99 protein-coding genes and 1 CRISPR repeat array (1 of these 100 running past the window's edge) are annotated in these 115,343 nt (G+C 33.2%); of the genes, 58 read left to right on the forward strand and 41 right to left on the reverse strand.

Features of this window, described 5'->3' with window-relative positions:
* The 4 genes from E0F91_RS00005 to E0F91_RS00020 all read left to right on the forward strand — a co-directional run.
* On the forward strand, positions 1–272 hold a 272-nt coding region (locus E0F91_RS00005; protein ID WP_207919018.1), incomplete at its 5' end, for a hypothetical protein.
* A 277-nt stretch (positions 273–549) separates the two neighbouring features.
* Positions 550–1,464, forward strand: a complete 915-nt coding sequence (locus E0F91_RS00010; protein ID WP_243698810.1) for a serine hydrolase domain-containing protein — start codon at positions 550–552, stop codon at positions 1,462–1,464.
* 246 nt (positions 1,465–1,710) lie between these two features.
* Entirely contained in the window at positions 1,711–2,610 is a 900-nt protein-coding gene (locus E0F91_RS00015) for an alpha/beta hydrolase family protein (RefSeq protein ID WP_132064345.1), read from the forward strand.
* 126 nt (positions 2,611–2,736) lie between these two features.
* A complete protein-coding gene (locus E0F91_RS00020; RefSeq protein ID WP_132064346.1) occupies positions 2,737–3,246 on the forward strand; it encodes a GNAT family N-acetyltransferase in 510 nt (169 codons plus the stop codon).
* A gap of 239 nt (positions 3,247–3,485) precedes the next feature.
* Here the strand turns inward: E0F91_RS00020 and E0F91_RS00025 are convergent, their stop codons facing one another.
* On the reverse strand, positions 3,486–4,043 hold the full coding sequence (locus E0F91_RS00025) for a DUF4494 domain-containing protein (RefSeq protein WP_073354627.1): 558 nt from the start codon (positions 4,041–4,043) through the stop codon (positions 3,486–3,488).
* A 362-nt stretch (positions 4,044–4,405) separates the two neighbouring features.
* Between E0F91_RS00025 and E0F91_RS00030 the strand changes: the two genes are divergently transcribed.
* The 4 genes from E0F91_RS00030 to E0F91_RS00045 all read left to right on the forward strand — a co-directional run bounded on the left by E0F91_RS00030 (position 4,406) and on the right by E0F91_RS00045 (position 9,099).
* A complete protein-coding gene (locus tag E0F91_RS00030; RefSeq protein WP_424955330.1) occupies positions 4,406–5,032 on the forward strand; it encodes a TetR/AcrR family transcriptional regulator in 627 nt (208 codons plus the stop codon).
* Positions 5,022–6,347, forward strand: coding sequence for a TolC family protein (locus tag E0F91_RS00035; protein ID WP_132064348.1), 1,326 nt, complete (start codon positions 5,022–5,024; stop codon positions 6,345–6,347). The genes E0F91_RS00030 and E0F91_RS00035 overlap by 11 nt, the downstream gene beginning before the upstream one ends.
* A 9-nt stretch (positions 6,348–6,356) precedes the next feature.
* Entirely contained in the window at positions 6,357–7,436 is a 1,080-nt protein-coding gene (locus tag E0F91_RS00040; RefSeq protein ID WP_132064349.1) for an HlyD family secretion protein, read from the forward strand.
* 79 nt (positions 7,437–7,515) lie between these two features.
* Positions 7,516–9,099, forward strand: coding sequence for an MDR family MFS transporter (locus E0F91_RS00045; RefSeq protein WP_132064350.1), 1,584 nt, complete (start codon positions 7,516–7,518; stop codon positions 9,097–9,099).
* Between the two features lie 107 nt (positions 9,100–9,206).
* On the opposite strand, the gene yaaA is transcribed toward E0F91_RS00045, so the two are convergent.
* Positions 9,207–9,965 carry a peroxide stress protein YaaA gene (gene yaaA / locus E0F91_RS00050; protein ID WP_132064351.1) on the reverse strand — a complete coding sequence of 253 codons (759 nt, stop codon included), beginning with the start codon at positions 9,963–9,965 and terminating at the stop codon, positions 9,207–9,209.
* A gap of 172 nt (positions 9,966–10,137) precedes the next feature.
* Between yaaA and E0F91_RS00055 the strand changes: the two genes are divergently transcribed.
* Positions 10,138–10,659 carry a GNAT family N-acetyltransferase gene (locus E0F91_RS00055; RefSeq protein WP_132064352.1) on the forward strand — a complete coding sequence of 174 codons (522 nt, stop codon included), beginning with the start codon at positions 10,138–10,140 and terminating at the stop codon, positions 10,657–10,659.
* A 114-nt stretch (positions 10,660–10,773) separates the two neighbouring features.
* A complete protein-coding gene (locus E0F91_RS00060; RefSeq protein WP_132064353.1) occupies positions 10,774–12,021 on the forward strand; it encodes a protoporphyrinogen/coproporphyrinogen oxidase in 1,248 nt (415 codons plus the stop codon).
* Positions 12,022–12,387: 366 nt separating this feature from the next.
* On the opposite strand, the gene E0F91_RS00065 is transcribed toward E0F91_RS00060, so the two are convergent.
* On the reverse strand, positions 12,388–13,920 hold the full coding sequence (locus E0F91_RS00065) for a SulP family inorganic anion transporter (RefSeq protein WP_132064354.1): 1,533 nt from the start codon (positions 13,918–13,920) through the stop codon (positions 12,388–12,390).
* Positions 13,921–14,347: 427 nt separating this feature from the next.
* Between E0F91_RS00065 and E0F91_RS00070 the strand changes: the two genes are divergently transcribed.
* From E0F91_RS00070 to E0F91_RS00080, 3 genes are all read left to right on the forward strand, one after another.
* On the forward strand, positions 14,348–15,766 hold the full coding sequence (locus E0F91_RS00070; protein ID WP_132064355.1) for an amidohydrolase family protein: 1,419 nt from the start codon (positions 14,348–14,350) through the stop codon (positions 15,764–15,766).
* A 131-nt stretch (positions 15,767–15,897) separates the two neighbouring features.
* A complete protein-coding gene (locus E0F91_RS00075; protein WP_132064664.1) occupies positions 15,898–17,097 on the forward strand; it encodes an LETM1-related biofilm-associated protein in 1,200 nt (399 codons plus the stop codon).
* A 694-nt stretch (positions 17,098–17,791) separates the two neighbouring features.
* Complete coding sequence (locus E0F91_RS00080; RefSeq protein WP_132064356.1) at positions 17,792–19,228, forward strand: NADP-dependent isocitrate dehydrogenase; 1,437 nt, start codon at positions 17,792–17,794, stop codon at positions 19,226–19,228.
* Positions 19,229–19,411: 183 nt separating this feature from the next.
* Here E0F91_RS00080 and can read toward each other — a convergent pair whose 3' ends face one another.
* The 4 genes from can to E0F91_RS00100 form a co-directional block, all read right to left on the reverse strand.
* Positions 19,412–20,047 (reverse strand): carbonate dehydratase, encoded by a 636-nt coding sequence (gene can / locus E0F91_RS00085; protein WP_132064357.1) that lies wholly within the window; start codon positions 20,045–20,047, stop codon positions 19,412–19,414.
* Positions 20,048–20,138: 91 nt separating this feature from the next.
* A complete protein-coding gene (locus E0F91_RS00090) occupies positions 20,139–21,797 on the reverse strand; it encodes a SulP family inorganic anion transporter (protein WP_132064358.1) in 1,659 nt (552 codons plus the stop codon).
* A gap of 82 nt (positions 21,798–21,879) precedes the next feature.
* Positions 21,880–22,161 (reverse strand): hypothetical protein, encoded by a 282-nt coding sequence (locus tag E0F91_RS00095; RefSeq protein ID WP_132064359.1) that lies wholly within the window; start codon positions 22,159–22,161, stop codon positions 21,880–21,882.
* Between the two features lie 128 nt (positions 22,162–22,289).
* Positions 22,290–22,769, reverse strand: a complete 480-nt coding sequence (locus E0F91_RS00100) for a Dps family protein (RefSeq protein WP_132064360.1) — start codon at positions 22,767–22,769, stop codon at positions 22,290–22,292.
* Between the two features lie 115 nt (positions 22,770–22,884).
* Here E0F91_RS00100 and E0F91_RS00105 point away from each other — a divergent pair, with 115 nt between their 5' ends.
* Positions 22,885–23,826: a hydrogen peroxide-inducible genes activator gene (locus tag E0F91_RS00105; protein WP_132064665.1), complete on the forward strand. Its 942-nt coding sequence runs from the start codon at positions 22,885–22,887 to the stop codon at positions 23,824–23,826.
* 38 nt (positions 23,827–23,864) lie between these two features.
* Here the strand turns inward: E0F91_RS00105 and E0F91_RS00110 are convergent, their stop codons facing one another.
* Positions 23,865–24,062, reverse strand: coding sequence for a hypothetical protein (locus E0F91_RS00110; RefSeq protein ID WP_132064361.1), 198 nt, complete (start codon positions 24,060–24,062; stop codon positions 23,865–23,867).
* Positions 24,063–24,218: 156 nt separating this feature from the next.
* Positions 24,219–24,881 carry a tRNA (5-methylaminomethyl-2-thiouridine)(34)-methyltransferase MnmC2 gene (gene mnmC2, locus E0F91_RS00115; protein ID WP_132064362.1) on the reverse strand — a complete coding sequence of 221 codons (663 nt, stop codon included), beginning with the start codon at positions 24,879–24,881 and terminating at the stop codon, positions 24,219–24,221.
* Positions 24,882–25,181: 300 nt separating this feature from the next.
* Here mnmC2 and E0F91_RS00120 point away from each other — a divergent pair, with 300 nt between their 5' ends.
* Complete coding sequence (locus E0F91_RS00120; protein ID WP_132064363.1) at positions 25,182–26,249, forward strand: branched-chain amino acid aminotransferase; 1,068 nt, start codon at positions 25,182–25,184, stop codon at positions 26,247–26,249.
* Positions 26,250–26,350: 101 nt separating this feature from the next.
* Here the strand turns inward: E0F91_RS00120 and E0F91_RS00125 are convergent, their stop codons facing one another.
* Positions 26,351–26,734, reverse strand: a complete 384-nt coding sequence (locus E0F91_RS00125) for a pyrophosphohydrolase domain-containing protein (protein WP_132064364.1) — start codon at positions 26,732–26,734, stop codon at positions 26,351–26,353.
* A 620-nt stretch (positions 26,735–27,354) separates the two neighbouring features.
* Here E0F91_RS00125 and E0F91_RS00135 point away from each other — a divergent pair.
* From E0F91_RS00135 to E0F91_RS00150, 4 genes are all read left to right on the forward strand, one after another.
* Positions 27,355–28,476 carry an SRPBCC family protein gene (locus tag E0F91_RS00135; protein WP_132064366.1) on the forward strand — a complete coding sequence of 374 codons (1,122 nt, stop codon included), beginning with the start codon at positions 27,355–27,357 and terminating at the stop codon, positions 28,474–28,476.
* A 61-nt stretch (positions 28,477–28,537) separates the two neighbouring features.
* On the forward strand, positions 28,538–29,080 hold the full coding sequence (locus E0F91_RS00140) for an RNA polymerase sigma factor (protein WP_132064367.1): 543 nt from the start codon (positions 28,538–28,540) through the stop codon (positions 29,078–29,080).
* A gap of 31 nt (positions 29,081–29,111) precedes the next feature.
* Entirely contained in the window at positions 29,112–29,525 is a 414-nt protein-coding gene (locus E0F91_RS00145; protein WP_132064368.1) for a hypothetical protein, read from the forward strand.
* 42 nt (positions 29,526–29,567) lie between these two features.
* Positions 29,568–30,023: a sensor of ECF-type sigma factor gene (locus tag E0F91_RS00150; RefSeq protein WP_132064369.1), complete on the forward strand. Its 456-nt coding sequence runs from the start codon at positions 29,568–29,570 to the stop codon at positions 30,021–30,023.
* A 68-nt stretch (positions 30,024–30,091) separates the two neighbouring features.
* On the opposite strand, the gene E0F91_RS00155 is transcribed toward E0F91_RS00150, so the two are convergent.
* On the reverse strand, positions 30,092–31,153 hold the full coding sequence (locus E0F91_RS00155; RefSeq protein ID WP_132064370.1) for a sialidase family protein: 1,062 nt from the start codon (positions 31,151–31,153) through the stop codon (positions 30,092–30,094).
* A 116-nt stretch (positions 31,154–31,269) separates the two neighbouring features.
* Between E0F91_RS00155 and E0F91_RS00160 the strand changes: the two genes are divergently transcribed.
* The 4 genes from E0F91_RS00160 (at position 31,270) to E0F91_RS00175 (ending at position 38,299) form a co-directional block, all read left to right on the forward strand.
* Positions 31,270–32,676: a hypothetical protein gene (locus tag E0F91_RS00160; RefSeq protein WP_132064371.1), complete on the forward strand. Its 1,407-nt coding sequence runs from the start codon at positions 31,270–31,272 to the stop codon at positions 32,674–32,676.
* Between the two features lie 119 nt (positions 32,677–32,795).
* Positions 32,796–34,757: a KUP/HAK/KT family potassium transporter gene (locus E0F91_RS00165; RefSeq protein ID WP_132064372.1), complete on the forward strand. Its 1,962-nt coding sequence runs from the start codon at positions 32,796–32,798 to the stop codon at positions 34,755–34,757.
* A 115-nt stretch (positions 34,758–34,872) separates the two neighbouring features.
* Entirely contained in the window at positions 34,873–36,858 is a 1,986-nt protein-coding gene (locus E0F91_RS00170; protein WP_132064373.1) for a KUP/HAK/KT family potassium transporter, read from the forward strand.
* Positions 36,859–37,042: 184 nt separating this feature from the next.
* Positions 37,043–38,299, forward strand: a complete 1,257-nt coding sequence (locus E0F91_RS00175) for an RsmB/NOP family class I SAM-dependent RNA methyltransferase (protein ID WP_132064374.1) — start codon at positions 37,043–37,045, stop codon at positions 38,297–38,299.
* A 226-nt stretch (positions 38,300–38,525) separates the two neighbouring features.
* On the opposite strand, the gene E0F91_RS00180 is transcribed toward E0F91_RS00175, so the two are convergent.
* Positions 38,526–39,974 (reverse strand): IS1182 family transposase, encoded by a 1,449-nt coding sequence (locus tag E0F91_RS00180; RefSeq protein ID WP_132064375.1) that lies wholly within the window; start codon positions 39,972–39,974, stop codon positions 38,526–38,528.
* A 181-nt stretch (positions 39,975–40,155) separates the two neighbouring features.
* The gene (rho, locus tag E0F91_RS00185; protein WP_132064376.1) at positions 40,156–41,913 is read right to left on the reverse strand and encodes a transcription termination factor Rho; all 1,758 of its coding nucleotides are present in this window, start codon (positions 41,911–41,913) and stop codon (positions 40,156–40,158) included.
* A gap of 181 nt (positions 41,914–42,094) precedes the next feature.
* On the opposite strand from rho, the gene E0F91_RS00190 reads away from it, so the two are divergent.
* The 3 genes from E0F91_RS00190 to E0F91_RS00200 all read left to right on the forward strand — a co-directional run bounded on the left by E0F91_RS00190 (position 42,095) and on the right by E0F91_RS00200 (position 45,241).
* Complete coding sequence (locus tag E0F91_RS00190; RefSeq protein ID WP_132064377.1) at positions 42,095–42,508, forward strand: DUF4293 family protein; 414 nt, start codon at positions 42,095–42,097, stop codon at positions 42,506–42,508.
* Positions 42,509–42,670: 162 nt separating this feature from the next.
* Complete coding sequence (locus tag E0F91_RS00195; RefSeq protein WP_132064378.1) at positions 42,671–43,333, forward strand: response regulator; 663 nt, start codon at positions 42,671–42,673, stop codon at positions 43,331–43,333.
* Positions 43,334–43,513: 180 nt separating this feature from the next.
* Complete coding sequence (locus E0F91_RS00200) at positions 43,514–45,241, forward strand: tetratricopeptide repeat-containing sensor histidine kinase (protein ID WP_132064379.1); 1,728 nt, start codon at positions 43,514–43,516, stop codon at positions 45,239–45,241.
* On the opposite strand, the gene E0F91_RS00205 is transcribed toward E0F91_RS00200, so the two are convergent.
* Positions 45,216–45,713 (reverse strand): metallophosphoesterase family protein, encoded by a 498-nt coding sequence (locus tag E0F91_RS00205; RefSeq protein ID WP_073353663.1) that lies wholly within the window; start codon positions 45,711–45,713, stop codon positions 45,216–45,218. The two genes, E0F91_RS00200 and E0F91_RS00205, sit on opposite strands and share 26 nt — an antisense overlap.
* A 249-nt stretch (positions 45,714–45,962) precedes the next feature.
* Here E0F91_RS00205 and truA point away from each other — a divergent pair, with 249 nt between their 5' ends.
* The 6 genes from truA (at position 45,963) to cysK (ending at position 53,424) form a co-directional block, all read left to right on the forward strand.
* The gene (gene truA / locus E0F91_RS00210; RefSeq protein ID WP_132064380.1) at positions 45,963–46,703 is read left to right on the forward strand and encodes a tRNA pseudouridine(38-40) synthase TruA; all 741 of its coding nucleotides are present in this window, start codon (positions 45,963–45,965) and stop codon (positions 46,701–46,703) included.
* A gap of 84 nt (positions 46,704–46,787) precedes the next feature.
* The gene (locus tag E0F91_RS00215) at positions 46,788–48,542 is read left to right on the forward strand and encodes an ABC transporter ATP-binding protein (RefSeq protein ID WP_132064666.1); all 1,755 of its coding nucleotides are present in this window, start codon (positions 46,788–46,790) and stop codon (positions 48,540–48,542) included.
* Between the two features lie 341 nt (positions 48,543–48,883).
* Positions 48,884–50,272, forward strand: a complete 1,389-nt coding sequence (gene lpdA / locus E0F91_RS00220) for a dihydrolipoyl dehydrogenase (RefSeq protein WP_132064381.1) — start codon at positions 48,884–48,886, stop codon at positions 50,270–50,272.
* A 329-nt stretch (positions 50,273–50,601) separates the two neighbouring features.
* Complete coding sequence (locus E0F91_RS00225; RefSeq protein ID WP_132064382.1) at positions 50,602–51,387, forward strand: hypothetical protein; 786 nt, start codon at positions 50,602–50,604, stop codon at positions 51,385–51,387.
* Between the two features lie 280 nt (positions 51,388–51,667).
* Entirely contained in the window at positions 51,668–52,504 is an 837-nt protein-coding gene (locus E0F91_RS00230) for a serine O-acetyltransferase (protein WP_132064383.1), read from the forward strand.
* A gap of 5 nt (positions 52,505–52,509) precedes the next feature.
* Positions 52,510–53,424 carry a cysteine synthase A gene (cysK, locus tag E0F91_RS00235; protein WP_073353671.1) on the forward strand — a complete coding sequence of 305 codons (915 nt, stop codon included), beginning with the start codon at positions 52,510–52,512 and terminating at the stop codon, positions 53,422–53,424.
* A gap of 133 nt (positions 53,425–53,557) precedes the next feature.
* Here cysK and E0F91_RS00240 read toward each other — a convergent pair whose 3' ends face one another.
* Together E0F91_RS00240 and E0F91_RS00245 are read right to left on the reverse strand one after the other, a co-directional pair.
* Positions 53,558–54,598: an RluA family pseudouridine synthase gene (locus tag E0F91_RS00240; RefSeq protein WP_132064384.1), complete on the reverse strand. Its 1,041-nt coding sequence runs from the start codon at positions 54,596–54,598 to the stop codon at positions 53,558–53,560.
* Positions 54,588–55,214: a PASTA domain-containing protein gene (locus E0F91_RS00245; protein WP_132064385.1), complete on the reverse strand. Its 627-nt coding sequence runs from the start codon at positions 55,212–55,214 to the stop codon at positions 54,588–54,590. Before E0F91_RS00245 ends, E0F91_RS00240 begins: the two co-directional genes overlap by 11 nt.
* Positions 55,215–55,431: 217 nt before the next feature.
* On the opposite strand from E0F91_RS00245, the gene E0F91_RS00250 reads away from it, so the two are divergent.
* From E0F91_RS00250 to E0F91_RS00270, 5 genes are all read left to right on the forward strand, one after another.
* Entirely contained in the window at positions 55,432–56,403 is a 972-nt protein-coding gene (locus E0F91_RS00250; protein WP_132064386.1) for a D-alanine--D-alanine ligase, read from the forward strand.
* Between the two features lie 42 nt (positions 56,404–56,445).
* Positions 56,446–56,670, forward strand: coding sequence for a DUF433 domain-containing protein (locus tag E0F91_RS00255; RefSeq protein ID WP_132064387.1), 225 nt, complete (start codon positions 56,446–56,448; stop codon positions 56,668–56,670).
* Entirely contained in the window at positions 56,667–56,885 is a 219-nt protein-coding gene (locus E0F91_RS17900) for a DUF5615 family PIN-like protein (protein ID WP_132064388.1), read from the forward strand. Before E0F91_RS00255 ends, E0F91_RS17900 begins: the two co-directional genes overlap by 4 nt.
* Before the next feature lie 246 nt (positions 56,886–57,131).
* Complete coding sequence (gene coaD, locus E0F91_RS00265; protein ID WP_073353677.1) at positions 57,132–57,587, forward strand: pantetheine-phosphate adenylyltransferase; 456 nt, start codon at positions 57,132–57,134, stop codon at positions 57,585–57,587.
* A 146-nt stretch (positions 57,588–57,733) separates the two neighbouring features.
* Positions 57,734–58,312 carry a PhnA domain-containing protein gene (locus tag E0F91_RS00270; RefSeq protein WP_132064389.1) on the forward strand — a complete coding sequence of 193 codons (579 nt, stop codon included), beginning with the start codon at positions 57,734–57,736 and terminating at the stop codon, positions 58,310–58,312.
* 45 nt (positions 58,313–58,357) lie between these two features.
* Here the strand turns inward: E0F91_RS00270 and E0F91_RS00275 are convergent, their stop codons facing one another.
* The 7 genes from E0F91_RS00275 to E0F91_RS00305 form a co-directional block, all read right to left on the reverse strand.
* A complete protein-coding gene (locus E0F91_RS00275) occupies positions 58,358–59,638 on the reverse strand; it encodes an acyl-CoA reductase (RefSeq protein WP_132064390.1) in 1,281 nt (426 codons plus the stop codon).
* Complete coding sequence (locus E0F91_RS00280) at positions 59,538–60,614, reverse strand: LuxE/PaaK family acyltransferase (protein ID WP_132064391.1); 1,077 nt, start codon at positions 60,612–60,614, stop codon at positions 59,538–59,540. The genes E0F91_RS00275 and E0F91_RS00280 overlap by 101 nt, the downstream gene beginning before the upstream one ends.
* Positions 60,607–62,016 carry an AMP-binding protein gene (locus tag E0F91_RS00285; RefSeq protein WP_132064392.1) on the reverse strand — a complete coding sequence of 470 codons (1,410 nt, stop codon included), beginning with the start codon at positions 62,014–62,016 and terminating at the stop codon, positions 60,607–60,609. The genes E0F91_RS00280 and E0F91_RS00285 overlap by 8 nt, the downstream gene beginning before the upstream one ends.
* Positions 62,000–62,236 (reverse strand): acyl carrier protein, encoded by a 237-nt coding sequence (locus E0F91_RS00290; protein ID WP_132064393.1) that lies wholly within the window; start codon positions 62,234–62,236, stop codon positions 62,000–62,002. The genes E0F91_RS00285 and E0F91_RS00290 overlap by 17 nt, the downstream gene beginning before the upstream one ends.
* 32 nt (positions 62,237–62,268) lie before the next feature.
* Complete coding sequence (locus E0F91_RS00295) at positions 62,269–62,907, reverse strand: NeuD/PglB/VioB family sugar acetyltransferase (protein ID WP_132064394.1); 639 nt, start codon at positions 62,905–62,907, stop codon at positions 62,269–62,271.
* A gap of 10 nt (positions 62,908–62,917) precedes the next feature.
* Entirely contained in the window at positions 62,918–63,412 is a 495-nt protein-coding gene (locus E0F91_RS00300; protein WP_132064395.1) for an L-2-amino-thiazoline-4-carboxylic acid hydrolase, read from the reverse strand.
* Positions 63,413–63,499: 87 nt separating this feature from the next.
* On the reverse strand, positions 63,500–64,846 hold the full coding sequence (locus E0F91_RS00305; protein ID WP_132064396.1) for a DEAD/DEAH box helicase: 1,347 nt from the start codon (positions 64,844–64,846) through the stop codon (positions 63,500–63,502).
* 157 nt (positions 64,847–65,003) lie between these two features.
* Here E0F91_RS00305 and E0F91_RS00310 point away from each other — a divergent pair, with 157 nt between their 5' ends.
* Positions 65,004–66,734: a M14 family metallopeptidase gene (locus E0F91_RS00310; protein ID WP_132064397.1), complete on the forward strand. Its 1,731-nt coding sequence runs from the start codon at positions 65,004–65,006 to the stop codon at positions 66,732–66,734.
* Between the two features lie 58 nt (positions 66,735–66,792).
* Here the strand turns inward: E0F91_RS00310 and E0F91_RS00315 are convergent, their stop codons facing one another.
* A complete protein-coding gene (locus E0F91_RS00315) occupies positions 66,793–67,392 on the reverse strand; it encodes an NUDIX hydrolase (RefSeq protein ID WP_132064398.1) in 600 nt (199 codons plus the stop codon).
* A gap of 7 nt (positions 67,393–67,399) precedes the next feature.
* On the opposite strand from E0F91_RS00315, the gene pyrE reads away from it, so the two are divergent.
* The gene (gene pyrE, locus E0F91_RS00320) at positions 67,400–68,047 is read left to right on the forward strand and encodes an orotate phosphoribosyltransferase (RefSeq protein ID WP_132064399.1); all 648 of its coding nucleotides are present in this window, start codon (positions 67,400–67,402) and stop codon (positions 68,045–68,047) included.
* 24 nt (positions 68,048–68,071) lie between these two features.
* Positions 68,072–68,464, forward strand: coding sequence for an SRPBCC family protein (locus tag E0F91_RS00325; protein WP_132064400.1), 393 nt, complete (start codon positions 68,072–68,074; stop codon positions 68,462–68,464).
* An 89-nt stretch (positions 68,465–68,553) separates the two neighbouring features.
* On the opposite strand, the gene E0F91_RS00330 is transcribed toward E0F91_RS00325, so the two are convergent.
* Positions 68,554–69,282, reverse strand: a complete 729-nt coding sequence (locus E0F91_RS00330) for a biotin--[acetyl-CoA-carboxylase] ligase (RefSeq protein WP_132064401.1) — start codon at positions 69,280–69,282, stop codon at positions 68,554–68,556.
* A gap of 96 nt (positions 69,283–69,378) precedes the next feature.
* On the opposite strand from E0F91_RS00330, the gene rsfS reads away from it, so the two are divergent.
* From rsfS to E0F91_RS00365, 7 genes are all read left to right on the forward strand, one after another.
* A complete protein-coding gene (gene rsfS, locus E0F91_RS00335) occupies positions 69,379–69,750 on the forward strand; it encodes a ribosome silencing factor (RefSeq protein WP_066078331.1) in 372 nt (123 codons plus the stop codon).
* Positions 69,751–69,768: 18 nt separating this feature from the next.
* Complete coding sequence (gene ftsH, locus E0F91_RS00340) at positions 69,769–71,694, forward strand: ATP-dependent zinc metalloprotease FtsH (protein WP_132064402.1); 1,926 nt, start codon at positions 69,769–69,771, stop codon at positions 71,692–71,694.
* Between the two features lie 116 nt (positions 71,695–71,810).
* A complete protein-coding gene (locus E0F91_RS00345) occupies positions 71,811–72,413 on the forward strand; it encodes an LUD domain-containing protein (protein ID WP_132064403.1) in 603 nt (200 codons plus the stop codon).
* 1 nt (position 72,414) lies between these two features.
* On the forward strand, positions 72,415–73,305 hold the full coding sequence (locus E0F91_RS00350; protein ID WP_132064404.1) for a phosphatidate cytidylyltransferase: 891 nt from the start codon (positions 72,415–72,417) through the stop codon (positions 73,303–73,305).
* Complete coding sequence (locus tag E0F91_RS00355) at positions 73,295–73,948, forward strand: phosphatidylserine decarboxylase family protein (RefSeq protein WP_132064405.1); 654 nt, start codon at positions 73,295–73,297, stop codon at positions 73,946–73,948. The genes E0F91_RS00350 and E0F91_RS00355 overlap by 11 nt, the downstream gene beginning before the upstream one ends.
* Entirely contained in the window at positions 73,948–74,217 is a 270-nt protein-coding gene (locus E0F91_RS00360; protein ID WP_132064406.1) for an acyl-CoA-binding protein, read from the forward strand. The genes E0F91_RS00355 and E0F91_RS00360 overlap by 1 nt, the downstream gene beginning before the upstream one ends.
* Positions 74,218–74,223: 6 nt before the next feature.
* Entirely contained in the window at positions 74,224–75,000 is a 777-nt protein-coding gene (locus E0F91_RS00365) for a superoxide dismutase (RefSeq protein ID WP_132064407.1), read from the forward strand.
* Positions 75,001–75,080: 80 nt separating this feature from the next.
* Here the strand turns inward: E0F91_RS00365 and E0F91_RS00370 are convergent, their stop codons facing one another.
* Positions 75,081–76,946 carry an alpha-amylase family protein gene (locus tag E0F91_RS00370; protein ID WP_132064408.1) on the reverse strand — a complete coding sequence of 622 codons (1,866 nt, stop codon included), beginning with the start codon at positions 76,944–76,946 and terminating at the stop codon, positions 75,081–75,083.
* Positions 76,947–77,220: 274 nt separating this feature from the next.
* Between E0F91_RS00370 and E0F91_RS00375 the strand changes: the two genes are divergently transcribed.
* The 6 genes from E0F91_RS00375 (at position 77,221) to cas2 (ending at position 83,949) form a co-directional block, all read left to right on the forward strand.
* A complete protein-coding gene (locus tag E0F91_RS00375) occupies positions 77,221–78,852 on the forward strand; it encodes an OstA-like protein (protein WP_132064409.1) in 1,632 nt (543 codons plus the stop codon).
* 59 nt (positions 78,853–78,911) lie between these two features.
* Entirely contained in the window at positions 78,912–80,099 is a 1,188-nt protein-coding gene (locus E0F91_RS00380) for an aspartate aminotransferase family protein (protein ID WP_132064410.1), read from the forward strand.
* A gap of 281 nt (positions 80,100–80,380) precedes the next feature.
* The gene (locus E0F91_RS00385) at positions 80,381–81,775 is read left to right on the forward strand and encodes a tetratricopeptide repeat protein (protein ID WP_132064411.1); all 1,395 of its coding nucleotides are present in this window, start codon (positions 80,381–80,383) and stop codon (positions 81,773–81,775) included.
* A 2-nt stretch (positions 81,776–81,777) separates the two neighbouring features.
* Positions 81,778–82,527, forward strand: a complete 750-nt coding sequence (locus E0F91_RS00390; protein ID WP_132064412.1) for a shikimate dehydrogenase family protein — start codon at positions 81,778–81,780, stop codon at positions 82,525–82,527.
* Positions 82,528–82,729: 202 nt separating this feature from the next.
* Entirely contained in the window at positions 82,730–83,644 is a 915-nt protein-coding gene (gene cas1 / locus E0F91_RS00395) for a type II CRISPR-associated endonuclease Cas1 (protein WP_132064413.1), read from the forward strand.
* Positions 83,620–83,949, forward strand: coding sequence for a CRISPR-associated endonuclease Cas2 (gene cas2 / locus E0F91_RS00400; RefSeq protein WP_132064414.1), 330 nt, complete (start codon positions 83,620–83,622; stop codon positions 83,947–83,949). Before cas1 ends, cas2 begins: the two co-directional genes overlap by 25 nt.
* Positions 83,950–84,102: 153 nt before the next feature.
* Positions 84,103–87,698: a CRISPR direct-repeat array (repeat unit 36 nt; unit sequence AATATCGTGTTTTCTAATCTTTAATCAAACCACAAC).
* A 300-nt stretch (positions 87,699–87,998) separates the two neighbouring features.
* Here cas2 and cas9 read toward each other — a convergent pair.
* Positions 87,999–92,348 carry a type II CRISPR RNA-guided endonuclease Cas9 gene (gene cas9 / locus E0F91_RS00405; protein WP_165930068.1) on the reverse strand — a complete coding sequence of 1,450 codons (4,350 nt, stop codon included), beginning with the start codon at positions 92,346–92,348 and terminating at the stop codon, positions 87,999–88,001.
* Between the two features lie 446 nt (positions 92,349–92,794).
* On the opposite strand from cas9, the gene E0F91_RS00410 reads away from it, so the two are divergent.
* Both E0F91_RS00410 and hemN read left to right on the forward strand, forming a co-directional pair.
* Positions 92,795–94,813, forward strand: coding sequence for a DUF349 domain-containing protein (locus tag E0F91_RS00410; protein WP_207919019.1), 2,019 nt, complete (start codon positions 92,795–92,797; stop codon positions 94,811–94,813).
* A 143-nt stretch (positions 94,814–94,956) separates the two neighbouring features.
* Positions 94,957–96,321, forward strand: coding sequence for an oxygen-independent coproporphyrinogen III oxidase (hemN, locus tag E0F91_RS00415; RefSeq protein WP_132064416.1), 1,365 nt, complete (start codon positions 94,957–94,959; stop codon positions 96,319–96,321).
* Between the two features lie 68 nt (positions 96,322–96,389).
* Here the strand turns inward: hemN and E0F91_RS00420 are convergent, their stop codons facing one another.
* The 8 genes from E0F91_RS00420 to E0F91_RS00455 form a co-directional block, all read right to left on the reverse strand.
* Entirely contained in the window at positions 96,390–97,091 is a 702-nt protein-coding gene (locus tag E0F91_RS00420; protein WP_132064417.1) for a sulfite exporter TauE/SafE family protein, read from the reverse strand.
* 73 nt (positions 97,092–97,164) lie between these two features.
* Positions 97,165–97,617 carry a FixH family protein gene (locus E0F91_RS00425; protein WP_132064418.1) on the reverse strand — a complete coding sequence of 151 codons (453 nt, stop codon included), beginning with the start codon at positions 97,615–97,617 and terminating at the stop codon, positions 97,165–97,167.
* A 33-nt stretch (positions 97,618–97,650) separates the two neighbouring features.
* On the reverse strand, positions 97,651–99,069 hold the full coding sequence (gene ccoG, locus E0F91_RS00430; protein ID WP_132064419.1) for a cytochrome c oxidase accessory protein CcoG: 1,419 nt from the start codon (positions 99,067–99,069) through the stop codon (positions 97,651–97,653).
* Between the two features lie 74 nt (positions 99,070–99,143).
* The gene (locus E0F91_RS00435; RefSeq protein ID WP_132064420.1) at positions 99,144–100,043 is read right to left on the reverse strand and encodes a cbb3-type cytochrome c oxidase N-terminal domain-containing protein; all 900 of its coding nucleotides are present in this window, start codon (positions 100,041–100,043) and stop codon (positions 99,144–99,146) included.
* 27 nt (positions 100,044–100,070) lie between these two features.
* Complete coding sequence (locus tag E0F91_RS00440; RefSeq protein ID WP_132064421.1) at positions 100,071–100,241, reverse strand: CcoQ/FixQ family Cbb3-type cytochrome c oxidase assembly chaperone; 171 nt, start codon at positions 100,239–100,241, stop codon at positions 100,071–100,073.
* A 5-nt stretch (positions 100,242–100,246) separates the two neighbouring features.
* The gene (ccoN, locus tag E0F91_RS00445) at positions 100,247–102,436 is read right to left on the reverse strand and encodes a cytochrome-c oxidase, cbb3-type subunit I (RefSeq protein WP_132064422.1); all 2,190 of its coding nucleotides are present in this window, start codon (positions 102,434–102,436) and stop codon (positions 100,247–100,249) included.
* A gap of 53 nt (positions 102,437–102,489) precedes the next feature.
* The gene (ccoS, locus tag E0F91_RS00450) at positions 102,490–102,693 is read right to left on the reverse strand and encodes a cbb3-type cytochrome oxidase assembly protein CcoS (RefSeq protein ID WP_132064423.1); all 204 of its coding nucleotides are present in this window, start codon (positions 102,691–102,693) and stop codon (positions 102,490–102,492) included.
* A 117-nt stretch (positions 102,694–102,810) separates the two neighbouring features.
* The gene (locus E0F91_RS00455; protein WP_132064424.1) at positions 102,811–105,216 is read right to left on the reverse strand and encodes a heavy metal translocating P-type ATPase; all 2,406 of its coding nucleotides are present in this window, start codon (positions 105,214–105,216) and stop codon (positions 102,811–102,813) included.
* Between the two features lie 107 nt (positions 105,217–105,323).
* Between E0F91_RS00455 and E0F91_RS00460 the strand changes: the two genes are divergently transcribed.
* The gene (locus E0F91_RS00460) at positions 105,324–106,004 is read left to right on the forward strand and encodes a Crp/Fnr family transcriptional regulator (protein ID WP_132064668.1); all 681 of its coding nucleotides are present in this window, start codon (positions 105,324–105,326) and stop codon (positions 106,002–106,004) included.
* Between the two features lie 11 nt (positions 106,005–106,015).
* On the opposite strand, the gene E0F91_RS00465 is transcribed toward E0F91_RS00460, so the two are convergent.
* From E0F91_RS00465 to def, 4 genes are all read right to left on the reverse strand, one after another.
* A complete protein-coding gene (locus tag E0F91_RS00465; protein WP_132064425.1) occupies positions 106,016–107,464 on the reverse strand; it encodes an APC family permease in 1,449 nt (482 codons plus the stop codon).
* 220 nt (positions 107,465–107,684) lie between these two features.
* On the reverse strand, positions 107,685–108,467 hold the full coding sequence (mazG, locus tag E0F91_RS00470) for a nucleoside triphosphate pyrophosphohydrolase (protein WP_132064426.1): 783 nt from the start codon (positions 108,465–108,467) through the stop codon (positions 107,685–107,687).
* An 80-nt stretch (positions 108,468–108,547) separates the two neighbouring features.
* On the reverse strand, positions 108,548–109,036 hold the full coding sequence (locus tag E0F91_RS00475; RefSeq protein WP_132064427.1) for a DUF5606 family protein: 489 nt from the start codon (positions 109,034–109,036) through the stop codon (positions 108,548–108,550).
* A gap of 87 nt (positions 109,037–109,123) precedes the next feature.
* Entirely contained in the window at positions 109,124–109,711 is a 588-nt protein-coding gene (def, locus tag E0F91_RS00480) for a peptide deformylase (protein WP_132064428.1), read from the reverse strand.
* Positions 109,712–109,904: 193 nt separating this feature from the next.
* Here def and E0F91_RS00485 point away from each other — a divergent pair, with 193 nt between their 5' ends.
* A complete protein-coding gene (locus tag E0F91_RS00485) occupies positions 109,905–112,118 on the forward strand; it encodes an FUSC family protein (protein ID WP_132064429.1) in 2,214 nt (737 codons plus the stop codon).
* Positions 112,119–112,181: 63 nt separating this feature from the next.
* On the opposite strand, the gene E0F91_RS00490 is transcribed toward E0F91_RS00485, so the two are convergent.
* On the reverse strand, positions 112,182–113,678 hold the full coding sequence (locus tag E0F91_RS00490; protein ID WP_132064430.1) for a malate:quinone oxidoreductase: 1,497 nt from the start codon (positions 113,676–113,678) through the stop codon (positions 112,182–112,184).
* 119 nt (positions 113,679–113,797) lie between these two features.
* Positions 113,798–114,214 (reverse strand): Holliday junction resolvase RuvX, encoded by a 417-nt coding sequence (gene ruvX / locus E0F91_RS00495; protein WP_132064431.1) that lies wholly within the window; start codon positions 114,212–114,214, stop codon positions 113,798–113,800.
* Positions 114,215–114,856: 642 nt separating this feature from the next.
* Between ruvX and E0F91_RS00505 the strand changes: the two genes are divergently transcribed.
* Positions 114,857–115,343: the 5' portion of a 2,3,4,5-tetrahydropyridine-2,6-dicarboxylate N-succinyltransferase gene (locus E0F91_RS00505; protein ID WP_132064432.1), read on the forward strand. 329 nt of this gene lie beyond the right edge of the window; 487 of the gene's 816 nt are visible here — the first part of the coding sequence; the start codon lies at positions 114,857–114,859; its stop codon lies beyond the right edge, outside the window.

Raw genomic sequence — 115,343 nt, forward strand, 5'->3', positions numbered from 1 at the left:
ATTTGTTCAAAGTTTCTTCTCTAAAAATTATGGAGAAAGGTATTGAGAAAACTTCATTGATATTTAGAACCAAACAATATATTCCATACAGCACTATTCTGAGCATAGATAGACAAAAAACAAGAACTAGAGATACACGCGGAATCAATCTAACAGATGGTTATCATTTTAGTATTTTGAAATATGAAAATAATAGAAGGTTAATAATTTCGCCAGATTGTTTCGAAAACTATATGGAAATTGTGGAAGCTATTAAAAGTAATACTGAATAAAGCACGTTGCATAACAGCTGTTTTGATGTAGCTGGAATTTAATGGAATTACCGTTTCGCATCAAGTTTTCGTTAAGCCGAAAATTGAGTGTTTACGAACATCCAACCATCTCAAAGCAGCAAAATGTAAGACCTCAGTTAACCAAAAAACCGAAAAGAAAACAAGAAATCAAATTATGCAAAATAATAAACAATTATTCTTAAATTTCATAGTTGTATTACTTCTGGTAAACAATATATGTGCTCAAACAAAACAAATAAACCAAATTGATTCTTTAATGAACCACTACAGTCAAATTGGAGCTTTCAATGGAAATATAGTTGTTTCAAAAAATAATAAAATTATATACAACGCTTCATTTGGGTTTACTGATGAAACTAAAACGAGAAAATTAACGACTGACTATAAATTTAATATTGGCTCAATTACAAAAGAATTTAGTGCGGTTGCTTTGATGCAATTAAAAGAACAAGGTAAACTAAAACTGAACGATAAGGTTTCCAAATTTATTCCCGAATTACCAAAATGGGCAAATGAAGTTGCTATTGCAGATCTATTACAGTACAAAAGTGGAATACCTAATGTAAATTGGAAAAGTATTCAAAATGACAAAGACCTTTTTGATGGTTTAAAACTAATTGATACTCTTGATTTTAAACCAGGTACAAATTATGATTACAATAACAACAATATCTTTTTGAGACAGTTTATTGTTGAACGATTAACAGGAATGTCTTTTAAAACATATGCAGAGAAATTTATATTCAAACTTTGCAAAATGAATTCGTCTGTAATGACTCCTTTTGAAAATGAAAAAAACATAGCCAAGGGATTTAATAATAATTTGGTTCAAGATAAAACGGATTTATCCATAACAGGCGGTACTTATTTAACTACAATTGATTTATTAAAATGGGTAAATTGTCTTCACTCGAAAAAAATAGTAAACAAAAAATCACTTTTTGAAATTGGTCAACAATTTAATTTGGAAGAAACTCAATCAGCTTTAGGATTGGCAAAATATAAAAACGGAAATTTGATTGAGCATTTACACGATGGAAGGGCTGGGAATTATGAAGCAATTTTAGTTTCAAATATTACTGAAAAATTTACTATAATTTTGTTAGACAATAATTATAACGGAAAAGTTTTTGAAATTTCAGATGCGATTATTGAAAAATTGAAAAAATAACCGATCGTCTAACTAGGGTTGCTTCGTTGTGTTCGAATAACGAACAATGAATCCGCGGCTGAACGGAACCCCGTAAAATGTCTTTCTAAAAAATAATTTTCTAGTGATTGCTGCGCAAATGTCTCTGACTTTGTGCAATTTTAAAAACTTGATAAAAAAACTAAAACATCATAAAGTCTATGACTTCCTTGTTGGCAATGCTAAAGAATCGTCGTCCTAAAATAAGTTGACTAAAATTAAACTAAAATGAACAACACCTTTTTTTCTAACTTGTTGCTTTGGTTATCCCTACTACTTTTACCAGAAATGGCCTGTTGTCAATCAAATGAGGTTACCATTCAAGATGTAACGTTTGAAAGTCAAGGCATAACTCTTGCGGGTTCAATTGTAAAACCTAAAAATCCAGTTGCAGCAGTTGTAATTGTTCACGGTTCTGACCCCGTAAAAAGAGAAATGGAGTTCGCAAAACGTCTTGCGAAGGAAGGTATTGCTGTATTAACGTATGACAAACGTGGCGTTGGAGAATCTGGCGGTGTGTATGTTGGACCTTCTGTAGGTACTAATAATATTGACACTACTAATCTTAATTTATTAGCTAGCGACGCCAATGAGGCTGTAAAAACATTTCGAACCTTTTTGAAAAACAAAAAAACACCAATTGGATTAGTTGGCTTTAGTCAAGCGGGATGGATAATTCCAATTACTGCAAGCCAAAATTCACAAATTGAATTTATGGTTTTATTTAGTTGTCCTACGATAACAACTTTAGAACAACTCCGATTTCAGTTTTACACGAACGGAGATATTAATTTTTGGGAAACTCACACAGATGCAGATGCTCTTGAACACACAAAAAATGACCCAGACAAATACCAATTCGTAGCGACTGACCCAAAAATTTATTTAAATACACTTTCTATTCCTGGACTTTGGCTTTTTGGAGAGAAGGATATTCAAATTCCCGTAAAGTTGTGTATCGATCAATTAAATACATTAAAAGCGCAAGGCAAACCTTTTGAATATACTTTATTTTCAACATTAGGACACAATACTGTATTTGACCGTGATACGAAACCTTTTGACATTTCAATTCAATGGATAAAACAGAAAGCGTTTAACATTCAAAAGTCTAAAAAATCAAAATAAAGCGCTGCCCGCTTGCAACCTGTTCTTCTAAAAATAAATACATTCTACAATGTAAATTGAGCAAATTTAAAATTTGTTTTGTACTTTTAAAACACAATCATTTACCAAAAAACTCAAATTACAATAATGAATTATAACTTTAGAAAAGCAACACTATCTGAAATTGATCCAATATGGGCCATTTTGCAACAAGCCATCCAACGTCGAAAAGAAGACGGCAGTGCGCAATGGCAAGACGGTTATCCAAATCCGGAAGTGGTACAAAAAGATATCGAAAAAGGAGCAGGATTTGTTTTGGTTACTGGAGAAACAATCATCGGTTATAGTGCCGTACTTATCAACGATGAACCTGCTTATGGAAACATGGAAGGAAAGTGGCTTACGAATGATGATTTTGTTGTGATGCACCGCGTAGCTATTTCTGAAAACTATTTGGGTAAAGGTTTGGCAAAACTGATGATCAAAAACATAGAAGATTTTGCGTTAAGCAACAACATTTTCAGTGTAAAAGCGGACACTAATTTTGACAACTTACCTATGATGAAAATTTTTGAAAGTCAAGGTTATACCTATTGTGGCGAAGTTTATTTTAGAGGAAGCCCAAGAAAAGCATACGAGAAAGTCTTAACTAAATAGGGCTAATTATAATTCTAAAAACTTTGGAATAATTACCTCGCTGCAGAGCCCCAAAGGTATTAGCGAAATAGCAACCACAGATTCACAGATTTTCAATACTCTTTTTTAATCTGTGAATCTGTGGCTAAAAAAATCCATGCAGAGCTTCGAGGAATTAAAAAACCGCAAATTCACAAATAAAAACAGCCAACAACTATTTCAATAATTTGCGAATTTGCGGTGAATTTTTTAAAACAATCTTAAACAGTAGCTTCTTCTTCAGGAGCAGTTTCAAATTCCATGTGATCCTCGATTTCTGCAACAACTTCTGGTTTCGAAGCTTTCAGCGCATTGAACTTTTCTATTTGTTCTAATTCTCCTTCTTCACCGCTGAAATAGGGAAAAACATCCATGATAGGAGATTCCATGATAGCGGGAATAGTGTAGTCACCCATCGTTCCTTTCATGATGCCAGTTGTATTGTCAAAAGCTTCTTTTACATCATTCGCTTGCACTAATAAATACATGCTTGTCTTGCGCTCTTTGCCGCTTTCTTCATCATAAGCCAGTAAAGAAACTTTCGATTTAAACCAACGATCGGCATTTTCAAATGGGTGGATCTCTGCATAATTGGCCATTTTTATATTGGTGATTTTAAACTCTTCACTAATATAGGCCGACATTTCTTCTGTAATTCTACTTTCGGCTTCTGTGTAAGACAAAGCATCTACCAAATAGGGTTCCGTTGTGATTTTTTGCCCGCCGGTTTCATCTGTTTTTCTATATTTTACTTTGCATTCGTACCAAATTGTGCTCATCTCTATGTTTTTTTAAGGAGGTCAAAGATAGATTTTAAAGGAAAAAAAAAGCACTTTCCATAAAATAGATATTCACAATTTATAAGGATGACGGATTTTTTTTGGATACAAAACTATACCTAGATACAATTAAAAGATACAAACTAACAAAGGAGCAACTATTAAAAACTCATTTTTAAAACCTACAAAACAAGTGAACCCATTACAAATTAGAGGATTACCTCGAGCATTAAATTCTATGATGGAATCGTGATTTTACCATAAAAAAGCATTTGCTATGTGTTAATGTAATGTTAAATAAAAACTAAACAGTTGTTTGAATTAAACGCTTGTTTAAATTTGTTTTGAATAAATCTATCCAATTGAAAAGCAATTTTAACGAAAAACAAATTCAAATCCTCGAAGTGGCTGAAACCCTTTTTGCAGAGAAAGGATTTGATGGTACTTCCATTCGAAACATAGCAAAAGTGGCAAAAATTAATGTTGCCATGGTTTCTTATTACTTTGGTTCCAAGGAGCGTCTATTGGAATCCCTTATTGTTTATCGAACTTCTGATCTTAAAAATCAATTAGACAATTTACTGCAGGAAGATCTGGAGCCTATTGATAAAATCAATAAACTGATTGAATTATACATCAATAGAATTAATAGCAATCGAGGAATTTATAGAATTCTACACTTTGAATTTACTTCTAAAAAAAGAGAGCAAAATCTTCAGGCCTTTTCGGAATTAAAAAAGGGAAATCTCAAATCTCTAGAAACCATTATTGAAGAAGGTCAGAAAAAAGGAATTTTCAGAAAAGACGTTATTATTCCGCTTATTACGCCCACCATTTTGGGTACTTTCTTTCATTTTCACATGAATAAACCTTTCTTCGAAAATTTATTAAACTTAAAAACCGAAGATTTGTACAATAACTACATAAAAACCAATTTGACAAAGCACATTCAACAAACTATTAAAGCACTTCTGATTTATGAAAGTTAGTCAATTTATGCTCTTTGGGGTTTTCTTCATTGGAATTTCCGCTATAGAAGCACAAGAAAAAACAAGTTTAACCTTGAACGAAGCCATTAATTTGGCTTGGACCAAAAGCAATGAGGTTACGTTGGCAAATACAAAAGTAAAAACCAAAAAGTACGAATTGCAATCCACTAAAAACAATCAATATCCAGATTTAAAATTATCGGGTCAATACCAAAGATTGGCTAATGCATCAGTTAATTTTAAACTCAATCAAAATAACAACGCGCAACCACTACCAATCGTAAATCAATTGATGATTGGACAACTGAATGCCAGTGTTCCTGTATTTTCTGGCTTCAAAATTCAGAATAGTATTACTGTTTATGAGAATTTATATCAGGCAGAAATGGCAACGGCTTCGCAAACAAAAGAAGAAATAGCGTTGCGGGTTATCGATTACTATGCTAGCTTATACAAAGCTCAAAAAACAATTGAACTTTTAAAAGAAAATCAAAAAAGTGCACAACAACGTGTAAAAGATTTTATCGAACTGGAAAAAAACGGAATAATTCCCAGAAATGACCTGCTGAAATCTAAATTACAAACTTCGCAAATTCAACTGTCACTTGACGAGACGAACAACAATCTGAAAATTATCAACTTTTATTTGGTCACGCTTTTAAAATTAAATCCCAATACAAAACTAGAAATTCGGGAAGAAGATTTTGCTGATTTCCAAATGACGAATGTTCCAACAAATGAATTACCGGCTTTAGAAAATCGCAAAGATTTAGAAGCCATACGCTTTCAGGGAAAAGCAAGTGAAGCTACTATTAAAATAGCCAAAGGTTCGTATTATCCAGCGATTGCAATTGTTGGCGGATACACTGCGTTAGACTTGAGCAATGTAATCACAGTTCAAAATGCGATGAATATTGGTGTCGGAATTTCTTATGATTTAAGTGCGATTCTTAAAAATGGCACGCTGGTTAAACTAGCCGAAAGTAAATATCTGGAAGTACAAAATTCAGAATCGATTTTAACTGATTACATTAAAATTCAGGTAAAAAAGGCTGTAGAAGACTACGACTTAGCGTTAAAACAAAGTGTTGTTTATGTGGAAGCAGAAGAGCAATCTACTGAAAATTACCGCATAGTTAAAGACAAATATGATAACGGACTATCCGATACCAATGATTTATTGGAAGCGGATGTAGAGCAATTAAGTTCTAAAATTAATAAAGCTTTGGCCAGAGCCAATACCATTCAAAAATACTACGAGTTGCTTTCCGTAACTGGCCAACTATCACAAACCTTCAATATTGCTCAAAAATAATCACACCCCATGGAAAAGAAAAAAACAAATAAAAAATTTATTATTATCCTAGTGGCTTTGGTAGTTTTAGGCGCAACTTACGGGACTTATAAATACATGCATTCCCTATCGCATGAGGAAACTGATGATGCCCAAATTGAAAAAAACATGAATCCAATTATCCCAAGAGTTTCGGGATATGTGGACAAAGTATATATCAAAGACAATGATTTTGTAAAGAAAGGCGATACGCTTTTTACGATTGACAAAAGAGATTATCAATTAAAAATTGAAGAAGCAAATGCTGCAATGGTTGGAGCGGAAGGTAATTTTGAAGTTACTAAAGCAGATATTGGAAGTGCATTGGCCAGCATCTCTGTTTCTGATGCGAATGTATTATCAGCAGGTGGAAATATTGAATCGGCGAAAATTAGATTAGGACGTATTACCAGTGATTACAACCGATATGACAATCTATATAAAAGCCATTCGATTACAAAACAACAATACGAGCAAGCCCTGGCAGCAAAGCTGGAAGCAGAAAGTCAAGTTCGTGTGTTGCAACAGCAAGAAAGAGCAAGTGCTTTTCAAAAATCAGTTATTGTGGCTAAGTCTAAGGTTTCAAACAAGCAAACAGAAGTCGCTGCCGCCAATATTACAAGAGCCAAAGCCGTATTAGATGCTGCCAAATTAAATTTAACCTACACGGCAATAACTTCTGCAATTGATGGTCAGGTTTCCAAAATTGATATTCAACCCGGACAATTAGTGCAACCGGGACAATCGTTATTTTACATCATCAACAACAAAGAAGCTTGGGTAATTGCTAATTTCAAAGAAACACAATTGAACAAAATGGTTATTGGTCAAAAAGTAACCGTAAAAGTAGATGCGTATCCAGGTTATAATTTTCAGGGTTCCATCACCTCTTTCTCGCCGGCTACGGGTTCCCGATTCTCTTTACTACCTCCTGATAATGCCACAGGAAATTTTGTGAAAACAATCCAAAGATTACCAGTTAAAATAAGTTTGAATACGACAAATGATCCAGAAAAAATAAAATTATTACGACCAGGAATGAATGTAGATGTGGACGTACACTTGGATTAAATAAAAATTTTGACAGCTTCTAAAATGTCAAAAGGAGACAGAACTTTTAAGAGAATGATAGTTTACAATTTAGTATAAAATGGTACAAACCGGAGAAGACGATTTAGTAGAATATGGCTTTAGAAGAGTCATCATAACCATTACAGCCGTTCTTTGTGCTATGCTAGAAATTGTTGACACTACAATTGTAAATGTAGCATTAAACAATATGCGAGGCAGCCTTGGTGCTTCTCTGACTGATGTGGCTTGGGTAATAACTGCTTATGCAATTGCCAATGTGATTGTGATTCCAATGACGAGTTGGCTGTCGCAACAGTTTGGACGCAGAAATTATTTTGCAGTTTCCATTATTATCTTTACGGTTGCCTCTTTTTTATGTGGAAATGCCAATAATATATGGGAATTAGTCGCCTTTAGATTTATACAAGGACTTGGAGGAGGCGCTTTATTAGTAACTGCACAAACCATCATTACAGAGAGTTACCCCGTTGCCAAAAGAGGTATGGCACAAGCCATTTACGGAATGGGAGTGATTGTGGGACCAACTCTTGGACCGCCATTGGGAGGATATATTGTAGATCATTTTTCCTGGCCTTATATCTTTTACATCAACATTCCGCTTGGAATTATTGCTACATTATTGACCCTATCCTTCGTAAAAAGTCCAAAATATGGTGACAAACTAAAAGCGAGTCAAGTCGATTGGTGGGGAATCTTTCTTTTAACTGCTTTTATTGGTTCTCTGCAATATGTTTTAGAACATGGTCAGCAAGATGATTGGTTTAATAATACTACTATTGTCCTTTTATCTGTGATTTCCATTTTTGGTTTTTTGCTCTTTATTTGGAGAGAGCTAACCTACAAACATCCCATTGTGAATTTAAGAGTTCTTAAGGATACCAACTTAAGAGTAGGAACTATTATGTGTTTTATACTTGGTTTCGGCTTGTATGGTTCTACTTTTATTATCCCCATTTATACACAATCGGTTTTGGGCTGGAGTGCATTAGATGCTGGTTTATTATTAATCCCTAGCTCCATCACTACTGGAATTATGATGCCCTTTATAGGCAAAATGATTCAGCGTGGAGTCCCACAAGCCTATATGGTTGCTGCAGGTTTTCTAACCTTTTTCCTTTTTACCTACTGGATGCAACAAGTAATTACGCCAGATTCTGGTGAAGAACATTTATACTGGCCATTAATATTAAGAGGAGTTGGTCTTGGTTTACTATTTGTTCCTATTTCTACACTTTCATTGTCCACTTTAAAAGGAAAAAGTATTGGCGAAGGTGCTGCTTTTACAGGAATGATGAGACAACTAGGGGGTTCTTTTGGTATTGCCATTATCACCACTTTCATTGCCAGATTCAATCAGGAACACCGTGTAAATCTTATATCACATCTAAATGCTACTTCCTTTGAAGTACAGAAAACGGTCCAAGAACTCAAAATGGGATTCATGTCCAAAGGTTTTTCTGAAAATGAAGCGTTGGCAAAAGCTTACAAAGCGATAGAATATAAAGTAATGGTACAAAGTTCTGTACTATCGTATATCGATATTTTCCTTTATTTAGGCGCTTTGTTTTTGTTGTGTATTCCTTTTATACTTTTGATAAAAAAAGGTAAAAACAAAATTAATCCCGCCGATGCCATGCATTAATAGATAGACGATTTATAACGTCTTATTGTACTACGTTATAAATCGTGTTGTTTTACAAACCCAAAAATGCGTCTTCTTGTAGGATATCGTATAGCTCGTGTCTAGGATTATCGGGTAAATACCAAATGACTTCCTTCTGATAAATTGGCGTCAAACTGATAGCCATCGTAATTGAAACCTTTTAGATCGTCTACTGTTTGAGCATTGGTATCGATGATATAACGCACCATCATGCCCCTCGCTTTTTTAGCAAAAAAACTGATTATTTTAAGTTTTCCGTTTTTGTAATCCTTGAATTCTGGTGTAATTACGGAAACCTTTAACGCTTTGACATCTATTGCTGAAAAATATTCATTACTGGCTAAATTCACAAACAATTCTCCTTCATTTACCTCTTTATTCAAGGCTTCGGTAATTGTAGGTTTCCAATATTCATATAAATTTTTGCTTTCGCCAATGGGCAGCTTAGTTCCCATTTCCAATCTATAGGCCTGCATTAAGTCTAATGGTTTTAGCAAACCGTACAAACCGGAAAGGATGCGCAAATTATCCTGTAATGCTTGAATTTTATTGATCGGTAACGAATAAACGTCTAATCCTGTATACACATCACCATCAAAAGTATAAACCGCAGGACGTGCATTTGATGTTGTAAAAGGCGTTTTCCATACTTGATTTCGTTTCCAATTTAAATCAGCCAATTTATCTGAAATACTCATTAAATCTGACAAATCAGCGGGCTTTTTCTCTTTAAGCACTTTTTGAATTTGTTTGGATTCTTTTAAAAATAAAGGTTCTGTATATAATTTAGTAGGTAATTCTTTCTCGAAATTTAAGGATTTGGCTGGCGATATAACAATTTTCATAAATACTACTCTTTCGAGCTCTTTCAATTAATAAACTCAAAAGTACAAATTGAAAACCGGAAATGACAACTATTTGCATCGATTTGTCTAATAATGTTATAAATAATTAAATTCACAACCCATTATATTTGCGTATTTTTGAGTTCAAAATAACTCAAAAGAGGACCTCAAAATGAATCTGATTGAAATCCAAAAAGCAACGCTAAAGGATCTTGAAATACTCCAAAAACTAAGTATCCAAACATTTATGGAAACCTTTGCTGCCGTAAATACGCCTGATAATATTACCAACTACATCAATGATAGTTTCAACACACAGCAATTAACAACAGAATTAAGCAATACGAATTCAATGTTTTATTTAGCCTATTCGAATGCAGTAGCCGTTGGTTACCTAAAAATAAACTTCGGAGATGCCCAAACCGAAACCCATGACCACAATGCTTTGGAGGTACATCGAATTTATGTTTTGCAAACTTTTCACGGCAAAAACATTGGACAATTGTTGCTCAACCAGGCAAAAAAGATAGCGGAAAATAATGGTGTTGCTTCTATTTGGCTTGGTGTCTGGGAAGAAAACTACAGAGCGCTTCAATTTTATGCTAAAAATGGATTTATCGTTTTTGACCAACATGTTTTTACATTGGGAAATGACAAACAAACTGATTTATTGATGCAGCTTAGACTTAAATAAAAGTAACACTTGGTTGCCTCTTTTAACAAGTATTTTTAAATTTTAAATTCGCCCTTATTTGCGCCAATCGGAAACGTTATTTGGCCTATTTTTGTACTAAAGAGGATTAAAACTATGAAACACGATGTGATTATTATTGGAGCGGGACTGTCAGGACTGGCTGCGGCTGTTCATCTGCACCGCCAAGGAAGAAAAGTACTTGTTCTAGAGGCCAGCGACCGTGCGGGAGGAAGAATAAAAACCGATTCTCATAAAGGATTTCTCTTAGATCGAGGTTTCCAAGTACTTTTGACCGCTTACCCAGAAACGCAAACCTTACTCAATTATAAAGACTTACAACTAAAAAAAATGCTGCCTGGAGCCACCGTACTTTATGACGGAGGCATTTTTGAAATTGCAGATCCCTTACGAAGACCTTCGGCAGCATTGGCAACCCTTTTTGCGCCAGTTGGTACGTTAAAAGATAAAATGAATACCCTATGGTTAAAAAATAAATTACAAAAATTAACCATCGAAGCTATTTTCGAACAACCAGAACAAACAACACAAAAGCAACTGGCTGAATATGGTTTTAGTCCAAAGATGATTCAGCGTTTTTATGCCCCTTTCCTTTCTGGAATCTTCTTAGAAAATAAATTGCAAACTTCCCGACGAATGTTCGATTTTGTGATGAAAATGTTTTCTGATGGTGACGTAGCAGTTCCTTCTTTAGGAATGGAAGAAATCCCAAAGCAACTAGTAGGCATGCTTCCCCAAGGAAGTATAGCATGCAATACCAAGGTAACTGCTGTTGATGGCAATAAAGTAACTACCGCAGATGGAACAATTTTAGAAGCCAACCAAATCCTTTTGGCAACGACCGCAAACCAACTTACACAACAATTTTTTCCAAACCAAAAAATGACGTCACATCAAGTGACTAACCTCTATTTTGAAGCCAAAGAAGCGCCTACTGATAAAGCCGTAGTTGTATTGAATGCTTCAACACAGAAAAAGTGGGTCAATAATTTGACGGTCCTTTCTAATGTTTCTAAAGCTTATGCGCCAAAAGGCAAAGTACTTATTTCTATTTCCTACAATGGGATCCCAACTATTGATGACGCAACTTTGGCAGAAAATATGAAAGATGAATTAAAACAGTGGTACGGTCAAAAAGTCGCTTCATGGAAAATGCTAAAAGCATATCGTATTGAATATGCTTTGCCAACACAGGAAAGTGTGCGAAATGAAATCGCGGCTTCTGAAATAAAAATATCAGATGTACTGTACATTTGTGGAGACCACTTGCTGAATGGCTCTATCAATGCCGCTTTAAAAACGGGAAGATTGGCCGCAGAAGCAATGAAAATTCAGGGTTCCTAATATAAGTAGTTGGCCTTATTTATTGCCGTACTATAAAAGGAGTGAAATACTATTTAACATAAAAAGTCATGTAAGCACTAAACCTTAAATGGCCTTATTATTGCTTAAGTTATCAGTCTTACACAAATGAAACTTCAATGACTTATATGGTAAAAAAAAAATACGTCATTGTTTTATTCTTATTACTTAAATAGTTTTGTCAAAAAATAAATTTTACATTTAAAATCTTAGGCCATTTATTTTTACAAAAAAGTCTCTCTATCTAAATCATAGTATATTTTTTAAAATCATTAAGAAAATTAAGTTCTACTGTTCTTGATTTTCTTAATGATAAAAAAAGACTACCATTACTAATTGGCACTTTATTTAATCAATCACTACTTTATAGGTTGGATCTTCTAGAATATTAACGTCAATAATCTGATCTGCATTTTTTAGTAAGGTTTTACAATCCGCACTTAAATGTTGTAAATGGACCGTTTTATTAAGTTTAGCGTACCGTTCTGTAATTTTGTTAACGGCATCAATCGCACTCATATCGGTAATTTTACTTTCTTTAAAATCAATAATAACCTCATTTGGATCATTGAAAACATCAAATTTCTCAGAGAAAGCGGTTGTGGACGCAAAAAATAAAGGGCCATATATTTCATAATGCTTCACTCCTTTTGCATCAATGTATTTTTTTGCCCGAATTCTTTTAGCACTTTCCCAAGCAAAAACTAGAGCGGAAATAATCACTCCTATTAAAACTGCAAGTGCTAAATTGTGCAATAGAATGGTAATTACTGCCACTAGTATTCCAACAAAAATATCATGTTTTGGCATTTTATTTATAATTCGGAAACTCGCCCACTCAAATGTTCCAATAGCTACCATAATCATGACACCAACCAAAGCTGCCATGGGTAATTGTTCAATTATTGGCGCTCCAAACAAAATAATAACCAGGATTGTCAAGGCAGCTACAATTCCAGACAAACGTGCTCTAGAACCTGCAGATAGATTTACCAATGTTTGTGCAATCATAGGACATCCGCCCATCCCGAAGAAAAAACCATTTAAAATATTTGAACTTCCTTGCGCAATACATTCTCGATTTCCATTGCCTTTAGTTCCTGTAATTTCATCTACTAAGAATAGTGTTAATAATCCTTCAGTCAATCCTACAGAAGCCATGATTAAGGCATACGGAAATATAATTTCCAACATTTCAAAAGTAATTGGAACATTAGGAATATGAAATGGAGGAAAACCACCGCTGATTGAAGCAATATCTTGGACCGTTTTTGTTTCGATTCCTAAGAAAAAAACAAGTGCAAAAACAACGATAATAGCGGCTAATGAAGCCGGTATCGCTTTTGTCACTTTTGGTAGAAACACGATAATCGCAATAGTAAGTGCAACTAAACCTATCATAATAAGTAAAGGATTTCCTGAAAGCCATTCAATTTGCCCATTGACAATTGCTTTGAATTGATCCAATTGCGACATGAAAATAATAACCGCTAAACCATTGACGAACCCAAACATAACCGGTTGCGGCACCAGTCGTATAAATTTACCGAGTTTAAAGATGCCCACTAGAATTTGTAAAATACCTGCCAAAGCTACTGCTGCAAAAACATATTCTAAGCCGTTGGACTTCATTAAAGCAATTAAAACAATCACTGTAGCTCCAGCTCCTCCAGATATCATTCCTGGTCTTCCACCAAAAACTGCTGTGATTAAACCCGCAATAAATGCAGCATACAACCCCATCAAAGGTGGGAAACCGGCAACTATAGCAAAAGAAAGCGATTCTGGAATCATCGTCATAGCTACGGTCAAACCTGCTAAAATTTCTATTCTAAAATTGACTTTTTGAGAAAAATCAAATAAATTAAATACTTTTTTCATTTCATAAATATAAGTGGACGACGCAATTTCATAGTAAGAAATCACATCGAATCAAAATTCGATAAATTGTTTTTGGGAGAAATCCCTCGATTTACAATCTATAAATCAGTGCGGAAAATCTTGAGAAGATGTTGTACGTAGTTTTTCATCAGAATTGCAAAAATAGAACTTTTTAATTGTTTTTACAACCAGAATTGGACCTACTCCACAACACTTTGGCTATGGTACAAAGTAATTTAGAATTCCGTTAATAAGACCGAAGTTATCTCTTGCTTTAAAAAAATAAGACTTTTAGCTCTAAATTTTTAAAATCCATCAAAAATATTCATCTTTGACCTATTAAATATTTTTTATTCGCAAAAATTAGGTAGAAATACAACGGACCAATTTTGACTAATAAAAAATCAGTTCTTAAAAAAATTACGTTATGAAATTACTATATACTTTATTTTTTGCTTTTTGTTTAACCAGCAGCTATTCTCAAGCAACGAATGACTATTTTGAGACTATTAGGGATAACGAAGTCGCGTTGACTGCTTTCTTTTCCCACATGCCAAAAGGCGGCGATTTACACCACCATTTTTCCGGTTCTATTTATGCAGAACCTTTATTGCAACTTGCCATTGCAGATGATTTTTATTTGAATACGGAAACGATGGATGTCCGAAAAGAAAAACCACCTACGGGAGATTGGCAATTATTCTCTACCTTAAAAACGAATGGAACTCTAGATTCTTACCAACAAAAAATCATGCAAAAATGGTCTATAAAGGACTATAATTATGTGGATTACCCTTCTGATAAGTTATTTTTCGAATCCTTTATGAAGTTTGAACCAGCTATAAAGGGAAATTTTGGACAAGGATTATTGGAACTCAAAAACAGAGCCATTGCTGAAAACGTTAGTTACATTGAAACCCAATTATCTACGATTCCAACAACCCTGAATACGGATGATTTAACAAAGTTCAACTCAAGATTGCGAAAATTAGCTTTGGCGAAAGACGAAAAAGCAATTTTAACCACATTAGATTCTGTTTACAGTTCCTTATTAAAAAAAGAGGCTGAATCTTATGCCAAAGATTTCAATACTAATTTTGTGGCAAAACTTCACAAAGACCTTAAAATTGATGACAAAAAATTTACAATGCGGTACCAAAATTTTGTCTTGCGTTTCATGGAACCTGTTGATTTATTCAAGAATTTGGTTATCGCTTTTATTTCGGCAGATGGAAGTCCGCTTATTGCAGGAGTTAACATTGTTTCTCCAGAAGATGGAGCAACTTCAATGAAGGATTATTGGTTGCACATGTTAATGTTTAAATATTGTCATTCTCGTTATCCAGCCGTAAAATATGCGATGCATGCTGGCGAACTCACCTTGGGATTAGTACAACCCGAAGAACTAACGTGGCACATCAGCGCTGCCGTTTATACTGCAGGAGCTAACCGAATTGGTCACGGAGTAGACTTAGCTTACGAAAAAGATTCGTATGATTTATTGCGTTACATGGCCAAGAAATCAATCCCAATTGAAATCAATTTAGTAAGTAACGAGTTTATTTTGAAAGTAAAAGATAGCCGTCATCCCTTGACATTGTATAAGGAATTTGGTGTTCCTATTGTTATTAGTACGGATGATGCTGGAATTTTACGTACTAATATGACTGAGCAATATGTACTATTAGCTAAAAGATACAAGAACGTTTCGTATACTGACATCAAGCAATATGTATACAACAGCCTCCATTATAGTTTTATAAAGGACGAGAGTGTAAAAAAACAACTTCTTAAGGATTTAGACCTTAGATTTAAGACTTTCGAAGCAAATTTTCCATTGAAGTAAATTGATTTTTTTTATGCAGTTTACTTCATCAAACGAAAACTCGCTAGAATTGACTAATAATGCGGTTTTTTAATTTAAATTTAGTGCGAAGACCATAAAAAAACATAGCTTTGTATCTTCAAATAAAAGCGATGATTAACCCTTCGGCATCAGGTTGGATAGATAAATTTTTTCTTGAACAAAAATTTTCAAAAGATATTGTTTCAACAAGTACTGATACTTTTTATAAAAAAGTTAGAGATACAGGTTTTATCTATGGTCATATTATTTCGTTTGATACCATAAAAGCTATTGAAACCAAAGGCTGGTTTAAGGACGAAATCTCAAAAGTAGCGCTTTTAAATACCCTATACGGTGTGTTTTGTTTGACCAATGAGGATATCACTGCCACTAATTTCATCAAACATGCAGTTATTTTTTATAACCAAATGCATCCTCAAGGATCTAATTTATTTAAAAAAATACTACCAAAAAACTCCCCTGCTTTAACTTTGGAAAAAATCATTGATGTACGTGTGCAAACCAATGACAGTATCATCAGTAAAAATTTTTCTCATCTTGTTACTAATGCATTATTATTTATTGACACACTTGCCTTTCGTCAATATTTAATTCATGGAGAGATTCCCGAGAAATACCTAAAAAAAATTGAAGAGACAATTGTAAATATTGTGACCTTAGCTTTAAAAATAAAATCTAAAAAATCACAGTATGATGACTTATTAATCAAACTCTTCGAAGCTTCGATTCGCTATAGTAAATTCTCAAAAGTTTCAACACAAAGTTTGGAAACACTCCAACTTGATTACTTTACAAATGATTTAGAAAAATATTATTTAATCGATATTGCCGGAATGGCTTTATGGAGTGATGGAAAAATAGAAAATGATGAATTGTATTTTTTACAATCGTTAGCGGAGATCCTGCAAATACCAGATTATTTTGTAAACGAAAGTATCAACAATACGCACCTATTTATTTCAAAGCACAGGAAAGAAATTCCATATTTTAACTATTCAAATCCAGTTAAGCATTTTTATGACCAAACTACTCAAAGTGTGGTTACTTTAATTAGCCGTAATAAAAACAGATTGATTAAAGAAATATTACAGAGTAAGGAGCTAATGGTACTGCTAGCCTATTCTACTCGTAGAGATTTAGATGAAAAAGAAAAGAAAAAAGTCAAAAAACAATTATTAGAAATTTGTAAAACTGTTCCATCACTAGCCATTTTTTTACTTCCCGGAGGAAGTTTATTGCTGCCTATCCTAATCAAATTTATACCAACTTTATTACCATCTGCCTTTAATGAGAATATGGATAGCGAATAGCCCCTCCATCTTAAAATAAATTGAATTTGTTTTATTTTTATGTACTACAAATAATCTTATGCAGAGATTTTTTACTTTCAATTTCAAAACGAAAACAATAGACAATATAGAAACTTCTAATATTTGTTTTGATTATAGTGGTCCCTCTTTCTAATTCGTTCATAAAGCGAATCACTACTAGTACTGAAAATCAAAATATCATAAAAAATGATTGTTTTATCTCTACAACAGACTTAAATGAATTTTAAATTTGGAAATAAATTATTTCTTTTTATAAATTCTTCCGCAGTAAATTGGATCGGTATTCCCAATTCTATGATCACTACGAAAACTTCTAAACTAATTCAGCAAATCTCATAACTATAAAATCACTGCTGTTTTAAAATCTTCTTTGAACTTAATTTCTATCGCCAATGCGTTTCTCTTTCTGATTTTTTAGAAAAAAATATTTTTGAATGATTCTATTAGGGAGAATTTTAAACTAATTATCTAACATAATTTACGGATTAACAAAAATAAAGAGGAGTAAAAGGAAATACTACTGTTAGCTTCCTCTAGCACCTATTTTTAAAACATAAAGTAGACTAAAACACAATTATAAAAATATTTAATGTATTGCATTACATATATAAATAAAAATTTATGGATAATTAGTGTCAGCTTTGCACTATCTAAACAATTAAAAACAAATCAAATGACTCGAATTACAGTAGCAAAAGGGGATGGAATTGGTCCAGAAATAATGGATGCAACACTTAAAATCATTATTGCAGCCGGAGCCAAATTAGAAATTGATGAAATAGAAGTAGGAGAAAAAGTTTATTTATCAGGCAATACTTCTGGTATAGCGAGTGAATCTTGGGATATTATTCGTAGAAATAAAGTATTCCTAAAAGCTCCAATCACTACTCCACAAGGTGGTGGTTATAAAAGTTTAAATGTGACAACTAGAAAATTCTTGGGCTTGTATTCAAATGTGAGACCCTGTATGAGTTTACATCCCTTTGTAGAGACCAAACATCCTAAAATGGACATTGTAATTATTCGTGAAAATGAAGAAGATTTATATGCTGGAATTGAGCACCAACAAACAGATGAAGTAGTACAATGTTTAAAACTTATAAGCCGTCCTGGTTGCGAAAAAATAGTTCGTTATGCTTTTGAGTATGCTAAAGTATATGGTCGAAAAAAGGTAACCTGTTTTACAAAAGACAATATTATGAAACAAACTGACGGACTGTTTCATCAGGTTTTTGATGAAATTGCTTTAGAATATCCCGAAATTGAAAATGAACACTGGATTATTGATATTGGCGCTGCAAAGATGGCGGATACCCCAGAAATCTTTGATGTTATAGTAACCTTAAATCTTTATGGTGATATTTTATCTGATGTAGCTGCACAAATCGCTGGTTCTGTTGGATTGGCCGGCTCAGCTAATATTGGTGAAGAATGTGCCATGTTTGAAGCAATCCATGGTTCAGCACCAAGACGTGCCGATCAAAACTTAGCAAATCCTTCTGGCCTACTGGAGGGCGCTATAATGATGCTAAATCACATTGGACAAACAGAAACTGCTGAGAAAGTACAAAATGCTTGGTTAAAAACCATAGAAGATGGTATCCACACTTATGATATATATAATGAAGGAATCAGTACAGAAAAAGTTGGGACAAAAGAATTTGCACAAGCCGTTATTGCCAATTTAGGTAAAAATCCATCGCAGCTAAAACAAGTCTCGTATGCGAAAGATGCGGTTTTAAACTTACCAAAGTACACCAAGAAACCTGCTAAAAATAAAGAATTAGTGGGTGTTGATTTATTTATACATTGGAATGGAACAGATCCAAATGAATTAGCCGAAAAAATTAAAACTATCGGTACTGAAGATAAACATTTGACTATGATTACTAATCGTGGAATTAAAGTTTGGCCTGACGGATTTAATGAAACCTATTGCACGGATCACTGGCGTTGCAGATTTAAACCAACCGCTGGAAAATTGATAGAGAAAAGCCAAATTATAACTTTATTAACCAATGCGTTAGATGCAAAAATTGATGTTATTAAAACAGAAAACTTATACAACTTTGATGGAAAAGCAGGATATTCCTTAGGTCAAGGACAATAACCTTTAAAAATAAAAAATATGGCTGTCCAACTTATTGAAGGTAAATTTAGCCAGAATGAAGCCAAACAATTATTTACAAAAATGATTCCAATAAATACTTAAACTTCATGAAAATAGAGCTCGGAAGAGAAGTAAATTAAATTCTAATACTAAAAAAGCCACTTAAAAGTGGCTTTCTTAATATTAGAATTTCAATTGGTACACTGCATCTAAATCTTTATTTGAACTGATATTAACCTCTAAATCGGTCACGAAGCCAGAATTAAGTCCATAAGCCCACCCGTGTAAAGTCAGATCTTGACCATTTCTCCATGCTGCCTGAACAATTGATGTTTTAGCCAAGTCAAAAACTTGTTCTTTTACATTCAACTCTACAAAGGTGTTAAAACGCTCAGATTCATCTTCAATAGAATCTAAATAATTGCTATGAAGGCGATATACATCTTTAATATGACGTATCCAATTATCAATAATTCCTATAGAATCATTTCCCATTGCAGCTTTCACACCGCCACATCCATAATGGCCACAAACTAATACATGCTTTACCTTCAAAACATTTACTGCATAATCTAGAACGCTTAACATATTCATATCAGTATGAACAACCATATTAGCAATATTTCTATGTACAAAAACTTCCCCTGGTTTTGCTCCTATAATTTCATTTGCTGGAACCCTACTATCAGAGCAACCAATCCATAATAAGGGTGGTGTCTGCCCTTTGGCTAAATCCTGGAAATAATTTGGATCACTAGATAAAGAGGTTTCTACCCATTTTTTATTATTCTCTAGTATTTTTTTATAAAAATCAACCATAACTTTTAGAAATTATTTTATTTATACAATCGTTTAGTTTTTAAAAATCTATTGTAAAGGAACTCATTTTTTATTTATTTAACTGCTTTTTTTACTCTTTAAGAAATTCCTCATCTGTTAATTCTTTTTTGACCATTACTCTTTTCGCAGCATCATAATAATGCTCAATAGTCACATTATTTTGAGAACCTTCAGTGTTTTCTAACTGATACGCCTTTTTAAACCCCTTTAACTTCACTCGTATATTGTTATCTATAGCTCGAGTAGTTTTAAATTCGTGGATTAAATCCAAAATATCATGCGCAATATAGACCGTATCTTTTGCATCAATTATAACCTTAGAATTTTCTGGAATTTGACTTAATGTTTGTTTGATTGCCGCTTTATTTAAGAAAGAAACTTCTTGAGCCAAATCAATATGAATCACATCTCCATCGGCATATTCTTCTTTTCTAAAAAAATAAGCTCTTTTCAGATTCCCTTTCAAAACGAAAATGATACTAATGATTATTCCTAATGTAACTCCTTTTAATAAATCTAAAAATACAACTGCTAATAAGGTAGCAATAAAAGGCACAAATTGATATTTCCCTTTTTCCCAAAAATGTTTGAAAGTGGCTGGCTTAGCTAATTTATATCCAACTAAAATTAATACAGCTGCAAGTGTAGCTAGTGGAATTTTATTGAGAACGATAGGAATAGCGAGTACACTAACCAATAATAATATTCCGTGAATTATAGCAGAGATTTTAGACTTAGCACCTGCATTACTGTTTGCGGAGGTACGTACAATAACTGAAGTCAATGGTAAACCTCCTAAAAGGGAGCTAACCATATTACCGATTCCTTGCGCTTTTAATTCCTTATTCGTATCTGTATAGCGTTTTTGAACATCCATTCTATCTGCTGCTTCGATACTTAAAAGTGTCTCAATTGAAGCAACAATGGCAATTGTAAGTGCGACTATCCAAACTCTTGGGTTAGAAACGCCAGAAAAGTTAGGTGTAACTATAATTGCTTTTAATTCTTCAAAAGAGGATGGAACTGGTAAAGAAACTAAATGTTCTTTTCCAATAGCCAAAGTACTTCCGGTACCAATGAAAATTTCATTTAAAATAACGCCCAAAGTAACCGCAATCAAGGCTCCTGGAACTAATTTTAATTTTTTCAAAAAAGGAACTTTATCCCAGGAAATCAAAATTGTCATAGAAACCAATGTAATAACGATTGAACCTATTTGGATATAATCAAAAATACTAAATAGTGTAGAAAATGTATTACTACCATCCATTTGTGAAAAAGCTTGATCACCTTCAAAATCAGCATCGTAACCAAATGCATGTGGCAGTTGTTTCAGAATAATGATAATTCCAATCCCTGCTAACATCCCTTCGATAACATTTGTTGGAAAATAGTTAGAAATACTTCCTGCTTTAGCAAATCCTAATATTAATTGTACCAAACCTGCAATAAAAACTGCAGTTAAAAAAACATCAAATGCACCTAAATCTGTAATTGCAGTAAGAACAATTGCAGTCAAACCTGCGGCTGGTCCAGAGACACTTATATTAGATGTACTTAAATAGCCAACAACTATTCCTCCTATAATTCCTGAAATAATCCCAGAAAATAAAGGAGCACCAGAAGCCATTGCAATACCTAAACACAAGGGTAGCGCCACCAAAAAAACCACTAAACCAGATGCAAAATCGGATTTAAGGGTAGCAAAAGGGTTGTTTTTTTTTGTCATAATACCAAACTAAAATTGAATACCTATTTATTCACATACTATATATGAAAATTAATTTTAAAAGATTAAAATCAAAATTGTACTAGACTTCGTTGGGCGGAGGGATAAATATGGAAGAGATAATATTATTTTGTTTTGATAAATTCTCTGATAGGATAACACCAGATGATAATTTAGATAGAATACTAAATTCAGCAAGCCCATCAATATAAAAAAAAGTCTTGATTTCTTTGTGCACCTGTTCTTCTTCAGAAAGAGAATAAAAAATAGAGATATCAGCGCTTTTCTCTATCACGGTGACAATTGTTGGCGTGACTAAAAAAGCAATAAACAAGATTAAAAATATTTTTGATATTATTTTCATTGGCCCAAAAATAGAATTAAGTTTATTAAAGATAATGCCAGTTATTCTATTTTTTCAAAATATTAACAAAAAAAGGCAAAATAAAATAACTAAATTTCATTTTGCCTTTTTTTAATTCAACATTTAACTTATAAACTTTCTTCTAACCAAGCTTGCATCATCCAAATTGTCTTCTCTTGTTCTGAGATAAAATCGCTCATCATTGCATTAGTACCTTCATCATTGATTGCTGCAGATTTATTAAGAATCTCCCTTTCAATTTTCAGCAAGTGAGATAAAGAAGCAACAATCAAATGAACTGCTTTTTCATCATTAGAAATATTTTTACCAACAACCAATTGATTATTTTTAATATAATCTTCAAAAGTGTGAAGCGGGGTTCCTCCCACAGTTAAAACTCTTTCCGCTACTAAATCAATTTTTATTTGAGAATCTGTATATAATTCTTCAAACTTCACATGTAAGTCAAAAAAACGCTTTCCCCTTATATTCCAATGAATTCCTCTTAAATTTTGATAATAAACTTGAAAATTTGATAACAAAATATTCAATTCATTAACTATCACTTCTGATTCTTTAATTGGTAATCCTAAAATGTTTGTTTTCATTTCCATAATTTTTTTATTAAATTCTTTCTATCGTAAATTTAGCTTAAGATTAATGAAAAACACCATAATAAAAAGTTATAGTTTTACTAAATTTGCATCAGCTATTATTATACCTATGACAATCACTCAACTAAAATATGTTCTTGCTGTAGCAGAACATAAAAATTTCACACTGGCTGCCGAAAAATGTTTTGTAACTCAACCTACATTAAGCATGCAAATCCAAAAAATAGAAGAGGAATTAAGTATTCAGATATTTGACCGAACAAAAAAACCAATTCAACTTACTGATATTGGTCAAAAAATTGTAAACCAAGCCAAAAATATAGTTAATGAAGCAGATCGCATCCAGGATATTGTTGAGCAACAGAAAGGTTTTATAGGTGGTGAATTCAGATTGGGAATAATACCAACTATTATGCCTACACTCCTACCAATGTTTTTGAATAATTTTATCAAAAAATATCCTAAAGTAAAACTCATTATCGAAGAGTTGAATACAGAGGAAATCATAACAAAACTAAAAAATGGCCATCTTGATGCAGGTATTGCCGCAACTCCATTAATGGAGGATAAAATCAAGGAAATTGTACTTTATTTTGAACCGTTTGTAGCCTATATACCGGAAAGCCACCACCATTTTCAAAAGGAAGAAATAGAAGTTTCTGACTTAAACCTAGATGAAATTTTATTATTACAAGATGGACATTGTTTCCGTGATGGAATACTAAACTTATGTAAAAATAATCCTAGAAGTGAAATAGGTCATTTTCAAATAGAAAGTGGAAGTTTTGAGACTTTAATAAAATTAGCAGATGAAGGTCTGGGAACTACACTGCTTCCCTATCTACATACTTTAGACTTAAAAGATAATGATAAGCTTAAACTACGCCAATTCAAAGATCCTAAACCAGCACGAGAAGTTAGCTTAATTTTTCCTAAAAGTGAATTGAAAATTCATATTATTGAAGCTCTTCGGAGCACAATTGCTGGCGTAATAAAAGGAGCAATCGTTTTTCAGGATATACAAATTATAAGTTCGATTCATAAAAAATAAAAAAGGAACCGTTTTTATGGCGGTTCCTTTTTTATTTTTTATGAATTTACTATCAATAAACATTGTTTTAATTCTGGTTTTCCAATCGTAAAGTTTAATAACCATTCACGCAATTGATCCATTTCATAGGGCAATAACATTTTTATGGCTTTTTCTAACTCTTTACAAAAAAGCATTGGATCAAAACTTACTCTTTCTAAAACAGATTTTGTATAATCGTACATAACTTTCGACATAAGACATGGATAATTTTGGTTAGATTAAGATTCTAATGTTGTTGCAAAAGTACATTTTTTGGCACTACTCAAGTATTATTTAACGTAGTTTTTGGTTTTATATTTCATACTATTCGCCAAAAGCTTCTAATAAAAAGAACGAATTAAAAACTTTACTCAACCCTTTCGAGCACGAAACATTTCTCTTTTCCCAGGAGGCCCCTCAAGTTTTTCAACAGTGAAACCCACTTCTATCATGCTTCTTTTAACGACTCCTCTTGCAGCATAGGTAACCAGTACTCCGTTATCTTTAAGCGATTTATACATTTTTCTAAAAATCTCTGTACTCCATAATTCTGGTTGTACTCTATATCCAAAAGCATCAAAATAAATTAAATCGTATTTATTTTCATCATTAATTTCTTCAAAAAATTGTTTCCGCTTCGTCAGTGTAAAAACATCATTCAAAATCACTTTTTCTCCCCAATTGCTTTCATGCATTTTATCAAAAAGCATGCTTTCCTGATAGGCATTCAACTCAGACACATAATTCATCTTTAAGACTTCCTCTGCTGAAATTGGATAAGCTTCAACCCCTACGTAATCTATGGTTAGCTGCATTTTTTGGGCTTCCAATAGCGTGATAAAAGCATTTAAACCCGTACCAAACCCTATTTCGAGAATACTAATTTTTTGATATTGAAATAGGGAAAGCCCATTTTTGATAAAAACATGTTGTGCTTCTTGAATTGCACCATGTTTAGAATGGTAACATTCGTCCCATTCTGTTAAGTGGATGGTTGTTGAACCATCAAGTGTCTGAATTATTTCTCTTTTCAAAATTATAATCTAAGGTTATGCTACTTTTTTAATCGTGCCACAGGTCAAATTTAATCAAAACTAGTGCCTTTACCTCTTAAAACGAGGATTTTTTATATAATCATTAGAATTATGCTGTTTTTTTTTGATTTTAAAAAAAGTAAATAAATGGTAGTTAAACGCTATAATTAATAGTGTTTTGATAAGTAATTTGCTGATTTTTATTTAATTTTGCAAATATTAAAGTCAAAGAGATAGAAACGCAATCTTTTTAAGCTTTGTCTAATAACTTAAAAAAAAATCAAAAAACAATACATTACTATGAGTACAACTCAAACTAACAAAATTGAAATTATAAAATCTCTTACTTCTAAAATAAAGGAAGTAAATTTTGAAAACCTAAGCTTTGGTTCTGTTTTTACGGATCACTTATTTGAATGTGATTTTACAAATGGGGAATGGCAAAAACCAGTCATTAAGCCATACGCTCCTTTTTTGTTAGACCCATCGACCCGAGTTTTTCATTATGGACAAGCTATTTTTGAAGGAATGAAAGCATATAAGGATACTGATGATGCCGTTTGGCTTTTTAGACCTGATGAAAATTATAATCGTTTCAATAAATCAGCCGTTAGAATGGCTATGCCAGAGGTTCCTGAAGAAATATTCATGAATGGGCTTCATCAATTATTACAATTGGATGAAGCTTGGATAAAAAAAGGAAAAGGAAACGCGATGTATATCCGACCATTTATGATTGCAACTGGAACGGGCGTAATTGCTAACCCATCAAATGATTATAAATTTATGATCATTTTATCTCCAGTGACCTCGTATTATTCTGGTGATGTAAAAGTACTTATTGCAGAACATTACAGTAGAGCCGCTAATGGCGGAATTGGTGCGGCAAAAGCAGCTGGGAACTACGGCGCTCAGTTCTACCCTACAGTATTAGCAAATGCAGCAGGCTTTCAGCAAGTCATTTGGACTGATGATGCCACGCACACCAAACTGGAAGAAGCTGGAACAATGAATGTTTTCTTTAGAATAAATGATACCTTACTTACTGCTCCAGTAAGTGAACGAATTCTAGATGGAGTAACTAGAAAAACATTGATCGACCTAGCTAAAAGCGAAGGTATAGACGTAGAGATTCGCCCTGTTTTAGTTTCTGAACTTGTTGAAGCAGCTAAAAACGGAACTTTAAAAGAAATTTTTGGTGCTGGTACAGCTGCCGTAGTAAGTCCAATCTCGGGATTCTCATATCAAGATGCCTACTTTGAATTGCCAAAAATTGAAAAATCAGTAGCAATACAACTAAAAGACAAATTAACTAATATCCAAAATAAATTAGAAAAAGACACTTTTGGATGGACTGTTAAAATATAATTTTTAGATTTTATGTTTACATAAAGGCGATTTTATAAATCAAAATCGCCTTTTTTATTTCTTACACTACTACACCTATCGCCCATAGGGATTAGCAATTCCTATTTAAGAATAATTGAAAAATCAGGTTTAAAGTAATTTGGGCCTTTTAGAACTTTTCCGTCTTCTCGATAAATGGGGTTTCCGTTTTGGTCTAATTTACTCATATTACTACGTTGAATTTCATCAAAGACAGCTTCTATTTTATCCTGTAAACCGTGCTCTATAATAGTTCCACAGAGAATATACATCATATCACCCAGAGCATCTGCTATTTCTGTTAAATCATTATTTCGTACCGCTTCTAAGTACTCTTCATTTTCTTCTTTCATCAAATTATATCGAAGTTCATGCTTAAGCGCACCTAAATTGGCTGTAGGACTTTCATTAAAATCAATTTTGAACGTAGAATGAAATTCCTTTACTGCGTTAATTTGTTTTTGCATATTTAGTATTTTTATCAAATGAAAATACAAATTAGCAAACTATTATTAAACAAATAACTAAATTTGTCAAAAAAATATTTTAATTATGTTTAGTCAGGGACAATTAATATTTGCAGGCCTTTTTTTTATTGCGTTCGTCATAGCGATGGTATATGCCTACCGAAAAGATTTAGCGTTGCATAGGATATTTTATAAAGGGAATTATAAAATATTAATAGGATTTGGAGTTTTTATTGGAATTTTGTTCTTAATAAAAATATTCTTTAAACGTTAGTTTGCGATAAATAAATAATAATGTCCAAAGTCTACTTAGCGTGGACTTTTTTATTTATTTATCTTTCGAAAATTTCATGTTAATATTTCACCCCAAATCTACACTTACAGTATTAAATTTCATTTGCTTAAAAATAATACAATAGACTTTTAAACACCATTACTTTTACAATAGTATCCATAAATAAAAAAGTACCTATCCAACCATTTAAATCTAGCTGAATAAAAAAAATCGAATTGCATTGCCACTTTTACACAAAAAAAAAGGTTTACATATTTATTTAACACTTTCTGTGACTTATAAATTAAATTTTTAACTTTACAGAAATTAACAAACCCAATGTATTATGAGGATTTTAAAATATTTATTTCTTTTACTACTACTTAGTTTTGTAGCGCTATCCATTTTTGTAGCTACTCAAAAAGGAGATTTTACCGTAGAAAGAAGTCAAATCATAAATTCCCCAAAATCGAACGTATATAATTTTGTAAATGATTTCAGGAACTGGGAAGATTTTGGTTCTTGGATTACTGAAGATCCCGAAATAAAAATTAACTATCCTATAAAAACAATTGGGACAGGCGCCAACTATTCTTGGGAAGGAAAAGACGGTTCTGGTAATATGAAAACTATTTTTGTAAAAGAGAATGACAGTATTTCGCAAATAATGGACTATAATGGAACTTCATCATCGGTATTTTGGACTTTTAAAGATACGATTGGTGGCACAAAAGTAACCTGGAAGACTATTGGCAAAATGAATTTTTCTATGAAAGTATATACAGCATTTAACGGCGGTATGGACAAAATCATTGGGGTTATGTATGAAAAAAGTTTAGCAAAGCTAGACAAAACCCTTGATTTTGAAATAAACACGTACAAAGTAAAAGTAGACGGATTAACAAAAATTCCAACTACTTATTATTTAAAACAAACCTTTACTAGCAAACTTTCTAAAGTTACCAAAAATTCAAGGATTGTATTTTTTAAAATAATTGATTTCTGTAATAAAAACAATATCGAGCGCAATGGAAAACCGTTTTTACTCTATCACACCTATGATTTATCAAATGGTCTAGCTAGAATATCGTTTTGTATACCCATAAAAAGTCAAATTTTGACAAGTTCAGGCAGTGACATTTTAACCGGAAAACTAGAGAATTTTGAAGCTGTAAAAACAACCTTAACTGGTGATTACTCACATATTAAAAAAGCGATGGATAAAGCAATGGGGTACATTAATTCTAATAAAATAATAGTAGATCCTACATTTTCACATTTGGAAATGTTCAAAATCAGCAGATCCGAAATTAAGAATCCTTCGAAATGGATCACTGAAATATATTACCCTATAAAACCAAAAGTGATTCCTGTCAACACTTATATTCCTACCACAATTAAAAAAGTTGAAGCTGTAAAAATACCTGCACCTGCTATTAACAAAGAGGAAGAGCAATCTGAATTTTAAAACTAGTACTAAACGATTAAACCTTTTTAGTAACTTATATTCTAACCTTTAAAAAACAATTTTGCAAGAAGAACAGGAATTTATAAATCAACTATTAAACCCTAAAACACAAAACCAAGCGTTTCAGAGGTTAATATTGGATTATCAAAGACCTCTTTACAATCACATTCGGAATATTGTTTTGAATCACGACGATACAGATGATATATTGCAAAATACTTTTATTAAAATATTTCAACATCTAAAAAATTTCAAAGGAGACAGTAAACTCTTTTCATGGATGTACCGCATTGCAACTAATGAGGCACTGACTTTTTTAAAACAAAAATCAAAAAGAAATGGCGTTTCATCAGAAACATTACAGAATAAAGCGATCGATAACCTTGAAGCCGATGTTTTTTTTGATGGAAATGAAATTCAACTAAAATTACAAAAAGCGATTGCTTTACTCCCTGAAAAACAACAGCTAATTTTTAAAATGAAATATTTTGAAGAACTCAAATATGAGGCTATTTCTGAAATACTAGGAACCTCAGTTGGGGGATTAAAAGCATCCTATCATATTGCAGTAAAAAAAATAGAAGCATTTGTAACCACTAATTAAACCTTTTTGCAATAACTCTGTCTAAAAGAATATGAAAACATTTAAATTAGAAAATAAGTCTAAAATTGAACCTGGTTTTAAAACACCCGATCATTATTTTGAAAATTTTTCAGTCAAAATGATGCAGCAATTGCCTGCGAGTGAACCAAAAGTTATTTCTATTTTTCAGAAAAGGAAAAATTTAATTTTGATGGTGGCAGCCATTCTGGTACTTGCGCTTATGATTCCAATTTTTAATTATTCATCTGCCAGCATCAATGAGTTGGATTCAACTGAATTAGAAAATTACATAACCTATCAATCTAATGTTAATCAATATGATTTGATAAGTGGTCTAGAAACGGAAGATATCAACAACATGAATACAAGTATTGCTATAGAAGACGAAGCGATAGAAGATTTATTGTCTGGAAATTCAAATCTGGAAAATCTTATTTTAGAGTAAATAACAAACATGCTTTTTAAGCTTTAATTAAAAAACAACAAAATGATCGTTAGAAAATTATTACCCATATTATTATTCTTCGTTTCATTCAGCTTTTACGCTCAAGGCGAAAGTATGAAAGAAAAAAAAGAAAAAATAAAAGCGTTGAAAGTAGCTTTTTTCACAACTGAACTTGATTTTACAGGTAATGAAGCTGAAAAATTCTGGCCACTTTACAACACATTTGATGACAAACAATTTGAATTAAGACATCAAAAAATGCGTGCTTTTATGAAAAGAATGGGTGATGGCTCATTAGACAAAATTTCAGAAAAAGAAGCAAATAATTTCTTAGCTCAAATAGAAGATACCGAAGAAGAATTATTTTTACTTCGAAAAAAATTCACTCAAAATTTGCGAGCTGTTTTGCCTTCGGTAAAAATAATTAAGCTGAGGAAGGCTGAAGAAGATTTCAATAGAAAATTACTCCATCAGTACCGCAATAAAGGCCAAAAATAAGTACCGTACCTATTATTAGTTCAACCAAAAACCTAAGCATCGGATAAAAATCTAATGCTTAGGTTTTTTTATTTAAAGTTGATACGGATTATTTTATTTTGACCAGCAGCAATTGCGGTATTTTGATCTAAAAAACGAATTGTGTTCAGAGTGGAATCCGTTGCCAATTGTTTCCATGAAGCCCCACCATCATTAGAATAATAAATTCCTGAAGTCCCAACAGTCACAAGTCCTTTGCCATTACTTTCAGGAACATACTGCACACAAGATGCATACCCAAAACCTTGATTATCGGCCACAAGATTCCATGTTTTACCTCCATCAATTGTACTGGCTTTATTAGAGAAGTTCTGATTCTTGATTTCATAATCGCCTCCAGCAATAAATCCAATATTTGCATCATAAAAATCAGCCGTAAAAATTCCGGTCATTGCTTTACCTTGTACAATCGGAGTATCATAAACCGTCCAACTATTTCCTCTATCTGAGGAATAAAAAACCCTCGATTTTTTTCCACCGGAAACAATCCACGTATGGTTCGCTTTGATAACTACATTAGTATTGCTTGCCGCAAAAGCAGCTTCACCATCCCTTACTTTTGGTAATTTATCACAAGGGATTTTATTCCATGAATTCCCTCCATCCCGTGTCGTAATAATGTTCAGACAATCAGCAATTGGATCTCCCATAGCTATTCCTTCTTTTTCATCCCAAAACTGCATACTGTCGTAAAAGACTTTCTCATGATTTTCTTGGTACACTATTTTTGTTTCCTTACTGTCTTTTGAAATTTGGTACAACAATGCAGGATTTGCAACATTCAAAATAAAAATATGCTTCGCTGTTTGAGCAATACTTCTAAATTCAAGTTTTAGAGAATCCTTGGTGATTGTGTTTTCTGTTTTTAGATTGGTATCCAAATTATAAAAACCATATCTTCCCTTATCAGCTGCATACCAAATTTTATTTTTATCTATTTGAATCGCTCTGATACTTATTTTATCCTGGAACAATGTATCAATTTTTACGAATTGAAAATTAATATTATTCGAATTCAAAGATTCATACATACCTGATTTACAAGACAAAAACACTACTGAACCTAATAAAATTAAAAAGATATTTTTCATTTTTTGTACTTTTTAGCGCTAATTTACAATTAATAATATAAATACAGAAAGAGACTAATATTAATTGGCACAGTAATTGGATATTGAAAAAAAAGGAAAACTTAATCCAATTTATTATGAAAACGAAACTACTATTATTGAGTCTATTGACTTCTGTTTTCGCAACACAAATACAAGCGCAAGATAGAACATCAGTAAATGCCATGAATGCCGAAATCAGTGACAATCTTGATTTGAGAGCTGTTGCTTCTATTTTTGGAGAATCAAGAGACCTACAGGATTTTGAAAGACGCTTGAATGATCCTAAACTTCAGATATCAAATTTAGATTTAAATAATGATAATGAAGTTGATTATTTACGGGTTATTGAAACCGTGGAAAACAGGACACACTTAATCATTGTTCAATCCGTAATTGATCAAGATGTATACCAAGATGTGGCTACAATTGATGTGGAAAAAGACAGAAATAATAAAATTCATGTTCAAGTAGTAGGAGATGTATTCATGTATGGTGAAAATTATATTTATGAGCCTGTTTATTACAGTACTCCTATAATTTATGCTTCATTTTGGTCACCTAACTATCGTCCATATTACTCCACTTGGAACTGGGGCTATTATCCTTCCTATTATTATGCATGGAATCCATTTCCAGTTTTCCGTTACAGAAATAACATTAATATTAATTTGAATATTAACAACAATTATAATTATGTAAATTATCGAAGAAGCAATCGAGCAGTTGTTTTATATAATTCAAGACGTTCCAATGGATACGAAAGACAAAATCCGAACTATTCATTCTCACGAAGAAACGCTAATGTTGCCAATCGTTATGAATTAGATCAGAGAAGAGTTTCTAGAAATGATAATGGATATTCTAATAGAAGAGCAACTGCCTCAAGAGATAATGCTCTAAACAGAACGAGTACTTCTAGAGGAGTTGTATCGCAAAGATCAGCTTCGGCAAGAGATTATTCTCAAAACAGAACTAATTCTTCTACTCAGGCAACGCCTCAAAGAGGAAATTCTCAGAGAGAGTATGCTCAAAACAGAACTAATCCTTCTGCTCAGACAGCGCCTCAAAGAGGAAATTCTCAGAGAGAGTATGCTCAAAACAGAACTAATCCTTCTGCTCAGACAGCACCTCAAAGAGGAAATTCTCAGAGAGAGTATGCTCAAAACAGAACTAATTCTTCTGCTCAGGCAGCACCTCAAAGAGGAAATTCTCAGAGAGAGTATGCTCAAAACAGAACTAATCCTTCTGCTCAGGCAGCACCTCAAAGAGGAAATTCTCAGAGAGAGTATTCGCAAAACAGAACTAATCCTTCTGCTCAGGCAGCACTTCAAAAAGGAAATTCTCAGAGAGACTATTCTCAAAACAGAACTAGTCCTTCCAGACAAGCAGCACCACAAAGAGCAGAATCACAAAACAGAGGGAATTCTTCGAGAGAATCAGCACCTCAAAGAACAGAAAGTCAAAGAGGTAATTCTTCCAGAAACAACGATAGAAGATCTTAAAAACTCTTCCCTATAAAACAAAAAACACGGCCCGACAAGCCGTGTTTTTTTTACTATGTAAAAAACACTTAATTTACATTTAAAAGTGTAGATTTGACCAGTTTTTTAAAAAAAATTTCATGAGCCCTTCACACAAAAACCTCCATAGTAAATGGACATTAGGTGGATTATTAATTTCATTAGGAATAATTTACGGGGATATTGGAACTTCTCCCTTGTATGTAATGAAAGCCATTCTTGGAGATCATATTATAAATGCTGATATTGTTTTAGGCGGAATCTCCTGTGTCTTTTGGACACTTACTTTACAAACAACCATCAAGTATGTCATCATTACTTTAAGTGCTGACAATCATGGTGAAGGTGGGATTTTTGCATTGTATGCTTTAGTCAAAAAGACAAAAATCCAATGGTTAATTGTCCCCGCAATAATCGGAGGAAGTGCTTTACTCGCTGATGGAATAATTACTCCTCCTATCTCAGTATCGTCTGCAGTAGAAGGAATTAGAACCTATTATCCTGAAATAAACACAATCCCAATTGTCATAGGTATTTTATTTATACTATTTGCCATACAGCAATTTGGAACAAAATTAGTTGGTAAATTTTTCGCTCCTATGATGCTCATTTGGTTTGGAATGCTTGCTATTTTAGGAATTACTCAAATTTCACAAAACACTGAGGTTTTAAAAGCCGTCAACCCTTATTATGCCTACCATTTATTAACGATTCATCCAGAAGGATTTTTTGTTTTAGGTTTTGTATTCCTTTGTACCACCGGAGCTGAAGCCTTATATTCGGATATGGGACATTGCGGACGAAAAAATATTAGAATCAGTTGGATTTTTGTAAAAACAGCTTTAGTACTTAATTATTTTGGTCAAGCCGCTTATTTAATTCATCACGAAGGAGAAACATTGCAAAGTTTGGGTGGAAAAAACGGAAATCCTTTTTACCTCATAATGCCCGATTGGTTTCAACCAATAGGAATTGTAATCGCTACGCTGGCTGCAGTAATTGCTTCGCAAGCATTAATAAGTGGCTCTTTTACGTTGATAAATGAGGCAATGCGATTGAATTTTTGGCCCAAAGTAAAAATCAAATATCCTACAGAATTAAAAGGACAATTATACATTCCATCAATAAACTGGTTGCTGTTTTTAGGTTGTGTTGGAATCGTATTACACTTTGAAGAATCAAGCAATATGGAGCATGCCTATGGCTTAGCAATTATTTTATGCATGATTATGACCACTATTTTACTTAATTTTTATTTGATAATGAAAAGAGTAAAGCTCTATTTCATCATACCGTTAATAACGATTTATCTAGTAATTGAATTTAGTTTTCTAGCAGCAAATATCACGAAATTTGCTGATGGTGGTTATGTAACGCTTTTTATAGCAATTACTTTAATCAGTATTATGACGATTTGGTACTTAGCTAAAAAAATCAATAAGAGTTATACGAAAATTGTTAAAATTGAGGATTACAAAAAAGTTCTGGTCGAATTAAGTGCTGATTTAACGATTCCTAAATATGCAACACATTTAGTTTACATGACTAATGCCGGAAGAACAGACGAAATAGAAGAAAAAGTAATGTATTCCATTTTGCAAAAAAGACCTAAAAGAGCGGATATATATTGGTTTGTTCATGTCAATATTTTAACGGAGCCATACAAAACTGAATATAAAGTTACCGAAATTGTTAAAGATGATTTGTACCGTGTAGACTTTAATTTAGGATTTAGAGAACCTACAAAAATCAACTTAATGTTTAAAGAAGTTATTAAGGATATGGTACAAAAAGGCGAAATGGATATTACAAGTAGATACGAATCTTTGAATAAAAACAACATCATCGGTGACTTCAAATTTGTTTTATCCGAAAAATTTCTTTCTAATGATAGCGACTTGAGATGGCATGAAAAAATAATTATGAATTCTTATTTCTTAATTAAAAAATTAAGTTTATCCGAAGAAAGAGCTTTTGGTCTGGACAGTAGTTCAGTAAAAGTAGAAAAATTCCCAATGGTTCTCCATGCACCTGAAAAAATAGGTCTGACAAGAGTTAAATAATGATTCAAATAATTTAAACACGGCCTTAAAACCGTGTTTTATTTTTCTTTCTTACATAAATCACTGTTAATTTATTCTAAAATAGTAACTTTGAAAAGTTTTTTAAAAAATTTTCATGGGCACTTCGCATAAAAACATCCACAGCCAACTTTCTGCTGCTGGACTATTGATTACGTTAGGAATTATATATGGCGACATTGGTACTTCACCATTATATGTAATGAAATCCATTATTGGAGAACATGCCATAAACAAGCAATTAATATTAGGTGGATTATCCTGTATTTTATGGACATTGACTTTACAAACCACATTAAAGTATGTAATCATTACTTTAAATGCAGATAACCATGGCGAAGGAGGAATTTTCTCTCTATACTCTTTAGTAAAAAAAACTAAAATTCAATGGTTAATCGTTCCTGCCATCATTGGAGGAAGTCTACTATTAGCCGAAGGCATTATAACACCCCCAATTTCAATATCTTCTGCAGTTGAAGGACTGCATATCTTTAAACCGGATATACCAACAATACCTATTGTTATCGCTATACTTTTTATACTGTTCAGTATTCAACAATTTGGAGCTAAACTGGTAAGTAAGTTTTTTTCACCTACCATGTTAGTGTGGTTTTCTATGCTTGGAATTTTAGGATGCATCCAAATTTTTAAAAATATTGAAATATTCAAAGCGATCAATCCATATTACGGCTATAAATTATTAACCTCAGATAATGCTGGCGAAGGATTTCTTATACTAGGAGCCGTATTCTTATGTACTACGGGCGCCGAGGCACTTTATTCGGACATGGGACATTGCGGACGACGCAATATCAGAGTAAGTTGGATTTTTGTAAAAACCACTTTAATACTTAATTATTTTGGCCAAGGAGCATTTTTACTAATGCATGAAGGAAAAACATTGGCACAATTAGGAAGTTCAAATCACAATCCCTTTTATTTAATCATGGCCGACTGGTTTCAACCCATCGGAATTGTAATCGCCACATTTGCTGCCATTATTGCTTCACAAGCCTTAATAAGCGGTTCCTTTACATTGATCAATGAGGCAATGCGTTTGAATTTTTGGCCAAAAGTAAAAATCAATTATCCAACTGATGTTAAAGGACAATTATACATTCCTTCTATTAACTGGCTGCTTTTTGTGGGTTGTGTTGGAATCATTTTATATTTCAAAGAATCCAAAAATATGGAGCATGCTTATGGTCTTTCTATAATTCTTGGAATGATGATGACAACAACGTTATTGAATTACTATTTGATAATGAAAAGAGTCAAATGGTATTTTTTGACGCCGTTAATTACCCTGTATGCAACCATAGAAATTGGCTTTTTATACGCTAATATTTCCAAATTTATGGAAGGTGGATATGTAACTTTATTCGTAGCAATATTCATGATATTCATAATGAGCACGTGGTTTTTGGCTAAAAAAATCAGTAAAAATTACACACAAATTGTCAAAATTGATGATTATACAAAGGTACTTGGTGAATTGAGTCATGATGAAACAATACCGAAATACGCCACGCACTTAGTGTATATGACAAATGCAACCCGATCTGATGAAATTGAAGAAAAGGTAATGTATTCAATCCTTCGTAAAAGACCGAAAAGAGCGGATATTTATTGGTTTATACATGTAAATGTGCTAAACGAACCTTACAAAAAAGAATACCGAGTAACCGAAATTTTAAAAGATGATTTATATCGAGTTGATTTTTATTTGGGTTTTAGAGAACCCACAAAAATCAATTTAATGTTTAAAGAAGTTATTAAGGATATGGTTAGCAAAGGCGAAATGGACATCTCCAGTCGTTATGAATCTTTAAATAAAAACAATATTATAGGGGATTTTAAATTTGTATTATCCGAAAAGTTCCTTTCAAATGATAGTGATTTAACTTTCTTTGAAAAAATTGTCATGAACACCTATTTCGTTTTGAAAAAATTCAGTCTATCTGAAGGAAAAGCGTTTGGCTTAGACAATAGTTCCGTAAAAGTGGAACAATTTCCTATGGTGCTGCATCCGCCGGAAATTATCAATATGAAGAGGATAGAAAAATCAAATAGCAACATGTGATTTTATTGCATCAATTTTTCTCTTATACACATTACCAAGTAAAGTTTTTTTCTGATGAAGAAAAAAACTTTATTGTTTTCATACAAAATCCAATAATTTTCGAGAAGCACCTGTGCAAACTCCTAAACCACAAATACAAAAATTCACATAAAAAAAACCTACCTTTGCACCTCAATTATTTAAAATGAGATTACACAGAAATTTAGTTTACACAACAATAGATGCATTAAACGCCATTTTTAACGAGGGTGAATATGCTGATAAAGTGGTTGCAAGATCCTTAAAAAAAGACAAACGTTGGGGAAGCTCTGACAGAAAGTTTGTAGCCGAAACCATCTACGAAATTGTACGTTGGAAAAGATTATACGCAGAAATAGCTGAAGTAAAAGAACCATTTGACAGAGACAATCTTTGGAGAATGTTTTCTGTTTGGGCAGTTTTAAGAGGCTATCCTATTCCAGATTGGCGTCAGTTAGAAGGAACACCAGAACGAAAAATAAAAGGTCGTTTTGACGAACTTTCTAAAGTGAGAGCTTTAAAAGAATCTATTCCGGACTGGATGGATGAATTGGGAGTACAAGAATTAGGAGAGAAAGTTTGGGCAACTGAAATAGCAGCTCAAAACCAGCCTGCTAAAGTAATTCTCAGAGTCAATACACTTAAAACTACAAGAGAAGCGCTTCGTGCTATTTTGATGGATTTAAACATTGAGACAGATACTTTAAAAAATCAACCTGACGCTTTAGTACTTAAAGAAAGAGCTAATGTGTTTTTAACTGATGCTTTTAAACAAGGTTTTTTTGAAGTTCAAGATGCCAATTCACAATTAGTAGCTGCGTTCCTTGACGTAAAACCAGGAATGCGTGTTGTTGATACCTGTGCTGGTGCTGGTGGAAAAACGTTACATATTGCTTCTTTGATGGAAAACAAAGGACAATTAATTGCTATGGATTTGTACGAAAGCAAATTGAAGCAACTTAAAATTAGAGCTAAAAGAGATGGCGCTTTCAATATTGAATACCGCATTATTGACTCCACAAAAATTATCAAAAAATTACATGAAAAAGCAGATCGTGTATTAATTGATGCCCCTTGTAGCGGTTTAGGAGTTCTCAAAAGAAACCCAGATGCTAAATGGAAATTGAAACCTGAATTCATCGACAACATTCGTAAAGTACAATCGGAAGTTCTAGAAAGTTATTCTAAAATTGTAAAACCAGGAGGAAAACTAGTATATGCTACTTGCTCTATATTACCATCCGAGAATCAAGAACAGGTAAAACGTTTTCTGACAACCGAAATTGGCAAACAATTCAATTTCATTAAAGACCAAAAAATATTAGCTTCAGAATCTGGTTTTGACGGGTTTTATATGGCTTTATTGGAACGAAAAGAAAGTTCAGAGCAAAAAGAAAAAAGAGTTCAAAAAGAAATAGAATAGATTTTAGAATTTACAAAAAAAGTCCTCGAAAATTTGAGGGCACTGAAAAACATCTCTTGGTTTGATTAGAGACGCTTTTTAGACAATAAAAAAACGCTTATAACAGGATTTTAAATATCCGTTATGAGCGTTTTTATTTTTAAAACTGTTTTTTATTAGGTTGTATGAGTCGATTTTTCACTTTTATAAGTTCATTCTGCTTACTGCACATGTAGCTTTTATTTTTCTACATTAATTTCAGTATTCTTTTTAAGTTGACTGTGAAAATTGCTATTGCTCCCTGCATTTGCATATTGCAAAGACCATATGATATCGCTCTATCATAACCATGTACATTTTTTAACTCACTATTTTTCGCTTCTATCTTGTATCGATGTTTTGTTTTTTCTTTGTAATATTCAGTTTCTTGAAAGGCAATTTGGTCTTGGTGTAAGTCAGATTTTATCGATACTGAATATGTTTTTGTCTTGGATCCATCTTTATAACAACCCTCTTTTAAAGAGCAGGTCTTACATTTTTCCACATCAAAATAGTAGGTTTGTATTTGATTGGTTCCAATATTTTTTTTACCTTGGCGAGCCTTTCGTATGGCCATATGACCAGCAGGGCAAACAAATCTATCGGCATCTTTATTATAATCAAATTTATCTTCGTCTTTTCTAAATCCTTGTGTTATGGAAGGATTTAATCTAGCTACTACTTTAATGTTTAGCTTACTTGTGAGTTTAAGGTTTTCTTTCCCTGAATAGGCTCCATCGCCGATAATAGTATCAACATCAATTCCGTTTTCTTGACTAATCGCTAAAAGTTTAGGTAATTCCGGTCCATCTCCTTTTTCGCCAGATGTGACTACAGCCGCTGTAATGATGCGCTCCTCGGTCATCGCCAAGTGAGTCTTATATCCAAAGAAAGAACTATCAGCGGATTTATGACCCGTTTTAGCATCTGTATCTTTTGATAAGGTAAAATTTTCTTGAGTGTCTTCTACAGTTTCTTTGAGTAGATTTAATTTCTCTTTCACAGCTGGAATCGAACTTATTGACAGCTCATTTTCAATGCGTCTTTCCAAATCTTTACAATAAGCTAGTTCCTTTTCTAAGTCATTATCGGTATTTTTTTCTGGCATATGTTCTTTGAATTCCTGCTCAAAGCTGTATACTGTTTTTCGTAGTAGCTTGGAACGTTCTCTCAATACATCGATGGCTAAAAATGGATTGGATCTTGATAAAGTATGTGTGGCATCAACGATGATAGACTTCGACCGAATAATACCTTTTTCGATAGCAATGGTGACTGTTTTGTTTATCAATAGATTTAGTAGGTCGGTATCCTTTAGACGTAGTTTTCTAAATTTTGTTAACGAACTCGGATTGATAACGTCATCTTCTGGATTCATATCCAAAAAATATTTGAAGGACATATCATATTGAGAACGTTCCACGACATCAATATCGGAAACAGTATAGATTGTTTTAAGTAGTAAATATTTAAACATACGAACGGGACTTTCTGCCATTCGCCCATTATTGGTACAGTACTTATTTAACAACTCATCGTAAATAAAAGAAAAATCAATCAAATCATTGATTTTTCTTAATAGATTTTCTTTTGGAACTATTAAATCATACAACGAAGAATACTCGCTGAATTGTATTGTTTGTTGTTGTACTAACATCTAAAAAACACGTATAATTAGACATAAATATAAGAAAAAAGGAGTAGAAATCCATAGATATCTACTCCTTTTTATGTGTCTATTTATTAGAAAGACTTTTTCAGTGCCCTCGAAAATTTCGAGGACTTTTTTTGTATTATTATTTTTTCAGTTTAATCTTTTTCCAATTATAAACTATTTATTAATCATTCATTGAAATTAAGAACTCTTCATTGTTCTTCGTTTTCTTGAAACGATCATTAATGAAATCCATCGCTTCAATAGGATTCATATCTGAAAGGTATTTACGCATAATCCACATTCTTTGTAATGTTTTTGGATCCAATAACATATCATCGCGTCTGGTACTTGACGATGTCAAATCGATTGCTGGGAAAATACGTTTATTGGCAATTTTTCTATCCAATTGCAGTTCCATATTACCAGTCCCTTTAAATTCTTCGAAAATAACCTCGTCCATTTTTGAACCAGTTTCTGTTAATGCAGTGGCAATTATACTTAAGGAACCTCCATTTTCTACATTACGGGCAGCACCAAAGAAACGTTTTGGTTTCTGTAATGCATTTGCATCCACACCACCACTTAATACTTTACCTGATGCAGGTTGAACAGTATTATAAGCTCTGGCTAAACGTGTAATGGAATCCAATAGAATCACTACATCATGACCGCATTCTACCAAACGTTTTGCTTTTTCAAGAACGATATTAGCAATTTTAACATGTTCTTGTGGTTCTCTATCAAAAGTAGAAGCAATTACTTCACCACGCACACTGCGTTGCATGTCAGTAACCTCCTCCGGACGTTCATCAATTAGTAAAACAATTAAATAGACTTCAGGATGATTTGCCGCAATTGCGTTGGCAATTTCCTTAAGCAACATCGTTTTACCTGTTTTGGGTTGCGCTACAATCATACCTCTTTGTCCTTTTCCTATTGGCGAAAACAAATCGATAATTCTAGTTGAAATAGTACTTTGTTTTTCAGCTAATTTGAATTTTTCTGATGGAAATACTGGTGTTAAATGTTCGAATGAAACTCTGTCACGAACCACTTGAGGATCATGTCCATTAATTTTTAAAACGCGTACTAATGGAAAAAATTTCTCTCCTTCTTTTGGTGGACGAACCACACCTTTTACGGTATCGCCGGTTTTAAGACCAAACAATCTAATTTGAGAAGTTGATAAATAAATATCATCTGGCGAAGCCAAATAATTATAATCCGAAGAACGTAAAAAACCGTATCCGTCAGGCATCATTTCTAGAACGCCTTCACTTTCTATAATTCCATCAAATTCAAAATCAGAAGCAGCAAAATTACTTTTCTTGTTTTTAAAATTGGGATTTTGATTTCCATTCCCATTTGGATTTGGATTCTGCTTGTGCAACTGGTTTGGATTTATTTTTTTGGCAGGTACCACTGCTTCGACTTTTTCTTCAGTAGTTATTTCTACTGCAGCATCTTCCTCTTTTGCAGTTTCCTTTACTTCGTCTTTATCCTTTTTTAAAGCAATTTTTTTCTCGTAAGCTGATTTATTAAACTTAATCACCTTTCCAACTTTTTTCTCTTCAGCACCAGACTTTACTATAACTACTGGTTCTTCTTGAACTGTAAATACTTCCTCAGGAGAATTATTTTCTACTGCAACCGTATCCTCTACTACATTTTCTTGGGATTCAAATAAAGGACTTTCCTGTGATTTCTGGATTGCTGCCTTTTTAATAGGAACAATACGAACTCTTTTAGGTTTATCATCTTCAAGAACACTTTCTGCTATTGTATTTACTTTAGTATCACCGTTAGCCATTTGATGCTCTAATATGTGACCAATTAAAGTCTCTTTTTTTACACCGTTAAATTTTATGGTTTTAGCTGATTTAGCTATTTCTTGAAGCTCAGAAAGCTTCATTTCTTTTAATGCAGAAATATCAAACATGAATGTTCTATGAGTTTAATTAATTTTTGGAATAATGTAAAAGATAGGTAGTAAACTTTAAATTGAATCAACCGCAGTATGAAGTGCTTACGGAATTATGATGCAATAATACGAATAAAATTCAATCAGACAATAGTATTTTAAAAAAAGAAAATATATTTTTGTAAAACATATTTAACAAATGATACAAAGAATTCAAACCATTTATTTACTTCTTGCTTTTGTAGTTACTGGCATTTTACTTTTTTTTGTTCCTTTATGGACAGTAGCCGAAGGTAAAGAGTACTATTTTATGCAAAGCCAATTGTACACTATACTATTGGGGCTGAGTACCACGCTAACGGTTTTAAGTATCGTTTCCTATAAAAAAAGACAAAATCAGTTTGTTATTGGCAGATTGAATATCATATTAAATTTGATTTTATTAGGATTGTTTGTATATCGTTCACTAAACGTATCTGGAGAAACACCCGTTGTTTCTGAGAAAGGTATTGGGATGTTTCTGCCTGCAGTTGTTGTCGTATTATTAGTTTTAGCTAATAAGGCCATCAAAAAGGATGAAGATCTTGTAAAATCTGTGGATAGATTGAGGTAAACCTATAAATTTTAGTTTATTAGTGCGAAGGAAACCCGAATGTAAAAATTCGGGTTTTTTTGTGTCCTGAAAGTTAAACTTTATTAATAAAGACAATAAAAATCTTATAAAAACAATAAATTGCTATTTATTTTTTATAAATTTGGCAATAAGAATCCCAATATGTTAAATAAAATACGAATTCATCTTGCTGACGACCATCAAATCCTTATGGATGGAATTAGAACTTTACTTCATACCAATCCTGCATTTGAGGTCGTAGGGTTTTCTATTAATGGCACTAATTTGTACGATGAAGTGCTAAACAACAAATCAGATATTCTAATTCTGGATATAAACATGCCAGAAAAAGACGGAATTGAAGTTATCAAAGAGTTTGCCCAAAAAGGATTCCCTTGTAAAATTATTATTTTATCAAGTCACGATGATTTGAGGATAATAAAAGAAGTTATGAAATTAGGCAGCAGTGGTTATTTGACAAAAAAATGTGCTGGTGAAAATATTATCGAAGCAATTTTGGCGGTTACAAATGGAGAAGAATATTTTTGTAAGGCGGTAAGAGAGAAAATATTTAGCACTGTTGCCAAGGACAATCCAAAATTAATCAAACCCGAACTTAAAGGAAACTTAATTTTAACCGAAAGAGAATTAGAAATCATCATCTTAATTTCACTTGAATTAAGCGGAAAAGAAATTAGCGACCAACTATTCATAAGTGTCAACACCGTAGAAACTCATCGAAAAAACATAATGAAAAAACTAGATGCTAAAAACTCGATAAGCCTTGTCAAATATGCCATTAAACATAAATTAATCAAATCTTGAATTGGCTCCAGCTGTATAATGATCTACTTTATAGAAATTAAATCTACAGTATTTCTAACAAATAATTTTTTGAAATAAAATTTTCCTGAATATAAAAGGATCAAAAAATATTTTTAAAATAAAATGAGGTAACCAAAAACTAAAACCAATTGGACCCTAAAGATTAAAATAAAGAAATTTATGCCGCTGAAACACATTCTTATTTTATTGCTGTTCGTATCGAATATTTCTTCTTTTAGTATTATAGCACAGACGAAACTCCCTTCAAAAAATAATGCGGTATCCATTGCCAAAGAAGCCAATGAATTATTAAAAAAGGGTAGCTATGAGAAATCATTGATAAAATCAAGAGTTGCATTAAACATGGCTATTCGTTTGAAAGACAATGACCTTATTGCTAGTTCTTACAATACTATTGCTGCAAATTTTGACCAATTATCAGAAACAGACAAAGCTTTTTACTATTACAACAAAGGCTTAATTTATGCTAACAAAACCAACAATGACGTTCTAAAAAACTGGTTGAACAACAATTTAGGTAATATTTATTGTTTTGATAAAAAGCAATACGAAAAAGGAATATTCTACTATAAAAAATCGTTACAGTACAGCACTAAAATAAAGGATTCTGCACAAATAGTTTTTACAAAACTTAATTTGACATGGGCTTATTTTGATATTAATCGCTATGAAGCAGGTCTTCCTTATTTAAAATACATCAACAAACACCACAATAAACATGGTGATGTTTCTACAATTGTTGCATTAAACATGCTTAATGGAATGTATTATAATTACAAAAACGATAGCAAAAAAGCCAATTTTTATTTTAAAAATGCAATCAAATTAGGAAATGCAGGAAACGAAAAGTCTGACTTATCCTATTCCCATTATGAATTTTCTAAGTTTTTATTAAAAACTGGAGATTATGAAAGCGCCTATAAAAACCTCGCCCTTTTCAATAAAATTACAGAAGAATTAAACAGTGAAGAAAAAATCAATAAAGCTAATGTCGCTGGCATTAATCTTCAAATTGACGAATACAAAAGAGAAATTGATAAAATAGAAAACGAGTTTAAAACCAAAGAATCTATATTATTAGAAGAACAATCCAAAAATAAAAAAATTGTTATTGTATTAATCGCTATTCTGCTATTGCTCTTTATTCTATTCTATTTCTACTCCCAAAATGCACAACTAAGGCACAAAAATAAATTAAAAGACCTAAGAAGCAAAGTCCAAGAGAACTTGATCAACGCCTCCATAAACGGCCAAGAATTAGAACGAAAAAAAATTGCTTCATTTTTACACGATAACATTAGCGCCTTGCTGTCCTCAGCTGGAATGCATCTTCATGCTTGTATCTCGCAAAATGAATCTTCATCGAAAGAAATAATTAAAACCAAAGCGATTTTAGAAGAAGCCCATGACCAAGTTCGAGATTTATCCCACGAACTAATGCCATCCCTTTTAGCCCGATTTGGCTTATTTGACGCTTTAGATGATTTATGCGAAAAAAATTCGAGTTCTATTCTTCAATTTGACTATTCAAGTTGCTTAAATAGAAAAACCCGTTATGATGAGGATTTTGAAATAAAAATTTATTTCATCATCATGGAGCTACTCAATAACATCATAAAACACAGTGAAGCAAGACAAGCTAAATTAAGCATACAGGAAAATAATGAATCGCTACAGATTACTATTATAGATAACGGAAAGGGATTTGATTCTAATAAATTTAATATTCTAGAAGGTTTTGGACTCAATCAAATTAAAGCGCGACTTAATCATCTTAGAGGAACGGTGGAAATAAATTCTAAGCCTAATTTAGGCACATCTATTACTATAAATGTTCCTATAACTTATCAGAAAAAAATAATCAAACCCGTTTTTCAATCTCAATAATTTCCAAATCTTTGATTTTGTCGCCCTCAATCACAAAGCGCAGCATAGTTCGTACTTGGTGAAAACCACTTTTTCCGGCTGCACCCGGATTCATGTGCAAAAGATTGAATTTTTTATCGAACATCACTTTGAGGATGTGAGAATGTCCACAAATAAATAATTTTGGCGGATTCAATTCCATTTCTGATTTGATATTCGGATTATATTTCCCAGGATACCCGCCAATGTGCGTAATCCAAACCTCTACCCCTTCACACTTAAAGCGATTGTGCAGAGGAAACTCCATTCGAGCTGTTGCATCGTCTATATTCCCATAGACACAGCGCAAGGGTTTTAGCTTTTTGATGCTATCCGTTACGGCTAAATCGCCTATATCACCCGCATGCCAAACTTCATCAGCCTGTGCAACGTATTTTAAAATTGTATCGTCAATATGACTGTGGGTATCGGAAAGTAGAAGTATTTTTTTCAAAATTGTTTTTTTAAGGGCTATTTGTTTCGCCAGTTCGCTTTGCTCGTGTCCCGCTATCCGCTACAATCTTGTTGTCTATTAAAAAATAGAGAACAAGGATTTTCACTACCATCAGGACTAGTATTTTGTGGTAAAAATAAACATTCGCAATCCAAATAAAAAATCAAACAGAAACTTAACAAACTTTGACACTTGTCCCTTTCTATCAAAAAAATTAATAAGTATCTTTGTAGCTTCAAAAAAAATCACTTGAGATATTTCGTCAAATTAGCTTATAACGGAACACAATACCATGGATGGCAATACCAACCCAATGCCGCTTCAGTTCAAGAAACGATGAACAAAGCATTTTCGGTAGTATTAAATACGACTTTAAATCTCATGGGAGCTGGAAGAACAGATACTGGTGTACATGCTAAAGAAATGTATGCTCACTTTGATTTTGAAAAACCATTTGATCTTGTGAGTTTAGTACATAAACTGAACTCTTACTTGCCCAAAGACATAGTAATTTATACCATTATTCCAGTTCATGCCGATGCACATGCACGTTTCGACGCTTCAAAAAGAACCTATGAATACCATATCAACACATTCAAAGATGTTTTTTCGCAAGAACAAAGCTGGTATTTCCATCAAAAGTTAGATCTCGATTTGATGAATGAAGCGGCGCAATTACTATTTAAACATGTTGATTTTCAATGTTTTTCAAAAGTCAATACCGATGTAAACACATTTGACTGCACTATTTTTGAAGCTAATTGGAAGCAAGAAAAAAATACCTTAATTTTTACTATTTCGGCAAATCGTTTTTTGCGAAATATGGTCCGTGCGATTGTGGGAACATTAGTAAACGTGGGATTACATAAAATTACCTTGGCTGATTTCACGGCCATTATAAAAAGTAAAAACAGAGATAAAGCAGGTTTTTCGGTTCCGGCGCATGGTTTATATTTGACCAAAATAGAATACGAATACATTACGCAATAGCCCTGATAGAAGTGAAAATCCTATTTGTTTTTTCTTTAAAAACAAAATAGATTGCAACGAATAGCAGGAATAGCTCCAAAAAAAATGAAAGCAAAAGCATTTGATACTAGATTATTCAAACGAATATTAAAATTTACAAAACCCTATCAATGGCGGTTCAATGGCGTGATTGTATTCGCCATCTCCTTATCTGTATTTGCGGCATTGCGTCCGTATTTATTGAAACAAACCGTAGATGGATATATCGCTACCCAAGACCAACAGGGATTATTACTTTATGTGGTATTGATGGGAATTGTACTTTTACTGGAGGTATTCTCTCAATTTTACTTTGTTTTTTGGGCTAACTGGTTGGGTCAAGATATAGTGAAAGACATTCGGACTAAACTGTTTCAACACATTTTGAGTTTCCGAATGAAATACTTTGATCACGTTCCTGTTGGGCAACTCGTAACACGTTCTGTATCAGATATTGAATCTATTGCAAGAATTTTCAGTCAGGGACTCTTCATGATTATAAGTGACTTGATGAAAATGCTCGTGGTATTGCTTTTTATGTTTTACATGAACTGGAAACTGACTTGGATTGTAATTGTTGCGATGCCGGTTTTGGTTTTTTTTACAAGAATATTTCAAAGAAAAATGCAAGTAGCTTTTGAGGAAGTTCGAAATCAGATTGCCAACATGAACTCCTTTGTTCAAGAACGGGTAACAGGAATGAAGATTGTGCAGCTCTTTAACCGTGAAAAAATTGAGTATGAAAAATTCAAAGACATCAATTATAAGCACAAAAAAGCGTGGATAAAAACCATTCTTTACAACTCCATCTTCTTCCCTATTGCTGATATTATTTCATCCCTAACACTTGGTTTTATTGTATTGTACGGTGGAATTAAGATATTAAACGGGGATAATTTTACCACTTTTGGAGATTTATTTTCTTACACCATGTTTATTGGAATGTTGTTTAATCCTTTGCGCCAAATTGCTGATAAATTCAACGAAATGCAATTAGGAATGATTGCAGCGAATCGTGTTTTTGATATTTTGGATACGGAAGATCAAATACAGGATACCGGAATCATTGAAGCACCTGTATTTAAAGGAGATATAAAGTTCAAGAAAGTTCGTTTTGGTTATATTCCAGATGAGGAAGTAATAAAAGGAATTGACCTTGAGGTGAACGCAGGTCAAACCGTTGCTATTGTAGGTTCTACAGGAGCTGGAAAATCTACAATCATTAATTTACTGAATCGTTTTTACGAAATTAACAGCGGTTCTATTTACATTGATAATCATAATATTGAGAATTATACATTGGGTTCCTTACGAAAACAAATTGCTGTTGTTTTACAAGATGTTTTCCTATTTGCTGACACTATCTTTAATAACATCACTTTGAATAATCCTGAAATTAGTCGGGAACAAGTTTTGGCTGCAGCCAAGAAAATTGGTGTTCATGAATTTATTATGAGTTTACCCGATAATTATGACTTTGATGTAAAAGAGCGTGGTGTAATGCTTTCTTCAGGTCAACGTCAATTGATTGCTTTCTTAAGAGCGTATGTGAGTAATCCTAGTATTTTGATTCTGGACGAAGCGACTTCTTCAATAGATACCTACTCCGAAGAATTGATTCAACGCGCTACCGAAACCATTACAAAAGGCAGAACTTCAATTGTAATTGCACATCGACTTGCCACTATTGTCAATGCGGACAAAATTGTGGTAATGGATAAAGGACTGATCGTAGAACAAGGCACCCACCAAGAATTAATTAATCGTGAAAAAGGGTACTATAAAAACTTATATGATTCGCAGTTTTCAGTGGCAATTTAAGAATTGTTCATAATGCAATTCCAATATATAAAACCACTCGTTCTTTGTTTAAAATTTAAAAAATTGGGTAGTGGTAACACTGACTTTTGAACGTTGAAACTTTAATAAATCGCTATTTACAGTTTTTAATTTTAGAAAAAGGCCCTATTTAAACTTTGTCGTTTGAAACTTTCTCAAAACAGAATAAATTCTTAAATTCGCCCAGTCAATTAAAAAAGAAAAATACATACGATGAAGTGCGCTTTTGCAAATTTCAGCACCAACAAAATAAACAACAGTTATTAAAATAAAATGGGTTTTACGAATTCATTTTTACAACTATTCAAATAAAATCAAAAAAAATGAAATACGATATTATAGTTTTAGGAAGTGGTCCAGGTGGTTATGTTACAGCTATTAGAGCATCACAATTAGGCTTTAAAGTAGCCGTAATAGAAAAAGAAAACTTAGGTGGCGTATGCTTGAATTGGGGTTGTATCCCAACCAAAGCATTACTGAAATCAGCGCAAGTTTTTGATTATCTTAAACACGCTGCTGATTATGGATTGACGGTTTCCTCCTTTGACAAAGACTTTTCAGCAGTTGTTCAACGCAGTCGTTCAGTGGCTGACGGCATGAGTAAAGGAGTTCAATTTTTGATGAAAAAAAATAAAATTGATGTGCTTGACGGTTTTGGAAAACTAAAACCAGGAAAAAAAGTTGACGTTACTGACAAAGACAATAAAGTCACTGAATACAGTGCAGACCATATCATCATTGCTACTGGAGCACGTTCTCGGGAGTTACCAAACTTACCACAAGACGGTGTAAAAGTAATCGGTTACCGTAAAGCAATGACTTTAGCTACGCAACCAAAATCAATGATTATTGTAGGTTCGGGAGCGATTGGAGTTGAATTTGCACATTTTTACAATTCGATGGGAACCGATGTAACGATTGTAGAATTCATGCCAAATGTAGTTCCGGTTGAAGACGAAGACATTTCGAAACAAATGGAACGCTCTTTGAAAAAAGCTGGAATCAAAATTATGACAAGCTCATCAGTAGAAAGAATTGATACGACTGGTGCAGGAGTTAAAGCATTTGTAAAAACAGCAAAAGGAGAAGAAGTTCTAGAAGCAGAAATTTTGCTATCGGCTGTTGGAATCAAAACCAACATTGAAAACATCGGATTAGAGGAAGTTGGAATCGCTACTGACAAAGATAAAATTTTGGTAAATGCCTACAACCAAACTAACATTCCAGGTTATTACGCCATTGGTGATGTTACACCAGGACAAGCGTTAGCTCACGTAGCTTCGGCAGAAGGAATCAATTGTGTAGAGAAAATTGCAGGACTTCACGTTGAGCCTATCGACTACGGAAACGTTCCTGGTTGTACCTATGCAACACCTGAAATTGCATCTGTAGGTATGACTGAAAAACAAGCTAAAGAAAAAGGATACGAATTGAAAATTGGTAAATTCCCTTTCTCAGCATCAGGAAAAGCAAAAGCTGCTGGAACTCCAGATGGTTTTGTAAAAGTAATTTTTGATGCTAAATACGGAGAATGGTTAGGATGTCACATGATTGGAGCCGGAGTTACAGATATGATTGCTGAGGCAGTTGTAGCACGTAAATTGGAAACAACTGGTCACGAAATCCTAAAATCAATCCACCCACATCCAACGATGAGTGAAGCCGTTATGGAAGCTGTAGCTGCTGCGTATGATGAGGTAATTCACTTGTAAATAAAAACAGCTATAGAAGTGCCCTATTGCAGTTCTAGAAGAAAATAACAAATCCGATTGGTGTAAGCCAATCGGATTTTTTTATAGGTTTAATTAAGGAGTTCATTTGAACTGCCACTTCTTTACTTTGTGTACTTGGCTAAAAACAAAACAATATAACATACTAATATTCAAAATACTAAATCAATTAAAAACAGTTTAACTTAGAATTATGAAACTTTTCTACAGAATTACATAACAAAATATTCTTACCTAATTCCGTACTTTGAATAAATCAAAATTGTCGAACAGACAAGTCGATTTTTGGTAATGGTTTAAATATACGCCTTATGAAAAATATTTATTTAAATGCTGGAACACTAAATGAAGTTTTTACTGAAATTCAAACCTCTTTTAATGGCGTTTTAAATTCAAACAACAACGAGTTTAAACTTACCTTAAATACTGATTTGATTAAGGGAAATATTGATGGAATTACTTTCATAAATGGTATTACCTCGATTCAGGTTAGCCTTACTTTTTTTGATGATGTCACGCTTAGCATAGAATCATTTAGTAACTCTTCTATTGTATTCGCGTATTGCAATGAGGGACATTTTAGACATAGTTATGGTATTTCTGGTCCACAATTCACTATCCAAAAACAGCATACCGCAATCGAAAGTAGCAATCGAAGTGTGAACAGTATATTATATTTCAAAAAAAACAATCCGGTACAATTTTCAATTATTAAGGTAGAAACTTTAAGTTTGGAACTAAACAGCACCGATTCTTTACTTTCGGATCTCAAAAAGACTTTTTTAAATAAACAACCAAATTTTACCTATCATGGCATTCAAAATTTAAGAATTGCAGAAAAATGGAATCAATTGAAAGCGATAACAGAGCAAGGAATGGTGGGGCACATTCTCAAAAAAGACCTAGTACAATCGATAGTAGTACTCGAAATTGAAGACAACACAGATCCTATACTTAAAATGGCCCGTGGTATTAAACGTTCTGCTTTAAATCAGGTCAATGAAACGAAAAAGAGATATTATTTCATCAAACAGCATGCTTTTGAAATCCTTTACAACAAAGTCATCAGTTCAAAAAGCAGACTTTTTATTAAGTAATAATAATAAAAAATGGAATCCCGCAGTTACCTTATTTTTAAATAATAAATCAGATTTAGAATTGCGTTAATTATTGCGCTATCGCATGAATGCTGACTGGATTTATGTTCATAAATAAGACCTTTATCCAAAACCATTTGCAACACAATTCATACTTTTTGTGGGAATTTAACATATTAACATTAATTTACAAAGTAGCGTTATGAAACTATTCAATTCTACTCTATCTTTGTATTTCGAGTATTTTTGCTCGTTTAATTTAGATTTTATTCCAAAATAAATGAATACTGAAAATAACCGCTTTTCGAATATACTGCAGGAAAGTCAAAGTAATAATTGGGTCAGAGCCATCGATTCTTCTAAAATTATTAATTGGATTGACGATTTATTCAAAATATTATTTCCTGAGAAAGCATTAGAAACGATCCAAATCGAATTGATGTTAGACCAAAGTAAAGCCAACTTTATTTCTATACTTTCGGAGATTGTAAAAGATAAAACAGCGAATCAAATTTTAGATGATGCCGAAGCGTTTTATGCTGCACTTCCAGATTTGTATACTTCCATGCAAAAAGATGCACAAGCTATATTAGACACGGATCCCGCTGCGGATTGCATTCAGGAAATCATCAATTCGTATCCAGGCTTTTTTGCTATAGAAGTCTATCGAATTGCAAATGTGATTGCTTCCCTTACTGCTTGCTTACTGCCTCGAATTCTTACCGAATACGCACACAGTAAAACGGGAATTGACATTCACCCTAGCGCCACAATAGGTGTTCCTTTCATGATTGATCATGGTACTGGAATTGTCATTGGCGAGACCACCATAATTGGAAAATATGTAAGTATTTATCAAGGAGTTACTTTGGGAGCGTTGCAAGTCGAAAAGAGCATGCAAGAAAAAAAACGACATCCTACCGTTGAAGATCATGTTATCATATATGCCAATGCTACCATTTTAGGTGGAAGCACTATTATAGGAAACCATAGCATTGTAGGGGGTAATACATTCATAACCAAAAGTATGAATCCATATTCATTTGTCATGCAATCAAATAAAAATACGGTTTTGAACCAACAAGAAATAAAAGACATTAATTTTTTCTCTATTTAAATACTATGAAATACAACAATATACTCGAAACAATAGGCAATACACCACATGTAAAAATCAATCGCTTATTTGGCACTGACCATAATGTCTGGATCAAATTAGAACGTGCTAATCCTGGAGCCAGCATCAAGGATAGGATCGCATTGGCTATGATAGAGGACGCCGAAGAAAAGGGATTACTCAAAGAAGGGAGTACCATTATTGAAGCCACATCTGGAAATACAGGCATTGGACTTGCTATGGTAGCAGCGGTTAAAGGCTATAAGTTAATACTTGTTATGCCAGAATCGATGTCGATAGAAAGACGCCGACTCATGAGCCTCTATGGTGCTGAATTTGTCTTAACGCCTCGTGAAAAAGGAATGAAAGGCGCACTGGAAAAGGCAAATGAACTGGTAACAGAAATACCAAATGCTTGGTCACCGCTTCAGTTTGACAACCCAGCTAATATTGCTATTCATAAGACCACGACTGCTCAAGAAATCATAAAAGCATTTCCTGATGGCTTAGATTATATGATCACTGGCGTAGGTACTGGCGGTCACATCACAGGTTGTGCTGAAATCTTGAAACAACATTTCCCTAACTTAAAAGTCTATGCCGTAGAGCCGGAAGCATCGCCCGTAATTAGTGGAGGCACACCCGCTCCTCACCCTATTCAAGGAATCGGTGCTGGATTTATCCCTACAAACCTACATACGGATTTATTAGATGGAACCATTCAAGTGAGTAAAGAGGAAGCATTTGCTTACACCCAAAGGGCAGCAAAAGAAGAAGGAATGTTCATTGGAATATCCTCGGGAGCATCACTGGCAGCAGTAGCTAAGAAATTAGCTGAAATCCCTAAAGACGCTAAAATATTGACTTTTTGTTATGATACAGGTGAACATTATTTAAGCATTGAAGGATTGTTTGTTTAAATAGAATGCTTTTTATAGTTTCCATGCCGAAAAATTATTGAGTACATAATAGTTCATTTGTGAAAAACACAAAAAAAACATAAAAAATGAAAATGCCCCAAAAAGTTAGATACTATTTGGGGCATTTTTTATTTTACTCTTCTTCGTCAGGGCCGTGCGATTTGGAATATCCTCTCCACTTCTCAATACAATCTTGTAAATCCTGTGGGAGTTCAGTATCAAAACGCATCATCTCACCGGTTGTAGGATGCACAAAACCTAATGTTTTGGCGTGTAAAGCCTGTCTTGGCAAAGCTTTGAAACAATTATCAATAAACTGTTTGTATTTTGTAAACGTAGTTCCTTTCAAAATCAAATGACCGCCATAACGCTCGTCATTAAATAAAGGATGTCCTATATGTTTTAAATGGGCCCGAATTTGATGTGTTCTCCCCGTTTCCAACTGGCACGAAATCAATGTCACGTATCCAAAACGCTCCAATACTTTATAATGCGTCACGGCAGGTTTTCCAATTTCTGGATCAGCAAAAACGGCCATCTGCATACGATCTTTAAGGTGACGTGCTAAGTTTCCTTCAATTGTTCCTTGATCTTCAGTTACATTTCCCCAAACTAAAGCTACATATTCCCTCTCCGAAGTTTTTGCTTCAAATTGCTTAGCAAGATGTGTCATCGCCGCTTCGGTTTTGGCAATAACCAACAAGCCAGAAGTATCTTTATCGATTCGATGCACTAATCCGGGACGTTCGCTGCTGTTCATGGGCAAGTTATCAAAATGATATGCCAATGCGTGAACTAACGTTCCAGTATAATTACCGTGACCGGGATGTACCACCATTCCTGGCAGTTTGTTTATCAACAATAATGTATCATCTTCATACACGATATCAAGCGGAATATTCTCTGGAATGATATGATTTTCATACGGAGGATGAGTGAGCATAACCCGAACCACATCATTCGCTTTTACCTTGTAATTTGACTTTACCGTAGCATCATTTACAAAAATATTACCTTCTGTTGCGGCAGTTTGTATTTTATTCCGAGTCGCATTTTGAATAAGGCTCATCAAGTATTTATCAATTCGCAACGACGCTTGGCCTTTGGGAACTTCAAACCTAAAATGTTCAAATAACTCGTCTTCTAAATCTATGGTATCTCTATTATTGTTCATCAACTGGTATTTCTTCTTCTATTGGTGCTGCAAGGGTATCGGCAGCATTTTCCTCTTCTTCGTAACTCATTTTTCCGTCTCCTAAAACCAAATCAATTTTGGATGATTTCAAAACGCGGTCCCCTGCTTTCAGGTTTCTTCCTTTGAAACGCATTTCTAAAACCATATCTTTTCCTAGATTAGGAACATACGTTATTGTCCCTTCATCAAGTCCTAAAGCTTTCAAAGTTGGCACCGCTTCACGATATGTTTTATTCACTAAATCCGGAATTCGAACAGAGGAAAATCCAGACGTATTAATCTTTATATATATTTTTCTACCTACTTTTACTTTTGTTCCAGGCGTAGGATCTTGCTCTACCACACTAAATTGGGGAAAATCGCTTCTATAATCCACACTATCCAAGAGCACGTAATCTAAATCTAATTCATCCAGTTTGGCTTCTACTTGCTCTTCGGTAAGCTTGCGCAAATCCGGTACCGAAATTTCGTGACCGTGATCTGTGGTAAAAGTCAACCAATGCATAAACAAATAGCCTAAAGCGGCAATAATAGCAAAAGCAATCAATACTTGTACAAGAAAGACACGGCTAGTAAGATACTTACGTAAACTCATAAATTTATTTTTATTTGTAGCAAAGATAAAGCTATTTCGTTTCAAAAAAAATGATAATTTTGTTTAATGCTTTTAGGAGCTATTTCCCGCTATTCGTTACAATCTTTTTATCCGCCAAAAAGGCTGATAAAAAGGATTTTCACTGCTATCGGGGCTAGAATCTCGTGTCAAAAACACCTTATATTTATTTGAACAACTACGAACAAAACGATACTAAATGAAAAACATTGCCATCATCATGGGCGGATATTCCAGCGAATATAAAATCTCACTCATCAGCGGAAACGTCGTATATCAATTCCTAGACAAAACGAAATACCACGGATTCCGAATCCATATTTTCAAAGAGAAATGGGTTTATGTTGATGCTAATGATGCCGAATTCCCCATCGATAAAAATGATTTTTCAGTAACTGTTGCAGATAAAAAAATTACTTTCGATTGTGTTTTCAATGCCATTCATGGAACACCTGGCGAAGATGGATTGATGCAGGCCTATTTCGAACTTTTAAATATACCGCAAACCTCTTGCGATTATTACCAAGCGGCTTTAACGTTCAACAAACGCGATTTATTATCCGTTTTAAAACCGTACGGAATCAAAACGGCCACTTCCTATTACTTAAACAAAGGCGATGCTATCAATACTGAAGAAATTGTCGCTAAAGTAGGCTTGCCATGTTTTGTAAAACCAAATAAAGCGGGTTCCAGTTTCGGAATTTCAAAAGTAAAAACGGCTGCCGAATTACCAATTGCGATAGAAATGGCCTACAAAGAAGACAACGAAATCATCATCGAAAGTTTTCTTGACGGCACTGAAGTTTCCGTCGGCGTTATTAATTACAAAGGAAAAGTAACTGTTTTACCAATCACCGAAATCGTTTCTGACAATGATTTCTTCGATTATGAAGCCAAATATTTAGGTAAATCACAAGAAATCACACCAGCGAGAATCTCAAACGAAATGACTCAAAAAGTGAGCGATATAGCCAAACGTGCTTACGAAGTTCTCAAAATGAAAGGGTTCTCCCGTAGCGAATTTATTTTGGTAAACGGAGAACCACACATGTTAGAAATGAACACCATTCCTGGATTAACTACTGAAAGTTTGATTCCACAACAAGCAAAAGCCGCTGGAATTTCACTGGAAGATTTATTTACTAATGCGATAGAATTGGCATTAACCTAAATAACTGATTATTTCGTTAACTTTGTAAAAAACTAACTCATTATGATTGATTATAAACAATATATCACAATAAATCCTGAAATACGTTTTGGTAAACCAACCTTAATTGGTACACGAATCACAGTTTTTGATGTTTTAAATTGGTTGGCAAACGGAATGTCTACTAATGAAATTATTGAAGACTTTCCCGAACTTAATGAAAACCAAATCAAAGCCTGTCTTTCTTATGCTGCCGATAGAGAACATAAAATTCAAATCGCATCGTGAAATTATTATTTGACCAAAATATTTCTTTTAGAATTATCTCTAAAATTGAAGCCAATTTCCCTGAAGTAAAACAAGTAAAACAACTTGGAATTGAAAATTATTCAGATGTTAAAATATGGAAATTTGCGAAAGAAAATGAGTTTTCTATTGTAACTTTTGATGCAGATTTTTTTGATTTATCCAATCTAAAAGGACATCCCCCAAAAATAATTTAGTTGCGTTTCGGTAATACAAAAACCGATTTTCTGGCAGATATAATAAACTCTAGAAATTCAATTATCAATGATTTTATCAGTTCCGATGCGTATTTAGAAATCGCTTGTTTAGAAATTAAATGATTTTTTAAAAAGCTCCTAAGGAATTAAGTCGCTAAGACTGAAATTTTGTTCATACAAACATATCTTGTTTCTGATTTTACATAGTAACTTAGAACCTTCAAAAACTTAGAACCTTCAAAATAAATGAGAAAAGCCATATTCCCAGGATCGTTTGACCCAATCACATTAGGACATGAAGATATTATCAAAAGAAGCCTTCCACTATTTGATGAAATCGTAATTGCCATTGGAATCAATGCCGAAAAAAAATACATGTTTACCCTTGAGGAAAGAAAACGGTTTATTGAAGAAACCTTCAAAAACCAACCAAAAGTAACAGTAATTACCTATGAAGGTTTGACTATCGATTTGTGCAAAAATATTAAAGCCGACTTTATACTGCGCGGATTGCGCAATCCAGCCGATTTTGAGTTCGAAAAAGCCATTGCTCACACCAACAGACGCTTGTCAAAAATTGAAACTGTGTTTTTATTGACCGCTGCAAAAACTTCTTATATCAGTTCCAGTATTGTGAGAGATGTAATTAGAAATCACGGACAATATGAAATGCTAGTTCCAGAAGCAGTACGCGTCAAATAATTTAAAAGAGATTTTGTCAAGTTGAGCGCAGTCGAGACTAAAAGATAGGTCTCGACTGCGCTCGACTTGATATATAAACGGTAACCATATTACTTGTGAAACGAAGCAAGAAGCCGTACTTTCACCAAAAATAAAAGCCTTTAAATATGAGTGTAGAAAGAGAATTAAATAAACGCAGTGGATCTAAGTGTGAACTTTGCGGTGCTACGGAAAACCTAAAAGTATATGAAGTCCTTCCAACAAAAAAAGGTGGAATTGACGAAAGTATCTTGGCTTGCAGTACTTGTATTAACCAAATTGAAAACCCAGAGACAGTAGATTTAAATCATTGGAGATGTCTAAATGACAGTATGTGGAATGAGAATGCAGCGGTGCAAGTTGTTGCTTGGAGAATGCTAAGTCGTTTGCGAGCTTCAGGATGGCCACAGGAATTATTAGACCAAATGTATTTAGACGAAGATACTTTGACGTGGGCTCAAGCAACCGGAGAAGGTGAAGAAGAGGAAAACAAAGTGATTCATAGAGATAGTAACGGAGTGATTCTTGAAATAGGAGATTCAGTGGTTTTAATCAAAGATTTGAAAGTTAAAGGTTCAAGCATGGTCGCTAAGCAAGGAACTGCAGTGCGTAACATCCGTTTAGATCACGAAAATGCGGAATACATAGAAGGAAAAGTAGATGGTCAAACTATTGTAATCATTACTGCTTATGTGAAGAAGTTGTAGTTTCTACTTTTAGCAACAATAAAAATGACTGATTAATTTTTTCGATTAAGTAACTATTTTTCGACTAAAAGTATCAATTAAGTCTTTACCATCCCAAACAGTGTTAAATTCCAGTGCATTACCCATTTTTACAATTCTATCACAACCTGCAACACCATTATCTATAATTGTCTTTTTTATTGCTTCGGCATCTAAACCAAAATAGGTAATGGTTTGCAGTTTTTTTGAGCAGACTGGTAAAATTTCTATTAAACTTTCAATATCTGTTTCAATAAAAAAACCATTTCCACAGCAATAGTCAAAAATCTCTTGATCTATTTCAAGTAAATTTATCCTAGTTATCAATTCATTACTTGTAGCTATCTTTTGACACTCGTATTTTAACGCTACCTCATAAAATTTTTCAAGTTTATCTATTGTTTGATTCGCTAAGATCTTATACTTTTCATTTACCAATTCTGTCAATTCTGACCAAAATTTTGCTTTAGCTTCGCTTTTATTTTCTCCTATCCAAAAAATAATTGATGGTGAAGAACATGCTTTTTGGTCGTTAAGATAAGTGTCATTATAAAAATATTGTGCCAAATATTTTTTATTTTCATGGACTAAATAATTATCTGCGTTGATTATTGCAATTGAATTACGGTTATAAAAACCAACATCTATGCCATTTGGTTTTAGCTGAGAAGTTCTAATATTTTTTATGGTTTCATCACCTCCCCAAATTAATCTTCCATCCGCTAAAGAGGAAAAATAACCCGTAATTTCCGCATTATACTCATATTGAACAATGCAAATTTTACTTCTAAAGCTAAAAAAATCGTTCTCTAAAAGTTGATTCATTATTTTCAACAATAACTGAACTTGCAAAAATGGTTTCGATGAAATACGAACTATATTATTATTTCCTGCCAATAAACCTATCGCCAAAGAATAAGCAAAATTCAAAGCTACGTTTGAGGGGGCAATGTGAAACAATAATCCTAAACCCAAGGAAGAATCAAGATTGTTTTTACTGTTTTTAAACTTTAAAAGATGTTTTTTTCGACACCAAAAAGCAAAGGCAACTAGGTCTGAAAATTTCTTGCTTTCGGGTGTTTTAAGTATTGACATACTAAGTGCATCAAAAAACAAAAGGGTTTCTTCCGAAAAAGGCATAGAAACTCTTTGCTTATTCATGTTCTCTGTAATCGAAATTGATCCAGAAACAAATTGTATATTTTTATTAATTAAACTCATAAGTATCACTACATCCTCTATCATCAGATTTTTCAACCCTTCCAGTAATATTAAAATATTTCCCCTTTCTACCACATTTACAATCATCTATTCCAATTAGTTTCCCTAAATCTTCGGTTAGTAAACTATGGCCGCAATAAGATTGTGCCAATAAAGAAACTACTTGAACAATTCCTATTTCACCAATATTACATTCTGAAAAATCGGTTGCGTTTCGAATAATTATTTCACTAAATATACTACAGTGTAAATGGCCTTCACTGCATTCTAAGTATATAGAACCGGTTTGCTCTGCCATTCCATAATAATCATAAATATTTTTTAGTGATGTTTGCTTTTTTAGCGAAGATTTAAACTCTGTGTTGCTTACTGCTTCGTCTTTTAATTTTTTCCAACCTCCGCCATGAATTAAAATACAATCACTTAAATCTAGCTTAATTCCCTGCATTACTAACTGTTTATACAGGTATTTCCAAACAATAAAGGTAAATCCAAATAACATAATTTGCTTACCTCTGTGTTTTTCTAAAAATAAATTAACAGCACTTAGATCTAGCTTAAAATCATTGTCAAAAGCAAAACATTTATCGGTACCGAACAAAGAAAAACCTAAAATAGCCGCACTTCGGGCAGAAAAATTCAAACGATTTTTTATTGTTTCAGATGTATCTAATATTAGCATTGGATTGCGTGTTATTTGACAAAAATCAGATACTATTTTCAATAAAACTTTTTGTTGTAAGGCAGCGTTGTTTTTATCTAAATATATTTTTGAAACATTTTGTCCTGTAGTTCCGGATGATTTTAAAACTTTATAAACGTCTAAATCTAACATACTTTTAAGTTCGTATTTTTTAAATAGTGATACCGGTAAAAATGGGATATCTTCCAAAATAGATATAGATAAATCATACGATTGTACATCAAGCATTTTCTTATAATCTAGACAATTATCATAATGATGCTTTACTAATTGAGGTAGTAATTCCTTGTAAATAGCTCTTTTTCTTATGTTATCAAACGAAAAAGCGTCTTTATCTAACAAAAAACTTAAGTCAAGCATTATTAACAATTAAATTATTATACAATATTTTCCCCTGTAAACTTCTGGGTATTTTTTCTATTTCATGAAAAATAATTAGGTTAGGCGATAAATTTGTTTGATTGCAAACAAAATCCTTTACATCACCAAAATCGATACTGTTTTCAATAAAAACATGCATTTTTTCGTCTTTCGATATACATGCACAATTCAATTCTGAAAATTTTGCTAGTATTAATTTTTCTATTTCATCTAAAGAAACTCTAACACCATGCAATTTGGCTATTCTATTTTTTCTGCCTTCAAAATAGAACAAACCTTTTTCATCAAAAGATGCTAAGTCACCAGTATACAAAACACCTTTGTTTATATCTTTGGCTGCCAAATCTATACCATCTTCTGCAAATCCTGGGCTAACGTTTTCACCAAAATACACTAACTCGCCTATTTGATTGGGAGTTGTTATTAAATTTCTCTCCTCATCGCGAATTTCAATTCTCCCACCAAGAATAGGAATACCAATACAAGATTCTTTTTCGTTTAGTATACTTGCCGGCAAATAGCTAATCCTTGTTGTGGCTTCAGTTTGTCCGTACATTATAAAAAATTGTATTTCCTTTTTTAGGCATTTATCAGTAAATTGTTTTTTTAATTGTAACGGTAATCTTCCTCCAGCCTGAGTAAAAATTTTTAGAGAATCGTATTTTGAATCTGAAAAATCAATTTTATTGAAAAAATTATAGTGAAAAGGAACTCCATTCATTGTAGTAACTTTAAAAGTACTTACTAAATCCCAAAACTGTTTTGATAATGCATTTTTAGCAGTAATAACCATTGAGGCACCTTGATATAAATGTGTGTGCAATACAGAAAGCCCATACCCGTATACAATTGGCAACGAAGTTATTGACCTATGATTTTTATTTATTTTTAAATAATCAACTATAGAAATTGTATTTGATACTATGTTTTTATGTGTTAAGCGTATTAGTTTAGCATCTCCAGTTGAACCAGACGTAGAAATTAATAATGCTAATTCAGGATGTAATGGAAAAGGATTAGTATTCAACTTTAATAAAGAATAGTCTAACACTTCCGTTATTATTGAAAAATTTTCAAATAGAGAAATCCTATCAGTTGGAAGCCAGATATAAGAGGGTTGCCATTTTTCAATTTGAAAATAAACATTTTCTATAGTAGTCTCTCTATCTAAAATGTAAGCAACATGACTGTTATTTAAGAAGCTTAAATAACCCAAAATTGAACCAACTGAATTATTAGAAAGACATAATATTAATGATCTATTATCTATTTTTTCAGAAAGATCGCTTGTTATTTTATCCAACTCATAATAAGAAAGTTCGTTGCCTTTTTCATCTATTAATGCTGTACTACTTTTTTTGCTTTTAAAGTCCCAAATCATATTTTTCTAAAATTTCTAACCCCTTATTAAAAGAACTCATATCGGTAACATCATCTAAATCAAAGGTGATATTAAATACTTCTTCAAGATTAGAGATTAAAAACAAATGCCCGATAGAATCCCACTCAGGGATAGATTGATAGGTTAATTCTTCAATATTTTCAATTTTAGTATCAAACGAATCTTCAAACGCTTTCGAATACTTTTCTAAAAAAGTCATAATTGATTATTTTAAAATTATTAATTTGAGTCTTAAATTTTAGGAACAAATTTTCTTGCAGGATTTCCCATTACACGATCATTTACTTCAACAGTTCGCATCACCACACTACCTGCTCCAATAAAAGCATCATTACCTACATTTTTGTGTGAAATAATTACACTATTGCTCGATACTGTAACTCTTTTACCTAATATGGCACCGCCAGTAATTAGGCAACCACTAAAAATGGTAGAATAATCTCCTATTTCAGCATCATGACCAACACCAGATGAAAGTAAAGTTACGAAATTACCTATTCTTGTGTTAACGGTAATTCGAGAAAAGGGATACATAATTAACCCTTCACCTATTTCGTTTTCGTCGCCAATTATTGCAGTTGGATGAATAATATTTGTAAACTTGGCTCCTTTATTTTTTAGCAAAACTACCATTTGCTCTTTTAGTTGTGGAGCTGCAATAGCACAAATAAAAACTTCTTCTTTTTTAGGTGTCCAATTTTTAATTGTTCCAATTATAGGATGACTGCATTTACATCCTTCTAGAGCGTTTTGATTATCATCAATAAAACCCAAAATATTCCATTGCAGATTATTTTTGTTAATATCTTTCGCCCACTGCAACGTTTCTCTACCCAATCCTCCAGCACCGATTATAATTAGATTTTGCATTTTTATTTTATTATTTCTTCACAAACTTTAGTTTACATGAATTACATCCCGAAGCAATAGTATCTGTTAGTTCTAAATCATATCCCATTTCTGCAGCTATACCTCTATCTCCATCCATTGCAATATCACAAAGCTTAGCGCACTTTTCTTCCGAAACGCCAAGTTTTTGCCAAGCAGCTAAGAGCGGACAGTAATTGAACTCGACTGTAAGGTGGGATTCTGTCACCTCAAATTTATCCATTTCAAAGGTTTTAATTGCTATTCCGTTAAAAAAAGCAGTTTTAAAAACCTCAAAACTAGAGTTAGAGTCTAGTTTGGTCTTTAACAAATGGCCATGAAAACCTCCCATTTTTCGTATGGCTTTTCGGGTTGCACTTTCCATATCAAAACCTTCGTTTTCGGCTTCTTGATACATCAAAGCCATCCAAGATGCACGATGTTCGACCTGAGCTCTGTTTAAGTCAACGATTCCACCTCCGGATTTAGGACTATTTTTTAATTGCATATCAAAATTTTTTTACTAATTTAATATTTAAATCTTAAAATATTTTATTTCTCTTCCTAATTATAATAAAATAACTTTAGTAGCTTTCTACTCTTCCTCTTTTTTAATAACCTTCCTCGCTACTTCAATTTTAAATTTCTTACCTTTCATTTTCTCCTCTTTAATGGCGTGCAATAAATCTTTTACTTTGTTGAATTTCACGGCCGCAAAGGAGATAAAATCTTTCACTTCGATCAATCCTAAATCGCCTTTTTCAAGTTTTCCCTTTTGAGAAAAGAAACCTACGATATCAATCTTATTCAATTTATTTTTCTTTCCACCACTGATGTAAATGGTTTGAAATTCCGGTGGTTTTGGTAATGATGTGGAGTTTTCAACTTTCAAGGCTTCCATTCCGTAGTCAATATAATCCATTTTTTTCTCACTTTCATGAGCTATAATATAGGCTGTTCCTGAAGCCAACATACGTGCTGTACGTCCGTTTCTATGGGTAAATTCATCTTCTTTGGAAGGTAAATGATAATGAATTACGTGATTCATTTCAGGGATATCTAATCCACGAGCCGCTAAATCCGTTGTGATTAAATAACTCACACTGCCATTACGAAATTGAATTAAAGCGCGTTCTCTTTCGTCCTGATCCATTCCGCCATGATAGTAGGTAGCATAAATCCCTTTTTCGTTCAACGTATCACTAATGCGTTCTGCAGCATCACGATGATTGCAAAAAACAATAGCCGATTGTGATTTCAATGAACAAATCAAGTTGAATAAACTTCCTATTTTGTCTTTTTCTTTCGAAATCACCATTTTCATCGAAAGATTCGTTTCCTCTACGTTTTCTGGAATAAAATCCAAAATCGTTGGATTCACCACTCTTGTATATCTTGGAATCTCAATATCGGAAGTAGCTGAAACCAAAACGCGTTTGTTCAGTTTCGATAATTTTCCAATAATAAATGACATTTGCTCATGGAAACCCAATTGCAAAGATTTATCAAATTCATCCAGAATCAAAGTTTGAATTTTATCCACACGGAAAGTTCCTCTGTCGATATGGTCTGCAATTCTTCCCGGGGTTCCTATTAAAACTGCAGGAGGATTGCTTAAATTCTTGATTTCAGTATCGATAGAATGCCCACCGTAGCATACGTTTACTTTATAATCGGTTCCCATTTTTTTCCAAACCTGCTCAATCTGCAATCCTAATTCACGAGATGGAACTAAAATTAAACATTGAACCGATTGAATTTCAGGTTGTAACATTTCTAAAATAGGCAACAAAAAAGCCAAAGTTTTCCCAGAACCTGTTGGCGAAAGCAATAGCACATTACTGTCATTCAAGATGGCATCTTGTGCAACTTCCTGCATTTCGTTGAGACTTTCGATGCCTAAATTCAAAAGTATATTGTTGGAATGGTGTTTCTTATTCATTTTTTCAATTTGGTGCAAAGGTAATTTTTAATTGTGAGTTATGAATTTTGTATTATGAATTTTCATTCTTTTTCAATCGGGAAATTCCTTTTTCCACATTCATTTCTACAGCTGTCTAAAAAAAGCTACATTTGAAATTCAATTTAAAAACCGAAATATGAGATTTTTCACATTCCTTTTTTTACTATTTTCCATCTCTTCATTTGCACAAAAAAGCAATAAATATGATACTTTTTTCGAAAAAGGCAATGGAAATCAATCGGCGTCTTATCAAGAGACGATTGCGTATTACAAACTTTTGGCAGATGATTTTCCTACTATTGAAATGCAAAAAATGGGATTGACAGACAGTGGCGAACCGTTGCATATGGTAATTTTCAATCCTGAAAAGGAATTCAATTTTGGAAACATCCAAAAAAACAAAGCGGTAATTTTACTTAACAATGGCATTCACGCCGGCGAACCAGACGGAATTGACGCTTCGATGCAATTATTTAGAGATTTGGCCTTAGGTAAAATAAAAGCACCAAAAAATACGGTTATTGTTTGTATTCCGGTCTATAATATTGGCGGTGCTTTGAATAGAAACTCGACCTCAAGAGCCAATCAAGATGGGCCAGAAATCTATGGGTTTCGCGGGAATGCTAGAAACTATGATTTAAATCGGGATTTTATAAAGTCAGATACCCGAAACACGAAAAGTTTTGTTGAAATATTCCATAAAATAAATGCTGATGTTTTTATTGACAATCACGTAAGCAATGGCGCAGATTACCAATACAAACTTACCTACATTATGACCCAACATAACAAATTAGGAACCGTATTAGGTGATTTTTTAAATTCCGAAATGATGCCGGCCTTAGTCAAAGATTTACAAAAAAAAGATATCGAAAGTACACCCTATGTCAATGCGTTTCAGGACACACCGGACAAAGGTTTTGGTCAATTTTTTGAGAGTCCGCGATTTGCTACTGGCTACACTTCATTGTTTAACACCATAGGGTTTGTGGTAGAAACACACATGCTTAAAAAATATGCCGATCGCGTAAAAGTGACCTACGAATACATGCGTTCCACAATTGATTTTACGGATGCTAATTACAAAAGAATCAAACAGCTGCGTTTGAAAAATGAAGCGCAGTACCAACCCAAAAAATCATACACGATAAAATGGGAAATAGACAGTACCAAAACAGTTCCTTTTTCGTTTTTAGGGTATGAAGCTGGCTACAAAAAAAGTGATGTGACATCAGGGAACCGTCTGTTTTATGACAAAAAAAAACCATTCAAAAAAGACATTCCGTACAGCAAAGAATTCAAATCCACAAAAGAAATAATAATTCCGGAAGCGTACATTATTCCAAAAGGATTTTGGCCAGTTATTGAATTATTAAAAAACAATACCATCACCTATCGTCAATTAAAAAATGATACTATAACTGAAGTCGAAAGCTATAGAATTGCTGATTTCAAAACGACAAATGCTGCTTATGAAGGACATTATTTGCACCGAAACACATCGGTTACTTCCAAAACTGAGAAAGTGGCTTTCGCCAAAGGAGATTACGTTATTCCTACACAACAAAAGGGAATCAAATATTTATTGGAAACACTAGAACCGGAAGCAATTGATTCTTTTTTCAATTGGAATTTTTTCGATACGATGCTACAACAAAAAGAAGGGTACTCTGATTATGTTTTTGAAGATTCTGCTACTCAGATTTTAACAGAAAATCCAAAATTAAAAGCTGAATTTGATATGAAAAAACAAAGTGATGTGAATTTCATCAACAATCCCGAAGCGCAACTTGACTGGATATACAAACATTCTGCTTACTATGAAAAGGCACATTTACAATATCCCGTATATCGTATTTTGAAATAAAATTACTTTTTCAAAAAAAATGCCCCCAAATAGTGTTGACTTTCTGGGGGTATTTCATTTATATAATCTTCTCTTCCTCGAATAATAATTTTATGTTTTCATAGGAATTTTTGAGCGCTTCCTTGATTTGTTCTGGATTCATCCACGCTACTTTATCAATTCCTTCGTCCAATTGTCCTTGAGGCGTCCCTTCAAAATCAGATTGCATTTCAAACCAGTGCGTTATCTTTAATTTATATTTTCCATTCCTTCTAAAAACATGATAGGTTTTTTGCAGTTTATGAGAGATGGTCAATCCATTGACACCGGTTTCCTCCTCCACTTCACGCATCGCAGTATCTTCAATTTCTTCTCCTTTTTCGATTCCACCTTTGGGCAAATCCCATTTTCCATTTCTAAAAATGAATAGAACCTCGCCTTTTTTGTTATAAACCAAGCCGCCTCCCGCTTTGCAAACCGGAATTTTAGCTTTTAAAGTCTTCATAATCAAGCTTTCATCAGGATGATACAGGTACGCTTTATTAATTTTATTTTGGAAGATTTTTACTATAAGTTGCTCTATGTCAATACTTTCTAATAAAAACAATTGAAAATCCGTCTCCTTAGAGATGTGATTTGTCAAAAAAAGTGGTTTGTCGTTAACAAAAACTTTATACATTTGTACTATGATTTTTAATAAAGATACAGCCGAAAAAACAGCCGAATTTCTTTTGCAAATAAATGCAATTAAATTGAATCCAAGAAATCCTTTTACATGGGCTTCTGGATGGAAATCGCCTATTTATTGTGATAACCGATTAATCCTCTCATTTCCAGCCGTAAGAAATTATGTGCGGGATGAATTTTCCAAAAATATTGAGAAACAATTTGGTAAACCAGATGTTATTGCCGGTGTTGCTACTGGAGCAATAGGAATTGGTATGCTTGTAGCAGAGAGCATGGGTTTGCCCTTTGTTTACGTTCGTCCCGAGCCAAAAAAACATGGAAGGTTAAATCAAGTAGAAGGTTTTTTGCAAAAAGGGCAAAATGTAGTTGTTGTAGAAGATTTAATCAGTACGGGTAACAGTAGTTTACTTGCTGTGGAAGCTTTGCGCGAAGCTGGTGCCAATGTGAAAGGCATGGTCGCTATCTTTACCTATGGTTTTGATGTAGCTGAACAGAACTTCAAAAGTGCACATTTAGATTTATTTACTTTGAGTAATTATCAAAATTTATTGAATTTGGCTGTTGCCAAAAGATATATTTCGGAGGAAGAAGAACTGACTTTAAGAGAATGGAACGGGAGTCCGTCCACTTGGACAATCGAAGGTTAAATAATTAATAAAAAAACGAAAATAATGAACTTAGAAAGTCCTAAAGTTACAGTTCAAAAATCAGCTCAAGAATTATTTGATTCGTTGAGTGATGTTAAAAATTTTGAAAAATTAATGCCCGAAAACATAGCTAAATTTGAAGTTATTGGTGACGATGCTTTCATTTTTGGACTAAAAGGAATGCCAGAAATAAAATTAAAAATGAAAGAGAAAGTAGCTCCCACAAAAATAGTTTTGGGCGCAGCAAGCGATAAACTTCCATTTACGTTAGTAGCAAATATAGATGTTGTTACTGAAACTTCAAGTGATGTAAAACTTGATTTTGAAGGCGATTTCAACCCCATGATGGCGATGATGATAAAAGGACCAATTGGAAAATTTATTGAAACATTAGCGAGCAATATGAATAAGTTGTAAAAACTTTTTACTCACTTAAAAGCCTTTTAGCGTTAAAAACTAAAAGGCTTTTTTGTTTATTATTATGAAATTTATTTAGACCATTAAAATCAATAAAGCATCTGGATTTCCTTTATATCAAATTCTGAAATACTTTCATCCTCACGAAGAACTTGAAGTTTACCAACCGAGGAAACACCTTGAATAATTCCCATAAAATGGTATTTACTTTGATCAGAGAAAGCCATTGGCAAGCCTCTCTTATAGAGTTTATCGCTATAAACTGACCACAAAATAGCAGAATTAAGTTTGAACGACTCCACCTTTTTCTCTATAGCATCACAAATAGAGAAAAGAAGCGCTTCTTTATCAAATTTTGAATCGAAAATAACAGCCAAAGAAGAGGCTTTTGGTAAATTCTCGAAATTAGTTTGATTCACATTGAGTCCTAATCCTACTACAGAAATAATAGTTCCGTCACTTTTGATACTATTTTCTATCAAAATGCCACCTATTTTTTTGTTGTATGACATTATGTCGTTCGGCCATTTAATACTAAGATCAGGAATATTCATCGTTTCTAAAACTTCAATTACAGCAAGTGAAATGGCTATATTTAGATTGAATATCTGATAAATTTCAGACAAAAAATCCTTAACCAAAATACTCATTATTAAGTTTTTACTCGCCTCAGAAGCCCAAACAGCGCCCATTTGACCTTTCCCTTTTGTTTGACTCTCTGCAGTTACAACGGTGAAGTTCTCAAGGTCCTGTTTACTGGATAAGCCTTTAAGGAATGCGTTTGTAGAATCTATGGCATCGAGTTTGATAACTTTCATTTTACGTTTTTTTGTGGAACAGAATTTAATATTGTGTTAAGGTTCAAAAATAATCACAAAAAATGGTAACTTTACAAACTTATATAAAAATAATTCATGGCGAAAAAGACTATAAATAATGACGTCCTATTGGCGAATATCATTAAGGGAATAGAAGAAGTAAAAGGTAATGATATTACTATCCTAGATTTAAGAGAAATAGATACAGCAGTTTGCGACTATTTCATTATTTGCAACGGTAATTCAAACACGCAAGTAAACGCCATCGTAAACTCCATCCAAAAAACAGTTTCAAAAGAATTGAAAGACAAGCCGTGGCATGTTGAAGGGACCGATAATGCCGAATGGGTGTTAATGGACTATGTAAACATAGTTGTACATGTATTTCAAAAACACATTAGAGAATATTACAACATCGAAAGTTTGTGGGGCGATGCTAAAATAACAACCATAGAAAACAAATACTAAAGACATATATCAGTAGTAATGGCTAAAGAAAATAATCCAAATCCGAATAAGTTTAAAGTAAGCCCTTGGCTAATTTATACTGCAATATTATTAATTTTCTTATTTATAAGTTTTATAACAGGTGGTTCTAGTCTAAACGAACCAGGACAATTGACGTCTTCTAAGTTTAACGACTATTTAGAAAAAGGTCAAATTGAAAAAGTGATCGTTTACAATAAAACTGAGGCTGAAGTTTTTCTAAATGCTGCAGCGATGAAAGATGCTGTTCACAAGAAAGTTTCTAAAGATGTTTTTGACCGACCAAATAAAGGACCACATTATACATTTGACATTGGTAACGATCAAATATTTCAAAATAAGCTAGAAAAAGCAGTTGCTGAAGGAAAGTTGAAAGATTTTAACTTCTTACCAAAAAATAATTGGTCGGATATTCTAATTAGTTTATTACCTATTATCATCATTATTGCTGTTTGGATCTTTATCATGCGAAAAATGTCAGGTGGTGGTGCAGGTGGTGGCGGTCAGATTTTTAATATTGGAAAATCGAAAGCAAAACTATTTGATGAAAAAACAGATATCAAAACTACTTTTAAAGATGTAGCTGGGCTAGAAGGTGCAAAAGAAGAAATTCAAGAAATTGTTGAATTCCTTAAAAACCCTGAAAAATATACTAATTTGGGTGGTAAAATACCAAAAGGAGCCTTGCTAGTTGGACCTCCGGGAACTGGTAAAACTTTATTAGCAAAAGCCGTTGCTGGCGAAGCACAAGTACCATTTTTCTCTTTATCAGGATCTGATTTTGTGGAAATGTTTGTAGGTGTTGGAGCTTCTCGTGTACGAGATTTGTTTAAACAAGCTAAAGAAAAATCTCCTGCAATTATCTTTATTGATGAGATAGATGCTGTAGGTAGAGCCAGAGGAAAAAGCAATATGTCTGGCGGAAATGACGAACGTGAAAATACATTGAACCAATTACTGACAGAAATGGACGGTTTTGGAACAAATTCAAACGTAATTGTTTTGGCTGCGACCAACAGAGCTGATGTACTGGACAAAGCATTAATGCGAGCTGGACGTTTTGACAGACAAATTTTTGTTGATTTACCAGACATTCGCGAAAGAGCTGAAATTTTCAAAGTGCACCTTGCGCCATTGAAAAAAGTTGAAGGATTAGACACTGAATTTTTAGCCAAGCAAACTCCAGGTTTTTCAGGTGCTGATATTGCCAACGTATGTAATGAAGCAGCTTTGATTGCTGCTAGAAATAACAAAACTGCTGTTGACAAACAAGATTTCCTTGACGCTGTTGACAGAATTGTTGGTGGTCTTGAAAAGAAAAACAAAATTGTTACTCCTGATGAAAAGAAAGCGATTGCTATCCATGAAGCAGGGCACGCAACGGTAAGTTGGATGCTAGAACATGCTGCTCCGTTAATCAAAGTAACCATAGTTCCTAGAGGACAAAGTTTAGGTGCTGCATGGTATTTACCAGAAGAACGATTAATTGTTCGTCCTGACCAAATGCTTGATGAAATGTGTGCAACAATGGGTGGAAGAGCTGCTGAAAAAGTAACTTTCAACAGAATTTCAACTGGTGCGTTGAGCGATTTAGAAAAAGTGACCAAACAAGCTCGTGCTATGGTAACTATTTATGGATTGAATGATAAAATAGGTAATGTAACTTATTACGATTCAACAGGACAAAGTGAATATAACTTTTCTAAACCTTATTCTGAAGAAACAGCTAGAGTTATTGATGAGGAAATTTCATTATTAATTGAAAGCCAGTATCAAAGAGCCATTCAAATATTAGAGGAAAACAAAGACAAACTGAATCAATTGGCAAATATATTAATCGAAAAAGAGGTTATCTTTAAAGATGATTTAGAAGCTATTTTTGGAAAAAGAACTTTTGATAAAAATTTAGAAGAAGTAGTATCTTAGAAAAACACATCATTATTTAATTATTTTTAAAATCTTAATTCAAAAACAACTTTTGAATTAAGATTTTTTTATCTTTGGACGTTTTCAAATAATAAATTATAGCAGTTTACAGCAATATGAGTCTTTTTAGAAAAATTTTTGGTTCTAGTAATCCTACCTCTGAGGAAGATAAAGAAAGTGAATTTAGTAACTCAAATACTGAAAACACGACCTCAATAGATGAACAATTTATATTTAATTTTAAAAAAAATGGAGGTAAATTTTTATACTGTGAAAACACTGATGAAGTAAAAGAGCAATTTGAAAATATTTTAGAAGAAAATGACTGGTTTGAAAGTGACGTTTTATGTTACGATCCGGACCTATTCCCAATGCTTGATGACAATAAATTACAATATATAAAACCAGTTAGTCCCAAGTTTATTCTTGCCAGTTGTGAAAATTTAATAGCAGATGAAGGTTCCATCCTATTTTCATCTAAACAAATTAAACAACATAAACCAAATGAATTGCCTGTAAATATAATTGTTTTAGCAAAAACAAGTCAAATTCTTGGAACTAAAAGCGATGGGTTAAGCGCCATTAAAAAGAAATACGAAAGAGATTACCCAACGAACATTACCACTATAAAATATTTCGAAAAAGCCAAAGAAGAAGACTTCACTCAATACGGAAGTTCTGCCAAAAACCTTTACTTATTGCTTTTAGAAGATCTTTAAGATGAATGAAACTCTAAAACGAGGTATATCAGGAGCTGTTTATATCATATTATTACTCGTCTGTATTTTATATTCAACTGAAACCTTTTTTATTTTATTTGGAATTTTTCTACTAATTGCAATTTATGAATTTTGCAATCTTATTCACATACCTAAAATATTTCCAATTCTTTTTGGAATCTTATTGTATACTTCCGTAACACTAGTTAGCCATTACAATAAGAGCACGACTGAAACTATCAATCAACTGTTCAATACTAATTTAGAACTTTCAATCAATATCCAACAATTAGACATTGTCTTATTGGTTATTGCCTTAGTAGTATCTGTGAAATCTATTCTTTTCTTATTTTATGATAACATTCAAAAAATAAGCACTTCTTCAAAATATTTATATTTATTAGGGTATATCATGTTACCCTTTGTGTTTATCACCAAAATTTCTTTTGGGATAAATGATTATAATCCTAAAATTATAATTGGTTTATTTATTCTAATTTGGACCAACGATACTTTTGCTTATATTGTAGGAAAATCAATAGGACGAACTAAGTTATTCGAAAAAATATCACCAAAAAAAACTATTGAAGGATTCTTAGGCGGAATACTTTTTGCCGTTTTAGCAGGTTATTTAATATCAAAATATTACATCAAAGCCAATCCTGAATTTAGTGATCGATCCATACTAATCTGGACTTCTATCGCAGTTATTGTAGGAATAGCAGGGACTATAGGAGACTTAATTGAATCTAAATTCAAGCGTATTGCGGGTGTAAAAGATAGCGGAAATATAATGCCCGGTCACGGAGGTATCCTAGATCGTTTAGATAGTGTTATATTTGTAGCACCAATAATTTTTTTATTTTATCAAATCTTAAACTATGTTTCATAAAGAAGGAACCCAATCTATTTTATTAGGCACAATTTTCACGGCTGTTGTCCTTTTATTGTCTGATAATTTTATAGACATCATTTGGCTTAAAATGGCCATTCAAATAGCTGCACTGCTACTTTTAATTATCATTTTGCAATTTTTTAGAAATCCTAAAAGAGTGGCTATTAAAAATGAAAATCAAATCCTCGCTCCTGTTGACGGTAAAGTTGTGGTTATTGAAGAAGTGTACGAAGCTGAATATTTCAAAGACAAACGCTTGCAAATATCCATTTTTATGTCTCCCATAAACGTGCATGTTACGCGTTATGGTTTAAGTGGTATTGTGAAATTTAGCAAATACCATCCTGGTAAATTTTTAGTAGCCTGGCATCCAAAAGCAAGTGAAGAAAACGAAAGAACAACTATAGTAATAGAAAATAAAACTTTCGGAGAAGTCCTTTACCGTCAAATTGCTGGTGCACTTGCAAGAAGAATTGTAAATTATGCTGAAGAAGGAATGCAAGTTATTCAGGGAACTGATGCTGGTTTTATAAAATTTGGATCAAGAGTAGATATCTTTTTGCCTTTAGGTACTCCCATTAATGTCAAATTGAATGAAAAAGCAATAGGGGGAAAAACAGTAATTGCTACCAAAGCATAATGATTGAAAAAGATTTAGATATTCGATTTCTGGAAGCAGTTAAAATAGCCTCTGACATGACACAAGCCTCTTTACCTCAAGATGTGCAGTTGCGTCTTTATGCTTATTACAAGCATGCTACCTTTGGAATCTTAGATCTAAAACAAACTTCTTCCTACCATTTAAGAGATGCTTTCAAAACAAATGCATGGATGCAAATAAGCCACCTGACAGCAGATGAAGCTAAACAGCAATACATCGAAATGATTGAGTCACTGGCAAAAAAATAGTTCATTATGAAAAAAAAAATATTTTTAATTCCTATATCCTTTCTTTTAATTATTTGCTTTTCTTGTAATAACAAAAAATTAATAGAAGTAGTTGAAGTTCCGTTACCTACTGCGGCTGAACAAACCACTAAAATTATTGGATCTCCTGATGACGTAAAAGCAAACGAAGGTTCATTTCAAATGGAAAAACTACCTTACGCATACGACGCTTTAACACCCAGTATATCTTCAACCACTTTAGAAATGCATTATTCTAAGCATTATTTAACGTATACTAATAATTTGAATAAGGCAGTATTAGGAACCGCACTAGAGAACCTAACCATAGAAGAAGTGTTAACTAAATTAGATCCTAATGAGGCGGCGCTTCGAAACAATGCGGGTGGATTTTATAATCATTCTCTGTATTGGAAATGCATGGCTCCAAAAGCGGGTGGTCAACCTACAAATTCATTGGCAGAGGCAATTACTAGAGATTTTGGTTCATTTGAAAACTTTACTACTTTATTCAAAGACGAAGCTACAAAACAATTTGGTTCTGGTTGGGCTTGGTTACTTGTTGATCGCGCAGGAAAACTTCAGGTGACCAGTACATCAAATCAGGACAATCCTTTGATGCGAAATGCAGTTGTTCCTGGTACTCCAATATTAGCTTTAGACGTTTGGGAACATGCTTATTATTTAGACTACCAATACCGAAGAAAAAATTATATCGATGGCTTTTTCAATGTGATTAATTGGAAAAAAGTACAAGAAAATTACGATGCTATCGCAAAAAAATAACTTCTTCTTGTTTTCAAAAAAAGGAGGCTGATAAAAATATTTTTATCAGCCTCCTTTTTTTTTGATCATCAAACCCTTTATTACAATTGATAAATAAAGGATTCTGATGGTGCAATAGTGATTTGTACTTTTCCTTCCCCATTGACTACCTGCAACAGAGTAGAACTCGTATTGTATAATTGGTCTGTTATAGTATAATTCCCATCTTTCAAATTCCATTTTTTAATGATATCTGAGGGAATTTTTAATTCGAAAGCACTTGTTGTCAGCCAAGAAAAATTAGTTAAAACGATTAATTTTTGAGTATCAGACCAACGCGTATATGCATAAATCCCAGGATCATATCCAGCAGTAGTTTGTCGATTTACCGATTGAATTTCTTGATATTTTCCCATTAAAGCCGAACTATTCACAGAAAAATTCAAAAGTCTTTTATAAAAATCACGCAAGTCTTTTTCTTCTTGAGTCAATTGACCTCCATCAAATTTACCTTCATTCATCCAGCGTTGATGACTAGGAACTCCTATGTAATCAAAAATTGATGTTCTGGAATGCGTCCCAAAACCTGCATTTTCATTCCCAGCCTCACCTACTTCCTGACCAAAATAAACCATCGTAGGCGAAGTGCTAATGGTTGTAGAAACCACCATCAAAGGTTTTCCTTTTTGTGGCGTTCCCGCAAATTCAGGACTTGCCAAACGTTGTTCATCATGGTTGTCTAAAAAATGAAGCATGTGATGTTCAATGTCTGCCATTCCGTTTTGTATGTCTGACAATCCATCTGGTAAAGCTCTTCCTTGAATGACGTCTTTTAGTTTATCATACGTTTCTACTTTATCATATAAATAATCCATTTTACCTAGATGAATATAATTTCTATATTCTTTAGGATTGTAAACTTCGGCCAATAAAAAAGCATCCGGATTATTCACTTTAATGGCTGAATTCATGTAGCTCCAAAATTCAAACGGCACCATTTCGGCCATATCAAATCTAAAACCATCTATTCCTTTTGCTGTCCAATACAACGCAATATCTTTGAATTTATCCCATGAATCTGGAACGTCTTTTCCTTTCCAAAAATCATAATGTTCCTGATATGACTTGGTTTCAAAACCAGCAGGAAGTTCTGGAAAATCTTTGGACCCATCCGGACGAATACCATAATTCACTTTTACGGTTTCATACCAATCATTGCGATCTGGTTTTGCCTTACGGGAACCATTACCAGTCCATTTTGCAGGAAACTCATTAAATTTACCATCAATTAATGGATTCTTTTCTCCATTTAATGGCTTGTCTGTATCGGGAATTTCAAAGCGAGTATTAGGAATATAATAGAAGTTATTATCTCTTCTGTATTCAACAGTTGTATCATCATCAGCACCGAAATCTCTAACCCCATCAGGATTACTTTTTCCCTCATATTTGCGTGCAATGTGATTGGGAACAATATCAATAATCACTTTTAAACCTACTTTGTGTGTTCGAGAAATCAAAGCCTCAAATTCCTGTAATCGATTATCTGGATTTACAGCTAGATCTGGGTTTACATTATAGTAATCTTTCACTGCATAAGGAGAACCAGCTCGTCCTTTTACCACTTCCGGATCATCATTAGAAATCCCTATAGCGGAATAATCCCTAATTACAGCATGATGAGGAACGCCAGTATACCACATATAAGTAACGCCTAAATCCTTTATTTCCAGTAAGGCTGTTTTCGTAAAATCATTGAACTTCCCAACTCCATTTTCTTCAATGGTTCCCCATGGTTTGTTTGTGCTGTTTTTATTTCCAAATAATCTGGTAAAAACCTGATATACTACTTCTTTTTTATTGGAAACTGACTCTTTCTGTACTACTTTCATTTTTAAATCTTTCGTTTTACAAGCCGTTGCTAAAAGCATGACACTAATTCCTGCAACAATAGTTATTTTTTTCATCCTAAAAAATTATTTGTGCTGATTTCAATTCTTTATAGCAAAATGAATATCAATTTTTAAATTTAATATATTTTAAATACAAAGAAGTCTATATCTTTTGAAATTCTAAAATTCTGTTTTTAAAACAGACACTACAACGAGGGATCAATCCCATTTGTTAATAACTTTGACGCTACAATCTACTATTTTTTTTGACTTTGAACTAATTATAAATATATCCTAATATCCATTATGGTTGTATCCTTTTTCATAAATTTGACAAAAATTAAATACATTGAAGAAATTACTATTTTTCCTTAGTTATTGTTTATTACTGTTTGTCACTAATTTGGTTTTGGCGCAAGCTCCAAAAAAAATCATAATAGAGAACGCTGACTTTTCAGATGTAAATCAAGTAGAAGTCCCTGATGCCGTTTTATTAATTGGAAATGTACGTGTAAATCATGATGGAATAGTTCTTACTTGCAATAAAGCCTATTATTTTCAAAAGGAAAAATACATAAAAGCTTTTGGAAATGTACAAATGGTGCAAGGCGATACTTTATTTTTGAACAGTAAATATGCTGAATACAACGGAAATGTAAAAAAGGCATTTGCTTCAGGAGATGCCGTAATGAGTTCCCCTGATGCAACTTTAGTAACAGATATCATCAATTTCGACCGAAATATTCAAGAAGTATTTTACGACACTCCAGGAACCATTACCAATAAAGACAATACGCTAAAAAGTAATTCAGGAAGGTATTTTGTAAAACAAAAGAAGTTTCAATTCTTAACCGCAGTTACCATTACAAATCCTACTTATGTGATCAAGTCCAATCATTTGGATTATTTCAGTAATTCAGGTCATTCGTATCTATTTGGACCATCCACCATTACCAGTAAAGCCAATTTTATTTACACCGAAAAAGGGTTTTATGATACCAAAAAAAATCTGGCTCATTTCCTGAATAAGTCCTACATCAAATACGATGATCGAGTGATTAAAGGAGATAGTCTATATTATGATCGGAATAGAGAATTTGCATCTGCAACACGAAATGTAAAAATAACAGACTCCATCAATCGCGGAATCGTAAAAGGACATTATGCCGAAGTATACAAAAAACTAGACTCTATGTACGTGACTAAAAGAGCTGTAGCAGTGAATTTTGTGGAAAACGACTCTGTTTATATTCACGGAAAAAAATTAATGGTTACCGGTAAAGAAGGAAACCGAATCGTTAGAGCATTCAATAATGCTCGGTTTTATAAAACGGATATGAGCGGCAAATGTGATTCAATACATTCGAGTTCAAAAACTGCTTTGACAAAAATGATTGGCAATCCAATACTTTGGAACGCCGAAAACCAAATAACTGGTGACGTCATGCACTTGATAGGCAATAATAATACACAAAAACTAGATTCGCTAAAAGTACTCGAAAATACCTTTATCGTTTCAAGAGATACTCTGGGAACTGGCTATAATCAGGTCAAAGGACAAAATCTCTACGGTAAATTTGAGGAAGGAAAATTACATGATGTCGATATTGTAAAAAATGCAGAAGTCATCTATTATATGCGGAACGAAGCGCAAGAACTTATTGGAATCAATAAAAATGTGAGTAGTAAAATCAATCTTATCTTAGAAAAAAATGAAATCGAAACCATTACTTTTTTTCAGCAAGTGGATGGCGATATTTTCCCCGAACAAGATTTACCTGAAAATGCCAGAAAACTGCGGGGGTTAGTTTGGCGCGCAGACGAACGGATAAAATCTAAGGACGATATTTTTCCTCCTGAAGAAAATGAAGACAATGATAAAATTGAAAAAGCGACAAAAGCGGCCGAAGCAAAAGAAGCTATTCCGATGAAAATCAGAAAAGAAACCTTGAATTATGACAAAAAGAAGGTTAAGAAATAGTCACATTGAACAGTTACAGACTTTAAAAAAGTATCAAATAAACGATTAAAAAACAATTTGTGAACACAGATTTTTTAAAATACCAAGCACAAACTTCACCCTATCCGCTAGGTATGGAGGTGTCACACGCTATAGGTTCTTACATTTATGCAACAAACTCTAGAAAATACCTAGATTTTGTGGCAGGAGTTTCCGCTTGTGCCTTAGGGCACCAACATCCAAGAGTGAATCAAGCCATCAAAGATCAACTTGATAAATATTCTCACGTCATGGTTTATGGTGAATATTCACAAAGTCCTGCAGTAGAATATTGCAAATTATTAGCATCACTCCTGCCCGCTCCTTTAGACAAAACGTACTTGGTAAATTCAGGCACAGAAGCCATCGAAGGCGCTCTAAAACTCGCCAGACGAACCACAGGGAGAAGCCAATTGATCTCGTGTCACAATGCCTATCACGGCAACACTATGGGTTCATTGAGCGTTATGGGATTTGAAGAACGCAAGCAAATCTTCCGTCCTTTGATCCCAGATGTTGATTTTATTACGTTCAATAATGAGGAAGATTTATTAAAAATAACTACCAAAACAGCCGGAATTATTCTGGAAACCATTCAAGGTGGTGCTGGATTTATTCAGCCGCACAATGATTTTCTCAAAAAAGTGCGTCTACGTTGTGATGAAATGGGCGCAATAATGATTCTGGACGAAATCCAACCGGGTTTCGGGAGAACCGGAAAACTTTTTGGATTCCAAAATTACGATGTGGTTCCTGATATTCTAGTCATGGGAAAAGGAATGGGTGGCGGTATGCCAGTAGGCGCTTTTACGGCTTCATCTGTAATGATGGATTTATTAAGCGACAATCCAAAATTGGGACATATCACTACTTTTGGAGGTCACCCTGTCATTGCGTCAGCCTGTTTGGCAACTCTGCAGGAAATAACTGAAACCAATCTAATGACCGAAGCGATCGAGAAAGAAAAGCTATTCCGATCACTTTTGGTACATCCTTTGATAGAAGAGATTAGAGGAAAAGGTTTAATGCTTGCCGCAATGACCAAAAGTGCCGATACAACTAATAAAGTGATTCTCAAATGTCAAGACAAAGGACTCATTTTATTCTGGCTACTATTTGAAGGAACTGCAATCCGTATCACGCCTCCACTTACTATTTCTGAAGAAGAAATAAGAGAAGGTTGTAGCATTATACTTGAAGTAATGGATGAAATAATGATTGAAGAATGATAATTAACGATTTTTGATTGCAACATTTAGTAGTATTGAAGAAACATCAAAACACTTATTCAAAACTATTAAAAAAAATTGGGAGCTAATCCTGCTATCCGATACAATCTTTTACTTTTTGGCAGCAAAAAGTAAAAGGATTTCCACTCCTATCAGGGCTATGGGATCTGTTTTAACCAAAACTTTTTTGTTAATTAAATTGTTCACAACAATTCCAACTTTACCTCACAGTACACGTACGATTACCTAAATTTATTTAGGCTAAATTAAAAACACACAGTATGCAATTAAGCAACGAAGAAGAAGACTATAACTTATCCCTGTCTAAATTTGAGTCGATGTTGAAAACCAACAAAGTGCTCTTTTTTGACTCTGAAGAATTTGAAGAAATTATTCTTCATTATCTCGATATGGGTAAGTCCGCATTGGCAAAAAAAGCGTTAAAACTAGCACTAGACCAACACCCAAAATCAACTGGACTTAAATTAGTTCAAGTGGAGATGTTAGTCTTTGATGACAAACTGGAATTAGCCGAAAAATTATTGAATGAATTGTATGCTATTGAGCCAACAAATGAAGAAATTTACATCCAAAAAGCGAATATATACTCGAAAAGAGACCAACACGAAAAAGCTGTTGAGTTATTAAGAATCGCATTAAAATATACTGATGACAATGCTGATGTTTATAACTTAATTGGTATGGAATATCTTTTTATGGACAACCTTGAAATGGCAAAAGAAAGTTTCATCAAGTGTTTAGAAGAGGATTTAGAAGACCAATCTGCACTGTATAACGTAGTGTATTGTTTTGAATTTTTAGATCAAAATCAAGAGGCTATCAGTTATTTAAAAAAATACATCGATAAAAATCCATACAGCGAAATCGCTTGGCACCAACTAGGTCGCTTACATTATGGGGTTAAAGAATATGAAAATGCCATTCGCGCCTTTGATTACGCCACGTTAATTGACGATGAATTCCTAGGAGCGTTTATGGAAAAAGCGAAAGCTTTTGAACGATTAAAAAAATATGAAGAAGCTATTGAAAGCTACAGCAGAACAATCGAATTGGATGATGCTACTTCGTATGCGCTACTGCGAATGGGAAAATGCTATGAAAAGCTTGGTAACTCTGTTTTAGCCTTAAAATACTTTAATGAAACAGTACATGAAGATCCCCTTTTAGACAAAGGTTGGATCGCTATAACTGATTTCTATGTTCGCCAAAAAAACTTTCAAAAGGCGCTGTTTTATGTCAATAAAGCATTAGCAATTGACAACCAAAATCGGTTGTACTGGAAGCGTTTTGCCTCCATAAATAAACAAATGAATTTCTTTGAAGAAGCAGAGTTTGGCTATAGAAAAGCAGTAGAATTTGGGGATCATTCCTTAGAAACTTGGTTGTTCTGGGTGGACATATTACAATTTTTAGGAGAATTCGAAAGTGCTATTCAGACTTTATTACAAGCATCCGAATATTTTCCAGAAGAGAATGAAGTCGAATACCGTTTAGCAGGGTTGTACTTTATGCTAACGGATAATACAAAAGCAAAATTCCATTTAAGCAATGCCTTGCGATTGAATTTTGAGAATTACATTCTTTTAGAAGATTTATTCCCAGTAGTTTGGGCAAAAAAAATGGTACAGAATTATATTGCAAAACATAAAAAATAATAATGATTGATATCGTTAGAAAGCGCTTTGGATTACTGGGTCGTAATATAAGTTATTCTTTTTCGAAAGGGTATTTTACAGAAAAATTTGATAGTGAAAATTTTGAAGGCTGCACGTATGAGAATTTTGATATTCCAGAAATAAATGCCTTTCCCGAAGTTGTTAAAAACACGCCTGATCTCAAAGGAATGAGTGTCACTATTCCCTATAAAGAAGCAGTACTTCCATTTTTGCATAAACTTTCGAAAAAAGCACTGCTAATTGGCGCTGTCAATACAATTAAAATTACCAAAAAAGGAAAGCTAAAAGGATACAATACGGATTATTATGGTTTTAAAAAATCATTACAACCGTTATTGGAACCGCACCATAAAAAAGCCCTGATTTTGGGTACTGGAGGCGCATCTAAAGGAGTAGCTTTTGCTCTGGATGAACTAAACATTCCCTACACCTTTGTTTCTAGAGAGGCGAAAGAAAATGGGATTGATTATGACCGAATCAATGCGACCACATTTGATAATTACCAAATCATCATAAACGCTACGCCAGTAGGAACAAGTCCTAATGTAGAAGCTTTTCCATTAATCCCGTATGAATATTTCACAGACAAGCATATTGCTTATGATTTGATTTATAATCCTGCCGAAACGCAATTCCTAAAAAAAGCAAAACAACAAGGAGCCAAAATTAAAAACGGTTTGGACATGCTGATTTTTCAAGCCGAAAAAGCATGGAAAATTTGGAATAAGTAATAAAAAAGTTTTACTGTAAACATATAAATCGTCTTGTTTTAAAACTGAATTACTTCTTAACAGTTCAACAGTTTCAAAACAAGACGATTTTTTTTGTGACTAAATAAAATACAAATTGAGGAATACCGTAAAGCAGTTAAATACTTAATGCTTTAATTTGATTGAAAATCAATTATTTGCAATTAATTTAACCACTTAAATTATGATCAAAAGAACAATTCTCATCGAAAACAAATCCTCAATCACTACAAAAAATCAACAATTAGTAATCAAATCAGAAATAAGAGAAAGTGCTATTCCAATAGAAGATATTGGCTTTCTAGTACTTGATCATGCTGAAATCTACTTGAGTATTCCTGCCATGAATCTTGTTGTTGAACATAATACCGCTATTATTATTTGCGGTAGCAACCATCTTCCCAATGGAATGCTTCTCAACCTCAACAGCCACCACATCCAGCAAGAAATATTCAAAAATCAGATTGAAGCTTCCATTCCACTTAAAAAACAATTATGGCAGCAAACTATTGTTGAAAAAATTAAAAATCAAGGAGAATTATTAGCCAAAATAACGGCTAGCAAAAACACTTTTGAATTTCTAGCCAGTAAGGTTCTGAGCGGAGACACATCAAATATGGAAGGCGTTGCGGCACAACAGTATTGGAAACATTTCCCGCTACCCAATCATGAAAAAGATGGTATAAAAAGAGAGCGATATGGCGATTATCCAAATAATTTTTTAAATTATGGTTATGCTATCTTGAGAGCTGCTACCGCACGAGCACTTTCTGGAAGCGGATTATTAAATACTTTGGGGATTCATCACAAAAGTAAGTATAATGCTTTTGCTCTTGCAGATGATATTATGGAACCGTTTAGACCTATTGTTGATGAAAAAGTTTTTGATATTATGAAACGTTATCAAGAACAAGAACTTAATACGGCAATCAAAGCAGAACTATTGCAATTACTTACACAAACTGTTTATTTCAAAGAGGAGAAAAGTCCGTTGATGGTAGGATTACAAAAAACAGCTAGTTCACTCCAACAGTGTTATACCGGTGACCGTAAAAAAATAAAATATCCTAAATTATGGAACTTAACGGATATCGAATAATGTGGTTGTTCGTATTTTTTGATCTACCGACAGAAACCAAAAAAGATAAAAGAAATGCCTCACAATTTCGAGGTAATCTCTTGAAAGATGGTTTTAGCATGATGCAATATTCTGTTTATGTGCGCCATTGTGCGAGCAGTGAAAGTGCTGATGTACATGAAAAACGCATACACCGACTCTTACCACCTTTAGGAAAAGTGAGTGTTTTACGAATTACGGATAAGCAATTTGGAAATATTTTAAACTTTTGGGGCAAAGCTGAAGTCCCAAAAGCACCGCAACCCACACAACTCGAACTGTTCTAAATTTCCCCTCCTCTGGAGGAATGCATAAAGGGTGGGGCGGTCGCTACAAACAAAAAAATGCCTCAATATTGGGTTATCAAACCAATAAAGAGGCATTTTTTTATACGATATTTACTTTTAATACTATGAAAATCAGAAGATAACAAGCCAACTAATATCGTGTTTTCTAATCTTTAATCAAACCACAACTATTCAAGACGAAGGATGTCGGGAATAAAAAATATCGTGTTTTCTAATCTTTAATCAAACCACAACTGCCGGAGCATCGTCATTAAATACATATTCAATATCGTGTTTTCTAATCTTTAATCAAACCACAACTATTAACGAATTGGTTAATAATTTAGTTGGAATATCGTGTTTTCTAATCTTTAATCAAACCACAACCTGAGTTGATCTTATCTACCGTGGTTCTGTAATATCGTGTTTTCTAATCTTTAATCAAACCACAACCACAAGTTCCATCTGTGCGAACGTGATCTTAATATCGTGTTTTCTAATCTTTAATCAAACCACAACCAAGTGAGGACGATCAAAGGGAACTGGATAAATATCGTGTTTTCTAATCTTTAATCAAACCACAACATTTTTGACATCACTAAATGCGGTATTAAAATATCGTGTTTTCTAATCTTTAATCAAACCACAACATTTTAGAAACATTATAACTCCAAAGCATAAATATCGTGTTTTCTAATCTTTAATCAAACCACAACAGCAATCGCTCAAAATGCTTTGAAAAACGTAATATCGTGTTTTCTAATCTTTAATCAAACCACAACCATTTGTAAACATGGTTAACAAATTTGGGGAATATCGTGTTTTCTAATCTTTAATCAAACCACAACCTTGCGAACTACCAAACGTGAACTTACTACAATATCGTGTTTTCTAATCTTTAATCAAACCACAACTTCTATTAACAGTACCTGTACCTGTAACAGAATATCGTGTTTTCTAATCTTTAATCAAACCACAACTATCTTTTACACTTCAATTTAGTATCGTTTAATATCGTGTTTTCTAATCTTTAATCAAACCACAACCACAACGTGCTAATTTAAAAAACAAACGTGAATATCGTGTTTTCTAATCTTTAATCAAACCACAACTACGGAGACGCTTCGCTCGTGAATGGGATTAATATCGTGTTTTCTAATCTTTAATCAAACCACAACAGTTGTAGGGCAATAAACACCACCTTGCCCAATATCGTGTTTTCTAATCTTTAATCAAACCACAACCAGCGAAAGTGGTCCAATAATGCATACAACAATATCGTGTTTTCTAATCTTTAATCAAACCACAACGGTTTCTTTGAGGTAAAGTTCTTTAAAAAGAATATCGTGTTTTCTAATCTTTAATCAAACCACAACTTAATGCACCTTCGTTTATTTGAAAGTTTTAATATCGTGTTTTCTAATCTTTAATCAAACCACAACCTATATTTGTTTATTATTATAAGGTAACGTAATATCGTGTTTTCTAATCTTTAATCAAACCACAACTTAAATTTGATATACAAATTATTTATTTATAATATCGTGTTTTCTAATCTTTAATCAAACCACAACTACTTTTCCTTAACTGCTACAATAATGAACAATATCGTGTTTTCTAATCTTTAATCAAACCACAACATTATTTGGAACGGGCGTTAACACTCCATTAATATCGTGTTTTCTAATCTTTAATCAAACCACAACTATTTTATAATGGTTCAATTGTATCTAAAGAATATCGTGTTTTCTAATCTTTAATCAAACCACAACTATGCTTATTGAATGGTTAGAGCAATTTAAAATATCGTGTTTTCTAATCTTTAATCAAACCACAACGTGACTATTGCCGTGTTGTCTAATGCTACGAATATCGTGTTTTCTAATCTTTAATCAAACCACAACTTTAAAGCGTCCTTAGTTAAATTCTCAATTAATATCGTGTTTTCTAATCTTTAATCAAACCACAACAGTTAATAACTCAACTGGAATTGTAATTGAAATATCGTGTTTTCTAATCTTTAATCAAACCACAACCTTGACCAATTAAAATTAGATTTGGCTTGCAATATCGTGTTTTCTAATCTTTAATCAAACCACAACACCTCCGTAACCGTCACCAACTATCCAAATAATATCGTGTTTTCTAATCTTTAATCAAACCACAACCTGCTATTACATTTTGAATAGCAGCAGACCAATATCGTGTTTTCTAATCTTTAATCAAACCACAACAGCACCTTTGCGCACTTCTTGGATGACCGTAATATCGTGTTTTCTAATCTTTAATCAAACCACAACTGGAACACGATCTATATTGATACGGCCACTAATATCGTGTTTTCTAATCTTTAATCAAACCACAACAGTAGATCAAAGTGTGAGTACTACCGAAAAAATATCGTGTTTTCTAATCTTTAATCAAACCACAACATTCTACGCCAAGGGCATTAGAGTATCAATAATATCGTGTTTTCTAATCTTTAATCAAACCACAACTACAGCCAACTTTATATGTTAATCCTTGAGAATATCGTGTTTTCTAATCTTTAATCAAACCACAACCATCTGAATTATATTCTGTAGAACAATCAAATATCGTGTTTTCTAATCTTTAATCAAACCACAACTGCTGAGATGCAAGTATTCAAACCAGTAATAATATCGTGTTTTCTAATCTTTAATCAAACCACAACTGTAGATCAAAGTGTAAGTACTACCGAAAAAATATCGTGTTTTCTAATCTTTAATCAAACCACAACTTATTTATTCTATTACCGTAGTTTATACCAATATCGTGTTTTCTAATCTTTAATCAAACCACAACCTAAAATAAAAACACAAAAAGCCAAAGCCAAATATCGTGTTTTCTAATCTTTAATCAAACCACAACTTAAGGGGATAAATGTGGGTAAACCAAAGAATATCGTGTTTTCTAATCTTTAATCAAACCACAACATATTAATTGCAATGCGAAAAAGTGAAATTAATATCGTGTTTTCTAATCTTTAATCAAACCACAACCAACTAGATTTAAAGGCGAATTTAGCAAGTAATATCGTGTTTTCTAATCTTTAATCAAACCACAACACATGTTAAATCCATTATTTACATCATTGCAATATCGTGTTTTCTAATCTTTAATCAAACCACAACAATCCCTTTCTTTTGCACATCGAGTTTTTTAATATCGTGTTTTCTAATCTTTAATCAAACCACAACCAATGTCTTTGGTTAATTTTTGATGTTCCAAATATCGTGTTTTCTAATCTTTAATCAAACCACAACCATCATGCAGTATATTATGATATTGCATGAAATATCGTGTTTTCTAATCTTTAATCAAACCACAACCATAAATAGTTGATCTATCGTATTTTCTATAATATCGTGTTTTCTAATCTTTAATCAAACCACAACCTTGGTCCTTTTTACATAGACAATAGCACCAATATCGTGTTTTCTAATCTTTAATCAAACCACAACAGGTAACGCTAATTGTAGAACCTTTAGGAAAATATCGTGTTTTCTAATCTTTAATCAAACCACAACTTGTTTCCTGATCTAAAAGCAGGCGCTACTAATATCGTGTTTTCTAATCTTTAATCAAACCACAACAGTAGATCAAAGTGTGAGTACTACCGAAAAAATATCGTGTTTTCTAATCTTTAATCAAACCACAACTGAGAATACTTGTAAAGAAAACACAAACAGAATATCGTGTTTTCTAATCTTTAATCAAACCACAACTGAAAGTTCTCGCGTCCCTGCTGGGCGGACGCCATAACTTTCAGTTGTGGTTTGAGATGCTTAAGACGTTGAAAAACTGTATGTCAAAGAACTTTTATTTTTTTTTTCATTCCGACCAGAGGAGGGATCACATCAGTTGCTCTCGTTATGTGATTCCTTATTCGTCGGAATGACAAACCACTACATAATTTTCCATTTTACCAGTAAATTCAACATATTGTTTTATTTTGGTTTCTTGAAAAAGAACCAAATTCCTATCGTTATTTGATTCCTCCCTCGGCGGAATGACAAACCACTAAATTATTTTAAAAATTTTATTTTTCCAGTAGGAGTTAATTTGAATTCATAGTCTTCCACTAAACAATCAAATGAATTTGCACCAATTTTAATCCATGGATATTTTTTATGTTCTCCAACATTTTTTCCACCTTTCATACCTGTCTTTAAGCCCATAAATTCGGTTATTCGTTTCTTATCTCTTGCTTCTGAATGATGTAACAGTTTAATTTCAGCATATTTTTCAACATCCATTTGAGTAATTTCAAATAATCGTTCTAATAATTTATCTGCTGACATTTCAAATAATTCTTTTGGAGATTTATCATAGATTAAAACCATTTTCCCTTTCGTTAGGATGTATTTTAACGGATTTAGATTTTCATCTTTTTCTGGAGCAATTGGATATAGCTTTTTATCTTCATTGCTTAATTTAAAATACTTTCCTGCATCAATAATATTAATAAGTTGATTACTTCTTGATATTTTACCTTTTTTATCCAATCCTTCATAAATTGCTATACAATAATTCCCATCATTCTTAGCGTGATAAAATTGTTTATGTCCGTGTCTTGAAACATCGCGATGCTTTTTTATGAATAGCGGATTGGTTACATCACTTGTATAATAACGAATTTTCTTTATTGGAACTGGTTTTCCGCTTTTGTTTGGTAAAACATATATATCATTTTTGATTTTATTTTCAAAAACTTGAATTGCATCTTTTATTGGTTGCTCCTCTTCTTCTTTAACGTTTTTTAATTGCTTTCTTAATTCTTCAATTTCTTTTTTGATTAATCTTTCATGTTCTCGTCCACTACTAACAATTTCTTTTATTTTATCATCAACAATGTTTTTCAAATCTGCATCTTTAAACATTTCGATTCCTTGACGTTTTACGTATTTGATAATTTCTTGGTTTTCTCCTGTTTTCTTATTTATTTCTTCTCTTAAAATAGCTCCATAAAAACTTTCTTTATGCAATGCGCCGCGCACGGTATCTCCCTGTTTGTATTTTATCTCACCCTTTTCATTTCTCTGAATAATCCCTCTTTTTCGAATGGCTTTTTTACTTTGAACAGGCAAATTATCTGGTGTGTGATGACTAATCAATGTGTTATTATCGAAATCATCGACATCTTTATGAAAATCTTCCCAAGGAATTCTGTGTGAGAATGATGGTTTGGGTTTGCCAAAAAATTCAAATTGTTCTAAATCGTGATAATAATTGGCAAGAGCATCATTAATATCTCTAGAACAACAAGCAACAACAACTGCATCTTTAGCGTGATGTGCATGATTATCTCTTGATTTTTCATTTAAACCCCACATCTGACGCAAATTTGCTGTGGTTTTTCCTTTGATTGGATAGACTTTATTGAAAACCGTTTTTAGAAATAAATTACCGTATTTACTAATAATGCCAATATCAACCGATTGACTGTTTTTAAATCCTTCTGGAACTTCTTCCATAATAAATGATTTGTATTTCTTGAAATAATAAGAATATTCAAATCGTAATTTGGTTCGTTCAATAATATACTTATCTCGCTTATCTTTGGTTGATGCTGCCTTTACTTTTTTAGATAAATCTTTGATTTGTTGTTCTATTCCTTTATATTTAGCATACCAATGTTTTATTCTCGGTAAGATATCTTCATGATTAGGACATTCAAATGGAATTTTATCTTTTTTGGTTTGACGATTATACACAGCACTACACAAAGTTTTGTTCATTTGTGAGTTATCCAAACTTCTACTTCGTGGAATAGTATGTTCAATATCAAACTTAGGATTTTTGCCTATAAAATCCGATAAACAAATCGTTTTTCCCGTATAAAGACAAACTTTGTTTTGCTCTATCCAAAGCTGATATTTTACAATATCAGTATCAGTAGGTTCGTAATTGCTATCATTTGAATTTGCATCCTTACAACCTTCAACTTCAAGATCGCCTCTAAAAATTGATTTTATTTCTTCGCTATATTTACTTCTTCTGTCTTTTAAAATTTCATTCCGTTGTCTTATAGCAACTCTTTCATTAGATGAATTTAATTCTCTGGGCATTTCGATATGAATCAAAGTTTCTTCATCAATCATGTCGTCTTTCATTAATTGATTGACAACTTTTTTTAATTGATGCAAAGATCGCATTGCCATTGGATTTTTAATGGAAGAAATTAACGGACTTTCTAAATACTTCTTACCGTCAACATTACTTCTATTTGCTTTTTTATAAACCTCAATCGCTGATGGATGGTATAATTTTTTCAAACTTTCTTCGGTAACATTAAAATTATCACTTAAAAAAGTTTTTAAAATTTCATCTATCGTCTGTTTTTTGGCAAATTCTCCTCTGCCTGAATTGAGCTTCATTTGATTAGAAAACAATTCAAAACATTCAGATAAAATCTTAATTTGTAAGATTTCTGGCATTTCGTTCCATTTTTTTGTTCCAAAAAAGTCTTTTACTTGTTTTTCTAATCCGTTTCGGTAAACTTCTGCAACGAACTTATTTGTTGAACTCCAAGTTCCATTTTCTTTTTTTACATTCTTGATTAATCCGTTAACAATATCAATATCATTGCTATATAACTTATACTTTTTTATAATTGAAGTAATCTCATTATTTATTACATTTCTGTTTTCTTCATTATTCCAGATTTCCATCGGCAAAATATTTTTCATATTTGCCAAGAAAACAGCATGAGAATAAATAAGATTTTGTCTTAAATACGGTAGAATATTTCGAATTGCTTTCAAACTCAATGACCCATAATCTTGTTTCAGTTTTATTTTAGAAAACTTTGGTGCTGTTTTTTCATCGCAATTCAAATTTTCAATTGCAAATTGTTTTAGCAATGCTTCATTATCATATCGGAATAAAACGTGCCACACATCATCAATGATATCTTCAATTGATTTTTGGATTTTCAAATCACCTTGTGTTTTTGTATTTTTCACAAAATTTAAAAGTAAACTCTCTTTCCAATCTGCACCGAAAACATCAACTAAATTTGCAATCGTCGGACATCCTGCAACATTACTTCCTAAAGTATAATTAAACAAAACGTTTTCATTTGAAATTTGTTTGTCCTTATAATATTTAGGAACTAATCCTTTTGGAGTTAACTTTTTTGCAATATCCGAGAAATCAAAATTGGCTCTAGATTTTCTGAAAAATAAAGATTGAATTTGTTCTCTTTCATCTTCAGTTAATAATCTTAATTTTTCATCTGTTGGCAATTTAATTTTCACATTATTCAAATAACTTAACATTCTGAATTCTTCAAAATCGGGATGAGAAATTGGCACACATGCTTTTCTATTTTCAAGCGGACATTTGGCAACCAAACCTTTTTGAGATTTTAAAGGTCTTTGAAAAAAAATTGCCTTTTCAATCGCATCTTTTATATGATTCGGAATATTTTGTCTGTTGCAGACAAATTTAAATTCAGTTAAATAATGGTCAATTCTATGTGTATACTCGCCACGTATTTTTTCACCATTATGATATAATAGATAGAAATATTCTCCTAAAGTGGAACATTTTTCTTCCAATATTTTTTCTGTTAAATCACTAATTGCACGTTTAACTAGTCCTAGAAATTCTTTTTTATTTAGTCGTTCATGAAATTTTTCTTTTACACCTGCATAAATGGAATTTGAATTTTCCTTTATAATTGCATTAAAAGCTCTTGATAGAGTAAATAAAGGTTTATTACCTACTTCATCTTTGTCAAAACTTGATAAAAATTCTGAGAAAGATTCTGAAAACTCAAGAATTGAATTTGCATCATTAATTATACTTGTTATTTCAGAATTCTTTTCTTCGATAATAGAATTATCAGAATTATCCAATCTATTACTCAAAAAACCTCGTCTCTGGGCGATATGATAAAAAGCTCTTCCTAAAATATATCTATCTTCTTTTTTACTAAAATCAAGTTCCTCTTTTGCTGCCCTAAATCTGAATTTATATGGGTTTTTATTTTGAAGTTTTCTATTCTCTTCATCGTCTTGATTGTCTGTACTTAACCAGAATCTGAATTCATCATTTTGAGGATAAATTTTCTTATATCTCCAATCTGCTAATTCATCATTTGATAATTTTGGGCATAAGTCATTATCAGAAAGAACTTTGAGTAATTCAATTTTTCTGATTTTTCGTCTGTATTTTAATTTTCTAGCACTTCTAAATTCAGTACGCTTGGCTGCCTTAGAACTTTCACTATTTGTCTTTGCTTCGATGCTTACTCCTTCTGAAAATATCCTAACACCTTTATCTACTAGAGAAAAATCATTTCCATCTTTATCCACAATCGCCCATCCAATCGAGTTTGTTCCTAAATCTAATCCTAATATTTTTGCCATTTCAATCTGTGTTTTGTAAGAGTTTTGAAAAATACGTATAAAATAATTAGCCATTTTACGGTTTTCCTCATTGCAACATAACTATTTTTTGTTTAGGTTTGTAACTGATTAAAATTTCTAATCTTTAATCTTATCACAATAAGGCTATATGCCGTAGATGAAAATCTTTAGTCCTGCTTCGGTGGGACTTTTTTTTTGAAAACAACTCATAATTTCACACCAAAACCCTAGCCCTGATGGCAGCGGCATCTCCCGATATAGAAAAACAAGGCTTTTTCAGCCTTAGTTTTTTATTAATCGGGAATACAGCGAACAGCAGGAAATGGCTTCAAATGAAAACATTTTTCAACATAAAACGACTATTAATAATGGTTTTATTTTGTACTTTCATACTGCTTTAGTATCTTTCGCAATAGATATAAATACAAACCTTACACATTGAAAAAATGTTAGAAGAAAAGAATGATAACCTGTCTCGTCAGGAAAACGAAGCAGATGGAAACTTAGAAAACAATGCTACGGCATCCGATCAATTCCAAAAGGAACACCTTGAAGCAACACCTGAAACAGAACCAAGTGATATGCCAGCCGAAGATAACGTAGTTGTTCCTGCTGAAGTATCCCCCACTGATACTGCTATGGACACTAACAACCAGATGGCTCTAGACGCCATTGCTGACACAAACGCAGAGGAAAGTGAAGACGACACACTTAAAGATCGTCATGAAATTTCTATGCAAGATTATGATACCTTATCATTAGAACAACTTGTTGAGGAATTGAAAAATTTAGTTTCCAATGAAAAAGTGATGTCTTTTAAGGATCACATAGAAGAAGTAAAAAAAGCATTCTTAGCTAAATACAACCACCTTATAGAAGAGAAGAAAGAGGAATTTCTTGCTGAAAACCAAGATCCTACTGAGGATTTTCAATATCACTCGCCTTTAAAAACTCAATTTGATAAGTTCTACTCTCAATTTAGAGATACTAAAAACACTCATTTCAAGAGTTTACAAACCAACCTAAAAACAAATTTAGAGAATCGATTGGCTATTGTTGAAGAACTAAAAGAGCTAATTAATCCACAAGAGAACATCAAAGATACCTTGAAACATTTTAATGATTTAAGAGAAAGATGGAAAAATGCTGGTCCAATTCCTAAAGACAAATACAACCACGTTTGGAACAACTTCCATTTTCATGTGGAAAATTTCTACGATTATTTACACCTGGATCGAGAGGCTCGAGACTTAGATTTCAAGCACAATTTAGAGCAAAAGCAAAAAATTGTAGCCCGAGTAGAAGAATTGGTAAATGAAGCTGATATTAACAAGGCTTTTAGAGAATTACAAGACTTACACCGAATTTGGAAAGAAGACATTGGACCGGTTTCGAGAGAACACCGTGATGAAATATGGAACAAGTTCAGTGATTTAACAAAACAAATGCATGACAAACGCGAAGTGTTATTTGAAAATCAAAGAGGTACAGAACTTGAAAATCTAGAAAAGAAAAAGGAGATTATTGCTAAAATTGAAGTTTTGGCGACTGAAAAAGTCAATGCACACGCTCAATGGTTGGCACAGATCGAAAAAGTAGAGGCTTTGCGCACCGCTTTCTTCTCAGCTGGAAAAGTTCCTTCGGATGTAAACGAAGAGACTTGGGCTAGTTTTAAAACTGCTGTTAGAAATTTCAATTCGTTTAAAAATTCGTTTTACAAAGACATTAAAAAAGATCAAAATGATAATTTAAGTCTAAAAACTGCTTTGGTCCTCAAGGCTAAAGAATTGCAAGAAAGCCAAGATTTTGCTGCTACAACACCTATCATGAAGCAAATTCAAGAGGAGTGGAAACAGATTGGACATGTGCCAAGAAAATATTCAGACAAAATCTGGAAGGAATTCAAAGACGCTTGTAATCATTATTTTGAAAAGTTAAAAGAACAAAAAAACGAAGAAAATAGCGAAGAGGTAGAAGCTTTTGACAACAAAAAAGCATACTTGGAAACGTTGAGAGAATTCCAATTGAGTGGAGATCATAAAACTGATTTAGACGCTATTAAATTGCATATCGAAACTTGGAAAAACTTTGGAAAAGTGCCTTTCCCAAGAAGACACATTGAGGGAAAATTCAATAAAATTCTGGATGCTCTGTTTGAAAAATTGAGTTTGAGTAAAAAAGACACAGATATGATGCGTTTTGCCAATAGAATGGATCATTTATCTGAAAGTCATGACACACGCAAACTGGAAAATGAAAAGATTTTCTTGATGCGAAAAATTGATGAAGTACAGAATGAAATTTTACAATTGGAAAACAATATTCAGTTTTTTACCAATACTCGTAATGCTAAAAAAGAAAATTCTATCGTATTAGAAGTTCGTAAAAATATTGCTATTCATAAAGAAAGTCTTGATGTGTGGAAAGAAAAACTAAAACAATTGCGAAACTTGAAAATCGAATAATTATATTTTTTCACGTATAAAAACTTGAGGCTGTCCATTATAGACAGCCTCTTTTTTTTGTTCTAGCTTATCGCTTTATGATAATTATCATTTTAATAGTTGCGCAGTCGTTTTACTTTTGATAAATATTAAATGACGCTGCTATGAAAAATTCTTTAATTCAAAAATACAATGTTCCAGGACCCAGATACACCAGTTATCCAACGGTCCCGTATTGGGATGAAGTTGATTTCTCATACGAACTTTGGACAGCAACTCTAAAAAAATCATTCATAGAAAGTAATGGACCAGAAGGCATCAGTCTTTATATTCATTTGCCTTTTTGCGAAAGTTTATGCACATTTTGTGGCTGCAACAAGCGCATCACAAAAAATCATAGCGTAGAACACCCTTACATCGAAGCAGTATTGAAAGAATGGACAATTTATTGTAAAATCCTTGGAGAAAAACCAAGTATAAAAGAAATTCATTTAGGCGGTGGCACTCCTACTTTTTTCTCCACTAAAAACTTAGAGGACTTAATAAACGGTATTTTCTCTCATGCCACGAAAGCGCCAAATCATGAATTTAGTTTTGAAGGACATCCTAACAATACCTCTCATGAACATTTGCAAAAGCTGTATGATTTAGGTTTTAGAAGAGTCAGTTTTGGCGTACAGGATTACTCCGTAAAAGTTCAAAAAGCAATTCATAGAGAACAGCCCTTTCATAATGTGGCAAAAGTGACGTTTTGGGCTAGAGAAATTGGGTATACTTCTATTGGTCACGATATTATTTTTGGTTTGCCATTTCAGGAGGTCGAAGATATTGTTGATACCATTGAGAAAACTAAATCATTACAGCCAAATCGATTGGCATTTTATAGTTACGCTCATGTTCCTTGGATAAAAGGAAATGGACAACGCGGATTTAAAGACGAGGACATTCCACAAGACGACAAAAAAAGAAGGTTATATGAAACTGGCAAAAAATTACTTTTCGAAAATGGGTATCATGAAATTGGAATGGATCATTTTGCCTTAGAAACAGACAGTTTGTATGAAGCATTTCAAAAGGGCACACTACACCGTAATTTTATGGGATACAGTTCCTCTAAAACGAAGTTGATGCTTGGATTAGGTGTTTCCGCAATTAGTGATAGTTGGTATAGTTTTGCTCAAAATGTAAAAAATCTAGAAGATTATTATCAAATATTAGAATGGGATAAATTACCCGTTTTTAGAGGACACGTATTGACCACAGAAGACCTCATCATAAGAAAACATATTTTGAATCTGATGTGCCAATTTAAAACGTCTTGGAATGATACGGAAGGCTATTTCAACGAGATCCCCGAAATAGTAAATCAGTTAAAAGAAATGGAAAATGATGGTTTACTACTCATTAAAGATAATTTCATGGAGGTTACTGAAAAGGGTAAACCTTATGTTCGCAATATCTGTATGGCATTTGATTTGCGATTGAAAAGAAAAGCGCCGGAAACAGAATTATTTTCGATGACGATATAATTTTTAACCTTTTTCATATAAAAAGCACGCCATTCAGCGTGCTTTTTATATGAAAAATTGCGAAAAGGTTAGTGACAGTTTGGATCAGCTTGAATAAACAAGCTCATGTTAGATGGGGAAATATAAGGAATTCCTAATCCCAATCCTCTCAAGATAAATAAACAACCAATGCATACCGCCACATAAGGAATTGCTTTTTGGATTCTGTTGCGAATGGGCAAGGTTATAAAGGAGTTGACATACACCACGCTGCTCATCAAGGGAACAGTTCCTAATCCAAATAAAATCATGTATAAGACGCCCAAACTTTCGCTTTGCATAGCAATAGCTCCAAATAAAGCGACATAAACCATTCCGCATGGTAAGAAACCGTTGAGTAAACCAATGGTAAAGAGGGATTTAAAACTCTTGTTTCTAAACTGACTTCCTAAAGCAGTTTTAATTTTAGAAATCAATTTGAAAACTGGTTTTGAAAAGTTATATTTCGCAAAAATTTTGTCTGGAATCAAAACTATTAAAATCATGGCTACGCCAATAAAAATAGATAAATTCTGCTGCAAACCAGCCAATAAAAATCCTTTCCCCAGCAGTCCAAAGACAAATCCAATGGTACCGTAAGCCGTTAATCTTCCTAAATGATACGTGATGATTTGAATTGCTTTCTTGGTCTGATTAGTGCGATCTACAGGTAACATCATAGCAATAGGACCACACATGCCAATGCAATGAAAACTACTTATTAAACCAAAAATAAAGGCAGAGTAAAGCATTTTTTGTAGGGTAATGTCCAGAAGTCCAAAGTCTTAAAGTTTACTGTAAACTTAAAAGTTTTATTCTTCTTGACTAATTGATGTATATTGTTTCTTTGGACAAATAAGACTTTCCTTCATATTGCCATTCCATATTAATGTCCCAGCGACCGCCTGCCAAACTTTTTTTAGGTATGAGCAAAGTAGTAGCATCAGATAATGAAATTGGAATCTCAAAATCTAATTTTTTGTTAGACGGTCTATAAAGGGACACTTTTCCTTTAATATTTATTGGAACAAATACTGTTGGAAAAACAATTGTAATTCCAGATGCTCCTGCCGTTATTACCGGCTTTTCTTTTAAATCCTCTGCACTTTGAACCCGCTCCATTTCCTCTCCAAAACGTGCATCATGTTTATAATATTCCTCCACTACCAAATCATTATCGTATTTGGAATCCGACTGTACCATAAAAACAAAATACAAAATGAAGGTCATAAACAACCCAAAAGCAATGACAATTGCTGTTCCCCAATTAATTTTCATAATTTCTATTTATAAATTTCAATATATTTGATGTCAGTCAAAACTTCGCGGACTTAAAAAGCTAGTTGTACTGGTTTCGATTTTTTCTTTTCCGTTGTAAACTTCAATCTTCAGCTTTGTTTTATCACTGTCCAATACACTTTGATTGATTTCAACAAATAAGGTTCCTCCGCTCATTCCTTGTCTAGGCACTTTTAAAGCTTGTTTTCCAACTACTTTTAAAGTTCCTTTTATACCAACTAATTTAAAATGAATGTCATTAAAATCATTGTTAGTTTTATTTAAAATTTTAAAAGTATAGACATTACTAATGTTCTCCCCTTTGTGTTGAAATAACTGCCCTGGTAATCTCAATATTGTAGCTTCAACATCAGTCCGTAAAAACAAAAGTCCAATTAAGATACCCGTTAAAATAAACAATACCGCTGAGTAGCCTTTCATTCTTGGAGTAAACTTAAACTTTGCGTTTTTCTCAATTTCTTCTTCAGAGGCATAACGAATCAGTCCTTTGGGCAAACCCACATTTTCCATAATTGTATCGCATTCATCAATACAAGCAGTACAATTGACACATTCCATCTGGGTTCCGTTTCGAATATCGATACCCGTAGGACAAACATTTACACACTGTTTACAATCAATACAATCTCCTTTTCCAGTTGATGCTCTATCTTCTTGTTTATTAAATTTAGCTCTTCCGGCTTCTTTTTCACCTCGAACAAAATCATAGGCAACATTGATCGATTTATCGTCTAACAAAACACCTTGTAGTCTGCCGTATGGGCAAGCAATAATACAAACTTGCTCTCTAAACCATGCAAAAATAAAGTAAAACACACCCGTAAAAATCAACAAGGAAACTAGGGTACTAATATGATTTGCAGGTCCTTCTTCAATCATCAGTAATAGCTTGTCGCTGCTGATAAGATAAGCCAGGAATACATTGGCAATAAAAAAAGAAATAATTAAAAACAAAGTCCACTTTAGCCCTTTCTTTCTTATTTTCTCTGCATTCCAATCCTGTTTTTCTAAACGGATTTGAGCGCCTCGATCTCCTTCTATCCAATATTCTATTCTGCGAAAAACCATTTCTAGAAAGATGGTCTGCGGACAAATCCATCCACAAAATATTCGTCCAAAAATAACGGTAAATAGTATTACAAAAACAACCCCTACAATCATGAAAAGAACAAAAAGATAAAAATCCTGCGGCCAAAAAGGAAATCCAAAAATATTAAATCGTCTTTCCAAAATATTGAACATCATGAACTGGTTGCCATTGATTTTCACAAATGGGTTTGCAACAAGTACAATCAGTAAAACATAGCTAACCCATTTCCTGTAATCGTAAAACTTTCCTGAGGGTTTTTTGGGAAAAATGAATTTTCGGTTGCCCTCTTCGTCGATTGTTCCTATAGTATCTCTAAAAGCTTCATCTGGTAATTTTGACATTTTTTTTTATTTAAAACACAGTGCAAATAATTATTACTATTCTTAAGTTAAGCAAAAACGTGTGTTTCTAATTTTTATTTAACTGCAACTGTTGCATTTTCATCTACCCAAACTTCCCCTTCTGCTGCTTTAGCATCAGGTGGATTACTCCCTTTTAAAGATAGAATATAGCTGGCTACTTTTTGCATTTCTTTAGGTTTTAAAGTCCCTTTCCAAGAAATCATCCCTTTCCCATCGCGCCCTCCATTTACTAGAGTATGAAAAATGTTTTTTATTCCACCACCTAAAATCCATTGATCATCTGTTAGGTTTGGCCCAATTTGCCCTCCGGCATCTGCCCTGTGACAAGCTGCACAATTAGTAGTATAAATTTCTTTCCCAGCTGCTAAATCTGCAGGATCTGTCAACAAAGTGACTGTTTTTTCATCCATCATATCTGGGGCAGTTTTCATGTACTCTGCAACTTCAATTTTGGCTTGAGCGATTTCTTTTTTAAGCTCCATTTCCTGATCATCAGCTCCTAATATTTCAAAACGAACCATATAAACAACACCAAAAACAATTGAAGCATAGAATAAATAGACCCACCATGGTGGCAAATTGTTGTCTAATTCTTTGATACCATCGTAGTCATGGTCCAGTAATAATTGACCTTCATCAGCTAATGGAGCTGTTTTAGTCAATTTTTCCATTAATTTTTTATACCATTCTTTATCCCTGAAGCTCAAATTATTGGTTTCATTTAATTTGATTTTTTCTTCTTCTGTCAATAAATGAAAAGTGATATTATCTACTGCTCTCATAGTAATTTCTATTGCTATAACAAGGAAAAGAAACACGAATAAGAATACGGAAACCATTGGGAATTTTATAAAAGCAGGTCGATCTCCTGAATCTATAAAGAATTCGATTGCTCCAAATACAGCAAAGAAAATAACGGGTACGCTAACGTATGCTGGAATAAATTTTTTCATTCTCTTAATTTTAAAAAATTATACTTTTTAATTGTCTCTCAATGGAATTTCACTCAATTCATCAATAGTTTCTTTCTTATAGGAGAAAACCCAAATACCTAATCCTACAAAAAAGAGGAAAAAAATTAATAATGATAAGATGGGATATATCGACACACCATCGATTGTCTCCATATTGTGTTTTATTTGTTCAAACATGACTTTTAATTTTTAGCACTATTTTTAACTTTAATATCCGTTCCAAGTCTTTGCATATATGCAATCATAGCTACAATTTCTCTTTCATTCATTGGAACAAATTTCTCTCCTCTTGCTGCTGCTTTTTTCTTGCTTTCCTCATAACTTTTAACAAAGTCAGGATCATTTTTCAAGTTTTCTTCAATTGAAAGAGCTTGTTTTCTCAAATCATTCAAACCACTTGCCACCTGAGCCTCTGTATAAGGCACTCCTAATGTAACCATAGCTTGCATTTTCTTTTGAGTCAAAGAAATATCCATTGGTTTGTTATCAAATAACCACTTATACCCTGGCATAATTGAACCTGCAGATATACTTTGTGGATTCCAGAAATGGTTAAAATGCCAATTATCATTGTATTTCCCACCTACTCTTAATAAATCAGGTCCTGTACGTTTAGATCCCCATAAGAATGGATGATCATAAACAAATTCACCAGCTTTAGATTGTGGTCCATAACGTTCCACTTCACTTCTAAAAGGACGAACAGATTGAGAGTGACATCCTACACAACCTTCGCGAATGTATAAATCACGTCCTTCCAGTTCTAGAGGAGAATAGGGTTTTACACTTGTAATCGTTGGGATATTAGATTTTACCATAATCGTAGGTACAATCTGGATCACACCACCAATTAAAATAGCTATGGTAGCTAAAATTGTCAATTGAATTGGTTTTCTTTCTAACCAAGGATGAAATTTTTCTCCTTTTATTCTTCCAGAGCTAATTCTTATTAAAGCTGGAGCTTCTGCTAATTCATCTTCAATTTTAGAACCTACTCTTAATGTTTGAACAATGTTATAAACTAAAACGAGCATTCCAATTAAATAGAGAGTTCCTCCGATCGCTCTCATCCAATACATAGGCATAATTTGAGTAACCGTTTCTAGAAAATTACCATAGGTTAAAGTTCCGTCTGGGTTAAACTGTTTCCACATAGAAGCTTGTAAAAACCCAGCTACATACATTGGAATCGTATACAATATAATCCCTAAAGTACCAATCCAAAAGTGTAAGTTAGCTAATTTCAATGAGTATAAATTCGTTTTAGCCATTCTAGGAACCAACCAATAAATCATACCAAAAGCCATAAATCCATTCCATGCCAAGGCACCTACGTGAACGTGAGCAATAATCCAATCCGTGTAATGTGCAATTGCATTAACATTTTTAAGAGACAACATGGGTCCTTCAAAAGTGGCCATTCCATAACCCGTAATAGCTACTACAAAGAATTTCAAAACAGGATCTACTCGTACCTTATCCCAAACACCTCTTAAAGTTAAAAGACCGTTAATCATACCACCCCAAGATGGCGCTAGTAACATTATTGAAAAGGCAACACCTAAATTTTGCGCCCAGTTAGGCAATGCAGAATACAATAAGTGGTGCGGTCCAGCCCAGATGTAAATAAAAATTAATGACCAGAAGTGAACGATTGATAATCTGTAAGAATATACGGGACGATTTGCCGCTTTTGGAACAAAATAATACATTAACCCTAAAAAAGGAGTTGTCAAGAAAAAGGCTACTGCATTGTGTCCATACCACCATTGCACTAAAGCATCTTGAACACCTGCATAAACAGAGTAACTTTTAAATGCGGAAACTGGTAATTCTAAATTATTGAAAATATGCAAAACAGCTACCGTAACGAATGTTGCCAAGTAAAACCAAATTGCAACATATAAATGGCGTTCTCTTCGCTTGATCATGGTACCAATCATATTGATTCCCATTACCACCCAAATCAACGTAATTGCAATATCAATTGGCCACTCTAATTCAGCATATTCCTTTGAAGAACTATAACCTAAAGGTAACGTGATAGCCGCAGCAACAATAATTAACTGCCAGCCCCAAAAGTGAACATTACTCAAAAAATCACTGTACATTCTCGCTTTTAGCAATCGTTGCATGGAATAATACATTCCAGCAAAAAAAGCATTTCCCACAAAGGCAAAAATAACAGCATTTGTATGTAGCGGTCTCAATCTACCATAACTTAACCACGAAATACCATCGGTCATGTTAGGAAAAAGAAACATAAAGGCTAATGTGAGCCCTACTAGCATTCCTACCACTCCAAAAAGCATCGTGGCGTAAATGAATTTTTTTACAATTTTGTTGTCATAATAAAACTGCTGCATTTCCATAATTCAATTGTTTTTTATTTTAATTTAAATGTTCAAGGTCTGGAGTTTTGGAGTTATACATCCAATTCCTTTTCCTCATTATTTTCAACTGTATTTTTAAATTTAGTTGACTTTAACAGCTCATCATCAAATAGCATTCTGACTGATGGTGTATAATCATCGTCATACTGTCCTGTTTTTACCGCTGTTATAAAAGCGATAAAGAACCCGATGGCAATTAGTATACTGATGGAGATTAATAAATAAATGACACTCATACCTTAATTTATATTAACAAAGTTACTTTTCAATCTTCAAGTAAAATATGACAATTATCATACTTAAAAATAATTGTTAAATTTATGTGAAAATGCCTCTCAAGACATTCTACAATTCTATTTTTTATTTGCATAGTAGCTGCTCATTACTGTTACAAAACTTACAATAGTTATCGTACTCAAAGGCATTATAATTGCCGCAACTAAAGGCAACAAGTTCCCTGTAATGGCAAATGCTAATCCTACCACATTGTACAATAGAGACAAAGCAAAGCTCATCTTGATAGTGGTTATGGAGTTCTTAGATAACTTTAAAAAATAGTTTAATTTTTGAAATTCATTCGCATCCAAAATTGCATCACAGGCTGGCGAAAAAACATTCACGTTTTCAGAAATTGAAATTCCTACGTTGCTTTGTGCTAGAGCCCCAGCATCATTCAATCCATCGCCCACCATCATTACGTTATTTCCTTTATCTTGCAAATTTTTAATGAATTCTAATTTTTGCTCTGGTTTTTGATTGAAAATTAATTCCGTTCCTTTCGGCAAAAGCTGCTCCAGAGTAGCTCGTTCGCCTTCATTATCACCAGATAAAATCTTAATTTGATAGCCACTACTTAAGTTCTTAAAAAGTGAGGCAAGTCCTTCTCTGTATTGATTATTGAAAATGAATTTCCCGTAATAAACCCCATTAATCTTAATATGAACCGAAGTTTGTTGCAGCTTATTCTCTTCGGTTTTCTCTAGAAAATCAGCCGAACCTATTTGGATTTGATGGCCAAAAATAAGAGCTTCCATTCCCCTTCCTGTTATTTCTTCAAAAGCATCCACACGCCACTTTTTAGCATCATTCGCTGATTTATTCGGTAAAATTGAAATCGGTAAATAATCATACAACATTCTGCTCAACGGATGATTTGAAGCCCGCAACACATTTTTTATCAGTAACAAATATTCGTCGGAAAGTATTTCTCCCTCATACGAAATGTTCGATTTTTTATTAGTTGTAATTGTTCCTGTTTTATCAAAAACGATGGTATCGACTTTAGCTAATTGTTCAATCACCAAAGCATTTTTGAGATAAAATTTCTGTTTGCCTAAAATCCGTAAGACATTACCAAAAGTAAAAGGCGCCGTTAATGCCAATGCGCAGGGACACGCAACAATAAGTACTGCCGTAAAAACATTAAAAGCGATATTTGCATCTATGAAAATCCAATATCCAAATCCTGAAAAGGCAATTAAAAGTAGAATTGGAGTAAAATAACGAGAGATTCTATCGGTAATGGTCTTGTGTTTTTGTACGACATTTTTTTGAAAAACATCATTGCTCCATAATTGTGTCAAGTAACTTTGAGAAACCGAATGCAACACTTCCATTTCAATGACTTTCCCTATTTGTTTTCCTCCTGCAAATACTTTATCTCCTGATTTTTTAGTTATTGGAATGGCTTCTCCAGTGACAAAACTATAATCAATTTCCGCTTTTTCTGAAATTAAAATACCATCAACTGGAATTAGTTCTTGGTTTCTAATTAACAATCTATCCCCTTTTTCTACTTCATAAATAGGAACACTTTCTTCTAGAGAATCCGAATTAATCTTAGTGATGGCGATTGGGAAATAGGATTTAAAATCTCTTTCAAAACTCAAGAAACTGTATGTTTTTATTTGGAACATTTTTCCCAAAAGCATAAAGAAAATTAAACCAGTTAAGCTGTCGAAAAAACCAGAGCCATAATCCATAACAATATCAAACGTACTGCGCACAAACATCACAACAATTCCTAAAGCAATGGGAATATCGATATTCAGCATTTTAGATCTAATACTTTTAAAAGCAGAAACATAATATCCACTGGCGGAGTAAAAGAAACTAGGGAGCGCCAAAGCAAAAATCAACCATCTAAAAAAACCACGGTATTGATCCAGCCAATATTCTTTAACTTCAAAATATTCTGGAAAGGAAAGTAACATGATATTCCCAAAACAAAAAAAAGCAACGCCTAATTTATAAGTTAAACTTCTATCAACGTTACTAGTACCTGTTTCATAATTTTCTAAACTAATATAAGGTTCATATCCAATGGAACTTAACAAATAAACAATAGTTTTGATAGAAACTTCCTCCGGGTTGTAGGTGATTCGAACTTTCTTTTCAGGAAAATTAACTTGTGAAGAACTTATTCCTTTTTGAAGACGCTGTAAATTTTCCAAAATCCAAATACACGAGCTGCAATGAATATGTGGAATGTTAAGTGAAATAATAGCGGTTGAATTCTCTTTGAATTCCAAAAGTTTGGATACAATGCTCTCATTGTCTAAAAAATCATATTTACCATTAATATCTTGCGGGGTTGCTCCAGGGGATTTTTCAAAATCATAATAACAGGTCAAATCATTGAGACTAAAAATCTCGTACACCGTTTTACAACCGTTGCAACAAAATTTCTTTTCATCAAAAATTATTTCTTCTGCTTTTACAATAATTAATCCACAATGGAAACAGTTTTGTGTGTCCATAACTTTGCTCATTTTACCTAGAACAAAGAACCTAAACGATTGTTAATTAAAACATGACATTTATCATATTAAAGACTTACTTTTGTCTGACCCAAAAAAACATTATTATGAGCAAATGTGAACAATGCATCGTCAGAGAATTTAGCTCACTAAAAGCACTTACAAAAGAGGAACTACTAAAACTTTCCGACTGCAAAACATCTCATATTATTAAGAAAGGGGAAGTTATATTTGAAGAAGGGGAAAATGTAAATGGCATTTTTTGTATCAAAGACGGTATTTGTAAACTGACAAAACTCAGTGCAAATGGAAAAGATCATATCGTAAAATTAGTTACAAAAGGAGAATTATTAGGGCAACGCTCCATGATTAGTGATGAGCCTGTCAATTTAAGTGCGGTTGCGCTTGAAGACATGCACGTATGTTTTATTCCAAAAGCTGACGTGATGGGATACTTTGATAAGAACAATCAGTTCTCTATGAATGTCATGAAAACGATCTGTGGTGATCTAAAAGAAGCCGATGACCACATGGTTAATTTAGCCCAAAAAACAGTCAAAGAAAGATTAGCCGAAACACTTCTTTATTTACATGATACTTTTGGAAAAAACGAAGATGAATCACTAAAAGTTCAACTTTCCAGAGATGAATTGGCCAGTATTATTGGCACTGCTACTGAAAGCTGTATCCGTTTATTATCTGATTTTAAAAAATCAGGTTTAATTGAATTAACAGGTAAAAAAATTGTTTTAAAAGATAGCAATGCGCTAAAAAAATTAGCAGATTAATTCAATCTGCTTTACTCTTTCTTGTTCATTACAAAATAATACACCGGAACTCCAAGCGCTACAATACACAAACCTAATCCCGTATTGAACGTATCATAAATCAATAAAGTCAAACAAATTGCCGAGGTCACTATAATATAAATCGCTGGTACAACTGGATATCCAAACGCTTTATACGGTCTATCTGCGTTGGGTTCTTTTTTTCTAAGAATGAAAACACCCAAAATCGTTAGGATATAAAACAACAACGATGCAAAAGTGGCGTACGTCAACAAATCCCCAAATTTTCCCGAAATACAAAGCACACAAGCCCAAATACATTGTACCCAAAGCGCTTTTGCAGGCACCTGATTTTTATTCAGTTCAGTGGCTTGTTTAAAAAACAATCCATCTTTTGCCATGGCAAAAAACAATCGTCCTCCCGAAAGAATCAATCCACTATTACATCCAAAAGTAGAAACCATGATTAAAGCAGCCATTACAAAAACGCCTACATTTCCCATAATCATACTTGCCGCCGCAGCGCCCACTCTATCATTACTGGCAAACATGATTCCGTTACTGGCAATATCAGCAGCGTCAGCAGTTCCCTGCATTGGAAGCAAAGCCAAATAAGCCAGATTTGCTAAAACATAAATAACAGTTACAATTAAAGTTCCAAGAAACAAACTTCGCGGAATATTCTTTTTAGGTTCTTTAATTTCTCCTGCAATAAAAGTCACATTATTCCATGCATCACTAGAAAATAAGGAATTAATTATCGTTGCTCCGGCAGCGCCCAAAATTGCCATTCCAACTAATTTTGTTACCGTAATCGTTCCGTCAGGATTTACAACCGTTTTACTGGCGTCCCACATATTTGCAAAATTATTAGACAAAACATCTGTTTGTAAACCAACATACAATCCTAAAATTATCAATGCAAAAAGCGCTATTAATTTAGCCGAAGTAAAGATCAACTGAACTGTCTTTCCACTTTCGACACCTTTAGTATTGATGTATGTTAGCAGAATTATACTAAAAATAGCCAATACTTTTTGGTATGAAAAAACAAAACTAGTACCAACTGTAAACAGCGTTTGATCTAAAACAGGAAAGAAAATAGCAGCATAATTCGCAAAAGTAACTGCAATAGCTGCAATAACTCCCGTTTGAATTACCGTGAAAACAGTCCAACCGTACAAGAAAGAAATTAATCTTCCGTAAGCGCGTTGTATATAAACGAACTGTCCTCCCGCATTAGGCATCATTCCAGCCAATTCTCCATAACTCAACGCAGCAGCAACAGTAATTAATCCAGTTACCAACCAAATTACCAATAGCCAGGCAGCCGAACCAATATCTCTTGCCATGGCGGAGGTAACAATGAAAATCCCGGATCCTATCATGGAACCAGCAACTAAACTCGTGGCATCTATTAATCCTAAAGAACGTTTTAACTCGGTTTTATTTTCTGACATTGGTAATTTTATTATTTAAAACTGAACACTAATCCTGAAGTATCGGGACTTAAATCTGAGCACTGATTACTAAAACTGAACACTAAAAACACTACAACTTCTTCGCTTCCTCCCAAAATTGAGTTATTTGGAAATCATAGATTTCCAATTCCTATTTGTTAGGAAGACGCTTCGCTTCCTCCCAAAATTGAGTTATTTGGAAATCATAGATTTCCAATTCCTATTTGTTAGGAAGACGCTTCGCTTCCTCCCAAAAAATATCCATTTCAGCTAAAGTCATGTCCATTAGGGGTTTTCCTAATTCTCCTGCTTTACTTTCTAGATATTGAAAGCGTTTGATGAATTTTTTATTAGTACGCTCCAAGGCGTCTTCGGGATTTACATTTAGAAATCGGGCATAGTTAATCATCGAAAATAGAACATCTCCAAATTCGGCTTCAATTTTATCCTGATCACCTGCTTCAACCTCAACTTGTAATTCTTCCAATTCCTCTTGAACCTTATCCCAAACCTGATGGGATTCCTCCCAATCAAATCCTACTGCTTTCACTTTATCCTGAATTCGGCTTGCTTTTACTAATGCGGGTAAACTTCTTGGAACACCTTCCAGTACCGACTTTTTGCCTTCCTTTAACTTTAGTTTTTCCCAGTTTTGTTTTACTTCTTCTTCATCTTTAACTACAACATCACTGTAAATATGTGGATGACGGTGAATCAGTTTATCGCAAATTTCATTGCACACATCAGCCATATCAAAATCATTCGTCTCGCTTCCTATTTTGGCATAAAAAACAATATGCAATAGCAAATCACCTAATTCTTTTTTGACTTCGATCAAATCATTGTCCAGAATTGCATCGCCTAATTCATAGGTTTCTTCAATAGTCAAATGACGCAAAGTTTGCATGGTTTGCTTCTTGTCCCAAGGACATTTTTCGCGCAAATCATCCATAATGTCTAGTAATCTCTCGAAAGCTTGCAGTTGATTTTGTCTTGAATTCATCAGAAATTGTTTTTGGTAAAAATAAAAAAATCCTGTTCAGAAAATAGCTGAACAGGATTAAATATTATTGTAGTGTACAATTACTCTTTTTTAGCTTTTGCTTTTTTAGCAGGAGCTTTCACCTCAGCTTCAGGAGTTTCTTCACCAACAGCTGCAACTTCTTCAGTAACAACTGCAACTGGAGCTTCATCTGTAACTAATCCTTTTGCTTGAAGCATGTTGTACCAGTTTAAAACTTTTTTGATATCAGAAGGATACACTCTTTCTTCATCATAATCTGGTAAAATTTCTTTGAAGTAAGCTGTTAATTTAGCGTTGTCTTCTTTATGAGAAAGTGCTGGACCTTTGCTTTCTTTTTCAGCAATTTTTTGCATGATCTCAGCTAATGGTTTTTCGCCTTCATACGTGTAAATTGAAATTTCAGACAATAAACTCACATTACTTTTTAAGTTTACGGTGATTTTTTTTCCATCTAATAATGATTCAGCAACAAATCCCGTACGAGTTTGTACTCTTAATACATATAAACCTGGTTTCCCAGAAATGGCTAATATTTTTTCTAAATTCATGTTTTGTGTAATTATTATTAAGAATTTGACTTATTATTTTTTCTTTTAAAACCAAAAATCATACCAAGCGAAGCTGTTACTAAATTTTTATCTTCCTTTTTTAGCAAAAAATTTCATGCGGTAATCTTGGAACGTTTTTCCCTCTAAGATGTTTTTCAGTTTCTTTTGAATTAATCGTTTTTTTAATGATGAAATTTTATCGGTAAATAAAATCCCTTCAATATGATCGTATTCATGTTGGATTACTCTAGCAATTAACCCGTCAAAAACTTCCGTTTTCATAACAAAATCCTCTTCGCAATATTCGATTGTGATAGTTGGATTTCTGTAAACATCTTCTCTAACATCAGGAATACTAAGACATCCTTCATTAAAACTCCACTCTTCGCCCTCTTCTTTTATCATTTTTGCATTGATAAAAGTTTTTTTGAATCCCTTTAATTCTTTTTGTTCCGCATCTTCTAATTCTTCATCATCACTAAAAGGGGTGGTATCAATTACAAATAAACGAAGCGCTAATCCTACTTGTGGCGCAGCAAGTCCAACACCGTAGGCATTATACATTGTTTCGTACATGTTAGCAATCGTTTCTTTCAAGTTTGGATGTTCTTTTGAAACAACTTCTCCTGTCTTTCTTAAGACTGGATCGCCATATCCTATAATTGGTAAAATCATCGTATCGTATTAAAAATTATCTTCTGAAAAAGGAATAAATTTCCATTTGATTCAGTTTGCAAAAATAGTAAAAAAATAGACAATGAATAATCCTCCGTTAATAATTAGCTAATATTTATAATTTAAGGCAAAAGACATCCTTTTATCCTTTGTATCATTCCTACAAATAGTACCTTTGCATGTTTACAATGATATGTTTTACAAAATCCAGAAATTTGCCGACAGCACTTATTTTACTAATGCTATAAAAGTTACCATAGCAGCAGTCATACCAGTTGTGGTATTTTCCTATTTAGGTAAATTTGAAATGGGTTTTGCCATGGCTCTTGGGGCATTTTTTACCTATCCTAGTGATATTCCAAGTAGTTTAAACCATAAAATAAATGGTATTCTTGTCACTGCTTTTCTGGTTTCTGGTATTAATCTCCTAGTTAATATTGTTTATCCTTATTCTTGGATTCTATATCCTTTTTTAGCAGTATTGATTTTCCTGATATCGATGATATCCGTTTATGGTCAACGGGCTACCATGGTTTCTTTCTCCTGCTTAATTTCTCTTTCATTAGCATTTGCCAGCATCAATACCGGTTGGACAATGGTATTTCACTCAGGTTTAATTCTTGCTGGAAGTTTATTCTACCTGCTCATTTCCGTTATTTTTCATTACCTCAAACCGCATCGGTATATCGAATTTCAAATTGCTGATTGCATCAAACTAACAGCTAAATACTTGAAACTTAGGGGCGATTTGTGGACGTTGAATGCTGATAAAAAATCAATCATAGAAAAACAATTACACCTTCAAGTTGAACTGAACACCATTCATCAAAACATAAGGGAAGTTCTAATCAATAATCATACTACTTCCGGTTCTTCCAATCAAAATCGTAAAATGCTTTTGGTTTTTATTTCCTTGGTTGAAATTCTTGAACTCGCGTTATCCACAGCTTTTGATCATGATAAATTACATCAAAAATTTGATGATCATCCAAATGTTTTATTAAGCTATCAACGTTTAGCTTACAATCTGGCGGCAAGTTTAAAGCAATTATCCAAAAGTGTAAAAAAGGACACGAAGTTTACTCCCAAAAACACTTTGCTGCGTGATTTGAATTTATTGCAATTCTCCATTGTAGATTATGAAAATGATTTAGGAAAAACAACTGCTTCCGAAGGAGTTTTTATGTTGACGACGATGTTACAATATGCTGAAAAACAAGTCGAAAAAATAAAAATTGTCGAACGTGCTTTTACACTTACTTTCAATTCGCAGGATTTTAAAGGAATCGATACCGACTTAGAAAAATTCCTGACTCCACAATATTATCCGTTGAGCACTTTGACCCAAAACTTGAGTTTTTCTTCCACTATTTTCAGACATTCCTTGCGCCTAGCCATAACATTAATGGTTGGTTTTATCATTGGACAATTTCTACCGTTCCACAATGTATACTGGATTCTGCTGACCATAATTGTCATTATGAGACCGGGTTATGGTCTAACAAAAGAACGTTCTTTTCACCGAATAATTGGCACAGTGATTGGCGGATTAGTAGCATTTGGGATTCTTTTCATCGTAAAAGACAACTTCATAATCAGTGTTCTTTCTATTGTTTGTATGCTATTGGGATTCTCTTTTACTCAAATTAATTATAAGGTGAGCGCCATTTTTGTCACCATGTATGTCGTTTTTATTTATGGAATAATTACACCTAATATTGGTGATTTAGTTCAATATAGAATACTGGATACGCTTGTAGGTGCAACTTTAGCCTTTTTGGCAAACCACTTTTTATGGCCATCCTGGGAGTTTTTAAACATTCCTGTTCATTTAGAAAAGGCAATCAAGGCGAACCAAGATTATCTGAAAGAAATTTCTCTTTTTTACAATAAAAAAGGAACCATTTCTACCTCTTATCGCTTAGCGCGAAAAAATGCTTTTATCGAAATTGGTAATCTGATGGCTTCGTTTCAAAGAATGGTTCAAGAACCTAAATCAAAGCAAAGACAAATGCCACAAGTATACAAACTGACCGTTTTAAATCATTCTTTACTGTCTTCTTTGGCTTCGTTGGGAACTTATATTCAGTCCCACAAAACTACAACCGCATCAGAAGCGTTTAATGTAGTCGTTGCTACTGCCATTAAAAACTTAGATAATGCCATTCTAATCCTGAAAGAAAATCATGTAGCATTCAAAGAAAACCTTCCTCAAGAAGATCTGGCGTTGCGCTTTACAGAGCTGAAAAATATACGGGAAAAGGAGTTGAAAGAAGGAATCCCTATCGATGAAGAGGCGTTTCAACAGAAAATGCAGGAAGCGCAATTGGTAATTGAACAATTAATCTGGTTGACTAATTTATCCGAAAATATTTTGAAAACAACAAAAATACTAAAGAAAACGTAACGAAAAAGGCGCTGAAATTAGATACAATCTAAATTCCAGCGCCTTTATTATTTTGAAGAAATTCTAATTATTCAGTTTTAAAACACTAGCCGTTTCTTGTCTTACTTTCGTTAATAAATCAGGGTTTTCGTTTAATTTCTGACCAAAAGAAGGAATCATCATTTTTAATTTTTCCTGCCATTCCGGCGTTTCAAATTGATCTTTAAAACACCTTCCAATCAAATCCACCATTATAGAAACGGCCGTTGAAGCACCTGGCGAAGCACCTAGCAAAACAGATAAAGTTCCATCAGCAGTAGTGATGACTTCGGTACCAAACTCCAGAATACCACCTCCTTTTTCATCTTTCTTAATTACTTGGACGCGTTGTCCTGCACGTTCCAGAACCCAATCTTTAGATCGTGCTCCAGGTACATATTCTCTCAAAGCATTTATTCTATCTTTGGGTGACTGACGCACTTGCTCAATCAAATATTTGGTAAGGGGAATATTCTTGATACCAGCAGTTATCATCGGAATGATATTATCAGGTTTAATAGATAAAGGCAAATCTGAATAAGAGCCGTTCTTTAAAAACCGAGTTGAAAAACCAGCAAAAGGGCCAAAAAGTAATGCTTTTTCTCCATCAATCATTCGGGAATCAATGTGCGGCACAGACATTGGTGGTGCACCAACACTAGCTTTACCATATACTTTGGCCTGATGTTTTGCAATCACTTCCGGATTGGTACATTTTAGCCATTGCCCGCTCACCGGAAAACCTCCATATCCCTTTCCTTCTGGTACATCTGCTTTTTCTAATAATGGTAAGGAACCACCACCAGCACCTATGAAAACAAACTTGGTGTATGCTTTTTTCTTTTGGCCTGTAGCCAAATCAGTAATTTTTATTCTCCAAGATTTATCGTCTCTTTGTTTTAGTTTTTGAACTTCATGATTAAAATGAATGGTTACGCCTTCTAATTTTGTTAAATAACCAAAAATACTTCGGGTTAATTCTCCAAAATTGACATCCGTACCAATTTCCATGGAGGTAGCGGCAACTTTATCAGACTCTTTTCTACCTTCCATAACCAAAGGCATCCATTTTTTCAACTCTGAAAAATCCGTGCTGAAAACCATTTCTTGAAAAAGAGGATTCGCTCGTAAAGCTTCAAATCTCTTTTTGAGGTAGTCCACATTTTTTTCACCCCAAACAAAACTAAGGTGTGGAATACTTTTTATAAAATTTTCTGGAGATGGAACTTTATTTTCTTCAACGAGATATGCCCAAAACTGTCGGGAAACCTCAAAAGATTCCGCAATACTAATTGCTTTTTTAGGATTAATGCTTCCGTCTTCACTTTCTGGAGTATAATTGAGTTCACAAAAAGCAGAATGTCCGGTCCCAGCATTATTCCAAGCATCAGAACTTTCGGCGGCGGCAATATCTAAGCGCTCGTAAATTTCAATTTTGATATCCGGCTGCAACTCTTTTAGGATTAAACCAAGAGTGGCGCTCATAATTCCAGCTCCTATCAGAACTACTTCACTATTTGTACGTATGGTTGTATCAGGCATAACTAGATTTTAAAAATGCAAAGATAATTTATATAATTGCAAAAAAAAGCATAAATTTTGACTCAAAAGTTACATTTTTCAACCCTTTTTACCGGAAACACTGCTTTTTAATATTTATTTTAAAATCTTTTTCGGGTCAAATAGTCCTGAAGCATTATTGTGGCCGAAATTTCGTCTATTAATGCTTTATTCTGCCGTTGTTTCTTACTCATTCCGCTGTCAATCATGGATTGGAATGCCATTTTTGATGTAAAGCGTTCATCTACCCGAATCACTTTCATATCGGGAAAATGATTGGTAAAATGCGTTACAAATCCTTTAATGATGGAAGCACTTTCGGAAGGTTCGCCATTCATTTGTTTGGGTTCACCAATAAGAACAGCTTCAACTTTCTCTTTGGAAAAATAGTCTTTTAAAAAAGCGATTGCAGTTGTAGATGGAATGGTTGTCAATCCGGAAGCTATGATTTGCATTTCATCGGTAACGGCTATTCCGGTTCGTTTTTGTCCGTAATCTATGGAGAGAATTCTTGGCATTTTGTTTTTTTAAAGATAAATAAGGAATTGGTAATTAAAATTAGTAAGATATAACAGGATATTAATTCCCAAACATATTAGTAAGCGTGTGTAAGACAAATTGCAATTTTATACTTTTTCACAGAAAACTAGACTACCATTTTGTCATTCCGACGAAGGAGGAATCTCATTATATGATTCCTCCTTCGTCGGAATGACAAAATAAAAAAGGTTACTGCAATTTATCAGAGCCCTTAGCAACCTTAATTCTCATACTTAGAAATTGTTTCCTCAAGTATAGCATCTACCTCATCCAAAGTGAAAAATTTTGCTGTTCCATCTTTAATCTTAGCCAAAGAAATATCAAGTTTTTTCTTTTTCTAATCGAAATTAGGATCTTCCTGAACAATTTTTAGTTCATCAGATGAAAACGAACTTAATAGCTCTAGAATTTTGGCTTTTATTTTTGGTTGAAATTCTAATCTTATTGTTTCCATAATCCTTTTGTTTGATATACAAAGATATAACTTTTCACAAAGTAAAACCGAAACTTATTCTTCTACACAGACAATCAAACAAGAAGTTAAATCTGTAACATTTTCAACTCATTTTGCTTTTTTGCTTTTGGTTAAAAATCCTATCTTTGTCAAAAATTATCAAAAAATGAATCCATTACAACCGATTATAGAACAAGCTTGGGAAAACCGTGCTTTGTTACAAGAAACTACAACTACTGATGCTATCAGAGAAGTTATTGAATTATTAGACACCGGAAAATTACGTGTAGCTGAGCCAGTTGGTGAAGGTTGGCAAGTAAACGAATGGGTGAAAAAAGCGGTAGTAATGTACTTCCCTATTCAAAAAATGGAAACATGGGAATCTGGAATTTTCGAATACCATGATAAAATGTTATTGAAAAGAGGCTATGCCGAAAAAGGAATTCGTGTTGTTCCTAACGCTGTAGCCCGTTACGGAGCTTATATTTCAAGCGGTGTTATTTTGATGCCAAGTTATGTAAATATTGGTGCTTATGTAGACGAAGGAACTATGGTAGACACATGGGCAACCGTAGGAAGTTGTGCTCAAATTGGTAAAAACGTTCACTTAAGCGGTGGAGTTGGTATCGGTGGAGTTCTAGAACCGTTGCAAG

The organism is Flavobacterium sandaracinum, from assembly GCF_004349135.1.
In the GTDB taxonomy this organism is placed as follows: Bacteria; Bacteroidota; Bacteroidia; order Flavobacteriales; family Flavobacteriaceae; genus Flavobacterium; species Flavobacterium sandaracinum.

Bases quoted from the DNA above. Each gene is read 5' to 3' on its own strand.
- def (WP_132064428.1), bottom strand. From the start codon at position 109,711: ATGATTTTACCAATTATAGGATATGGCGATCCAGTCTTAAGAAAGACA.
- pyrE (WP_132064399.1), top strand. From the start codon at position 67,400: ATGATTTTTAATAAAGATACAGCCGAAAAAACAGCCGAATTTCTTTTG.
- can (WP_132064357.1), bottom strand. From the start codon at position 20,047: ATGGTTGATTTTTATAAAAAAATACTAGAGAATAATAAAAAATGGGTA.
- E0F91_RS00160 (WP_132064371.1), top strand. From the start codon at position 31,270: ATGAAAACGAAACTACTATTATTGAGTCTATTGACTTCTGTTTTCGCA.
- E0F91_RS00125 (WP_132064364.1), bottom strand. From the start codon at position 26,734: ATGCAAAAACAAATTAACGCAGTAAAGGAATTTCATTCTACGTTCAAA.
- E0F91_RS00315 (WP_132064398.1), bottom strand. From the start codon at position 67,392: ATGTATAAAGTTTTTGTTAACGACAAACCACTTTTTTTGACAAATCAC.
- hemN (WP_132064416.1), top strand. From the start codon at position 94,957: ATGAAAAATTCTTTAATTCAAAAATACAATGTTCCAGGACCCAGATAC.
- ftsH (WP_132064402.1), top strand. From the start codon at position 69,769: ATGGCTAAAGAAAATAATCCAAATCCGAATAAGTTTAAAGTAAGCCCT.
- cas2 (WP_132064414.1), top strand. From the start codon at position 83,620: ATGGAACTTAACGGATATCGAATAATGTGGTTGTTCGTATTTTTTGAT.
- lpdA (WP_132064381.1), top strand. From the start codon at position 48,884: ATGAAATACGATATTATAGTTTTAGGAAGTGGTCCAGGTGGTTATGTT.
- E0F91_RS00035 (WP_132064348.1), top strand. From the start codon at position 5,022: ATGAAAGTTAGTCAATTTATGCTCTTTGGGGTTTTCTTCATTGGAATT.
- E0F91_RS00360 (WP_132064406.1), top strand. From the start codon at position 73,948: ATGATTGAAAAAGATTTAGATATTCGATTTCTGGAAGCAGTTAAAATA.
- E0F91_RS00245 (WP_132064385.1), bottom strand. From the start codon at position 55,214: ATGAGTTTACGTAAGTATCTTACTAGCCGTGTCTTTCTTGTACAAGTA.
- E0F91_RS00150 (WP_132064369.1), top strand. From the start codon at position 29,568: ATGATCGTTAGAAAATTATTACCCATATTATTATTCTTCGTTTCATTC.
- E0F91_RS00490 (WP_132064430.1), bottom strand. From the start codon at position 113,678: ATGCCTGATACAACCATACGTACAAATAGTGAAGTAGTTCTGATAGGA.
- E0F91_RS00025 (WP_073354627.1), bottom strand. From the start codon at position 4,043: ATGAGCACAATTTGGTACGAATGCAAAGTAAAATATAGAAAAACAGAT.
- E0F91_RS00200 (WP_132064379.1), top strand. From the start codon at position 43,514: ATGCCGCTGAAACACATTCTTATTTTATTGCTGTTCGTATCGAATATT.
- ccoG (WP_132064419.1), bottom strand. From the start codon at position 99,069: ATGTCAAAATTACCAGATGAAGCTTTTAGAGATACTATAGGAACAATC.
- E0F91_RS00055 (WP_132064352.1), top strand. From the start codon at position 10,138: ATGAATCTGATTGAAATCCAAAAAGCAACGCTAAAGGATCTTGAAATA.
- E0F91_RS00080 (WP_132064356.1), top strand. From the start codon at position 17,792: ATGACTCGAATTACAGTAGCAAAAGGGGATGGAATTGGTCCAGAAATA.
- E0F91_RS00370 (WP_132064408.1), bottom strand. From the start codon at position 76,946: ATGAAAAAAATAACTATTGTTGCAGGAATTAGTGTCATGCTTTTAGCA.
- mazG (WP_132064426.1), bottom strand. From the start codon at position 108,467: ATGAATTCAAGACAAAATCAACTGCAAGCTTTCGAGAGATTACTAGAC.
- E0F91_RS00440 (WP_132064421.1), bottom strand. From the start codon at position 100,241: ATGTTTGAACAAATAAAACACAATATGGAGACAATCGATGGTGTGTCG.
- rho (WP_132064376.1), bottom strand. From the start codon at position 41,913: ATGTTTGATATTTCTGCATTAAAAGAAATGAAGCTTTCTGAGCTTCAA.
- E0F91_RS00105 (WP_132064665.1), top strand. From the start codon at position 22,885: ATGACAATCACTCAACTAAAATATGTTCTTGCTGTAGCAGAACATAAA.
- E0F91_RS00425 (WP_132064418.1), bottom strand. From the start codon at position 97,617: ATGAAAATTAATTGGGGAACAGCAATTGTCATTGCTTTTGGGTTGTTT.
- E0F91_RS00290 (WP_132064393.1), bottom strand. From the start codon at position 62,236: ATGACTTTTTTAGAAAAGTATTCGAAAGCGTTTGAAGATTCGTTTGAT.
- rsfS (WP_066078331.1), top strand. From the start codon at position 69,379: ATGGCGAAAAAGACTATAAATAATGACGTCCTATTGGCGAATATCATT.
- E0F91_RS00180 (WP_132064375.1), bottom strand. From the start codon at position 39,974: ATGTTAGTACAACAACAAACAATACAATTCAGCGAGTATTCTTCGTTG.
- E0F91_RS00070 (WP_132064355.1), top strand. From the start codon at position 14,348: ATGAAATTACTATATACTTTATTTTTTGCTTTTTGTTTAACCAGCAGC.
- E0F91_RS00195 (WP_132064378.1), top strand. From the start codon at position 42,671: ATGTTAAATAAAATACGAATTCATCTTGCTGACGACCATCAAATCCTT.
- E0F91_RS00475 (WP_132064427.1), bottom strand. From the start codon at position 109,036: ATGAATTTAGAAAAAATATTAGCCATTTCTGGGAAACCAGGTTTATAT.
- E0F91_RS00230 (WP_132064383.1), top strand. From the start codon at position 51,668: ATGAATACTGAAAATAACCGCTTTTCGAATATACTGCAGGAAAGTCAA.
- E0F91_RS00215 (WP_132064666.1), top strand. From the start codon at position 46,788: ATGAAAGCAAAAGCATTTGATACTAGATTATTCAAACGAATATTAAAA.
- E0F91_RS00100 (WP_132064360.1), bottom strand. From the start codon at position 22,769: ATGAAAACAAACATTTTAGGATTACCAATTAAAGAATCAGAAGTGATA.
- E0F91_RS00165 (WP_132064372.1), top strand. From the start codon at position 32,796: ATGAGCCCTTCACACAAAAACCTCCATAGTAAATGGACATTAGGTGGA.
- E0F91_RS00410 (WP_207919019.1), top strand. From the start codon at position 92,795: ATGTTAGAAGAAAAGAATGATAACCTGTCTCGTCAGGAAAACGAAGCA.
- E0F91_RS00465 (WP_132064425.1), bottom strand. From the start codon at position 107,464: ATGTCAGAAAATAAAACCGAGTTAAAACGTTCTTTAGGATTAATAGAT.
- cysK (WP_073353671.1), top strand. From the start codon at position 52,510: ATGAAATACAACAATATACTCGAAACAATAGGCAATACACCACATGTA.
- E0F91_RS00155 (WP_132064370.1), bottom strand. From the start codon at position 31,153: ATGAAAAATATCTTTTTAATTTTATTAGGTTCAGTAGTGTTTTTGTCT.
- E0F91_RS00280 (WP_132064391.1), bottom strand. From the start codon at position 60,614: ATGCTTGACTTAAGTTTTTTGTTAGATAAAGACGCTTTTTCGTTTGAT.
- E0F91_RS00090 (WP_132064358.1), bottom strand. From the start codon at position 21,797: ATGACAAAAAAAAACAACCCTTTTGCTACCCTTAAATCCGATTTTGCA.
- E0F91_RS00270 (WP_132064389.1), top strand. From the start codon at position 57,734: ATGAGTGTAGAAAGAGAATTAAATAAACGCAGTGGATCTAAGTGTGAA.
- E0F91_RS00145 (WP_132064368.1), top strand. From the start codon at position 29,112: ATGAAAACATTTAAATTAGAAAATAAGTCTAAAATTGAACCTGGTTTT.
- E0F91_RS00190 (WP_132064377.1), top strand. From the start codon at position 42,095: ATGATACAAAGAATTCAAACCATTTATTTACTTCTTGCTTTTGTAGTT.
- E0F91_RS00285 (WP_132064392.1), bottom strand. From the start codon at position 62,016: ATGATTTGGGACTTTAAAAGCAAAAAAAGTAGTACAGCATTAATAGAT.
- E0F91_RS00045 (WP_132064350.1), top strand. From the start codon at position 7,516: ATGGTACAAACCGGAGAAGACGATTTAGTAGAATATGGCTTTAGAAGA.
- E0F91_RS00325 (WP_132064400.1), top strand. From the start codon at position 68,072: ATGAACTTAGAAAGTCCTAAAGTTACAGTTCAAAAATCAGCTCAAGAA.
- E0F91_RS00330 (WP_132064401.1), bottom strand. From the start codon at position 69,282: ATGAAAGTTATCAAACTCGATGCCATAGATTCTACAAACGCATTCCTT.
- E0F91_RS00365 (WP_132064407.1), top strand. From the start codon at position 74,224: ATGAAAAAAAAAATATTTTTAATTCCTATATCCTTTCTTTTAATTATT.
- E0F91_RS00095 (WP_132064359.1), bottom strand. From the start codon at position 22,161: ATGAAAATAATATCAAAAATATTTTTAATCTTGTTTATTGCTTTTTTA.
- E0F91_RS00110 (WP_132064361.1), bottom strand. From the start codon at position 24,062: ATGTCGAAAGTTATGTACGATTATACAAAATCTGTTTTAGAAAGAGTA.
- E0F91_RS00295 (WP_132064394.1), bottom strand. From the start codon at position 62,907: ATGCAAAATCTAATTATAATCGGTGCTGGAGGATTGGGTAGAGAAACG.
- E0F91_RS00345 (WP_132064403.1), top strand. From the start codon at position 71,811: ATGAGTCTTTTTAGAAAAATTTTTGGTTCTAGTAATCCTACCTCTGAG.
- E0F91_RS00175 (WP_132064374.1), top strand. From the start codon at position 37,043: ATGAGATTACACAGAAATTTAGTTTACACAACAATAGATGCATTAAAC.
- E0F91_RS00275 (WP_132064390.1), bottom strand. From the start codon at position 59,638: ATGATTGTAAATGTGGTAGAAAGGGGAAATATTTTAATATTACTGGAA.
- E0F91_RS00355 (WP_132064405.1), top strand. From the start codon at position 73,295: ATGTTTCATAAAGAAGGAACCCAATCTATTTTATTAGGCACAATTTTC.
- E0F91_RS00060 (WP_132064353.1), top strand. From the start codon at position 10,774: ATGAAACACGATGTGATTATTATTGGAGCGGGACTGTCAGGACTGGCT.
- ccoS (WP_132064423.1), bottom strand. From the start codon at position 102,693: ATGAGTGTCATTTATTTATTAATCTCCATCAGTATACTAATTGCCATC.
- yaaA (WP_132064351.1), bottom strand. From the start codon at position 9,965: ATGAAAATTGTTATATCGCCAGCCAAATCCTTAAATTTCGAGAAAGAA.
- E0F91_RS00485 (WP_132064429.1), top strand. From the start codon at position 109,905: ATGTTTTACAAAATCCAGAAATTTGCCGACAGCACTTATTTTACTAAT.
- E0F91_RS00040 (WP_132064349.1), top strand. From the start codon at position 6,357: ATGGAAAAGAAAAAAACAAATAAAAAATTTATTATTATCCTAGTGGCT.
- E0F91_RS00455 (WP_132064424.1), bottom strand. From the start codon at position 105,216: ATGGACACACAAAACTGTTTCCATTGTGGATTAATTATTGTAAAAGCA.
- E0F91_RS00300 (WP_132064395.1), bottom strand. From the start codon at position 63,412: ATGCAATTAAAAAATAGTCCTAAATCCGGAGGTGGAATCGTTGACTTA.
- E0F91_RS00385 (WP_132064411.1), top strand. From the start codon at position 80,381: ATGCAATTAAGCAACGAAGAAGAAGACTATAACTTATCCCTGTCTAAA.
- E0F91_RS00075 (WP_132064664.1), top strand. From the start codon at position 15,898: ATGATTAACCCTTCGGCATCAGGTTGGATAGATAAATTTTTTCTTGAA.
- E0F91_RS00460 (WP_132064668.1), top strand. From the start codon at position 105,324: ATGAGCAAATGTGAACAATGCATCGTCAGAGAATTTAGCTCACTAAAA.
- E0F91_RS00310 (WP_132064397.1), top strand. From the start codon at position 65,004: ATGAGATTTTTCACATTCCTTTTTTTACTATTTTCCATCTCTTCATTT.
- E0F91_RS00170 (WP_132064373.1), top strand. From the start codon at position 34,873: ATGGGCACTTCGCATAAAAACATCCACAGCCAACTTTCTGCTGCTGGA.
- cas1 (WP_132064413.1), top strand. From the start codon at position 82,730: ATGATCAAAAGAACAATTCTCATCGAAAACAAATCCTCAATCACTACA.
- E0F91_RS00420 (WP_132064417.1), bottom strand. From the start codon at position 97,091: ATGCTTTACTCTGCCTTTATTTTTGGTTTAATAAGTAGTTTTCATTGC.
- E0F91_RS00250 (WP_132064386.1), top strand. From the start codon at position 55,432: ATGAAAAACATTGCCATCATCATGGGCGGATATTCCAGCGAATATAAA.
- E0F91_RS00240 (WP_132064384.1), bottom strand. From the start codon at position 54,598: ATGAACAATAATAGAGATACCATAGATTTAGAAGACGAGTTATTTGAA.
- E0F91_RS00065 (WP_132064354.1), bottom strand. From the start codon at position 13,920: ATGAAAAAAGTATTTAATTTATTTGATTTTTCTCAAAAAGTCAATTTT.
- E0F91_RS00350 (WP_132064404.1), top strand. From the start codon at position 72,415: ATGAATGAAACTCTAAAACGAGGTATATCAGGAGCTGTTTATATCATA.
- E0F91_RS00135 (WP_132064366.1), top strand. From the start codon at position 27,355: ATGAGGATTTTAAAATATTTATTTCTTTTACTACTACTTAGTTTTGTA.
- ccoN (WP_132064422.1), bottom strand. From the start codon at position 102,436: ATGGAAATGCAGCAGTTTTATTATGACAACAAAATTGTAAAAAAATTC.
- E0F91_RS00120 (WP_132064363.1), top strand. From the start codon at position 25,182: ATGAGTACAACTCAAACTAACAAAATTGAAATTATAAAATCTCTTACT.
- E0F91_RS00390 (WP_132064412.1), top strand. From the start codon at position 81,778: ATGATTGATATCGTTAGAAAGCGCTTTGGATTACTGGGTCGTAATATA.
- E0F91_RS00225 (WP_132064382.1), top strand. From the start codon at position 50,602: ATGAAAAATATTTATTTAAATGCTGGAACACTAAATGAAGTTTTTACT.
- E0F91_RS00015 (WP_132064345.1), top strand. From the start codon at position 1,711: ATGAACAACACCTTTTTTTCTAACTTGTTGCTTTGGTTATCCCTACTA.
- coaD (WP_073353677.1), top strand. From the start codon at position 57,132: ATGAGAAAAGCCATATTCCCAGGATCGTTTGACCCAATCACATTAGGA.
- E0F91_RS00020 (WP_132064346.1), top strand. From the start codon at position 2,737: ATGAATTATAACTTTAGAAAAGCAACACTATCTGAAATTGATCCAATA.
- cas9 (WP_165930068.1), bottom strand. From the start codon at position 92,348: ATGGCAAAAATATTAGGATTAGATTTAGGAACAAACTCGATTGGATGG.
- E0F91_RS00255 (WP_132064387.1), top strand. From the start codon at position 56,446: ATGATTGATTATAAACAATATATCACAATAAATCCTGAAATACGTTTT.
- ruvX (WP_132064431.1), bottom strand. From the start codon at position 114,214: ATGCCAAGAATTCTCTCCATAGATTACGGACAAAAACGAACCGGAATA.
- E0F91_RS00305 (WP_132064396.1), bottom strand. From the start codon at position 64,846: ATGAATAAGAAACACCATTCCAACAATATACTTTTGAATTTAGGCATC.
- E0F91_RS00435 (WP_132064420.1), bottom strand. From the start codon at position 100,043: ATGAAAAAATTTATTCCAGCATACGTTAGCGTACCCGTTATTTTCTTT.
- E0F91_RS00010 (WP_243698810.1), top strand. From the start codon at position 550: ATGAACCACTACAGTCAAATTGGAGCTTTCAATGGAAATATAGTTGTT.